This window comes from Pseudomonas sp. NFX5 (genome assembly GCF_049132125.1).
GTDB lineage: Bacteria > Pseudomonadota > Gammaproteobacteria > Pseudomonadales > Pseudomonadaceae > Aquipseudomonas > Aquipseudomonas marginalis.
This window is the reverse complement of record NZ_JAFMZG010000031.1, coordinates 221,932-335,043: the sequence shown is the minus strand read 5'-3', so window position 1 is coordinate 335,043 and position 113,112 is coordinate 221,932. Positions and strand designations below refer to the sequence as shown.

At 61.6% G+C, this 113,112-nt stretch carries 111 protein-coding genes (2 of these 111 cut by a window edge); 50 read left to right on the top strand and 61 right to left on the bottom strand.

All coding sequences use genetic code 11. From position 1 onward, the window contains the following. The 5 genes in view from J1N02_RS22230 to J1N02_RS22210 are tightly spaced (at most 3 nt apart) and all read right to left on the bottom strand, a layout consistent with a single transcriptional unit that may run on beyond the window. On the bottom strand, positions 1-438 hold the beginning of the coding sequence (locus J1N02_RS22230) for an ABC transporter ATP-binding protein (protein WP_421147750.1). 582 nt of this gene lie to the left of the window's left edge; the window shows 438 of its 1,020 coding nt (coding positions 1-438); its start codon is at positions 436-438; the stop codon falls past the left edge of the window. Continuing rightward, the gene (locus J1N02_RS22225) at positions 435-1,391 is read right to left on the bottom strand and encodes an ABC transporter ATP-binding protein (RefSeq protein ID WP_141157065.1); all 957 of its coding nucleotides are present in this window, start codon (positions 1,389-1,391) and stop codon (positions 435-437) included. Before J1N02_RS22225 ends, J1N02_RS22230 begins: the two co-directional genes overlap by 4 nt. Then, positions 1,388-2,245 (bottom strand): ABC transporter permease, encoded by an 858-nt coding sequence (locus J1N02_RS22220; RefSeq protein ID WP_421147749.1) that lies wholly within the window; start codon positions 2,243-2,245, stop codon positions 1,388-1,390. Before J1N02_RS22220 ends, J1N02_RS22225 begins: the two co-directional genes overlap by 4 nt. Beyond that, positions 2,242-3,189 (bottom strand): ABC transporter permease, encoded by a 948-nt coding sequence (locus J1N02_RS22215; protein ID WP_027604190.1) that lies wholly within the window; start codon positions 3,187-3,189, stop codon positions 2,242-2,244. The genes J1N02_RS22220 and J1N02_RS22215 overlap by 4 nt, the downstream gene beginning before the upstream one ends. Before the next feature lie 3 nt (positions 3,190-3,192). After that, positions 3,193-4,080, bottom strand: coding sequence for a proline iminopeptidase-family hydrolase (locus J1N02_RS22210; protein ID WP_421147748.1), 888 nt, complete (start codon positions 4,078-4,080; stop codon positions 3,193-3,195). A gap of 183 nt (positions 4,081-4,263) precedes the next feature. Between J1N02_RS22210 and J1N02_RS22205 the strand changes: the two genes are divergently transcribed. Further along, a complete protein-coding gene (locus J1N02_RS22205; RefSeq protein ID WP_027604192.1) occupies positions 4,264-5,028 on the top strand; it encodes a LuxR family transcriptional regulator in 765 nt (254 codons plus the stop codon). 92 nt (positions 5,029-5,120) lie between these two features. After that, entirely contained in the window at positions 5,121-6,053 is a 933-nt protein-coding gene (locus J1N02_RS22200; RefSeq protein WP_027604193.1) for a proline iminopeptidase-family hydrolase, read from the top strand. 39 nt (positions 6,054-6,092) lie between these two features. On the opposite strand, the gene J1N02_RS22195 is transcribed toward J1N02_RS22200, so the two are convergent. Continuing rightward, entirely contained in the window at positions 6,093-7,595 is a 1,503-nt protein-coding gene (locus J1N02_RS22195) for a nucleobase:cation symporter-2 family protein (RefSeq protein WP_027604194.1), read from the bottom strand. A gap of 159 nt (positions 7,596-7,754) precedes the next feature. Here J1N02_RS22195 and J1N02_RS22190 point away from each other — a divergent pair, with 159 nt between their 5' ends. Beyond that, positions 7,755-8,588: a nucleoside-binding protein gene (locus tag J1N02_RS22190; protein ID WP_092359010.1), complete on the top strand. Its 834-nt coding sequence runs from the start codon at positions 7,755-7,757 to the stop codon at positions 8,586-8,588. Here the strand turns inward: J1N02_RS22190 and punC are convergent. Next, on the bottom strand, positions 8,585-9,769 hold the full coding sequence (gene punC, locus J1N02_RS22185; protein ID WP_027604196.1) for a purine nucleoside transporter PunC: 1,185 nt from the start codon (positions 9,767-9,769) through the stop codon (positions 8,585-8,587). The genes J1N02_RS22190 and punC overlap by 4 nt on opposite strands. A gap of 122 nt (positions 9,770-9,891) precedes the next feature. Here punC and punR point away from each other — a divergent pair, with 122 nt between their 5' ends. Next, a complete protein-coding gene (gene punR / locus J1N02_RS22180) occupies positions 9,892-10,812 on the top strand; it encodes a DNA-binding transcriptional activator PunR (RefSeq protein WP_027604197.1) in 921 nt (306 codons plus the stop codon). On the opposite strand, the gene J1N02_RS22175 is transcribed toward punR, so the two are convergent. Continuing rightward, on the bottom strand, positions 10,801-11,970 hold the full coding sequence (locus J1N02_RS22175; RefSeq protein ID WP_027604198.1) for an aspartate aminotransferase family protein: 1,170 nt from the start codon (positions 11,968-11,970) through the stop codon (positions 10,801-10,803). The genes punR and J1N02_RS22175 overlap by 12 nt on opposite strands. A gap of 103 nt (positions 11,971-12,073) precedes the next feature. On the opposite strand from J1N02_RS22175, the gene J1N02_RS22170 reads away from it, so the two are divergent. Beyond that, on the top strand, positions 12,074-12,979 hold the full coding sequence (locus J1N02_RS22170; RefSeq protein WP_108574018.1) for a LysR family transcriptional regulator: 906 nt from the start codon (positions 12,074-12,076) through the stop codon (positions 12,977-12,979). Here the strand turns inward: J1N02_RS22170 and J1N02_RS22165 are convergent. Both J1N02_RS22165 and fabV read right to left on the bottom strand, forming a co-directional pair. Beyond that, the gene (locus J1N02_RS22165; protein ID WP_027604200.1) at positions 12,976-13,599 is read right to left on the bottom strand and encodes an HAD family hydrolase; all 624 of its coding nucleotides are present in this window, start codon (positions 13,597-13,599) and stop codon (positions 12,976-12,978) included. The genes J1N02_RS22170 and J1N02_RS22165 overlap by 4 nt on opposite strands. Positions 13,600-13,748: 149 nt before the next feature. Then, positions 13,749-14,945: an enoyl-ACP reductase FabV gene (fabV, locus tag J1N02_RS22160; RefSeq protein ID WP_092359000.1), complete on the bottom strand. Its 1,197-nt coding sequence runs from the start codon at positions 14,943-14,945 to the stop codon at positions 13,749-13,751. A 309-nt stretch (positions 14,946-15,254) separates the two neighbouring features. On the opposite strand from fabV, the gene J1N02_RS22155 reads away from it, so the two are divergent. The 5 genes from J1N02_RS22155 to J1N02_RS22135 all read left to right on the top strand — a co-directional run bounded on the left by J1N02_RS22155 (position 15,255) and on the right by J1N02_RS22135 (position 18,898). Next, entirely contained in the window at positions 15,255-16,079 is an 825-nt protein-coding gene (locus tag J1N02_RS22155) for an aspartyl/asparaginyl beta-hydroxylase domain-containing protein (protein WP_027604202.1), read from the top strand. A gap of 147 nt (positions 16,080-16,226) precedes the next feature. Continuing rightward, positions 16,227-17,600, top strand: coding sequence for a nucleotide 5'-monophosphate nucleosidase PpnN (ppnN, locus tag J1N02_RS22150; RefSeq protein ID WP_027604203.1), 1,374 nt, complete (start codon positions 16,227-16,229; stop codon positions 17,598-17,600). 207 nt (positions 17,601-17,807) lie between these two features. Then, the gene (locus tag J1N02_RS22145; RefSeq protein ID WP_368961197.1) at positions 17,808-18,065 is read left to right on the top strand and encodes an AbrB/MazE/SpoVT family DNA-binding domain-containing protein; all 258 of its coding nucleotides are present in this window, start codon (positions 17,808-17,810) and stop codon (positions 18,063-18,065) included. Further along, a complete protein-coding gene (locus tag J1N02_RS22140) occupies positions 18,062-18,457 on the top strand; it encodes a PIN domain-containing protein (RefSeq protein WP_092358998.1) in 396 nt (131 codons plus the stop codon). The genes J1N02_RS22145 and J1N02_RS22140 overlap by 4 nt, the downstream gene beginning before the upstream one ends. A gap of 69 nt (positions 18,458-18,526) precedes the next feature. Next, positions 18,527-18,898, top strand: coding sequence for a hypothetical protein (locus J1N02_RS22135; protein WP_092358996.1), 372 nt, complete (start codon positions 18,527-18,529; stop codon positions 18,896-18,898). Between the two features lie 7 nt (positions 18,899-18,905). On the opposite strand, the gene J1N02_RS22130 is transcribed toward J1N02_RS22135, so the two are convergent. Further along, complete coding sequence (locus J1N02_RS22130) at positions 18,906-19,235, bottom strand: YXWGXW repeat-containing protein (RefSeq protein WP_043293388.1); 330 nt, start codon at positions 19,233-19,235, stop codon at positions 18,906-18,908. A gap of 131 nt (positions 19,236-19,366) precedes the next feature. After that, positions 19,367-20,263, bottom strand: coding sequence for a LysR family transcriptional regulator (locus J1N02_RS22125; RefSeq protein ID WP_043293389.1), 897 nt, complete (start codon positions 20,261-20,263; stop codon positions 19,367-19,369). A gap of 50 nt (positions 20,264-20,313) precedes the next feature. Here J1N02_RS22125 and J1N02_RS22120 point away from each other — a divergent pair, with 50 nt between their 5' ends. Next, positions 20,314-21,027 (top strand): NADPH-dependent F420 reductase, encoded by a 714-nt coding sequence (locus J1N02_RS22120; protein ID WP_421147747.1) that lies wholly within the window; start codon positions 20,314-20,316, stop codon positions 21,025-21,027. A gap of 87 nt (positions 21,028-21,114) precedes the next feature. On the opposite strand, the gene mqo is transcribed toward J1N02_RS22120, so the two are convergent. Then, positions 21,115-22,761: a malate dehydrogenase (quinone) gene (gene mqo / locus J1N02_RS22115; RefSeq protein WP_027604210.1), complete on the bottom strand. Its 1,647-nt coding sequence runs from the start codon at positions 22,759-22,761 to the stop codon at positions 21,115-21,117. 480 nt (positions 22,762-23,241) lie between these two features. On the opposite strand from mqo, the gene J1N02_RS22110 reads away from it, so the two are divergent. Further along, entirely contained in the window at positions 23,242-24,429 is a 1,188-nt protein-coding gene (locus J1N02_RS22110) for an MFS transporter (RefSeq protein WP_419480207.1), read from the top strand. Positions 24,430-24,591: 162 nt separating this feature from the next. Continuing rightward, positions 24,592-25,431, top strand: coding sequence for a lipopolysaccharide kinase InaA family protein (locus J1N02_RS22105; RefSeq protein ID WP_098480131.1), 840 nt, complete (start codon positions 24,592-24,594; stop codon positions 25,429-25,431). Between the two features lie 52 nt (positions 25,432-25,483). Here J1N02_RS22105 and J1N02_RS22100 read toward each other — a convergent pair whose 3' ends face one another. Beyond that, on the bottom strand, positions 25,484-25,705 hold the full coding sequence (locus J1N02_RS22100) for a hypothetical protein (RefSeq protein ID WP_405126129.1): 222 nt from the start codon (positions 25,703-25,705) through the stop codon (positions 25,484-25,486). A gap of 348 nt (positions 25,706-26,053) precedes the next feature. On the opposite strand from J1N02_RS22100, the gene dusA reads away from it, so the two are divergent. Further along, positions 26,054-27,040 (top strand): tRNA dihydrouridine(20/20a) synthase DusA, encoded by a 987-nt coding sequence (gene dusA, locus J1N02_RS22095; protein ID WP_027604214.1) that lies wholly within the window; start codon positions 26,054-26,056, stop codon positions 27,038-27,040. A 314-nt stretch (positions 27,041-27,354) separates the two neighbouring features. Further along, positions 27,355-28,281, top strand: coding sequence for a transaldolase (gene tal / locus J1N02_RS22090; RefSeq protein WP_027604215.1), 927 nt, complete (start codon positions 27,355-27,357; stop codon positions 28,279-28,281). An 88-nt stretch (positions 28,282-28,369) separates the two neighbouring features. On the opposite strand, the gene rssC is transcribed toward tal, so the two are convergent. Beyond that, positions 28,370-28,852, bottom strand: a complete 483-nt coding sequence (rssC, locus tag J1N02_RS22085) for an anti-sigma factor antagonist RssC (RefSeq protein ID WP_003172602.1) — start codon at positions 28,850-28,852, stop codon at positions 28,370-28,372. Continuing rightward, positions 28,852-30,033: a two-component system response regulator RssB gene (gene rssB, locus J1N02_RS22080; RefSeq protein ID WP_027604216.1), complete on the bottom strand. Its 1,182-nt coding sequence runs from the start codon at positions 30,031-30,033 to the stop codon at positions 28,852-28,854. The genes rssC and rssB overlap by 1 nt, the downstream gene beginning before the upstream one ends. A gap of 276 nt (positions 30,034-30,309) precedes the next feature. On the opposite strand from rssB, the gene J1N02_RS22075 reads away from it, so the two are divergent. Continuing rightward, positions 30,310-30,606, top strand: a complete 297-nt coding sequence (locus J1N02_RS22075; protein WP_065947405.1) for a PilZ domain-containing protein — start codon at positions 30,310-30,312, stop codon at positions 30,604-30,606. 62 nt (positions 30,607-30,668) lie between these two features. On the opposite strand, the gene J1N02_RS22070 is transcribed toward J1N02_RS22075, so the two are convergent. Beyond that, the gene (locus tag J1N02_RS22070; protein WP_421147746.1) at positions 30,669-31,358 is read right to left on the bottom strand and encodes a VacJ family lipoprotein; all 690 of its coding nucleotides are present in this window, start codon (positions 31,356-31,358) and stop codon (positions 30,669-30,671) included. Positions 31,359-31,552: 194 nt separating this feature from the next. Here J1N02_RS22070 and J1N02_RS22065 point away from each other — a divergent pair, with 194 nt between their 5' ends. Further along, positions 31,553-32,161 carry a phosphatase gene (locus J1N02_RS22065; protein WP_092358987.1) on the top strand — a complete coding sequence of 203 codons (609 nt, stop codon included), beginning with the start codon at positions 31,553-31,555 and terminating at the stop codon, positions 32,159-32,161. A gap of 110 nt (positions 32,162-32,271) precedes the next feature. After that, positions 32,272-32,538, top strand: coding sequence for a DUF4404 family protein (locus J1N02_RS22060; RefSeq protein ID WP_027604221.1), 267 nt, complete (start codon positions 32,272-32,274; stop codon positions 32,536-32,538). Positions 32,539-32,601: 63 nt separating this feature from the next. Here the strand turns inward: J1N02_RS22060 and queF are convergent, their stop codons facing one another. Further along, positions 32,602-33,432, bottom strand: a complete 831-nt coding sequence (queF, locus tag J1N02_RS22055; RefSeq protein ID WP_421147745.1) for an NADPH-dependent 7-cyano-7-deazaguanine reductase QueF — start codon at positions 33,430-33,432, stop codon at positions 32,602-32,604. 66 nt (positions 33,433-33,498) lie between these two features. Continuing rightward, complete coding sequence (locus J1N02_RS22050; protein WP_421147744.1) at positions 33,499-34,020, bottom strand: cupredoxin domain-containing protein; 522 nt, start codon at positions 34,018-34,020, stop codon at positions 33,499-33,501. Between the two features lie 157 nt (positions 34,021-34,177). Here J1N02_RS22050 and J1N02_RS22045 point away from each other — a divergent pair, with 157 nt between their 5' ends. Then, positions 34,178-34,858: a heavy metal response regulator transcription factor gene (locus J1N02_RS22045; RefSeq protein ID WP_027604224.1), complete on the top strand. Its 681-nt coding sequence runs from the start codon at positions 34,178-34,180 to the stop codon at positions 34,856-34,858. Next, the gene (locus J1N02_RS22040; protein ID WP_421147743.1) at positions 34,855-36,210 is read left to right on the top strand and encodes a heavy metal sensor histidine kinase; all 1,356 of its coding nucleotides are present in this window, start codon (positions 34,855-34,857) and stop codon (positions 36,208-36,210) included. The genes J1N02_RS22045 and J1N02_RS22040 overlap by 4 nt, the downstream gene beginning before the upstream one ends. A gap of 104 nt (positions 36,211-36,314) precedes the next feature. Here J1N02_RS22040 and J1N02_RS22035 read toward each other — a convergent pair whose 3' ends face one another. From J1N02_RS22035 to J1N02_RS22025, 3 genes are read right to left on the bottom strand one after another with little or no spacing between them, the layout of a single operon-like run. After that, positions 36,315-37,559: a lipoprotein-releasing ABC transporter permease subunit gene (locus J1N02_RS22035; RefSeq protein ID WP_421147742.1), complete on the bottom strand. Its 1,245-nt coding sequence runs from the start codon at positions 37,557-37,559 to the stop codon at positions 36,315-36,317. A gap of 57 nt (positions 37,560-37,616) precedes the next feature. Continuing rightward, positions 37,617-38,300 carry a lipoprotein-releasing ABC transporter ATP-binding protein LolD gene (gene lolD, locus J1N02_RS22030; RefSeq protein WP_024074097.1) on the bottom strand — a complete coding sequence of 228 codons (684 nt, stop codon included), beginning with the start codon at positions 38,298-38,300 and terminating at the stop codon, positions 37,617-37,619. Between the two features lie 7 nt (positions 38,301-38,307). After that, positions 38,308-39,558, bottom strand: a complete 1,251-nt coding sequence (locus J1N02_RS22025; protein WP_027604228.1) for a lipoprotein-releasing ABC transporter permease subunit — start codon at positions 39,556-39,558, stop codon at positions 38,308-38,310. A gap of 94 nt (positions 39,559-39,652) precedes the next feature. On the opposite strand from J1N02_RS22025, the gene J1N02_RS22020 reads away from it, so the two are divergent. Together J1N02_RS22020 and J1N02_RS22015 are read left to right on the top strand one after the other, a co-directional pair. Then, on the top strand, positions 39,653-40,237 hold the full coding sequence (locus tag J1N02_RS22020) for a PilZ domain-containing protein (RefSeq protein ID WP_027604229.1): 585 nt from the start codon (positions 39,653-39,655) through the stop codon (positions 40,235-40,237). 44 nt (positions 40,238-40,281) lie between these two features. After that, a complete protein-coding gene (locus tag J1N02_RS22015) occupies positions 40,282-41,004 on the top strand; it encodes a glycerophosphodiester phosphodiesterase (protein WP_027604230.1) in 723 nt (240 codons plus the stop codon). 42 nt (positions 41,005-41,046) lie between these two features. Here J1N02_RS22015 and sthA read toward each other — a convergent pair whose 3' ends face one another. Then, positions 41,047-42,441, bottom strand: a complete 1,395-nt coding sequence (gene sthA / locus J1N02_RS22010) for a Si-specific NAD(P)(+) transhydrogenase (protein WP_003189670.1) — start codon at positions 42,439-42,441, stop codon at positions 41,047-41,049. A 234-nt stretch (positions 42,442-42,675) separates the two neighbouring features. Here sthA and J1N02_RS22005 point away from each other — a divergent pair, with 234 nt between their 5' ends. Further along, on the top strand, positions 42,676-43,209 hold the full coding sequence (locus tag J1N02_RS22005) for a chalcone isomerase family protein (protein ID WP_092358981.1): 534 nt from the start codon (positions 42,676-42,678) through the stop codon (positions 43,207-43,209). Positions 43,210-43,403: 194 nt separating this feature from the next. Here J1N02_RS22005 and J1N02_RS22000 read toward each other — a convergent pair whose 3' ends face one another. Beyond that, positions 43,404-44,867, bottom strand: coding sequence for a glyceraldehyde-3-phosphate dehydrogenase (locus J1N02_RS22000; protein WP_027604232.1), 1,464 nt, complete (start codon positions 44,865-44,867; stop codon positions 43,404-43,406). Between the two features lie 340 nt (positions 44,868-45,207). On the opposite strand from J1N02_RS22000, the gene mfd reads away from it, so the two are divergent. Genes mfd through J1N02_RS21985 form a run of 3 tightly spaced genes read left to right on the top strand, consistent with a single transcriptional unit; the run spans position 45,208 to position 51,938 of the window. Next, entirely contained in the window at positions 45,208-48,657 is a 3,450-nt protein-coding gene (mfd, locus tag J1N02_RS21995; protein WP_421147741.1) for a transcription-repair coupling factor, read from the top strand. A gap of 11 nt (positions 48,658-48,668) precedes the next feature. After that, positions 48,669-49,235 carry a CsiV family protein gene (locus J1N02_RS21990; protein WP_065928156.1) on the top strand — a complete coding sequence of 189 codons (567 nt, stop codon included), beginning with the start codon at positions 48,669-48,671 and terminating at the stop codon, positions 49,233-49,235. A 9-nt stretch (positions 49,236-49,244) separates the two neighbouring features. After that, positions 49,245-51,938, top strand: coding sequence for a DEAD/DEAH box helicase (locus tag J1N02_RS21985; RefSeq protein WP_098480188.1), 2,694 nt, complete (start codon positions 49,245-49,247; stop codon positions 51,936-51,938). Here J1N02_RS21985 and nagZ read toward each other — a convergent pair. Both nagZ and J1N02_RS21975 read right to left on the bottom strand, forming a co-directional pair. Next, positions 51,935-52,942 (bottom strand): beta-N-acetylhexosaminidase, encoded by a 1,008-nt coding sequence (nagZ, locus tag J1N02_RS21980; RefSeq protein WP_092358975.1) that lies wholly within the window; start codon positions 52,940-52,942, stop codon positions 51,935-51,937. The two genes, J1N02_RS21985 and nagZ, sit on opposite strands and share 4 nt — an antisense overlap. A 136-nt stretch (positions 52,943-53,078) precedes the next feature. Further along, positions 53,079-53,786: a TetR/AcrR family transcriptional regulator gene (locus J1N02_RS21975; RefSeq protein ID WP_027604237.1), complete on the bottom strand. Its 708-nt coding sequence runs from the start codon at positions 53,784-53,786 to the stop codon at positions 53,079-53,081. 263 nt (positions 53,787-54,049) lie between these two features. Between J1N02_RS21975 and lexA the strand changes: the two genes are divergently transcribed. Continuing rightward, the gene (gene lexA / locus J1N02_RS21970) at positions 54,050-54,658 is read left to right on the top strand and encodes a transcriptional repressor LexA (protein ID WP_003172575.1); all 609 of its coding nucleotides are present in this window, start codon (positions 54,050-54,052) and stop codon (positions 54,656-54,658) included. Positions 54,659-54,668: 10 nt separating this feature from the next. Next, positions 54,669-55,142 (top strand): SOS-induced cell division inhibitor SulA, encoded by a 474-nt coding sequence (gene sulA / locus J1N02_RS21965; protein WP_092358973.1) that lies wholly within the window; start codon positions 54,669-54,671, stop codon positions 55,140-55,142. 83 nt (positions 55,143-55,225) lie between these two features. On the opposite strand, the gene J1N02_RS21960 is transcribed toward sulA, so the two are convergent. From J1N02_RS21960 to J1N02_RS21930, 7 genes are all read right to left on the bottom strand, one after another. Then, on the bottom strand, positions 55,226-55,459 hold the full coding sequence (locus J1N02_RS21960) for a hypothetical protein (RefSeq protein WP_010212068.1): 234 nt from the start codon (positions 55,457-55,459) through the stop codon (positions 55,226-55,228). Positions 55,460-55,577: 118 nt separating this feature from the next. Next, positions 55,578-56,099 carry a DUF6586 family protein gene (locus J1N02_RS21955; RefSeq protein ID WP_027604239.1) on the bottom strand — a complete coding sequence of 174 codons (522 nt, stop codon included), beginning with the start codon at positions 56,097-56,099 and terminating at the stop codon, positions 55,578-55,580. Positions 56,100-56,346: 247 nt separating this feature from the next. Then, a complete protein-coding gene (gene topA / locus J1N02_RS21950; protein ID WP_027604240.1) occupies positions 56,347-58,968 on the bottom strand; it encodes a type I DNA topoisomerase in 2,622 nt (873 codons plus the stop codon). Positions 58,969-59,082: 114 nt separating this feature from the next. Further along, positions 59,083-59,319, bottom strand: coding sequence for a DUF1653 domain-containing protein (locus J1N02_RS21945; RefSeq protein ID WP_027604241.1), 237 nt, complete (start codon positions 59,317-59,319; stop codon positions 59,083-59,085). Positions 59,320-59,415: 96 nt separating this feature from the next. After that, on the bottom strand, positions 59,416-60,591 hold the full coding sequence (gene fadA, locus J1N02_RS21940; protein ID WP_026136849.1) for an acetyl-CoA C-acyltransferase FadA: 1,176 nt from the start codon (positions 60,589-60,591) through the stop codon (positions 59,416-59,418). A gap of 29 nt (positions 60,592-60,620) precedes the next feature. Next, the gene (gene fadB, locus J1N02_RS21935; protein WP_027604242.1) at positions 60,621-62,768 is read right to left on the bottom strand and encodes a fatty acid oxidation complex subunit alpha FadB; all 2,148 of its coding nucleotides are present in this window, start codon (positions 62,766-62,768) and stop codon (positions 60,621-60,623) included. Positions 62,769-63,263: 495 nt separating this feature from the next. Next, the gene (locus tag J1N02_RS21930) at positions 63,264-63,701 is read right to left on the bottom strand and encodes a hypothetical protein (protein WP_027604243.1); all 438 of its coding nucleotides are present in this window, start codon (positions 63,699-63,701) and stop codon (positions 63,264-63,266) included. Between the two features lie 105 nt (positions 63,702-63,806). On the opposite strand from J1N02_RS21930, the gene J1N02_RS21925 reads away from it, so the two are divergent. Beyond that, positions 63,807-64,247: a universal stress protein gene (locus J1N02_RS21925; RefSeq protein WP_027604244.1), complete on the top strand. Its 441-nt coding sequence runs from the start codon at positions 63,807-63,809 to the stop codon at positions 64,245-64,247. Between the two features lie 82 nt (positions 64,248-64,329). Here the strand turns inward: J1N02_RS21925 and J1N02_RS21920 are convergent, their stop codons facing one another. Then, on the bottom strand, positions 64,330-66,249 hold the full coding sequence (locus J1N02_RS21920) for an ATP-binding cassette domain-containing protein (protein ID WP_065938947.1): 1,920 nt from the start codon (positions 66,247-66,249) through the stop codon (positions 64,330-64,332). A gap of 213 nt (positions 66,250-66,462) precedes the next feature. On the opposite strand from J1N02_RS21920, the gene J1N02_RS21915 reads away from it, so the two are divergent. Then, positions 66,463-68,391, top strand: coding sequence for a transglycosylase SLT domain-containing protein (locus J1N02_RS21915; RefSeq protein WP_027604246.1), 1,929 nt, complete (start codon positions 66,463-66,465; stop codon positions 68,389-68,391). Positions 68,392-68,456: 65 nt separating this feature from the next. Here J1N02_RS21915 and J1N02_RS21910 read toward each other — a convergent pair whose 3' ends face one another. Beyond that, positions 68,457-70,241 carry an ABC transporter transmembrane domain-containing protein gene (locus J1N02_RS21910; RefSeq protein ID WP_421147740.1) on the bottom strand — a complete coding sequence of 595 codons (1,785 nt, stop codon included), beginning with the start codon at positions 70,239-70,241 and terminating at the stop codon, positions 68,457-68,459. 246 nt (positions 70,242-70,487) lie between these two features. Between J1N02_RS21910 and J1N02_RS21905 the strand changes: the two genes are divergently transcribed. Next, positions 70,488-70,661, top strand: a complete 174-nt coding sequence (locus J1N02_RS21905; RefSeq protein ID WP_027604248.1) for a PA1571 family protein — start codon at positions 70,488-70,490, stop codon at positions 70,659-70,661. Positions 70,662-70,715: 54 nt separating this feature from the next. Here J1N02_RS21905 and pdxB read toward each other — a convergent pair whose 3' ends face one another. Continuing rightward, entirely contained in the window at positions 70,716-71,861 is a 1,146-nt protein-coding gene (gene pdxB / locus J1N02_RS21900; protein WP_169898362.1) for a 4-phosphoerythronate dehydrogenase PdxB, read from the bottom strand. A gap of 161 nt (positions 71,862-72,022) precedes the next feature. Between pdxB and J1N02_RS21895 the strand changes: the two genes are divergently transcribed. Next, the gene (locus J1N02_RS21895) at positions 72,023-73,417 is read left to right on the top strand and encodes an MATE family efflux transporter (RefSeq protein ID WP_421147739.1); all 1,395 of its coding nucleotides are present in this window, start codon (positions 72,023-72,025) and stop codon (positions 73,415-73,417) included. Here J1N02_RS21895 and tusA read toward each other — a convergent pair. Together tusA and rlmM are read right to left on the bottom strand one after the other, a co-directional pair. Continuing rightward, the gene (gene tusA, locus J1N02_RS21890; protein ID WP_027604251.1) at positions 73,414-73,665 is read right to left on the bottom strand and encodes a sulfurtransferase TusA; all 252 of its coding nucleotides are present in this window, start codon (positions 73,663-73,665) and stop codon (positions 73,414-73,416) included. The genes J1N02_RS21895 and tusA overlap by 4 nt on opposite strands. A gap of 27 nt (positions 73,666-73,692) precedes the next feature. Then, positions 73,693-74,769 carry a 23S rRNA (cytidine(2498)-2'-O)-methyltransferase RlmM gene (gene rlmM / locus J1N02_RS21885; protein ID WP_053136601.1) on the bottom strand — a complete coding sequence of 359 codons (1,077 nt, stop codon included), beginning with the start codon at positions 74,767-74,769 and terminating at the stop codon, positions 73,693-73,695. A gap of 196 nt (positions 74,770-74,965) precedes the next feature. Between rlmM and acnA the strand changes: the two genes are divergently transcribed. Beyond that, positions 74,966-77,707: an aconitate hydratase AcnA gene (gene acnA / locus J1N02_RS21880; protein ID WP_421147738.1), complete on the top strand. Its 2,742-nt coding sequence runs from the start codon at positions 74,966-74,968 to the stop codon at positions 77,705-77,707. 131 nt (positions 77,708-77,838) lie between these two features. On the opposite strand, the gene J1N02_RS21875 is transcribed toward acnA, so the two are convergent. Next, the gene (locus J1N02_RS21875) at positions 77,839-78,777 is read right to left on the bottom strand and encodes an aspartyl/asparaginyl beta-hydroxylase domain-containing protein (protein WP_027604254.1); all 939 of its coding nucleotides are present in this window, start codon (positions 78,775-78,777) and stop codon (positions 77,839-77,841) included. A gap of 127 nt (positions 78,778-78,904) precedes the next feature. Further along, entirely contained in the window at positions 78,905-79,879 is a 975-nt protein-coding gene (cysK, locus tag J1N02_RS21870; RefSeq protein WP_065928169.1) for a cysteine synthase A, read from the bottom strand. 129 nt (positions 79,880-80,008) lie between these two features. On the opposite strand from cysK, the gene J1N02_RS21865 reads away from it, so the two are divergent. From J1N02_RS21865 to J1N02_RS21855, 3 genes are all read left to right on the top strand, one after another. Further along, the gene (locus tag J1N02_RS21865; protein ID WP_027604256.1) at positions 80,009-81,085 is read left to right on the top strand and encodes a DUF748 domain-containing protein; all 1,077 of its coding nucleotides are present in this window, start codon (positions 80,009-80,011) and stop codon (positions 81,083-81,085) included. A 100-nt stretch (positions 81,086-81,185) separates the two neighbouring features. Continuing rightward, positions 81,186-82,031, top strand: a complete 846-nt coding sequence (locus J1N02_RS21860; protein ID WP_027604257.1) for an AAA family ATPase — start codon at positions 81,186-81,188, stop codon at positions 82,029-82,031. Continuing rightward, the gene (locus tag J1N02_RS21855; protein WP_024074064.1) at positions 82,031-83,209 is read left to right on the top strand and encodes a vWA domain-containing protein; all 1,179 of its coding nucleotides are present in this window, start codon (positions 82,031-82,033) and stop codon (positions 83,207-83,209) included. The genes J1N02_RS21860 and J1N02_RS21855 overlap by 1 nt, the downstream gene beginning before the upstream one ends. A gap of 42 nt (positions 83,210-83,251) precedes the next feature. On the opposite strand, the gene J1N02_RS21850 is transcribed toward J1N02_RS21855, so the two are convergent. The 4 genes from J1N02_RS21850 to J1N02_RS21835 all read right to left on the bottom strand — a co-directional run bounded on the left by J1N02_RS21850 (position 83,252) and on the right by J1N02_RS21835 (position 86,240). After that, positions 83,252-83,794, bottom strand: a complete 543-nt coding sequence (locus tag J1N02_RS21850; RefSeq protein WP_098480193.1) for a hypothetical protein — start codon at positions 83,792-83,794, stop codon at positions 83,252-83,254. A 96-nt stretch (positions 83,795-83,890) separates the two neighbouring features. Next, a complete protein-coding gene (locus J1N02_RS21845; RefSeq protein ID WP_092356650.1) occupies positions 83,891-84,802 on the bottom strand; it encodes a biotin-dependent carboxyltransferase family protein in 912 nt (303 codons plus the stop codon). Continuing rightward, a complete protein-coding gene (locus tag J1N02_RS21840; protein WP_421147737.1) occupies positions 84,799-85,503 on the bottom strand; it encodes a 5-oxoprolinase subunit B family protein in 705 nt (234 codons plus the stop codon). The genes J1N02_RS21845 and J1N02_RS21840 overlap by 4 nt, the downstream gene beginning before the upstream one ends. Continuing rightward, a complete protein-coding gene (locus tag J1N02_RS21835) occupies positions 85,500-86,240 on the bottom strand; it encodes a 5-oxoprolinase subunit PxpA (protein ID WP_098480196.1) in 741 nt (246 codons plus the stop codon). The genes J1N02_RS21840 and J1N02_RS21835 overlap by 4 nt, the downstream gene beginning before the upstream one ends. Positions 86,241-86,415: 175 nt before the next feature. Between J1N02_RS21835 and J1N02_RS21830 the strand changes: the two genes are divergently transcribed. Beyond that, positions 86,416-87,330 carry a LysR family transcriptional regulator gene (locus tag J1N02_RS21830; RefSeq protein ID WP_421147736.1) on the top strand — a complete coding sequence of 305 codons (915 nt, stop codon included), beginning with the start codon at positions 86,416-86,418 and terminating at the stop codon, positions 87,328-87,330. Between the two features lie 76 nt (positions 87,331-87,406). On the opposite strand, the gene J1N02_RS21825 is transcribed toward J1N02_RS21830, so the two are convergent. The 3 genes from J1N02_RS21825 to J1N02_RS21815 are packed head-to-tail and all read right to left on the bottom strand — an operon-like array spanning position 87,407 to position 89,301. Continuing rightward, positions 87,407-87,949 carry a DUF2937 family protein gene (locus tag J1N02_RS21825; protein WP_027604263.1) on the bottom strand — a complete coding sequence of 181 codons (543 nt, stop codon included), beginning with the start codon at positions 87,947-87,949 and terminating at the stop codon, positions 87,407-87,409. A gap of 11 nt (positions 87,950-87,960) precedes the next feature. Next, the gene (locus J1N02_RS21820) at positions 87,961-88,737 is read right to left on the bottom strand and encodes a class II glutamine amidotransferase (protein WP_421147735.1); all 777 of its coding nucleotides are present in this window, start codon (positions 88,735-88,737) and stop codon (positions 87,961-87,963) included. A gap of 30 nt (positions 88,738-88,767) precedes the next feature. After that, positions 88,768-89,301, bottom strand: a complete 534-nt coding sequence (locus J1N02_RS21815; protein ID WP_027604265.1) for a hypothetical protein — start codon at positions 89,299-89,301, stop codon at positions 88,768-88,770. Between the two features lie 24 nt (positions 89,302-89,325). Between J1N02_RS21815 and J1N02_RS21810 the strand changes: the two genes are divergently transcribed. Both J1N02_RS21810 and J1N02_RS21805 read left to right on the top strand, forming a co-directional pair. Next, positions 89,326-91,368, top strand: coding sequence for a S9 family peptidase (locus tag J1N02_RS21810; RefSeq protein ID WP_421147734.1), 2,043 nt, complete (start codon positions 89,326-89,328; stop codon positions 91,366-91,368). A gap of 68 nt (positions 91,369-91,436) precedes the next feature. Next, positions 91,437-91,910 carry a cyclic nucleotide-binding domain-containing protein gene (locus J1N02_RS21805; protein WP_027604267.1) on the top strand — a complete coding sequence of 158 codons (474 nt, stop codon included), beginning with the start codon at positions 91,437-91,439 and terminating at the stop codon, positions 91,908-91,910. On the opposite strand, the gene J1N02_RS21800 is transcribed toward J1N02_RS21805, so the two are convergent. Then, a complete protein-coding gene (locus tag J1N02_RS21800) occupies positions 91,907-92,185 on the bottom strand; it encodes a hypothetical protein (RefSeq protein ID WP_027604268.1) in 279 nt (92 codons plus the stop codon). The two genes, J1N02_RS21805 and J1N02_RS21800, sit on opposite strands and share 4 nt — an antisense overlap. 78 nt (positions 92,186-92,263) lie before the next feature. Between J1N02_RS21800 and J1N02_RS21795 the strand changes: the two genes are divergently transcribed. Beyond that, complete coding sequence (locus J1N02_RS21795) at positions 92,264-92,950, top strand: spermidine synthase (RefSeq protein WP_065929156.1); 687 nt, start codon at positions 92,264-92,266, stop codon at positions 92,948-92,950. 42 nt (positions 92,951-92,992) lie between these two features. Here the strand turns inward: J1N02_RS21795 and J1N02_RS21790 are convergent, their stop codons facing one another. After that, positions 92,993-93,913, bottom strand: coding sequence for a ParB/Srx family N-terminal domain-containing protein (locus J1N02_RS21790; protein WP_092356629.1), 921 nt, complete (start codon positions 93,911-93,913; stop codon positions 92,993-92,995). Positions 93,914-94,019: 106 nt separating this feature from the next. Here J1N02_RS21790 and J1N02_RS21785 point away from each other — a divergent pair, with 106 nt between their 5' ends. From J1N02_RS21785 to J1N02_RS21775, 3 genes are all read left to right on the top strand, one after another. Then, on the top strand, positions 94,020-94,394 hold the full coding sequence (locus J1N02_RS21785) for a YajD family HNH nuclease (RefSeq protein WP_003210675.1): 375 nt from the start codon (positions 94,020-94,022) through the stop codon (positions 94,392-94,394). Between the two features lie 168 nt (positions 94,395-94,562). Next, on the top strand, positions 94,563-95,030 hold the full coding sequence (locus J1N02_RS21780; RefSeq protein ID WP_027604271.1) for an RNA methyltransferase: 468 nt from the start codon (positions 94,563-94,565) through the stop codon (positions 95,028-95,030). A 67-nt stretch (positions 95,031-95,097) separates the two neighbouring features. After that, on the top strand, positions 95,098-95,448 hold the full coding sequence (locus J1N02_RS21775) for a YgaP family membrane protein (RefSeq protein WP_027604272.1): 351 nt from the start codon (positions 95,098-95,100) through the stop codon (positions 95,446-95,448). Positions 95,449-95,500: 52 nt separating this feature from the next. On the opposite strand, the gene J1N02_RS21770 is transcribed toward J1N02_RS21775, so the two are convergent. Together J1N02_RS21770 and J1N02_RS21765 are read right to left on the bottom strand one after the other, a co-directional pair. Next, positions 95,501-96,721 (bottom strand): hypothetical protein, encoded by a 1,221-nt coding sequence (locus tag J1N02_RS21770; protein ID WP_169898350.1) that lies wholly within the window; start codon positions 96,719-96,721, stop codon positions 95,501-95,503. 13 nt (positions 96,722-96,734) lie between these two features. Further along, positions 96,735-97,184, bottom strand: a complete 450-nt coding sequence (locus tag J1N02_RS21765) for a YcgN family cysteine cluster protein (protein WP_003172524.1) — start codon at positions 97,182-97,184, stop codon at positions 96,735-96,737. 153 nt (positions 97,185-97,337) lie between these two features. Between J1N02_RS21765 and J1N02_RS21760 the strand changes: the two genes are divergently transcribed. Beyond that, the gene (locus J1N02_RS21760) at positions 97,338-97,922 is read left to right on the top strand and encodes a nitroreductase family protein (RefSeq protein WP_027604274.1); all 585 of its coding nucleotides are present in this window, start codon (positions 97,338-97,340) and stop codon (positions 97,920-97,922) included. Between the two features lie 65 nt (positions 97,923-97,987). Here J1N02_RS21760 and J1N02_RS21755 read toward each other — a convergent pair whose 3' ends face one another. From J1N02_RS21755 to J1N02_RS21735, 5 genes are all read right to left on the bottom strand, one after another. Further along, positions 97,988-98,920, bottom strand: a complete 933-nt coding sequence (locus J1N02_RS21755) for a D-2-hydroxyacid dehydrogenase (RefSeq protein ID WP_330214253.1) — start codon at positions 98,918-98,920, stop codon at positions 97,988-97,990. 107 nt (positions 98,921-99,027) lie between these two features. Further along, on the bottom strand, positions 99,028-99,321 hold the full coding sequence (locus J1N02_RS21750; protein ID WP_027604276.1) for a YcgL domain-containing protein: 294 nt from the start codon (positions 99,319-99,321) through the stop codon (positions 99,028-99,030). Beyond that, on the bottom strand, positions 99,318-100,451 hold the full coding sequence (rnd, locus tag J1N02_RS21745) for a ribonuclease D (protein WP_146475776.1): 1,134 nt from the start codon (positions 100,449-100,451) through the stop codon (positions 99,318-99,320). Before rnd ends, J1N02_RS21750 begins: the two co-directional genes overlap by 4 nt. A gap of 122 nt (positions 100,452-100,573) precedes the next feature. Beyond that, complete coding sequence (locus J1N02_RS21740; protein WP_027604278.1) at positions 100,574-101,173, bottom strand: class I SAM-dependent methyltransferase; 600 nt, start codon at positions 101,171-101,173, stop codon at positions 100,574-100,576. Positions 101,174-101,274: 101 nt separating this feature from the next. Then, positions 101,275-102,645, bottom strand: a complete 1,371-nt coding sequence (locus J1N02_RS21735) for a glutamine synthetase family protein (RefSeq protein ID WP_098480201.1) — start codon at positions 102,643-102,645, stop codon at positions 101,275-101,277. 346 nt (positions 102,646-102,991) lie between these two features. On the opposite strand from J1N02_RS21735, the gene J1N02_RS21730 reads away from it, so the two are divergent. Together J1N02_RS21730 and J1N02_RS21725 are read left to right on the top strand one after the other, a co-directional pair. Further along, a complete protein-coding gene (locus tag J1N02_RS21730; RefSeq protein ID WP_065947384.1) occupies positions 102,992-103,765 on the top strand; it encodes a transporter substrate-binding domain-containing protein in 774 nt (257 codons plus the stop codon). A 50-nt stretch (positions 103,766-103,815) separates the two neighbouring features. After that, positions 103,816-104,655 carry a cache domain-containing protein gene (locus J1N02_RS21725; RefSeq protein ID WP_092356617.1) on the top strand — a complete coding sequence of 280 codons (840 nt, stop codon included), beginning with the start codon at positions 103,816-103,818 and terminating at the stop codon, positions 104,653-104,655. A gap of 69 nt (positions 104,656-104,724) precedes the next feature. Here J1N02_RS21725 and J1N02_RS21720 read toward each other — a convergent pair whose 3' ends face one another. Together J1N02_RS21720 and pobA are read right to left on the bottom strand one after the other, a co-directional pair. After that, on the bottom strand, positions 104,725-106,242 hold the full coding sequence (locus tag J1N02_RS21720; protein ID WP_421147733.1) for an MDR family MFS transporter: 1,518 nt from the start codon (positions 106,240-106,242) through the stop codon (positions 104,725-104,727). A gap of 66 nt (positions 106,243-106,308) precedes the next feature. Next, entirely contained in the window at positions 106,309-107,493 is a 1,185-nt protein-coding gene (pobA, locus tag J1N02_RS21715; protein WP_421147769.1) for a 4-hydroxybenzoate 3-monooxygenase, read from the bottom strand. Between the two features lie 189 nt (positions 107,494-107,682). Between pobA and J1N02_RS21710 the strand changes: the two genes are divergently transcribed. Continuing rightward, positions 107,683-108,561 (top strand): helix-turn-helix domain-containing protein, encoded by an 879-nt coding sequence (locus J1N02_RS21710; protein ID WP_421147732.1) that lies wholly within the window; start codon positions 107,683-107,685, stop codon positions 108,559-108,561. On the opposite strand, the gene J1N02_RS21705 is transcribed toward J1N02_RS21710, so the two are convergent. Beyond that, a complete protein-coding gene (locus J1N02_RS21705; RefSeq protein ID WP_162844255.1) occupies positions 108,554-108,730 on the bottom strand; it encodes a hypothetical protein in 177 nt (58 codons plus the stop codon). The genes J1N02_RS21710 and J1N02_RS21705 overlap by 8 nt on opposite strands. A 100-nt stretch (positions 108,731-108,830) precedes the next feature. Beyond that, complete coding sequence (locus J1N02_RS21700) at positions 108,831-109,736, bottom strand: LysR family transcriptional regulator (RefSeq protein ID WP_027604285.1); 906 nt, start codon at positions 109,734-109,736, stop codon at positions 108,831-108,833. 107 nt (positions 109,737-109,843) lie between these two features. On the opposite strand from J1N02_RS21700, the gene J1N02_RS21695 reads away from it, so the two are divergent. After that, positions 109,844-110,707, top strand: coding sequence for an MBL fold metallo-hydrolase (locus J1N02_RS21695; RefSeq protein WP_092487952.1), 864 nt, complete (start codon positions 109,844-109,846; stop codon positions 110,705-110,707). 34 nt (positions 110,708-110,741) lie between these two features. After that, a complete protein-coding gene (locus J1N02_RS21690; RefSeq protein WP_146475779.1) occupies positions 110,742-111,356 on the top strand; it encodes an NAD(P)-dependent oxidoreductase in 615 nt (204 codons plus the stop codon). Positions 111,357-111,404: 48 nt separating this feature from the next. Here J1N02_RS21690 and J1N02_RS21685 read toward each other — a convergent pair whose 3' ends face one another. Then, on the bottom strand, positions 111,405-112,277 hold the full coding sequence (locus J1N02_RS21685; RefSeq protein WP_027604288.1) for a LysR substrate-binding domain-containing protein: 873 nt from the start codon (positions 112,275-112,277) through the stop codon (positions 111,405-111,407). A gap of 111 nt (positions 112,278-112,388) precedes the next feature. Between J1N02_RS21685 and J1N02_RS21680 the strand changes: the two genes are divergently transcribed. Continuing rightward, positions 112,389-113,112 carry the beginning of a 5-guanidino-2-oxopentanoate decarboxylase gene (locus J1N02_RS21680; protein WP_421147731.1) on the top strand. It continues 902 nt past the right edge of the window, so only the first 724 of its 1,626 coding nucleotides appear in the window; the start codon lies at positions 112,389-112,391; the stop codon falls past the right edge of the window.

Genomic DNA, 113,112 nt, shown 5'->3' with positions numbered 1-113,112 from the left:
TTCGGGGCGCAGGCCGACCAGGTCAAGCAGTTCGTTGACGCGAGCCGGGATACGCGCTGCCGGGACTTTGCGCTGCACCCGCAGCACCTCGGCGATGGTTTCGCCGATGGTGTGGCGCGGGTTCAACGCGGCGTAGGGATCCTGGAAGATCATCGCCGTTTCATGGCGCAGGCGTGCGATGTCGATCGCGCTGCCATGGGCCATGTCGATGCCATCGAACAGCACCTGCCCGGCAGTGATCGGGTTGAGGTGCAGGATCGCCCGGCCCAGGGTGCTTTTGCCGCTGCCGGACTCCCCCACCAGCCCCAGGGTTTCACCGGCGGCCAGGTTCAGCGACACACCGTTCACCGCCCTCACCCACTGCTTGTTCAGGCCGAACACCCCCGTGCCGGACGCGGCGAACCGCACCTCCAGGTTCTTGATCTGCAACAGGCTCATGGGCGTGCTCCCAACGGGTAGTGACAGGCCACGCGCGCGCCTTCGGGCAACCGTTCGGTGCACAACGCGCCGACCTGCGGGCAACGCGGGTTGAAGCGGCAGCCGCCGGGTAATGCATCGAGCAAGGGCGGCTGGCCGGGGATGGTACGCAGCAACCCAGGGCCACTGCCGTGGGCCGGCTGGCAATCAATCAGGCCCGCGGTGTAGGGGTGTTGCGGGTGGGCGAGCACGTCGTACTTGCTGCCGTGCTCGCACAGGCGCCCGGCATACATCACGGCGATGGAATCGCAGGTTTGCGCAACCACGCCGAGGTCGTGGGTGATCATGATGAGCGACAGGCCGCGCTGGTCACGCAGGTCCAGCAACAGGCGCAGGATCTGCGCCTGCACGGTCACGTCCAACGCCGTGGTCGGCTCGTCGGCAATCAATACGTTCGGGTTGCAGCCCAGGGCCACGGCGATCATCGCGCGCTGGCGCATGCCACCGGAAAATTCATGGGGATAGTTGTCGACCCGTGCCTGGGGATCGGGAATGCCCACCTGGCGCAACACTTCGATGGCTTGTCGGCGCGCGTGTTTTTTCGACGCACCCTGATGCAGGCGGATGCCTTCGGCGATCTGATCGCCGATGCGCATCAAGGGGTCGAGGTGGCTGCTGGGGTTCTGGAAAATCATGCCCAACTGCCCGCCACGCACCGCGCGCATGCCGGCGTCATCCAGTTGCAGCAGGTCCTGGCCCGCCAGGCGTACCGCACCGCCCTGCACGCGCAGGTTGGGTGACGGCAACAAGCGCATCAAGCCACGGCAGGCCATGGTCTTGCCCGAGCCGCTTTCGCCCACCAGGCCGAGGATCTCGCCTTCGGCCAGGTCGAAGGACACGCGGTCGACCAGGGTCACATCGCGCCCGCTGTTATTGGCGATCACACTCAGATCCCGCACTTGAAGCAGACTCATGAGCGATCCCCCAGCACTTGCGCCACACCATCGGCCAGCAGGCTGAAGCCCATGGCCAGGGTCACGATGGCCAACCCCGGAAAGGTGCAGATCCACCAGGCCGTGGTGATAAACGCCTGCCCTTCGGCAATCATCGTCCCCCACTCCGCCGTCGGCGGTTGCACGCCCAGGCCCAGGTAGCTCACGGCGGCACCGTTGAGCAGTACCAGCACCGCGTCAGACATGGAAAACACAATCGAGCCAAACATCGCATTCGGCAGCAAATGCCGGAACAGGATGCGCCCATGGCCAAAGCCCAGGCTCTTGGCCGCGAGGGCGAAGTCGCTTTCCTTGAGCACCAGGATCTGTGAGCGGATCAGCCGTGCATACGACACCCAGCCCACCAGCGCCATGGCGATATAAAAACTCTTCAAACCCGGACCGAGGATAGCCATGATCGCCAGCATCAACACCAGGAACGGGAACGCCAGGATCACATCGATCACGCGCATGCAGAAACTGTCGAAGCGCCCGCCGATATAGCCGGAAACCGCGCCGACAAACGTGCCGATCATGAACGGGAAAATCACCCCGATGATGGCAAGCTGCAGGTCGACGCGTGCGCCCCAGATCACCCTCGAAAGGATGTCTCGACCGTAGTTATCCGTACCGAATGGATGGGCCAGGCTCGGCCCCAGCAAGCTGATGTCGGTGTTCTGCGCGATCGGGTCATAGGGCGCGATCCACGGCGCGCACAGCGCCAGGACCAACCACACCAGCAGGACCAAAAGCCCCCACGCGGCCGTCAGGCGACCATTGCGAAAGCCAAACCGCAGACGCAGGCGCCATGGAGCAATCAGAGGACGGCTGCTCATTGCATTTTCACCCGAGGGTCGAGGGCCACCGTGACCACGTCGGCGATAAAGTTGACCACCACCGTCGCGCACGCCAGCACCATCGCCACGCCCTGCACCACCATGTAGTCGCGGGTAAAAATGCCGCGCACCAGCAACTGGCCGATGCCGGGAATGGCGAACAGGCTTTCGATCACGACAGTGCCGCTGATCAGCCAGCCAATATTCACCGCCAGCAGGTTGACCGCCGGCACCAGGGAATTGGGCAACACATGGCGACGGAACACCGCTGCTTCCGACAGCCCGCGGGCCCGCGCGGCAGTGACGTGGTCGGCCTGCAGCTCCATCAACATGCTCGCCCGCAGGTTGCGCACCAGCACCGCCGACAGCGCCAGGGCGATGGTCAGGCACGGCAAGACCATATGGTGCGCCTTGTCCAGCCAGGTACGACCGTAGCCGGACACCGGGAACAGGCCCCATTGCACACTGAGCAGCAGGATCAGCATCAGGCCCAGCCAGAACGCCGGCATGCCCAGGCCCACGGTGGTGAACACGCGGATCAGGTTGTCCGCCCACCCGCCTTTATTGCGCGCGGCCCACGTCGCCAGCGGCACCGCGATCAGCAGTGCCAGCACCACGCTGCCGAGCACCAGCACCAGGGTGGGTTCGATGCGGGTGACGATCAATTTCAAGGCGTCGACTTTGTACAGCAGTGATTGGCCGAGATCGCCCTTGAGCAGGTTCTTCAGGAAATAGAAATACTGCTGCCACAAAGGCTGGTCGAGGCCGTACTGGGCGCGGATTTTCAGCAAGGCGTCCGGCGTGCTGCGCGAACCCAGCAGGGCCCGTGCCGGGTCGCCAGGAATCGAGCGCACCAGCACAAACGTGATCAGGCTGATGCCAAACAGTACCGGCAGCAATTGCAGCGGCCGGGACAGTACAAAACGGTAGCGCGCCAGGTTCATCGGTCAGCCTCGGTGGCGAGCGAGAAAGTCCAACAGTACCGGAAAATAAGCCTGTGGCTCTTCATAGAACGGCATATGGCTACTGTTGGGAAATACATGCAGTTCGGCGTGTCTGGCCGCCATCTTCATGCGCATGGCGCAGGCTGGGGTGAGTTCGTCGTGCTGGCCGGTAGTGATCAGGATCGGCATGTTGAAAGCGGCCATCTCGGGGATGCGGTTCCAGTCCTTGAGGTTGCCGACGTAGAGAAATTCGTTGGGGCCCTGCATGGTTTCGTAGGGGCCCATGTTCCAGTCGCCGAGGGAGCGCTTGACCGGCTCGGGCCATTCGTCAAGACGACACACATGGCGATAGTTGAGCAAGGTGATCGCGGCCTGGTATTGCGGGTGATCCAGGGTACCCATGGCTTCGTGGCGTTGCATCATCGCCACGGTCTCACTGCCCAGCGCGCCGCGCAGGCGTTCGAGTTCTTGAGAAAGATGCGGAATGTCGCCGACGGTGTTCTCGAGGATCAGGCTTTTCAGCCTGTCGGGGTAATGGATGGCGTATTCGATGCCCAGCCAGCCGCCCCAGGAATGCCCGAGCAGGTGCACGCGGCCGAGGCCAAGGACTTGGCGTACGGTTTCGACTTCTTCGACATAACGGCGGATTTCCCACAGGGAAACATCGGTCGGTCTGGCTGATGCGCCTGTGCCAAGCTGGTCGAATGCAACCACTCGCAGGTCATGGTCCTTGAGCCAGCCATGGGCGTCGCGCAAGTAGTCACACGGCAGGCCCGGCCCGCCGTTGAGACACAAGAGCACCTCATCGCCTTCGCCGAAGCTGTAGACCACGAGGTTGTGGCCATCGACTTGCACGTTGTACTGCTGGTCGGGGGCAATTTCACGCCACATGCATACATTCCTTGTGTTGTTTCGGCCTGGCGGGCAGCGGCCGTTTATCAGGCCAACACTACCGGGGATGCCGCGCGTCCATAACCTGGTATTTCTTATAGGTTTGGCCTGGCAGTCCTTCGCCGGGGCGTGGCATTCTACTTGCAGGAAGTGGAGATTCAAATGAATTCGGGAGCAGAACGGATGCTGGCCAAGCTAACTGCCTTCAATAATCGTCTGATGCCGGGCAGGAGCCTGGATGAGCAGATGGACAACACTTTTATCCTCGCCCAGCAGTTGGGCTTCGATGCACTGGTATACGACTACACCCCGGTGCCGATCGACCAGAATGGTGCGTTGATCACCCCCTCGGTGCTGGAGCTGCGTAACACGCCGACCGATTGGCATGCACTATGGTGCAGCAAGGGTTTCTACCAGATCGACCCGGTGCAACACCTGGCCCTGCGCACGGTATCGCCGTTCGTGTGGTCCTACGAAGCCAAGGCTGACACGGCCCTGCAAACCATCATCGACCCCTGCCACGCCCCCGTTTCATCCTACCTGCACGACCAGCAACTGACCTGCGGCGTCAGCGTGCCGATGCATCTACCCCGTGGCGGCTTCGCGTCACTGACCGGCTTGCGCACTGGCAAAACGCCTACCGTGTTGCAGGACGCGCAGCAGACCTTGTCGGACTTCAGCCTGATTTCCCACGCTTTGCAGGAAGCGGCCTACCCGCTGTTCGGCAAGGAGCTGCGCACCTACCCGCACATTCACCTGACCAAACGTGAACGCGAATGCCTCAAATGGGCCGCCGACGGCCTGACCGCCGCCGAAATCGCCACGCAACTGAGCCGCTCACTGGCCGTCGTCACCCTGCACCTGGCCTCGGCGATGCACAAACTGGGCGCCAAGAACCGCGTGCAGGCGGTGGTCCGCGCCACCCATTACCGCCTGCTGGAAGACTGATCCCCCGGCAAAACCTAGCTGTTTTGCTAGTTACCTAAATCTCGCCCGCAGACTATCGTGTCCCTGATCATTTTTTCAGGGCAGGGTAGGAAATGGACTTCATCGAAAAAATCCGCGAAGGGTATGCCGCGTTTGGCGACTACCAGACCTGGTACCGCGTCACTGGCGACCTGGCCAGCGGCCGCACGCCGCTGGTGGTCATCCACGGCGGCCCGGGCTGCACCCATGATTATGTCGACGCGTTCAAGGACGTCGCGGCCAGCGGTCATGCGGTCATCCACTACGACCAATTGGGCAACGGCCGCTCCACGCACTTGCCTGAGAAAGACCCGTCCTTCTGGACCGTCGATCTGTTCCTTAAAGAATTGGACAACCTGCTGGACCACCTGCAGATCAGCGATAACTACGCGATCCTTGGTCAGTCCTGGGGCGGCATGCTCGGCAGCGAGCACGCAATCCTGCAACCCAAGGGCCTGCGTGCGTTTATCCCGGCCAACTCGCCGACCTGCATGCGCACCTGGGTCAGCGAAGCCAACCGCCTGCGCAAGCTGCTGCCCCAAGGCGTGCATGAAACCCTGCTCAAGCATGAAGCCGCCGGCACCTACCACGACCCGGAATACCTCGCCGCCTCGCGGGTGTTCTATGACCAGCATGTATGCCGGGTGAACCCATGGCCGGAAGAAGTGGCGCGCACCTTCGCGCAGGTCGACTCGGACCCCACGGTGTATCACGCCATGAGCGGCCCGACCGAGTTCCACGTGATCGGCAGCCTGAAGGACTGGAAATCCATTGGTCGCCTGTCGGCGATCAAGGTACCGACCCTGGTGATCTCCGGCCGGCATGACGAAGCCACGCCACTGGTGGTCAAGCCGTTCCTGGATGAAATCGCGGATGTGCGCTGGGCGCTGTTCGAAGACTCCAGCCACATGCCCCACGTGGAAGAACGCCAGGCGTGCATGGGCACCGTGGTGAAGTTTCTGGATGAGGCGTGCTCTGTTCCGCACACAGTCCGCAAGGCTGGTTGAGTTCCAAATGTGGAAGGGGGCAAGCCCCCTCCCACATTTTTAGACCTCTGTGGTTTCTGCGTGTGGGGCTTTCCTTGGCTCCTGCGCCACCAATGGAATTTCCTTGCCCTCGGCATCAAATAACTTGCCCCCCCTGAAATAGTCCCCATCACGCAACGCCGCTACGTCGTGGAAACACAAACTGCGCTCAGTCCCCGCCACAAACACCGACTGCTGGTCTGAGTTACCGGCGGTGAAATGGTTGAACGCCAGGTTCAACAGGATCGCCATGATCGCCGACGAACTGATACCCGAATGGAAAATGGTCGCGAACCAGCTGGGGAACTGGTCGTAGAAACTCGGTGCGGCAATCGGGATCATGCCAAACCCGATGGACGTGGCGACGATGATCAGGTTCATGTTGTTGCGGTAATCCACCTTGGACAAGGTGCGAATACCACTGGCCGCCACGGTGCCGAACAGCACAATCCCGGCACCGCCCAGTACCGAGGTCGGCACCGCCGCGATCACGCGCCCCATGAATGGCAGCAAGCCGAGGATTACCAGGAACAAGCCACCGGTTGCCACCACAAAACGACTCTTCACTCCGGTCACCGCCACCAGGCCAACGTTCTGGGCGAAGGCACTCTGGGTGAACGAACCGAAGATCGGCGCGAACATGCTCGACAGCATATCGGCGCGCAGGCCATTACCCAGACGCTTGGAGTCGACCTTGGTATCGATGATTTCCCCCACCGCCAGGATGTCGGCCGAGGTTTCCACCAGGGTCACCATCACCACGATGCACATGGAAATGATCGCCGCGATGTGAAAGGTCGGCATACCGAAATGGAACGGCGCAGGGAAACCGAACATAGGCCCCTGGCTGACCCCGGAAAAATCCGCCATGCCGAGGAACACCGCGATCACCGTGCCGATCACCATCGCCAGCAGGATCGACAGGCGCGAGATGGTCGCGCTGCCGATCTTGCTCAATAGCAGCACCAGCACCAGGGTCAACGCCGCCAGGCCGATATTGGGCATGCTGCCGAAATCCGCCGCGCGGCTGTTACCGCCCATGGCCCAGCGCGCCGCCACGGGCATCAGGGTCAGGCCGATGGTGGTGATCACAATACCGGTCACCAACGGCGGGAAGAACTGGGTGATCCGCGAGAACACCGGGGTGATCAACAGCCCGATAAACGACGCGGCCATCACCGCGCCGAGAATCGCCGGTACCCCGCCGGCGCCATCGCTGCCGACAATCGCCACCATGGTTGCCACACCGGCAAACGACACGCCCTGCACCAGCGGCAACTGACAGCCAAAAAACGGCAGGCCAAGGGTTTGCAACAGGGTGGCAAGGCCACCGGCAAACAGCGACGCGGCGATCAACAGGCCGATATCCGCCGGTGACAACCCGGCCGCCTGGCCCACGATCAACGGTACCGCGACGATGCCGCCGTACATGGTGAGCACATGCTGCAGGCCGTAAGCCATGTTGGCGGCGACGCCTAGATTCTCATCTTCCGGCCGCTGCGGTGACGCCTTCGGGATAGTCATGGTGAGGGGTTCTCTGTTTTTGTTGTGGTGACACTGTATGCAATGTTTAGACTGGATGTCCATAGAGTTGTATACAATCACTCGAACAAGATACCCTCCATCGGCGTTACAAAAACAACCCGGCCGTGATGAGCCAGAACGCCAAAGGACACTAGAACAATGAAAAAGGCATTACAGGGAGCCACCGTTGCACTCACCCTCCTCGGCGGCGGGGAGGCCGTCGCGGTGGAATGGATGAACAACAGCGTAGGTTTTCGCTACGGCCAGCAGTTCACCAATCCGAATAACCCCGACGAATTCAGCAAGCGCATCTACAGCGTTACCCACGCCAGCGGCTACCGGTATGGCAGCAACTTCCTGAACCTGGACGTGTTCCTGTCCGACAACCGCGACCCGCGCAAGGGCACCGACCACGGCGGCAGCGAGGTGTACGCGGTGTACCGGCATCAGTTGTATGCGTCACGGGTGCTGGATGTGCCCCTGGGCACCGGGCTGGTCAAGGATTACGCGCTGACCCTGGGCTTTGATGCCAACCGCAACAACAACGTCGCTTCGGCGAAAAAACGCGCACTGGTGCTCGGCCCGACATTGAAGTTCAACACCGTGGGCGTGCTGGACCTGAGCCTTCTGTACTACAAGGAGCGCAACCACACCGGCATCCCCGGTGCACGTGAGTCGAACCACACGTTTGACGACACCTACATGCTCAACCTGACGTGGATGCGCCCTTTCGAGATCGCCAACCATGCGGCGAAATTCCAGGGTTTTGTGAACTACGTCGGGGAAAAAGGCGCGGACTACCATGGCCGTGACACGGCACCGGAAACCCTGATGCGCAGCGCGCTGATGGTCGCGGTGCGACCGGGCAGGAGCGTGAAGCCGAACCTGTACCTCGGGGTGGGTTACGAGTACTGGCATAACAAGTTCGGCGTGGACGGCGGCCGGGGCAGCCGTACGTCAACGCCGACGGTGAACATGGAAGTGACGTTCTAGGCGGCGGCCAGTTCCGACTTGTCTGCTTTCGGCCGCGCCAGCCAATAGCCCAAGACGGCCAAGGGCGCGGTCGCCAGCATCACTATCACAGTAATCAGCAACGGCTGTTCGATCATCGACGACACCAACAGGCTGCTGAGAAAGCACAGGCCCAATTGCAGCGTGTTTTGCAGTGCCGCCGCCTTGCCGGAATGTTCTGCAAACGGCATCAGCGCATTCGCCACCACGATCGGGTAGCTGGCGCCGTTGACCAGCGCCATCAGGCAGAACGGAATCAGCAAGGTGGTGAGCGTCGGCACGGTCAAGGTGGCGACCAGGTACAGCGCCACCATGCTGATGCAATAGGCCAGCAGCAACCACGGCAACAGCGTCTTGCCCTGGAAACGCTGCAAAGCGCTACGGCAACTGTAGCCACCCACCAGAAACGCCAATGTCGGCAGCACGTAGCTCAGGCCGATGTCATTCGGGCTATAGCCCATGTCGCCGAGGATGAAGGGTGAAGCGGTCAGCCAGGCGAAGAAACTGGCCGAGCAGGCGGCGAAGATCATCACATTGCCGGTAAACACCCGGGAGGTGAGCAACTGCCAATAGCCAAGGCGCGAAGGTTCGTCTTCCCGCGTCTGAGGTTTCGATACGGAGCGCAGGAACAACGTCGGCAGCAACAACAGCAGCGACACCCCCAGCAATACACCGAAGATGGCCTGCCAACCGAAGTGGTTCAGCACCATCGCGCCCAGCAGTGGCGCCAGCGCCGGTGACAACGACATCAACGGCATGATGCTGGCGAACACACGGTGGGCCTTGTCGGCCGGGTAGCGGTCGATCACCAGCGCCTGCCAGCTCACGGCCGCAGAACACACGCCAATCGCCTGCATAAAGCGCAAGGCCAGCAACTGCGGCGCGGTCTCGACCCAAAACATCCCCGCGCAACCCACGACAAACAGGCTCAAGCCTGCGAGCAGGATCGGCTTGCGCCCCAGGCGGTCGGACAACGGCCCCCACAGCAACTGCCCCACGGCAAAGCCCGCGAGGAAGATACTCAGGCTGGCGCCCACCGCGCCCGCACCAATCTGCAACTGCTCGCCCATGGCGCCGAATGCCGGCAAATACATGTCCATGGCGAGGTAACCGAGCATGCTCAGCCCCGCCAGATACCAGGTGAAACCAAAAGAATTTTTCATTGAAACCTTGTTAATCCTGCCATCAAACTATTTGCTGACTGCCGCCCATTATGAAGCTGACAGTTTTGCTGTGAAGCGATAATAATTGGCGTCTGTTATCAATAATTTTGAAGGCAACCCTCATGTGGTCCGAATACTCCCTGGATGTCGTCGATGCGGTAGCGCGCCATGGCAGCTTCAGCGCCGCCGCCCAGGAATTGCACCGCGTGCCGTCAGCCATCAGTTATACCGTACGCCAACTTGAAGAGTGGCTGGCGGTACCGCTGTTTGTGCGCCGGCATCGTGATGTGGAACTGACACCCGCCGGCCGCCTGTTTATCGACGAGGCCCGCGGGGTAATGAAAAAAATGCTCGGCACACGGCGCCTGTGCCAGCAGGTGGCCAATGGCTGGAGTGGCCAGTTGAAGGTCGCGGTGGATTCCATCGTCAAACCCCAGCGCTGCCGACAGTTGGTGCTGGATTTCTATCGGCAGTTTCCCGAGGTGGAATTGCTGCTGGAATACGAGGTGTACAACGGTGTGTGGGATGCCCTGGCGGATGAGCGCACCGATATTGTCATCGGTGCCACCAGCGCCGTGCCGGTGGCCAGTCACTTTACTTTTCGCGATATGGGCTTATTGAATTGGCTGTGCGTGGTCAGCGCCCGGCACCCATTGGCGGCGGTGGACGGGTTGCTCAATGACGACCAACTGCGCCCCTTCGCCTCGCTGTGCATGACCGACACCTCGCGCAACCTGCCCAAGCGCGACACCTGGACCCTGGATAACCAACGCCGGTTGGTAGTCCCGAACTGGGCCTCCGCCATCGATTGCCTGCGCGATGGCCTGTGCGTCGGCATGGCACCGGCGCATCAGGTATTGCCCTGGATCGAACGCGGTGAATTGGTGGCGCTGCAACTGACGCGCCCCTTCCCGGCCAGCCCATCGTGCGTGGCCTGGGCACAGAGCAAACTGTCCCCGGCCATGGCGTGGTTATTGGAATACCTGGGGGATACCGAAACCATGAACCAGGAGTGGCTCAACGGAAAGGACCTAGTTCAATAGCCGAGTGATGGCCCGCACGATCATCTCCACCTCCTTGGCATCCAGGGTCAGCGGCGGCAGCAGGCGAATGACCTTGCCCCGCGTCACGTTGATCAGCAGCCCATGCTCCTGGGCAGCACGCTGGGCCAGGTCGCGATAGGGGCTGGCCAGTTCAATACCGATCATCAGGCCCTGCCCGCGAATCGCCAGCACCTGCGGATGCTCTTCCAATTCCATGCGTAACCGCGCCAGCAAGCGCTCGCCCTGTTGTGCAGCGTTCTGCAACAAGCCTTGCTCTTCGATAATGTCCAACACCGTGCAGCCCACCCGGCACGCCAGCGGGTTGCCGCCAAAGGTGCTGCCGTGACTGCCGGGCGTGAAAAGCGCGGCTACCGCCGCCCTGGCCAGGCACGCACCGATGGGCACGCCATTGCCGAGGCCTTTGGCCAGGGTCATCACATCCGGGACAATGCCTTCATGCTGGAAGGCAAACCAGGCGCCGGTGCGGCCGATGCCGGTCTGGATTTCGTCGAGCATCATCAGCCAGCCGTGCCGTGTGCAGTGGTCACGCAGGGCTTGCAGGTAACCCGGCGGCGCGGGCAGTACACCACTTTCGCCCTGGATGGGCTCCAGCAAGACCGCCGCGATCCGTGTGCCAAACGTCTGGGTGATTGCCTCGATCGCCGCCAGATCACCAAACCTGACCTTGAGAAAATCCCCCGGCAAGCGTTGGAAGCCCAAGCGCACCGAGGGGCCATCGCTGGCCGCCATGGTGCCCAGCGTACGGCCATGAAAGGCATTCTCCATCACCACCACCAAGGGCTCTTCGATGCCTTTTTTCCAGCCATGCAACCGCGCCAGTTTCAGCGCCGTCTCGTTGGCTTCGGCGCCGGAATTATTGAAGAAGGCACGGTCCAGGCCGGACAGCCGCGTCAGGCGCTGGGCCAGACGTTGTTGCCAGTCGATGCTGTAGAGGTTGGAGGTGTGTAACAACAGGCCGGCCTGCTCGCTGATGGCCGTCACCAGTTTCGGGTGGGAATGCCCGACGTTGGTCACCGCCACACCCGCCACTGCGTCCAGGTATTCGCGCCCCTGCTGGTCCCACAGGCGCGTGCCGAGGCCACGGGTGAAACTCAGGGCCAGGGGTTGATAGGTGGTCATCAGGCAGGCGGCGGTCATGGTGGCGGACTCCAGTGCATCGTTGAGATAGCAACAGTATCGTTAGCCATCCCAGCTGGATAAACTGCGCCTTCCTGCAATAACTTTAAACCAGGACTTGATAATGGACCTGTTCCAAGCGATGTCGGTCTACGTGAAAGTGGTGGAGACCGGCAGCATGACCGCCGCCGCACACGCCTGCGGGATGTCGACCACCATGGTCGGCAACCACTTGCGCGCTCTCGAACAACGCCTGGGCGTCAGCCTGCTCAAGCGCACTACCCGCAAACAGAGCCTCACGGAGTTCGGCGGCCAGTATTACCAGCGTTGCCTGGAAGTACTCGGGCTGGTGGCCGACTCCGAGCAATGGGCCGAACAGGCCCACGGCGACGTCCCCAAAGGCACACTGCGCATCACCGCGCCACCGGCGTTCGGCACTGAACGCCTGGCGCCGGCCCTGAGCGAGTTTTCCCAGCGCTACCCGCTGATCAAGCTGTACGTAGTGCTCAGCAACCAGCGCATGGACATGGTAGACAGCGGCTTTGACGTGGCTATCCGCCTGGGCGAGCTGGAACCCTCAAGCCTGATCGCCCGACCGATGCAGGACTACACCATCACCCTGTGCGCCTCACCGGACTACCTGGCGCGACGTGGTACACCCCGAACGCCCGAGGACCTGCAACAGCACGACTGCCTGGCGTTCGCCTACCCTTCCACCGATGACTGGCGCAACGCCGACAAGTTGTGGCGCATGACCGGCGCAGAAGGCGAAGTGGAAATCCCGGTGTCCGGCTCGCTGACCATCAATAGCTCCCAGGCCTTGCGCCAGGCCGCCGTGCAAGGCATGGGGATCGTCATGCTGCCGGATGCCCTGGTACAGCCCGACCTGCAAACCGGCAAGCTGGTGGCCTTGCTGACCACCTATCAACTGCCCAGCCGGCCCATGCATCTGCTGTACGGCCAGGACCGTTATCGCTTGCCGAAGCTGCGCGCCTTTGTGGATTTCGCCATGGAAAAGTGGGCGCGCTAGAAGCCCACGCCCAACTCGCGCAGTCGCGCCGCCGTCTGCTCGGCAGACACATGGTGAATGCCTTGCCAGCCGAGGGCGACGGCCGCTTCGATATTGCCGGCGACATCATCGATAAACACCACTTCCCCCGGCTGGATATCCGGCAGGTACACCCGTACCTGGCTGAGACTGGCGTGGTAGATCGCCGCGTCAGGCTTGATCAGCTTCAACTCGCCAGATACCACGATGTTGCGAAATTTGCGAAGGAAGGGGTAATGGGCCAGCGCATAGGGAAAGGTCTCGGCCGACCAGTTTGTGAGCCCGAACAGTGGCATGTTGGCCTGATGCAGCGCGTTGAGAATCGCCACGCCTTCGGGCAACGGGCCACGCAGCATTTCGTGCCAGCGGCCGTAATAGGCCGTGATCAAGGGTTCATGCTCGGGGTATTGATCGATCAGGATCTGCGTGGCTTCGGCCAGCGGCCGCCCCGCATCCTGCTCGGTGTTCCAGGCCTGGGTACAGATGTTATCGAGGAACCACTGCCGCTCTTGCTCGTCGGCAATCAGTTTGCGATAGAGGTGCTGCGGGTTCCAATCGAAGAGAACACCGCCGAAATCAAAAACGACTGCACGAATCGTCATCAGATCCTCCGTTAGCATGGTTTGAGAGCTGAGGGAGTCTGGCAGATTTACAAGGAGGGAGGTGCGCGCCGGAGCGTAAGACGGATCTGAAAAACCAAAAAAACAAATATGGGAGGGGGACACGCCTCCTCCCACATTTTTAACCGCGTTTAGGCTTGGACCAGACCCTTGATCTTCACGGTCGGGTTGACGTCAGCCTCGTAGTCCACACCATCGACTTCAAAGCCGAACAAGCGCAGGAACTCAGCCTTGTAGCCGGCGAAATCACTGATCTCGTTGACGTTCTCGTCGGTGACCTGGTTCCACAGTGCCGCCACGGCGTCCTGGACCTTCGGTTCCAGTTCGGCCAGGTCGGCACGCAGGCGGCCGTCGGCGTCGAGCTTCGGCTCGCTGCCGTACAGGCTGTCCTTGAACAGGCCGTAGACCTGCTCGATGCAGCCTTCGTGGGTGCCCTGCTCTTTCATCACCTTGAACAGCAACGACAAGTACAGCGGCATGATCGGGATCGCGGAGCTGGCCTGGGTGACCACCGCCTTGAGAACCGATACGCGGGCGTCGCCCTTCAGTGCAGCGAGGTTGTCGCGCAGGGTCAGGACTTTCTTGTCCAGGTCTTTCTTGGCTTCGCCGATGGAGCCGTTCCAGTAGATGTCCTGGGTCAGCTTCTCACCGAGGTAGGTGAACGCGGTGGTCTTGGCGCCTTCGGCCAGTACGTCGGCGTCACGCAGGGCGTCGATCCACAGCTGCCAGTCGGCGCCGCCCATGACATTGACGGTGCCGTCGATTTCTTCCTGGGTTGCAGGTTCGAGGGTGGTGTCGACCACAACGCCTTTGTCGGTATTGATACCGCGCAGGGTTACAGCCTTGCCGATTGGCTTGAGGGTGGAGTTGTAGACTTCACCGGTCTTGGGATCGGTACGGCGTGGCGCGGCCAGGCTGTAGACGACCAGGTCGATCTTGCCCAGGTCTTTCTTGATGGTTTCGATGGTCAGGCGCTTGATCTCGTCGGAAAACGCGTCGCCGTTGATGCTCTTGGCGTACAGGCCTTTTTCAACGGCAAACTTCTCGAACGCAGCGCTGTTGTACCAGCCGGCGGAGCTCAGCTTGCCTTCTTCGCCTTCTTTCTCAAAAAACACGCCCAGGGTGTCGGCGCCGCAGCCAAACGCTGCACTGATGCGCGCGGCCAGGCCGTAGCCGGTGGAAGCGCCAAGGACCAGCACCTTCTTCGGGCCGTCTTTGATGGCGCCGTGCTCAGTTACGTAGTCGATCTGTTCCTTGACGTTCGCTTCACAGCCAACAGGGTGAGCGGTCACACAGATAAAGCCACGAACCCGCGGTTTGATGATCATAAAATTTCTGCCTCTTCCAAGGTGCCGAAGGCCAATGGTGGCCATTCAACTTCAATCGTACCGGTCTATGACGTCCGAAAAACCGAAGCGTCACGATAGTCGCAAATCTTCTGTTTACAAAATCCAATCCATACGAGCCCACCAGGGTTAAAGACTGTGTCGAGCCTTCACAATTTTGCACTATTTAAAACGCCAATCCGCTGCTGGACGCCTTATCATGACGAAGATGTTTCATTATGTTTCAAAACCCCACCACTCGCGGCCACGGATCCGGACCTGTCGAATGGCGTCCTCCTGGAGCTGAGTTGCATGAACAAGTCTGCTTTGCGTAAGAAAGCGGTATCGGTCGCCTGGGTACTCGGCGTGTTGCTGATTATCGATGTGTTCCCCGAAACCACCCTGGTGTTCCTCTGCCTGGTACTGGTGTGTGGCGTTTACGACTTCCTGCGTAACGGCCTGTATGACAAGCCGACCGTCAAGAAATACTTTATCGGCAGCGGTCGCAACACTTGGCTGCTGGCGCCGTTCAACACCCTGTTCGACCTGCTGAGCGCGCGTAACCGTCACGTCTACACGATGGGCGACCTGCCACCGGCCTGGCGCACAGACCTGCAACAGGTGCTTGATGACGCCATGGCCCACAAGGATGAAATCATCGGCTACCTGGACGAACGCATGGCCGAGAAGAAGCGCGGCATGTTGTTTTTCCAGTGGTACGGGCGACCGATCGAAACCACCCTGGATATTCCTGAACTACGCAAAAAACTGCCGTTCGTGAAAACCATCGGCGTGTCGGTGTTCAACGAGAACCGCTCGACGTCCTTTCACTTCGGTCCCCTGCGCATGATGTTCCGCGTGCTCTACAACATGGCACCGGCGCCCCATCACGACGGCGTGTACATCCAGGTCGGCAAGCACAAGCACTACTGGCACGACGACCCGCTGTTTATCTTTGATGACACGCTGATGCATGCGTCCTTCAACAAGAACGACGCCAAGCGCTACTGCCTGTTCATCGACATCGTACGGCCGACGCCGCTGCCGTCGGTGCTTAACGCCGTCATCGCGGGATTTGCCGGGCTGGTCTTTACCCTGCGTCGGGTTTTCTACAAAAACTGGAAGCTGATTGAGTAAGTTCTGCGGCATGATGGTGTTGGACGGTATTTGCGCTCGGCCCTGCGCCTGAGGTAAATATCCGGCTCGTGCGCCCTAACCTGCGCCCACCATTCTCACGTCATCGCACCTCGACAGGTGCGGTGGCTGCGTTTTCAAGGAATCAGAATGCCCCAACGCCAAGTCATCAATGCCTCCGTCAGCCCCAAGGGCAGCCTCGAAACCCTGTCCCAACGTGAAGTCCAGCAACTGAGCGAAGCCGGTACCGGCAGCATCTACACCCTGTTTCGCCAGTGCGCCCTGGCGATCCTCAACACCGGCGCCCATATCGATAACGCCAAGACCATCCTCGACGCCTACAAGAACTTTGAAGTGCGCATCCACCAGCAGGACCGTGGCGTGCGCCTGGAGCTGTTGAACGCCCCCGCCGATGCTTTCGTCGATGGCGAAATGATCGCCAGCACCCGCGAAATGCTGTTCAGCGCCCTGCGGGACATCGTCTACACCGAGAACGAGCTGGACAGCCAGCGCATCGACCTGAGCAACTCCCAGGGCATCACCGACTACGTATTCCACCTGCTGCGCAATGCTCGCACCCTGCGTCCGGGCGTGGAGCCGAAGATCGTGGTGTGCTGGGGCGGGCACTCGATCAATACCGAAGAGTACAAATACACCAAGAAAGTCGGTCACGAACTCGGCCTGCGCAGCCTCGACGTGTGCACCGGTTGCGGCCCGGGCGTGATGAAAGGCCCGATGAAGGGCGCGACCATTTCCCACGCCAAACAACGCATTACCGGCGGGCGCTACCTGGGCCTGACCGAGCCGGGCATCATCGCCGCCGAAGCGCCGAACCCGATCGTCAACGAACTGGTGATCCTGCCGGACATCGAAAAACGCCTTGAAGCCTTCGTGCGCGTAGGCCACGGCATCATCATCTTCCCCGGCGGCGCCGGTACGGCCGAAGAGTTCCTGTACCTGCTGGGCATCCTGATGCACCCGGACAACCGCGACGTGCCCTTCCCGGTCATTCTCACCGGGCCGAAACAAGCCGCGCCGTACCTGCAACAATTGCATGCCTTCGTCGGCGCCACCCTCGGCGAAGCCGCGCAGGCGCACTACCAGATCATCATCGACGACCCGGCCGAAGTGGCCCGCCAGATGACTGCCGGCCTCAAGGCGGTGAAGCAGTTCCGCCGTGAGCGCAACGACGCGTTTCACTTCAACTGGCTGCTGAAGATCGACGAAGGCTTCCAGCGCCCGTTCGACCCGACCCACGAAAACATGGCCAGCCTGCAACTGAGCCACGCACTGCCGCCCCATGAACTGGCAGCCAACCTGCGCCGTGCGTTTTCGGGGATCGTGGCGGGTAACGTGAAGGACAAGGGCATTCGCCTGATCGAAGAACATGGCCCGTACGAGATCCACGGCGACCCGGCCATCATGAAGCCACTGGATGAGCTGTTGCAGGCGTTCGTTGCCCAGCATCGCATGAAGTTGCCGGGTGGCGCGGCGTATGTGCCGTGTTATCGCGTAGTGCAGTGAGCTCGCCAGGTAATTTGCTTACAGCCGCCAGGCTTTACTGGCGGTCGGTCATAGTTTGTATCTCTTTGCGCCATGGGTAAGCGTGCGGGAGGGCTGAGTTCGGACTAGGTTTTCATGACTCCGACTCATCCTCCACCTGAAGAGCGACCTATGGACCAACGGATATTGTCCTCCACCACTCCTTACCCTAAGGTAAGGAGCATCATGTTGGAGATCTTTACCATGGCGACCGCCACACTTACCTCAAAAGGGCAAATCACCATCCCCGTCCAAGTCAGGACCGCACTCGGCCTGGAAACAGGCGACCGCGTCGAATTCGTCGAAACGGAAGATGGCAAGTTTTCCATCATTGCAGCGAGCAAGACGGTCCATGACCTCAAGGGGCTGGTCCGTAAGCCTGCAATGGCCGTGTCCATTGACGACATGAACCGCGCCATCGCAGCACAGGGAGCGAAGGCTGGATGATCGGGCTGGATACCAATGTGCTGGTGCGCTACGTCACCCAGGATGATCCCGTTCAATCCCCCAAGGCCTGCGAATTGATTGAATCCCTCACCACGCTTTCGCCAGGGTTTGTCAGCCTGGTGTCCGTGGTGGAGCTGGTGTGGGTATTACAGAGCTGCTACCAATGCGCCAAAAATGACATTGTCGTCGTTCTGGAAACACTGCTGCGCACCCGTGAATTGACCGTCGAACATGCCGAGGTCGTCTGGCAGGCGCTTCGACGGTTCACGGCCAACAACGCCGATTTTGCCGATTGCCTGATAGAGCGCTGCGCCCACGCGGCCGGGTGCGAATACACCGCTACCTTTGACCTCGGTGCGGCCAAGGCAGCGGGTATGAAGCGTCTGGGCTGAGCGGCAACATTGCGGCAAGGGGCAGGCTTTGGTAAAAGTCGCTAATCCCTGAACGAGAGAACGCCCCACGTGCGCACGCTTCTTCTTGCTGCCCTGGCCCTGACGCCGCCCCTCGCACTGGCCGAGATCATCTGGCCCGACCTGCCAAAGAGCTGCTTCGTCAGCGGGCGTTCTGCCACCAGTGTGGATGTCGACGCCGGCTGCGCAGCGTTCCTGATCAATGTGCAAGGCAAGGCCGCAGGTACGCCGATCAAGGTGGATATTCCCCAATATGCTTTTCACATCGACGAAGCCAGCGGCAAAGAGACACCGGTGATCATCATCCAGGCCGAAGAGAACGGAGAGGTCAAGGCCGTGGGATACAAGGAACTGGGCACCGATCAACTCGGTGCCGCGCTGCTGCGGGAAGTACGGCTCCTGGGTACAAAGAAGCCCTCCTAGTCGGGGTTCAACGAACCCAGCCCCCCACCTGCCAGTGATAGCCATCATTGCGCTGCACCCAATGCGGATGCACATAACGATAGCCTTCGCGCACCGGCTCCCAATGGCCGTGTACGGCAACGTAGCGCCCGCCTTCCCAGCGCCAGTAACCACGTGACCATATGTAACCTTCACGTACGGCAGGCTCGACTTCGATGACCTGGGTCGGCGGCGGTTGTGGCGCGACCACCTCGACATATTCACGCTGTACAGGCCGGCGCTCATGCACCACGCGCTCCTGTACACACCCGGACGCCGCGACCACAACTGCCGCTAATGCCGCGTAACGCAACAACATACAACCCCCTCGGGCGTTATCGCCCAACACCTGCACCGGTAAAAATGCCCCCGTGTTTCAGCCGTGCTCCTGCTCAGGCCTGGGTACTTTTTTAACAGGTTGTGTCTGTCGGATTGCTGAAGCAGCACGCATCAAGGGTGACCGAAGCGTCCCAACACCGCTTCGACAAAGCGTCTCAACTTGGCCGTACGCTGGCGGTTCGCCGTGTAGACAAGGTGCATCGGCCGGCTCGGCGCTTCAAAGTCCGGCAGCACTCTCACCAATTCGCCCCTGGCCAATGCCCCGCGCAAGAAGTCTTCCGGACCGAGCACGATGCCAAAACCATCCAGCGCGGCGGTCATCAAGGCCCTGCTTTCATTGATCTGCAAGCGACTGGCAACCTGCACCTTGCAAGGCGTCGAAGCCTGGTAGAACACCCACTCGCGATCCGCCGGCCGCGACCAGAAGGCGTAGCCGAGGCATTCATGACGCTCAAGGTCCACCGGGGCCTGCGGGGTACCGCGTGCCGCCAGGTACTCCGGCGACGCGCAGACCACCAGGCGATAAGGTGCCAGTGGCCTGGCTGTCAGGCCGGTGGTCGCCAGGGGGCCGATACGAAAAGCGGCTTCATAGCCCTCCTCCACCAGGTCCACGAAACGGTCGGTCAAGTGCAGGTCGATTTCCACATCCGGGTTGTCGCGCAGGAACCCGGTAATCAACGGCATCAGGCTGTAGGAGCCGAAGGTGACGGGCGCGGTGATTTTCAGCTTGCCGCGCGGCGTGTCGTTCATGATCTGCGCCAGTGAATCGGCAGCCTCGGCTTCTACCAGGATATGTTTGCAACGCTCGTAGTACGCGCTCCCCAGCTCCGTCAGGCTTTGCCTTCGTGTGGTGCGGTTAAGCAAGCGAGCGCCCAGGCGCTGCTCCAGCGCGGTGACATGTTTGGCCACCATCTGCGGCGACATGCCCAAGCGCTCGGCAGCCCGCGCGTACGAGCCCAACTCAGCAGCCATCACAAAGGCATTCATGCTCGACAGGCGATCCATCATTCCCTACTCCCAGTAACAACATTCACGCCAAAACGACGATTTATCGCCAATTGGTTGCCAATCATCATAACCGCTCCCCTATTCATTGGAGCAAGACCATGAAGATTGGTGTTATTGGAGCAGGCTTTATCGGGCGCGCCGTGGCCCAACTGGCGCTGGCGGCCGGGCACGAAGTGATGTTGAGCAACTCCCGTGGCCCCCACACCATGAGCAGCGTCGTGAGCGGCATACTCGGCGTGCAGGTGGGCAGTGCCGACGACGCCGCCAAATTCGGCGATGTGGTACTCGTGGCGATCCCCCTGGAGCATTACCGCAGCGTCCCGGCGCAATGGCTGGAGGGCAAGACCGTGATGGACGCGAATAATTACTACCCGAACCGCGACGGCCATATACCGGTACTGGATCGCTTCGAAACCACCACCAGCCGGATGCTCGCCGAGCATTTGCCCCATTCACATGTAGTCAAAGTGTTCAACGCGATCTTCGCTCCCGACCTGACGCAGGACGCCCGCCCCCACGGTGCCCCCGACCGCCGGGCGTTGCCGGTGGCCGCGGATGACGCCGCAGCGAAGGCACGCGTCATCACGCTTCTCGACGAATTGGGTTTCGACGCCGTGGATGCCGGCAGCCTGGATGACAGCTGGCGGCTGGAACGCGGCAAGCCTGCCTATTGCGTGCCGCTGGACCAGGCTGGCTTGAAGGCAGCGCTGGCCGCCGCCGAGCGTACGGTTGAACTGCCGCCTGTCGAACGCACCCGCCGTTAGACACGCACAAAAAAACCCGCTGACCGTTACCGGTTCAGCGGGCTTTTTGTTACCGGCAAGGTCCTGACCCAGGACCTCCCCAGCGGCTTACAGCGCCAGGTCAGACGCCGGCTTGCTCGGCTCAGCCGCAGGCTTGGCAGCCTCGGGCGCCTTGACAGCAGCCTGTTGCGGAATCGCAGGCGGTGCAGGCAGTTGCAGGATATTGGCGGTGTAGGCCCATTCCTTGGCAACAGCCTCAGGACTGTCGTTCAGCTTGGTGCCGTAGCTAGGCACGATCTGGTGCAGTTTTGCCTGCCACTCAGGGGTCGCAACCTTGTCCTTGAACACTTTCTGCAGCACGGTCAACATGATCGGAGCCGCGGTAGACGCGCCTGGCGACGCACCCAACAGGCCTGCAATGGTGTTGTCGGCAGAGCTGACCACTTCGGTACCGAGTTTCAGGACGCCGCCCTGCTCTTCGTCACGCTTGATGATCTGCACGCGCTGGCCGGCCTGCCACAGGCGCCAGTCGGATTGCTTGGCGTTCGGGAAGTACTCCTGCAGCGCCTTGAAGCGATCGTCATCCGACAGCATCAGTTGGCCGGCGAGGTACTCGACCAGTGGGTATTCACGAATACCGACTTTGGTCATTGGCCAGATGTTGTGGGTGGTGGTGCTGGTCAGCAGGTCCAGGTACGAGCCTTCTTTCAGGAACTTGGTCGAGAAGGTGGCGAATGGGCCAAACAGAATCACGCGCTTGCCATCCAGCACGCGGGTGTCCAGGTGCGGAACCGACATCGGTGGCGCGCCAACCGAAGCCTTGCCGTAGGCCTTGGCCAGGTGCTGCTCGGCGACGGTTGGGTTATCGGTCACCAGGAACGAGCCGCCGACCGGGAAGCCAGCGTATTCCTTGGCTTCAGGAATGCCCGACTTTTGCAGCAGGTGCAGTGCACCGCCGCCAGCGCCGATGAACACGAACTTGGCGTCGGTTTCAGTCTTGGTGCCGTCTTTCAGGTTTTTGTAGCTGACACGCCACGAACCGTCGGCGTTCTTGGTGATGTCCTGCACTTCGCTCGACAGTTTCAGGTCGAACTTAGGCGTGGTTTGCAGGTGAGCGACGAACTGGCGGGTGATCTCGCCGAAGTTCATGTCGGTACCCAGCGGGCTCCAGGTGGCCGCGATTTTCTGGTTCGGGTCACGCCCTTCCATCATCAGCGGAACCCATTTGGCGATCTGCGCCGGGTCTTCGGAGTACTGCATGCCGGCGAACAGCGGGCTCGCTTGCAGGGCTTCGTAGCGCTTCTTGAGGAACTTGATGTTGTCATCGCCCCACACAAAGCTCATGTGCGGTGTGGAGTTGATGAACGAACGCGGGTTCTTCAGCACGCCCTGCTGGACCTGCCAGGACCAGAACTGACGGGAGATCTGGAACGCTTCGTTGATCTCGACCGCTTTCGGGATCTCAACGTTGCCGTTCTTGTCTTCCGGGGTGTAGTTCAGCTCAGCCAGGGCCGAGTGGCCGGTACCGGCGTTGTTCCAGCCGTTGGAGCTTTCTTCGGCGACGCCATCGAGGCGCTCGACCATTTCCATCGACCAACCCGGCTCCAGCTCATTGAGCCAGACACCCAGGGTTGCACTCATGATGCCGCCGCCGATCAGCAGCACATCGACTTTCTTTGCCTCTTCCGCGTGAACGGACGTGATCCCCATCGACAAAGCCAGCCCCAGCAGGGCAGTGTTTACTTTTTTAAACATCAGTAGCACCTATGATAAAACGCCATCCGCCCCACCGCCCCTGATCATGGGCAACCCTCAATCACGCTGCGCCAGGCAACGCACCGCGGGGTTTGCACATTCACTCGGGGACCGCAGGGTGGGCACACAAGGCCGACGTATCGACCTCACTTTTATGTCCCTTCTGCGCTGACTTCTTATCATTATTGGCTTCAGCTACCTGGGCGACAGCCAAACGCCGGGACGTATACGGGTGTACGTACCGGGGAAAGACCAGACCAAGACGGCGCGCAGAATATCACGCCACACGGCGTTTATGCGTCGTTTGGCCAATTGACAACTCTAAATCGCCGGTTTTAACGCGCGAGTGTCAAGCGTGGCAAGCGCGACTTGAGGTCACAGGGCAGGAACTCTCGGGCAAAAGGTGGTTCTAGACTCCTTCGTCGCTGCTTGCGTAGCATCGACGGTTTTCCCTCGTACCCCTTCAATACAGAGCGATCCATGTCTATCCACCAAACTCCCGGGCACATACTGCCCGCGCGCAGCGCCGCCAAAATGGAAGCTGCCATGGCCGTGGGCGCCTTCGCTATCGGTACCGGCGAATTCGCCATCATGGGCCTGATGCCCGACATCGCGCAAAACCTGGGTTTAAGCGAACCCCAGGTTGGCCACGCCATCAGCGCCTATGCGTTGGGCGTGATGGTCGGCGCCCCACTGCTGGCCATCCTCGGCGCCAAGCTGCTGCGCAAACATATGTTGCTGTTGCTGATGGGCCTGTATGCCCTGGGCAACCTCGCCACTGCGTTCACCCCGACCTTCGGCTCGTTGGTGGCGTTCCGCTTTATCAGCGGCCTGCCCCACGGCGCCTACTTCGGCATTGCTGCGGTGGTCGCCTCGAGCATGGTGCCCAACGACAAACGTGCCGGCGCCGTGGCGCGGGTAATGATGGGCCTGACCCTGGCCATGCTGCTGGGCAACCCCATCGCCACCTTCCTCGGCCAGCACCTGGGCTGGCGCTCGGCGTTTGCACTGGTGAGCGTGATCGCCCTGTGCACCATCGCCCTGGTCTGGCAATTTGTGCCCCATCGCCACGACGAACAACGCAGCGACCCGCGCAAGGAACTGCGCGCCTTCACCAAACCCCAGGTGTGGATGGCGCTGTCCATTGGCGCTATCGGCTTTGCCGGTATGTTCTGCGTGTTCAGCTACCTGGCACCGACCATGCTGGAAGTGACCAAGGTATCCCCGCAGTGGATCCCATTCGGGCTGGCAGCATTCGGCGTGGGCGGGATTATCGGCAACATCGCCGGCGGCAAGCTGTTTGATCGCATGCAGTTTCGCGCCGTGGGCTGGATATTGGTGTGGTCGATGGCCGTGTTGCTGTTCTTCCCCTTCGCGGCGTCCTCGCTATGGGGCGTGCTGCTGAGTATGGGCCTGGTCGGCACCATGGTCTCGTTGGCCGCACCGCTGCAGATCCGCCTGATGGACATCGCCCACGAAGCACCGAGCCTGGCGGCAGCGTCCAACCATGCGGCGTTCAACCTGGCCAATGCGCTGGGACCATGGTTTGGCGGGATGGCGATTACGGCTGGGTTTGGCTGGACCAGCACCGGCTACATCGGCGCGGCGACGGCACTGGTCGGGCTGGGCATTTACCTGATAGCACGGCGGATGCAGGGAGGGCATTAAGCTCAAGCCCCAGGGCTATAAGCACATTTCAATCGCCATGAACAGTGAAGAATCGGCGCAGTTAGACTATTTCATTTTCGTTCAGGTAAAGTTCAGGTTGGATCCAATAAGCACAAGCTGTAACATATCCGTCATATTTATTCCCAATGACAAGGACGTGTTTTGAGCTTTCCTGACACAGGTGTATTGCAAAGTTTTCCGACGACCCTCACTCATCGCAAAGCGACGATCTTCACCACCGACACCACCGACCACAAAACGCAGCAGGCGATTCAGGACCTGATCGACACGCGCCACCAACTGACAGATCGCATCAGCGCACCGCTCAAAGGGATGGAAGCCAACCTGTTCGCCAAGTCCCAGCCGCTGGACAGCCTCAGGCCCAAATTGCGCGTGACCTTCGGGCGCGCCAAGCGGGACGGTGCGTTTGACTGGCCGGTCGAAGAAGTCATCAACACCCTCGGCGCCCAGAAACGCGGTGCGCCGGTTGCTGGCTTGTATGGGTTCGGTTATCGAAAGTCAGCGCTTGGCCTGATCCAGGAATTCTTCATCTTTACCGAGATGCTGGAGGGCCACCTCAATGGCCTGGAATGGCTCAAGCAGGAGCGTGACATCCAGAGCCTGATCACCGCGTCGTTCAAACTGTTGCACTGCCTGCACAGCAAAGGCGTGGTGCATATGGACTTCTGGGCAAACAATGTGATGATCAATCTGGAGCAGCCGACGCACGCCAAGGCCATCGACCTGGAAAACTGCTTTCTCACGCCAACGGACTACTTGACCGAGGTACTGGCGTTTCAATTTGGGTTCTATTATCGGCGGGAAATTTTCCGGTTCATGATCGAAGAGGATTACGACCGGAGGGTGCTGCAAGAACTTGGCAACTACGAGGGCATTGATCGCCGTCGTTTTGACGAAATCTACACGTCAAGCAAACATGAGAACATCAGCCGCCGCGCCAGGCGCGAGATTTTCCATAATGGGGTTGTGATAACAGGCTGACTCACCTCCCCCGGCGACAAGGGCGCTTGCCCCCGCCGGGCCATATGCGCCATCAATCATCATGCAACAACCCCGTCCCATATTCCCCATAACTACTCCCCAGGCCACTGCCGCCAAAATTAGCTTTGGCAGCCTTGCTGGAGCTGTGGTCACCAAACGCCTGGCATCCGCCTGAAAAGCAAGGGTCGCCACTCATGCCCGGCGCACCCGAAGAACAAGCGCCCAACAGCAACGTGCCGGTAATCATCACGACTTTGACGAGGTTCGAAATCATTTTTTCAGTTCCCTGTGGGCTGGACCGTGGGGGCTTCACTTGAGGAAGATCGTAGACCTCAACGGTGGAAGGAATTATGAAACTTTGCTGGGGGACAGGGAGGGTTCAGGTTGCCGGCTGGTTGATCGACGGAGGCCGGGTCAAACACAACCGCGAATGGGCAGTAGCCAACTGGTCCTACCTGATCGCATGTCGGGCTCGCAGTGATCGCCTGTAAATCCTCGGTACATTCCATACACGGCAATGTCCGCGTTCGAAGTGGTGAATACCGCAAAACAAGCGTCTCCCACAGCCTAGATCCATCCCTGATAAACTGCGCCCAATTCGCCTCGTTGACTCAGATCCCCAATGTCCCTACACACTGCTACTTTCTCCCGCCGCTTCTCCGTCGCCCCAATGATGGATTGGACCGACCGCCACTGCCGGTTCTTCCTGCGCCTGCTCTCCAAACGCGCCCTGCTCTACACCGAGATGGTCACCACCGGCGCAATCCTCCACGGCGACCATGACCGCTTCCTGCGTCATAACGAAGCCGAGCACCCGCTCGCGCTCCAGCTCGGCGGCAGTGTCCCCGCAGACCTGGCAGCCTGCGCCCGTATGGCCGAGGCTGCCGGTTACGACGAAGTGAACCTGAACGTCGGCTGCCCCAGCGACCGCGTCCAGAACAACATGATCGGCGCGATCCTGATGGCTCACCCGGCCCTGGTGGCCGATTGTGTGAAGGCGATGCGTGATGCGGTGTCGATTCCGGTAACGGTGAAGCACCGTATCGGCATCAACGGCAGGGACAGTTATGCCCAGTTGTGTGATTTCGTCGGGACGGTGAAGGACGCCGGCTGCACCAGTTTCACCGTGCATGCGCGGATTGCGATTCTTGAGGGCTTGTCGCCGAAGGAAAACCGCGACATTCCGCCGTTGCGGTATGACGTGGCGGCGCAGTTGAAGCAGGATTTCCCTGAGCTGGAGTTTATTCTCAACGGCGGGATCAAGACGCTGGAGCAGTGCCATGAGCATTTACAGACGTTTGACGGGGTGATGCTGGGCCGTGAGGCTTATCACAATCCGTATCTGCTGGCGGAGGTGGATCAGCAGTTGTTTGGTAGCGCGCAGCCTGTGATCAGTCGGGCGGAGGCGTTGGCGCAGTTGCGGCCTTATATTGCTGAGCATTTGGCGACTGGCGGGACGATGCATCACATTACGCGGCATGTGTTGGGGTTGGGCACCGGTTTCCCTGGGGCGCGCAGATTCAGGCAGTTGTTGTCGGTGGATATCCATAAGGCTGCGGATCCATTGGCATTGCTTGATCAGGCTGGGGCTTTGTTGGAAGGGCGTTGATTGGATAGCTTGCAGGGGGGGGCAGTTGGTTATTGGATGAGCCGACACACTGCCATCGGGAGCAAGCCCCCTCCCACATTTGGTGCGGTGTGTGCCAGGGAAGGAGTCAGTTGGCATGAAGGCGCTATCCAAGTGTCATCGGGCAGTCGGGTTGAACCTGTCGGCCGTTCTGGCCTCCTATTCAGCACTACGGCCGGGCATTCAAACGGCTGTTTTCAGGTTGTTGCCCTCGCAAACGATCGAACGCATTTGCGCCCTTGAGCGCCTGCCAGCGCTCGGGTAATGTCATCAGACCCATAGGACAGAGCACGCCCATGACTTCCAAGCTGGAACAACTCAAGCAATTCACTACTGTCGTAGCCGATACCGGCGATTTTTCCACCCTCGCCAAGCTCAAGCCCCAAGACGCCACTACCAACCCTTCCCTGCTGCTCAAGGCCGCGTCGATTCCGGGCTATGCCAAGCTGCTGGATGAGTGTGTGCAGGATTGCAACGGTGATGTCGGCCTGGCCAGCGACCGTTTCGCGGTGGCTGTGGGCCAGGAGATCCTTAAGGTCGTGCCAGGGCGCATCTCCACCGAGGTGGATGCCCGCCTGTCGTTCGACACTGACGCCGTACTCAAGCGTGCGCACCGTCTGATCGACCTGTACGACAAAGCTGGGGTTAGCCGTGACCGCGTGCTGATCAAGATCGCGTCCACCTGGGAAGGCATCCGCGCGGCGGAGAAGCTGGAAAAAGAAGGCATCCAGACCAACCTGACCCTGCTGTTCTCGTTTGCCCAGGCGGTGGCGTGCGCAGAAGCCGGCGTGTTCCTGATTTCACCGTTCGTAGGCCGTATCTACGACTGGTACAAGAAAGCCAATGGCAACGACTACACCGGCGCTGATGATCCGGGCGTGCAGTCGGTGACACGCATCTACAACTACTACAAGGCTAATGGCTACAAGACCGTGGTGATGGGTGCGAGTTTCCGCAACCTGAGCCAGATTGAAGAGCTGGCCGGCTGTGATCGCCTGACCATCAGCCCGGACCTGCTGGAGAAGCTGGCGGCGGATGACGGCAAGCTGGAACGCAAGTTGTCGCCAGGGCACGCCGGAGAAGCGCGAGTGCATCTGACTGAAGCGCAGTTCCGTTGGGAGTCCAACGAGGATGCGATGGCGACTGAGAAGCTGGCGGAGGGGATTCGTCAGTTTGCCCGGGACCAGGAGAAGCTTGAGGCACTGTTGTCCGCCAAGCTGTAAACGGCGCAGGCGACAAAAAGGGCGGTACCTGTGAGGGTACCGCCCTTTTTTGCTCTGCTGTCCCTAAAGTAGCAGGCGATCCCTGGGATCAGTGACGCTCGAGGGCGTTGACGAGGTCGTGGAAGGCTTCGCGGTTGGACTCGTTGAGGCCCATCAGGATCTTGTGCGCTTCCAGCACCTTGACCCGCACCACTTCCTCGGACTGATCCTGGGACGGCAGGTCGGTGAGGCATTCCGGGCAAGGGATCGGGCGATCAACGATGTTGAACACCTGGTCGAAGCCCATGGACTGCAACAGACGGGTGATGTCTTCGTGGGTGGTGACGACGGTCGGCAACAGGCCGACCTTCTGCCGGGACAGAATGGACAACTTGGCCAACAGCCCAAGGGTGGTGCTATCGATGCTGCGGGTTTCGGTCAGATCGATCACGATCGCCGAGAAATTCAACGCTGTGAAAATCCGCTCAATCGTCGCATCCAGCGCCGAACACAAGGTCAGGCGCACTTCACCGACAAACTTCAGGACGAAGGTCCCGTCTTGCTCGGCGAATTGGATTCTTCCGGTACTCATCAAAGATTCCTGCTCAACACCAATAGGGCGATATCATCCGGCATCTCCCCTAGCGTGGCCAATCCAAAAACCTGCCGCAGGCCATCCAGGCTGCCGCCCGCCGACTTGACCTTCTGGGGCAAGGCGGCTTCTTTCTCTTTGAGTGTAGGCTCTGGAAGAAGGTCCAGGATGCCGTCGGACATCAGCGTCAGGCTGAACGTCGGCGGCAGCTCCAGGATGTGGTCTTCGTAAGTAGCTTCATTGAACAAGCCTACGGGCAGACCACGCCCTTCCAGGTAACGCACACTGTCGGGAGTGTATAAAACAGGCATCGGCAGGTGACCGCCGATGCTGTAGGTCAAAAGACCGGTTTCTTCATCAATCACACCGCCTACCATCGTCACGTGCTTGCCCAGCTTGCAGCTGATCAGGCCTCGGTTGATGTGGCCCAGCACCTCGGAGGGGGTAAACTCCGGCAAGGTGCCATTGCGCTTGGATTCGAACAACAGCCGTGTGGTCATGAACTTCAACAACACGGTGACAAAAGCAGAGGAAGCACCATGGCCGGAGACATCGGCCAGGTAGAACGCGACACGCCGCTCGTCAACACGGAAATAGTCGACAAAATCGCCCGACAGGTACAGCGACGGGATGATCTGGTGAGCAAACTGGAATTCGTCGATGGTCCAGGGGCTGACCGGCAGCATGTTCATCTGCACCTGGCGACCGGCGTTCTGGTCTTCCTGGAGCAGGTTAAGGCTGGCTTCGAGTTCGCGGTTGGCGGTTTCGAGCTTTTCGCGGTAGCGCTGGTTCTCGACCAGCAGGCGCGCACGATCCAAGGCGCGGCGCACAGAGTGCTCCAGTACCGCCAGGTCTTCGAGGGGCTTGATCAGGTAGTCGGCAGCGCCCAGACGCAACGCTTCGACGGCATCGTTCATGACGCCGGCACCGGACACGACAATCACCGGCGTCTGCGGGGCAAGCTCGGTCACCTGGCGAATCAGCTCCAGGCCGCCCATCTGGGGCATGCGCAGGTCGCAGATCACGAGGTCGGGCTGGTCGCGCTCGAATACCTGGAGACCCTGTTGGCCATTACTGGCCTGCAGGACGCTGAAGCCACTGTCTTCCAAATAGGCCGCAAGGCTCGCGCGCACTACTTCGTCGTCATCGATTATCAGCAGCGTGGCACTGGTTTTTTGCATGTGGGCAAACGGCGCCAGAATTAGGTTGGCGTAGGTGGCTCGGCAATGGCCGGGCTCACGTACTGGATTCGCTTTCTAGCCTCTCTGTACTACAACGCAATGGGATTTTTCCCATGCACAACTGTAAAGCAGAGGTGCCCTTCTAAGGCGCAGACGGTACTCCCATCCGCCGGGGGTTTCAAGCTCATGCCGATGGTCGCCGGGCGTCTTTACATCGCAAATCACCGGGAGTTATAAGAACAGCCAAGACCACAACACAAAGTAAGGATGGAACCGATGGGCGAACACGAGCGCGACTACGCCGAAAAACGCGATTTCATCCGCATGCGGGTGGATGCCGAAGTATCTTTGCTCCACGAAGGCCAGGAGTTTGCCGGGGTTTGCGTGGACCTTTCCAGCTCCGGGATGCAGGTGCAGGCACCGCGTCAGTTCGCGGTGGGAGACCTACTCACCGTGCGCATTGATTCAGAGCACGCGGCGCTCAAGGGCCTGGAGGCTGACACGGAAGTGGTCTGGACCAAAACCGTGGGCGACGAGCAACAACTCGGGCTTAGGATCCTGAAAATGCGCTGAAACCCGCGCACAAAAAAGGCGACCGCCAGGGTCGCCTTTTTTTCATTTCAAAACATCACAGCTTAAAAGTCGTCGACGACCTTGCCGTCCTTGACCTTGAACTCGCGGTTCTGCAGGTAGGCATTGCGGATAAAGGTGTACTTGTCGCCGGTGATCAATTTCTCGCTGTCGAGCAGGCTGGCACGGGTGTCAACGATGTTCAGGCCCATGGTGCTGTTGCGCCAGCCGATATCGTTCATATAGCGGTACGGTTGGGTGTAGCTGTCCACGTATTTGGACGGTGCATCACGCAAGGTGCTCGGGCCCAGCAGCGGGATCATCACGTAGGGACCGCTGCCCACGCCCCAGTAACCGAGGGTCTGGCCGAAGTCTTCATCACTGCGTTGCAGCCCCATTTTGGTGCCGATGTCGATAAAGCCCAGCACGCCGAACGTGGTGTTAACCAGCAAGCGCGCAGTGTCGACCCCGGCATTGTGGGGTTTGAGCTGCAACACGTTGTTGGCCAGGTTGCCGACATCGCCGATATTGCGGAAGAAGTTGTGGATACCATCTTCGACAAATTGCGGAGTGATCCACTGATAGCCTTGGGCCAATGGCTTGAGGGCGTAGGTATCAACGGTGTCGTTGAAGGTGAAGATCGGGCGGTTGACGCTTTCCCATGGATCATCTTCCGATGCAGCCTGTGCAGCGAAAGGCGCCAGCAGGACAGTGGCACACACCGATAGCTGAGCGAAGTAGTGGCTCCAGCGCATAGCTTTTGCTCCTTGAATGGTCTGTCATGGGCGCTATGCCCTGAATAAGGCCGTCAGTATATGACGGAAGTGTCCAATTAGGCAGCTGCTAGGAATCGTCCTAACACAAATGGACAATTTTCCTACAATTACCCCGCTGTCATCTGCTTGTCATCCTGCCCCGATAGCGTCACAGCTATTTCAGGGATGTCGACATGCCTCACGCCGAGATAGCCATCGCCAACGCGCCCGCCTTGACTGCTGTTCTGTTTGGCCTGAGTGGTTGCCTGGTGGACTTTGGTTCCCGGGCGCGCACCGATTCCCCCTCCCCGGACTCCCAAGCCACACCCGGCGCCCTGAAAATCCTGCGCAGCCTCAAGGAACAAGGCGTCCCCTGTGCCTGGCTGGATGAACTGCCGCCTTCGGTAACCACACCACTGGCCGCCGTACTGCCCGGCTGGCTCAAGGCCGCATCCCCCTCCTCCATCCGCTGGCCCGCCCCTCATGCCTGCTGGCAAGCCTTGATGGAACTCAACATTGAACGCCTGGAAGGTTGCGTACTGGTCAGCGGCGAACCGCGCCTGTTGCAATCGGGCCTGAATGCCGGCTTGTGGACCATTGGCCTGGCCTCCTGTGGTTCGCTGTGCGGTCTGGCGCCTGAGCAGTGGCACGCGTTGAGCGACAAGGAACGCGAGCACAAGCGCGGCAAAGCCACCGTTGAGCTCTATGGCCTGGGGGTCCACTCGGTGATCGATCACCTCGGTGAACTCGGCACCTGCCTGGCCGACATCAGCCTGCGCCAGCTCAAAGGCGAGAAGCCCTGATCGAGATCATGCACAGTCGGCGCCCGTGGATTAATCTACAGGTCAGTCCGTAGACCTTTCACGGCGTGCCGTGGTCTATGCCAGTGCCTATCGATAAAAGGAAGAACGTCATGCCTGATCGCAAAAAACTGGAAGAACAGGTCGAGATCCTGCGCGGGCAGCTGGAACAGGAGCCGCCGCTGTCGGAAGAAAAACGTGATGCTCTGCAAGCCTTGATTGCCAAGTTTGAATTGCAACTTGAACTTGAACCAGCCACTCAAACGCCGAGTATTTCCGACGATGTGAGCCAAGCTGCCATAGAGTTCGACGCTGAGCACCCGGTGATTTCCGGGACACTGCGCAATATCATGATCACCTTGGGCAATATGGGGATCTGACCCGAGCCCAAGCCAGGCGCAGAACCAAAAGGTAGGAGAGGGCTTGCCCCCTCCCACCTTTGCTTACTGACGGGCCAGGCGCATGTTCTGGAACGCCACATCCTCAGTACTGCGGTAAGGGTTGATATCCAACCCGCCGCGCCGCACATAGCGCGCATACACCGTTAACTTCTCCGGCTTCAGCAAACGCTGCAGGTCGAGGAAAATGCGCTCCACGCACTGTTCATGGAAATCCGAGTGCTGGCGAAAGCTCACCAGGTATTCCAGCAAACTCCCGTGATCCAACGCCGAACCACGGTACTCCACCACCACGCTGCCCCAGTCGGGCTGGCTGGTCACCGGGCAGTTGGACTTGAGCAGGTGGCTGTGCACGCTCTCCTCGACAATGCGCGAGTCATCACAACGCAGCAGCTCCGGGCGCGGGTGTTCGTAGTTGCTGACACTGATATCCAGATCGTCAATGCACGTGCCCGGCAACGCCATCACGCCTTCGGCCTCAATGTCGGCCAAGCTGCGGATACGCACGGTAACAGGCTTGCCGGCGGCGGCGCTGAGGTCGGTGCGCAGGGTCGCTTCCAGGCTTGGTGTATCGGTGAACGCGGTCTGGTTCAGCGAGTTGAGGTACAGCTTGAACGACTTGGACTCGATGATGTTCGGCGAGTCGGCGGGGATGCTGAACTCACCGATGGCCACCACCGGCTTGCCCGACGGCAGCAGCCAGGACAACTCGAAGCAGTTCCAGAAATCCACGCCCTTGTACGGCAGGGTCTCGGCGCTCAGGCCCAGCTCGGCCCATTTGGCGGCGCGTGGAATCGGGAACAGCAACGAAGGGGTGTAGGTGGAAATGTATTCACTGGACTTGCCCAGCGGCGAATGTTCGGCTGCGGGATGCATGGCGGAAACCTGGCTAAATAAACCGCGCCAGTCTACCAGCCTTTGCCCCCGCCCTTAAGAAACGCCTTACTCAACGGTCAGCTTGCCGACCATGCCCGCCTGATAATGCCCGGGGAGGTTGCAGGCAAACTCCAGGTCGGTGGCCTTGGTGAACGTCCAGGTCAGCTCAGCGGTCTTGCCGGGCTCCACCAGCACGCTGTTGGGATCGTCGTGTTTCATGCCGCCCATTTCACCGTGGCCCATGGCACTATGATCCATCTTGCCCATTCCCGTGGAAGTGAGCATGCCGCTGGCCTGCATCTGCAGCATTTCCTTCTGGTGTTCGGCGTGCATCGCCGCGTCACCGAGGTTGAATTCATGCAGCAACTGGCCTTTGTTGACCAGTACAAAGCGCACCGTCTCACCGGCCTTGACGTCCAGGGACGTGGGCGAAAAGGAAATATCCTGCAGCGTCACTTCCACGGTGCGTGTGGCCTTATCCGCCGGTGCCGGCTGGCCGAACGCATAGGTATGGGCAGCATCCGCCATTGCATTGAAACTCAACGCCAACAGGCAGCCCGCCAACAACAGGGGTGTACGCAATGCCATCTCGATTCTCCAAAAAGTGTGCAACCTGCTTGGACAGCACTCTAAGAGTGCGCCGCTGCCAGCCAGCTGACTGCTAGATTACAACTTTGTCAGGTTGCGCCCTTCCCCTGGCACCCAGGGTATAAAGCCCCTCGTGAACTGTTGCCAAGAGCCGCCCATGAAATTGCTGATCGTCGAAGACCAACCGAAAACCGGCCACTATCTGCGCCAAGGCCTGGCCGAGGCGGGCTTCACCACCGAACTGGTGGCCGACGGTACCAGCGGCCAGCACCTGGCGCTGACCGGCGATTATGACCTGTTGATCCTGGATGTGATGCTGCCCGGTCGCGACGGCTGGCAAATCCTGCAAGCGGTGCGCAGTGCCGGCCTGGAAATCCCGGTGCTGTTTCTGACCGCCCGGGATGCCGTGGAAGACCGGGTGCACGGCCTGGAACTGGGTGCCGACGATTACCTGGTCAAGCCCTTTGCCTTCTCCGAACTGCTGGCGCGGGTACGCAGCCTGTTGCGCCGTGGCAGCAGCACGCCGCAGGAAACCGCCCTGCAACTGGCCGACCTGCGCCTGGACCTGCTCCGCCGCCGCGTCGAACGGGACGGCCAGCGCATCGACCTCACCGCCAAGGAATTCTCCCTGCTGGAGCTGCTGCTGCGCCGCCAGGGCGAAGTCCTGCCCAAGTCGCTGATTGCCTCCCAAGTATGGGACATGAATTTCGACAGTGACACCAACATCATCGAAGTCGCGATCCGGCGCCTGCGCCTGAAAGTCGACGATCCTTTCCCCACCAAGCTGATCCATACCGTGCGCGGCATGGGTTATGTGCTGGAGGAGCGCAGCCATTGATCCAGCGTCTGTCCCTGGCCAGCCGCCTGGCCCTGCTGTTTGCGGCGTGCACCGCGGTGGTCTCGTTGTTCGCCGGCGTGCTGTTCAACCGTGCCAGCGAGGCGCACTTCATTGAGCTGGACCAACAGCAACTCGACAGCAAGCTGGTGGCGCTGCGCAGTACCTTGCAGGGCGTCGAATCACTGGACTCATTCGCCCAACGCGAAGCGCAGCTGCGAGCCGAGCTCAATCGCCAGCCTGACCTGACATTGCGCATCACCGCCGCCGGCCAGCGCTGGCTGGACGATGCGCCAAGCGTCAGCCTGCCCGAGGCGCCTGGCCTGCACACCATGCAGAACGCCGGCACCGACTACCGCGTGTACAACGCCCCCTTGAGGCCCGGCCAGCCCGCCTCACCGCAACTGACCCTGATGCTCGACATCACCCATCACCAGCACTTCCTGCAACGCATGCAACATTTGATCTGGCTCACCGTCGGCCTATCGGCCCTGGCCACCGCGCTGCTGGGCGCCTGGGCTGCACGCCGTGGCTTGCGGCCGTTGCGGCGCATGGGCGAAGTGGCTGCCAGCGTGTCGGCCCACTCCTTGACCCAGCGCCTGCCTCACCAGCAAATGCCGGCGGAACTGGCCGACCTGGCCCAGGCCTTCAATGCCATGCTCGGGCGATTGGACGACGCCTTCCAGCGCCTGTCGGCCTTCTCCGCCGACATTGCCCATGAACTGCGCACGCCCCTGTCGAACCTGCTGACCCAGACCCAGGTCATCCTGACCCAACCGCGCCCCCTGGAGGATTACCGCGAGGCGCTGCACAGCAACCTGGAAGAGCTGCAATGGATGGCGCAGTTGGTGAATGACATGCTGTACCTGGCCAAGGCGGACCACGGCTTGCTGGTGCCCAAGCGCGAGCCGTTGGTACTGGCGGATGAAGTAGAGACGTTGCTGGAGTTTTTCGCGTTGCTGGCAGAAGACGCACAGGTCTCGCTGGTACGCGAAGGCGGCGCACAAACTGTCGGCGATCGCGGCATGCTGCGCCGGGCCCTGTCGAACCTGCTGGACAACGCCCTTAGGTTCACCCCGGCCGGCGGCCAAGTGCGCGTGCGGATGGTTGAAGGTACACGGGGCGTGACACTGACGGTAGAAAACAGCGGGGAAGGTATTCCAGCGCACGTGTTGCCGAGGCTGTTCGACCGGTTCTACCGAGCCGACCCGGCGCGCCATGAAGGCAGCAGCGAGCATGCGGGGCTGGGATTGGCGATTACCCAGTCGATTGTGCGGGCACACGGGGGGAGGATTTTTTGTGAATCCGCGGCGGGGTGGACAAGGTTTGTGATTGAGTTGCCCAGGGGAAATTGATGCAAGCCGGGCCGGCCCTATCGGGGGCAAGCCCTCTCCCACACGTTGATCCGTGAATACATTCAAATGTGGGAGGGGGCTTGCCCCGATAGCGGTCTTAAAGACTACGAATACCTAAGGGCGTGCGCCGGCTCAATCTTCGCCGCCCGATACGCCGGGTAAATCGTCGCCAGGAAGCTCAACACAAACCCGGCCGTACAAATCAGCACCACATCGCCACTTTGCAGCTCCGAAGGCAGGTTGCTGACGAAGTACACATCCGAACTGAAGATATGCTGCCCGCTCACCCGCTCCAGCCAGCCCACCAGCTCACTCACGTTCAGCGCCGCAATCACCCCCAGCACGCCGCCGATCAAGGTGCCGACAATGCCGATCACCGTGCCCTGCACCATGAAGATCGCCATGATCTGCCGTGGCGTGGCGCCGATGGTGCGCAGGATCGCGATGTCCGCACCCTTGTCGTTCACCACCATGATCAGCGTGGCGATGATGTTGAACGCCGCGACGGCGACGATCATCAGCAACAACAGGCCGATCATGGTCTTTTCCATCTTCATCGCGCTGAACAGGCTGCCCTGGGTGTGGGTCCAGTCATCGGGCTTGTAGCCGCTGCCGAGGCTGGCGGCGATGTCCGCCGAGACCTTGGGCGCTGCGTACAGGTCTTTCAACGCCAGGCGCACGCTCTGCACCTGGTTCGGCTGCCAATGCTGTATCTCGGCGGCGTCAGCCATGTGGATGAGGGCCATGGAGCCATCCAGCTCGGCGCCGACCTTGAAGATACCCACTACGTTCAGACGCTGCATGCGCGGGGTGATACCACCGGGCGCGCTGCTGATTTCCGGGACGATCAAGGTCAGTTTGTCACCCACATTCAGGCGAAAACGCCGGGCGGTGATTTCGCCGACCACCACGCCGAACTCGCCGGGCTTCAGGTCTTCCAGTTTGCCCTGCACGATATGCTGGGCCACGATCGACACCTTGCCTTCCTGGGCCGGGTCGACGCCGCTGATCTCAATCGGCTGCATCGCGCCCTTGTAGGAGAACATGCCGTCCATCTGCGTGAACGGTACGGCGGCAGTCACTTGCGGATTTTTCATCGCCGCAGCGGCCACCGGCTGCCAATCGTCGATCGGGTTCACCCCGACGATAGTGGCGTGGGGCACCATGCCAAGGATGCGCGAGCTCATTTCGCGCTGGAAGCCGTTCATCACCGACAGCACCACGATCATCGCCAGCACGCCCAGGGCGAGGCCGATCATCGAGGTCATCGAGATGAACGAAACAAAACGGTTGCGGCGCTTGGCGCGGGTATAGCGCGCGCCGATGAAAATCGATAACGGTCTGAACATTCGCGGGCACCGTTGGAAAATAGAAAACCCGGCGTCAGGCACCGGGCTTGAAACAGGTCAGATGGCGACCAGATGACCTTCCTGCAGGTGCAGCACACGGTCCATCTGGCGGGCCATGCTCATGTCATGGGTCACCACCAGGAACGCAGTGCGCATCTGGGTGCTCAGTTCCAGCATCAAGTCCTTGATGCCCTGGGCCGTGTGGGAGTCGAGGTTGCCGGTGGGCTCGTCGAGCATCACCAGCCCCGGGTTGTTCACCAGGGCACGGGCAATCGCCACACGCTGGCGCTCACCGCCGGACAGTTCGGCCGGCTTGTGCTCCAGGCGATGGCCGAGGCCGACGCGCTCGAGCAACGCCTTGGCGCGCTGGCGGGCTTCCGGGATCGCGGTCTTGCCGATCAGCAACGGCATGCACACGTTTTCCAGGGCGGTGAATTCCGGCAACAGGTGGTGGAACTGGTACACAAAGCCCAACGAACGGTTGCGCAACTGGCCACGGGCCTTTTCATTCAGGGCCGACAGTTCTTCACCGGCCAGCCATACGCTGCCCTGGGACGGCGTATCGAGGCCGCCCAACAGGTTGAGCAAGGTACTTTTGCCGGAACCGGAACTGCCGACGATCGCCACGCGCTCGCCGGGATGCAGTTCCAGTTGCAGGTTGGACAGCACCACGACCGATTCCGGGCCTTCCTCGTAGGATTTGCCCAGGTTGCGGCAGCTCAGGATTGCTTTTTCACTCATGCCCGATTCACTCATAACGTAAGGCCTGTGCTGGCTGGGTACGTGCCGCGCGCCAGGCTGGATACAGGGTGGCAAGGAAACTCAGGACCAACGCGGCGCCGCCCACCATCAGCACGTCCTGGGCTTGCACCTGGGACGGCAGGTAATCGATGAAGTAGACGTCGGCGTTGAGGAACTTGTGGCCGATCACCTTTTCAAGCAAGGCGATGGCGGCACTGACATTCAGCGCGGCCAAAATGCCTACCGCGGTGCCGATCAAGGTGCCGACCACGCCGATCACGGTGCCCTGCACCATGAAGATCGCCATGATCTGCCCCGGCGTGGCGCCGAGGGTGCGCAGGATGGCGATGTCGCCCTTCTTGTCATTCACCACCATCACCAGCGTGGAGATGATGTTGAAGGCGGCAACGGCGACGATCAGCAGCAACAGCAGGCCGATCATGGCTTTTTCCATGCGGATGGCCTGGTACAGGTTGCCGTGGGTGCGAGTCCAGTCGCGGGCGTAGTACTGGCTTTCACCCAGGTGCTGGGCGATTTCCCAGGCGCCGCGCGGGGCATCGAACAAGTCGTTGAACTTCAGGCGCAGGCCTTGCACCTGGTCCGGCTGCCAGCGATGCAGGCGGGCCAGGTCGGTGAGGTTGGTCAGGCCGAGGTAGCCGTCGATCTCGCCGGCGCCGACGTGGAAAGTGCCGACCACGGTAAAGCGCTTCATGCGCGGGAACATGCCGGCCGGCGTCACGGTGACTTCCGGCGCGACGAAGGTCAGCTTGTCGCCGATGCCTACGCCGAGCTTGGCCGCCGCCTTGTCACCGATGACAATGCCAAAGCTGCCGGGGGCCAGATCGTCGAGTTTGCCCTGCAACATGAACTTGTCGATGATCGAGACGTTGCGTTCCTGGGCCGGGTCGATGGCATTGAGCAGGATTTTCTGCACCTTGCCGTCGTTGGTCAGCAGCCCCTGCATCTGGGTAAACGGCGCCACGGCCACTACCTTGGGGTTCTGCTTGACCTTGGCGGCCAGGCTTTGCCAGTCGCTGATGGGCGCATCGCCCTCGATGGTCGCGTGGGGCACCATGCCCAGCACGCGGGTGCGCATCTCATGATCGAAGCCGTTCATCACCGACAGCACTACGATCATCACGACCACGCCAAGGGCGAGACCGATCATCGAGGTCAAGGAAATGAACGACACAAAATGATTGCGACGCTTTGCACGGGTATAACGCGTGCCAATAAATACGAAGAGAGGTCTGAACATGTCGGGGCTTGTTCGGAGGAAAAGAAGACGTCCCGGTGGCGGGGTCTGGTAAGCAGCTTTACACTCAGACCATTACCGTTACCTGGGGTTCGCCATGTCGACATTAGATGAAGAAGAGCGCCGCGAATACTACCGTATCGACGACATGATCGCACTCCAAATCAAAAGCCTGTCTGCCCCCGAAGCGGCGAGCAAGGAAGTGTTGCTGGATGATTCACCGCTGTTCAATCTGCTCAGTGAACTGCACCTGAGCGAATTTGAAGCCCAGCACCTGCTGCGCCAGCTCAGCGAGAAGGATCGCACCCTCGTGGCCTTTCTCCGGGTGCAGAACAAACGCCTGGACTTGCTCAGCCAAATCATGGCCCGTGGCCTGCTGGATGAGGTCGGCGCCCCGCAGCCGGTGATCATTTCCGAAGGCGGCATCGATTTCCAACACCCCTCCCCCCTGACGGTGGGTGCGCACCTGGCGGTCAAGCTGGTGCTGATGCCCCAGGCGCTCGGCCTGCTGCTGCGCGCGCGGGTCACCCATTGCGATCCCAAGGGCACAGGCTTTGACGTCGGCACGGAATTCGAAGCCATGACCGATGCCCAACGCCAGCTGCTGGCGCGCTACATCCTGCAGAAACAGGCGCAGGAACGGCGCCTGGCACGGGAACAGAGCGACGCCCAAGACACCTGAATTCGTATTTACCCCGCCAGACAAGCTGGCGTAAAGGAGCAACTGTGACCCTGATCTACGGCCACCGCGGTGCCAAAGGCGAAGCACCGGAAAACACCCTGACCAGCTTCCAGGCGTGTCTCAAGCACGGTGTACGCCGCTGCGAACTGGATTTGCACCTGTCCATGGACGGCGAGCTGATGGTCATCCACGACCCGACCCTCAAGCGCACCACCGACCGGCGCGGCAAAGTCGTCGAGTATTCGGCGGCAGACCTGGTGAAGATGGACGCGCGCAAAGGCGGCCCGGGCTGGGTCAAGCCTTGCCCGATTCCGCGCCTGGAAGAGCTGTTCGAACAGTGCGACTTCGATCACTGGCAACTGGAAGTCAAAAGCGCATCGCGCACCCGCGCCGCGACCACCGTGCTGGCCATTCGTGAGATGGCCGTGCGTTTCGGCCTGATGGACAAGGTCACCGTGACCTCAAGCTCGCGGGAAGTGTTGAAAGCAGCGGTTGAACTCACCCCCGACCTGTCACGCGGGCTCGTCGCCGAATATGCCTGGCTCGACCCGCTGAAGGTCGCGCAGAACTATGGCTGTGAGATGCTGGCGTTGAACTGGACGTTGTGCACCCCCGAACGCCTGGAAAAAGCCCAGCGCCAGGGTTTGCATGTGTCCGTGTGGACGGTCAACGAACCTGCGCTGATGCGCAGGCTCGCCGACTTCGGCGTAGATAGCCTGATTACAGACTTTCCCGGTTTGGCCACTGCCACCCTCGAGAATTACTGAAATCGGTCTCCCCGGCCGGCTCAGGCCACCGGCCGGAGCCGCTCAAAAAAGCCGGTTGAGGCCGTCGTAGGCCGCTACCCGATAGGCTTCGGCCATGGTCGGGTAGTTGAACGTGGTGTTGACGAAATACTTGAGGGTATTTTGCTCACCCGGCTGGTTCATGATCGCCTGGCCGATGTGCACGATCTCCGAAGCCTGGTAGCCGAAGCAATGCACGCCGAGGACTTCCAGGGTTTCGCGGTGGAACAGGATCTTGAGCATGCCTTGCGGCTCACCGGCGATCTGCGCACGCGCCATGCTCTTGAAGAACGCCTTGCCCACTTCGTAAGGCACCTTGGCCTTGGTCAGTTCGTGCTCGTTCTTGCCGATCGAGCTGATCTCGGGAATCGTGTAGATCCCGGTCGGCACGTCGTTCACATAACGCCAGCTGCCGTTGTCGACAATGCTGCCGGCCGCCGAACGGCCCTGGTCATGCGCCGCACTGGCCAGGCTTGGCCAGCCGATCACGTCACCGGCGCCGTAGATGTTCGGCACGCAGGTACGATAGTTCTCGTCGACTTCGATCTGGCCACGGCTGTTGACCTTGACCCCGATGTTTTCCATGCCGAGCTTGTCGGTATTGCCGGTACGGCCGTTGCACCACAGCAAGGCATCGGCCTTGATCTTCTTGCCGGACTTGAGGTGCAGGATCACGCCGTTGTCCAGGCCTTCGACCCGCTCGTATTCTTCGTTGTGACGCACGGTGATGTTGTTGTTGCTGAAGTGGTAGCTCAACGCCTGGGAAATTTCCGAGTCGAGGAAGCTCAGCAACTGGTCGCGGTTGTCCACCAGCTCCACCAGCACGCCCAGGCCGCTGAAGATCGAGGCGTATTCACAGCCGATCACGCCGGCGCCGTAGATGATCAACTTGCGCGGGGTGTGGCCCAGGCTGAGGATGGTGTCGCTATCGTAGATACGCGGGTGGTGGAAATCGATGTCCGCCGGGCGATACGGGCGCGAACCGGTGGCGATGATGATGTGCTTGGCCACCAGCTTCTCGACCACGCCGTTGGCGCACACCACTTCGACGGTTTGCTCGTCGGCGAAGCTGCCGGTGCCGAAGAACAGGTCGACACGGTTACGGGCGTAGTAGCCGGTGCGCGAAGCGACTTGCTTGGAGATGACCTTCTCGGCGCTTTTCAGCACGTCCGGGAACGAGAACCAGCGCGGCTCACCAATGGCCCGAAACATCGGGTTGGTGTTGAACTGCATGATCTGGCGCACCGAGTGACGCAAAGCCTTGGACGGGATGGTGCCCAGGTGGGTGCAGTTACCGCCGACCTGGCGACGGCTATCGACCATCGCCACCTTGCGCCCTGCCTTCGCGGCGTTCATCGCCGCACCTTCTCCAGCCGGGCCGGAACCCAGTACCACCACGTCGTAGTTGTAGACAGCCATGCGTACTCCTCAGAACAGGCCAGGCGCACGGTTGGACGCCTGGCTAAATCATGCCGCGGCCAGCGGTCATGAAGGACAATTTGGCTCAAGTGTGTGAACCGGGGCACAGTCTATATAAGGCTCAACGCCGCGCACATTAACCCTTGGTCGCGTCGTAGGCCAGTTTTGCCTTTACTACAGGAACAGGAAACCGGCATTACACTGCTGACACGCACCTTTGCAGGACGGGCCATTATGCGGCATGTCGTTTTCTGTTTAATGATGATTTTTTCGGTTGTGGTGTATGCGAATGAAGCAGACCGCCTCCGGCAAGCCGATTTTCCTGCGCAAGCCCCCGGACTGGCGCTGAAAAACCAGACGGTGTTCACCTACCTCTGGGCGGATGTGTACGCGGCTGCGCTGTATACCCCGCAGACCGTGAGCGCCAGGCAGGCATGGGACTCGCAACAGCCGCTGCGCCTTGTGCTGTATTACTTTCGCGACATCGACCGCAACGATGTGATCAAGGCGGCGACGGCCACCTTGGAGCGCCAGCAAGCCAGCCCTCGCCTGAGGCTTGAAGTCGACCAGTTGCACGCCAGCTTTCGTAACATCCGCAGCGGTGATCGCTACGCCCTGGACTTTCGCCCCGGCCGTGGCCTGAATCTGGAGATCAATGGGCAGGTGGTGTTCAGCAGCGCCAATGACGCGCTGGCAAGGGCCTACCTGGGCATTTGGCTGGCGCCCAAGGGTTTGTCCGATGACTTGCGCGGCAAACTGCTGAAATGAAAATGGCCTGCCCGTTAGGCAGGCATACGCTGAACTACCGCTATCGGGGGCGAGCCCCCTCCCACATTTGAAGGTATTCACACCTCGAAATGTGGGAAGGAGCCTGCTGCCGATCAGGCCCTGCTCGACAACACAAACCCGCTGCCATGAAAAAGCCCCGAACCAGTCGGGGCTTTTTCATTCAGTGCTAAGGCTTAGCGCGGGAACGCAGGCGGGTTGACCCCGGCCATGTCTTCCATCACGCGAACCACCTGGCAGCTGTAGCCGAACTCGTTGTCGTACCAGACGTACAGTACAACGCGGTTGTCCTGGGTAATGGTCGCTTCCGCGTCCACTACACCGGCGTGGCGCGAGCCAACGAAGTCGGTGGACACCACTTCCTGGGAATTGACGAAGTCGATTTGCTTGTGCAGGTCGGAGTGCAGCGCCATGTAGCGCAGGTACTCGTTCATCTCTTCACGGGTAGCGGCTTTCTCAAGGTTCAGGTTGAGAATGGCCATCGACACGTTCGGCGTCGGCACACGGATCGCGTTACCGGTCAGCTTGCCGGCCAGCTCAGGCAAGGCCTTGGCAGCGGCGGTGGCGGCACCGGTCTCGGTGATGACCATGTTCAGCGCGGCGCTGCGGCCACGGCGATCGCCCTTGTGGAAGTTGTCGATCAGGTTCTGGTCGTTGGTGTACGAGTGAACGGTTTCAACGTGGCCGTTGACGATGCCGAACTTGTCATTAACGGCCTTGAGCACCGGCACGATGGCGTTGGTGGTGCAGGAGGCGGCGGACACGATCTTGTCGTCAGCGGTGATTTCACCGTGGTTGATGCCGTGCACGATGTTCTTGAGCTTGCCTTTGCCAGGCGCGGTCAGCACGACGCGGTCGATGCCCGGGCAGGCCAGGTGCTGGCCCAGGCCTTCGGCATCACGCCATACGCCGGTGTTGTCCACCAGCAGGGCGTCCTTGATGCCGTACTGGGTGTAATCCACCTCGGTCGGGTTCTTCGCGTAGATCACCTGGATCAGGTTGCCGTTGGCGGTGATGGTGTTGTTTTCTTCGTCGATGGTGATGGTGCCGTTGAACGAACCGTGTACCGAATCGCGACGCAGCAGGCTGGCGCGTTTGGTCAGGTCGTTCTCGGCGCCTTTGCGCACCACGATGGCACGCAGGCGCAGGCCGTCGCCGCCACCGGTTTTTTCGATCAGGATGCGCGCCAGCAGGCGGCCGATACGACCGAAACCGTAGAGGACAACGTCGGTGCCTTTGCGGGCAGCGGCGTTTTGCTGGCCCACCACATCGGCCATTTCTTCACGCACGAACTGCTCGGCGCTGCGGCCGGCACCTTCCTTGCGGAACTTGTAGGCCAGCTTGCCCAGGTCTACCGAAGCCGCGCCGAGCTTGAGCTCGCTCATGGCCTTGAGCAGGGGGAATGTTTCGTGGACGGAGAGTTCGCTGTCGTCGGCGGAACGATGGCGAGCAAAGCGATGCGCCTTGAGAATCGCGATGACTGATTGGTTGATCAGGCTGCGGCCATAGATCGAGCTCACCACATTGTTATTGCGGTACAGCTGACCGATAAGCGGGATCATCGCTTCTGCGAGTGCTTCACGGTCGATCCATTCACCAAGACACTGGTCGGGCTTCTGAGTCACGGGAACCTTCCACATGTAGGGGCTGAAAAAAGGGGCTACATTATGTCGTCCGACCGCCCGTTGAGCAATGCGCCAACCACAACAAAAAGCCCTTGCAAAAAAATACCACCCCGCTACAGGCCAGGAAACACGCGGGTTTCAGAAGGCCACCAATGGCGCAGTGCCGCCAACTTGTCCGTAACTCTCCGAAACATCCGTGCAAAACGGCACTACATAATGAGTCAAAAGGCTGCTTTGTTTGTCTTAGCCACTACATTTCCTACAAACCGTAATAGGCTCAGTCAGCAACTGACAGGCGGCACCCCGGGCCGTTACAATTACCGACTTTGTCGCAACGCTTGGAGCTCAACCTTCCGTGCCCGTTCTGCGTCTACCGCTTCTCCCTGCCGCGGCAGGTAAACAGCACTGGGGCAACCTGCCCGGTGCCGCCCTGAGCCTGGCCATTGCCGAGGCTGCCAGCGCAGCCAAGCGCTTTACCCTGCTGCTTACCGCCGACAGCCAAAGCGCCGAACGGTTGGAGCAGGAGCTGAGCTTCTTCGCCCCCGATTTGCCGGTGCTGCATTTTCCCGACTGGGAAACCCTGCCCTACGACCTGTTCTCGCCGCACCAGGACATCATCTCCCAGCGCATCGCCAGCCTGTACCGCCTGCCGGAACTGGCCCACGGTGTGTTGGTGGTGCCGATCACCACCGCCCTGCACCGCCTGGCGCCGACCAAGTTCCTGCTGGGCAGCAGCCTGATGCTGGATATCGGCCAGAAGCTCGACGTGGAACAGATGCGCACGCGCCTCGAAGCCAGCGGCTACCGCTGCGTCGACACGGTGTATGAACACGGTGAATTCGCCGTGCGTGGTGCGCTGATCGACCTGTTCCCCATGGGCAGCAAGTTGCCGTACCGCATCGACCTGTTCGATGACGAAATCGAGACCCTGCGCACCTTCGACCCGGAAAACCAGCGGTCCATCGACAAGGTCGAGTCGATCAAGCTGTTGCCGGCACGGGAGTTCCCGCTGCAAAAGGACGCGGTCACGCGCTTCAAGGCGCGCTTCCGTGAACGCTTTGACGTGGACTTCCGCCGCTGCCCGATCTTCCAGGACTTGAGCAGCGGGATTACCCCGGCGGGCATCGAGTACTACCTGCCGCTGTTCTTCGACGAAACCTCGACCCTGTTCGACTACCTGCCCCAGGACACCCAGGTGTTCTCGTTGCCGGGCATCGAACAGGCGGCGGAAAACTTCTGGAACGACGTGCGTAACCGCTATGAAGAGCGCCGCGTCGATCCTTCCCGGCCTTTATTACCGCCCGCCGAGCTGTTCCTGCCGGTGGAAGACTGTTTCGCCCGCCTGAAAAACTGGCCGCGCGTGGTCGCCAGCCAGCAGGATGTGGACACCGGCAGCGGCCGCGAGCGCTTCCCTGCGGCGACGTTGCCGGACCTGGCGATCCAGGCCAAAGCCACGCAACCCCTGGAAGCACTCTCGAACTTCCTCGGCGACTTCCCCGGCCGCGTGCTGTTCACCGCCGAATCCGCCGGGCGCCGTGAAGTGCTGCTGGAGCTGCTGGAACGCCTGAAGCTGCGGCCGAAAACCGTCGACAGCTGGCCGGATTTTGTCGCCAGCAAAGAGCGCCTGGCGATCACCATCGCGCCACTGGACGAAGGCCTGCTGCTGGATGACCCGGCGCTCGCGCTGATCGCCGAAAGCCCGCTGTTCGGCCAGCGCGTGATGCAGCGTCGCCGCCGTGAAAAACGCGCCGACGCCAACAACGACGCGGTGATCAAAAACCTCACGGAACTGCGCGAAGGCGCGCCGGTGGTGCATATCGACCACGGTGTCGGCCGCTACCTGGGCCTGCAGACCCTGGAGATCGACAACCAGGCCGCCGAATTCCTCACCATGGAATACGCCGAGGGCGCCAAGCTCTACGTGCCGGTGGCCAACCTGCACCTGATCGCCCGCTACACCGGCAGCGACGACGCCCTGGCGCCGTTGCACCGCCTGGGCTCCGAGACCTGGCAGAAAGCCAAGCGCAAGGCCGCCGAGCAAGTGCGCGATGTCGCCGCCGAACTGCTCGACATCTATGCCCGTCGTGCGGCGCGCGAAGGGTATGCCTTCGCCGACCCGAAGGCCGACTACGCCACCTTCAGCGCCGGCTTCGCCTTCGAAGAAACCCCGGACCAGCAAACCACCATCGAAGCGGTGCGCGCCGACATGCTCGCGCCCAAGCCGATGGACCGCCTGGTGTGCGGCGACGTGGGCTTCGGCAAGACCGAAGTGGCCATGCGCGCGGCCTTTATTGCGGTACACGGCGGCAAGCAAGTGGCGATCCTGGTGCCGACCACCCTGCTCGCCCAGCAACACTACAACAGCTTCCGTGACCGCTTTGCCGACTGGCCGGTGACCGTGGAAGTGATGAGCCGCTTCAAGTCCGCCAAGGAGGTGAATGCCGCCGTCGCCGACCTCGCCGAAGGCAAGATCGACATCGTGATCGGAACGCACAAGCTGCTGTCGGACGATGTAAAGATCAAGAACCTGGGCCTGGTGATCATCGACGAAGAACACCGCTTCGGTGTGCGTCAGAAAGAACAGCTCAAGGCCCTGCGCAGCGAGGTCGACATCCTTACCCTCACCGCCACGCCGATTCCGCGTACGCTGAACATGGCGGTGTCGGGCATGCGCGACCTGTCGATCATCGCCACACCGCCGGCGCGGCGCCTGTCGGTGCGCACGTTCGTGATGGAGCAGAACAAAAGCACAGTCAAGGAAGCGCTGCTGCGGGAATTGCTGCGTGGCGGCCAGGTGTACTACCTGCACAACGACGTAAAAACCATCGAGAAATGCGCCGCCGACCTCGCCGAACTGGTGCCGGAAGCACGCATCGCCATCGGCCACGGGCAGATGCGCGAACGCGATCTCGAACAGGTGATGAGCGACTTCTACCACAAGCGCTTCAACGTGCTGATCGCCTCGACCATCATCGAGACCGGCATCGACGTGCCTAGCGCCAACACCATCATCATCGAACGGGCGGACAAGTTCGGCCTGGCCCAGCTGCACCAGCTGCGCGGCCGGGTTGGGCGCAGTCACCACCAGGCGTATGCCTACCTGCTGACGCCGCCCCGCCAGCAGATCACCGGGGACGCCGAGAAGCGCCTGGAAGCGATCGCCAACACCCAGGACCTGGGCGCCGGTTTTGTCCTGGCCACCAACGACCTGGAAATCCGCGGTGCCGGCGAACTGCTGGGCGATGGCCAGAGCGGGCAAATCCAGGCCGTCGGCTTCACCCTGTATATGGAGATGCTCGAACGCGCGGTGAAAGCCATCCGCAAGGGCGAGCAGCCAAACCTCGACCAGCCCCTGGGCGGCGGTCCGGAAATCAACCTGCGCTTGCCGGCGTTGATCCCCGAAGACTACCTACCGGATGTGCATGCACGCCTGATCCTGTACAAGCGCATCGCCTCGGCCACCGACGAAGAGGGCCTCAAGGACCTGCAGGTGGAGATGATCGACCGCTTCGGCCTGCTGCCCGAGCCGACCAAGAACCTGGTGCGCCTGACCCTGCTCAAATTGCAGGCCGAGCAGCTCGGGATCAAGAAAGTCGACGCCGGGCCGCAAGGCGGGCGTATCGAGTTCGAAGCGCAGACGCCGGTGGACCCCCTGGTGCTGATCAAGCTGATCCAGGGCCAGCCCAATCGCTACAAGTTCGAAGGGGCTACGCTGTTCAAGTTCATGGTGCCGATGGAACGTGCCGAAGAACGCTTTAATACATTGGAGGCGTTGTTCGAGCGCCTCATCCCGAAATCTGCTTGAAGGACGCCCCAATGCGCCTGTTCCGCATTCTGAGCCTGTTGTTGGTGGTACTCGCGCCTTCGGCATTTGCCGACAGTCCGTACCAGGTGGAAATGATCCTGGTACGCCAGAACGCGGAGCCGGCGCTCAACAGCCGCGCTGCGCCGGAAAACTGGGATGCGGGCGCGCAGCGGTTGGGCGACAGGCTGAGCCCGCCGCGCCTGAACAATATCGTCGACAAACTCAACGCCGATAACAGCTTCACCGTGCTGGCGCACAAGGCCTGGGAACAGAACCTCGGCGAGCAGCCGGTCAGGATCGCGATCACCGACGGCCAGGAGCAGTTCGGCCAGTTCCCCATCGAGGGCGTGTTGAGCCTGCAACTGGGGCGCTTCACGGATATCGATGCGGACTTCTGGCTCAACACGTTCGACAGCAACGGCAGCGTGGTGGCCAGCGAACACCTGAGCCAGAAAGACGTGCGCACCAAGAACAACCAGCTCAACTACCTGGACGGCGGCCACCTGGCACTGCTGATCAAGATCACTTCGCTGACCGCCAAGCCACCCAGCGCACCCCCACCCGACATTCAGGACTGATCCAGCGCCATGCCCCTGACGTCGCCGTTGACCAAACCCCTGGCCCCTTCATGGGCCAATCGCTTCAAAGAACAAAGCCTGGAGCGCGGGCGGCGCTATGCCCTGGAAAACCGTGTGCGCATCGTCGAGTCCGGCGACAGCACCATCATCGCCAGTTGCGAAGGCTCGGGGGGCAACGTTTACCGGCAGACCATCTCATTGCGCGAATCTGCCAAGGGCGCGCTGATCCTGGTGGACAGCCGCTGTACCTGCCCGGTGCACACCAACTGCAAACACATCGCGGCGGTGCTGCTCAAGGTCCAGGAAACCCTGGCCTACCCGGCGGCGGCCCAGGATGCCGAGTTGCTGGAAAAACTCCAGGCCGTGCTGGATAACCGCGTGGTGTTGCCGCAGGTGGTGATGGAGGATGTGGTGCCCGTGCCGCGCCTGTGGCTGGCCAGCGTCGAGTTCAGCGCATTTGAGCCGCGCAACGGCAAGATGCAACGCTATATCCAGCACCGTGCGGCGTTGTCGTTCAACTACCTGGGCAACTATGTCAGCGGGCAGAAGAACGCCGACATCATCGTGCGCCAGGAAACCCAGAGCCTGCGCATCAAGCGCCATCCCGAGCTGGAGCAGCCCTATCGCGAACAACTGCGCCTGCTCGGTTTCAAGATCGCCACGCGCCAGAGCAAGGCCTTGCCGGAAAGCGCCGGCGAGCTGTTCGAGATGGTCAATGACAGCGCCTGGCTGAACTTCACCCTCAACGCCTCGCCGACCCTGCGGGCCGAGGGTTGGGAACTGCAGATCGATGATGACTTCGGGTTTGACCTGAGCGCCGTCGACGACTGGTACGCCACCGTCGATGAAGGCCCCGAGCGCGACTGGTTCGACCTGGAACTGGGGATTATCGTCAACGGTGAGCGCCTGAGCCTGCTGCCGATCCTGCTCAACCTGATGCGCTCCCACACCGAGATCCTCAACCCGGAAAAACTCGCGCGGCGCCGGGATGACGAGCTGATCCTGGTGAATATTCCCGGCCTGCCCAATGGCGGCCACGGCCCGCTGCAAGTGGCCCTGCCCTACGGCCGCCTGAAACCGGTACTGGCCACCCTCGGCGAGTTTTACCTGCAGGAGCCCGGCACCACCGCGCTGCGCCTGGCCAAGGCCGATGCTATTCGCCTCAACCCGCTGGAAGACCTGCCCCTGCAATGGGAGGGCGGCGAGAAGATCCGCAACTTTGCCCAGCGCCTGCGGGACATCAAGGACTTCACCTGCGTGGCGCCCGAAGGCCTGAACGCGACCTTGCGACCTTATCAGCTGGAAGGGTTGAGCTGGATGCAGTCGCTGCGCCAACTGGAGGTGGGCGGCATACTTGCGGATGACATGGGCCTGGGCAAAACCCTGCAGACCCTGGCGCATATCCTCAGTGAAAAGATCGCCGGGCGCCTGGACCGGCCGTGCATGGTGGTGATGCCCACCAGCCTGATCCCCAACTGGCTCGACGAAGCGGCGCACTTCACCCCGCAACTCAAGGTGCTGGCGCTGTACGGGGCCACGCGCAAAAAACACTTCGCCAGCCTGCAGGACTACGACCTGCTGTTGACCACCTACGCCCTGCTACCCAAGGACATCGAGCACCTGGCCGCCCTGCCCTTGCATGTGCTGATCCTCGATGAAGCCCAGTACATCAAGAACCCTTCCAGTAAGGCTGCCCAGGCCGCGCGCGAGCTGAATGCCCGGCAGCGCCTGTGCCTGAGCGGTACACCGCTGGAAAACCACCTGGGCGAGTTGTGGTCGCTGTTCCACTTCCTGCTGCCGGGCTGGCTGGGCGACGTCAAGAGCTTCAACCGCGACTACCGTGTTCCCATCGAAAAGCGCGCCAGTGAGATGCGATTGCAGCACCTCAACGGCCGTATCAAACCCTTCCTGCTGCGCCGCACCAAGGAGCAGGTGGCCACGGAGCTGCCGCCCAAGACCGAGATCATTCACTGGGTCGATCTCAATGAGGCTCAGCGTGATGTGTACGAAACCATGCGCCTGGCCATGGATAAAAAGGTCCGCGACGAAATCACCCGCAAAGGCGTGGCGCGCAGCCAGATCATCATCCTTGAAGCACTGCTGAAGCTACGCCAGGTGTGCTGCGACCTGCGCCTGGTCAACGACGCGACCCTGCCCACCCGCGGCAGCAGCTCGGGCAAGCTCGACAGCCTGATGGAAATGCTCGAAGAGCTGTTTGAGGAAGGTCGCCGGATCCTGTTGTTTTCCCAGTTCACCTCGATGTTGAGCCTGATCGAAGTGGAGCTGAAAAAGCGCGGTGTCGCTTACGCCCTGTTGACGGGCCAGACCCGCGACCGGCGCACACCGGTGAAGGATTTCCAGAGCGGCAAGTTGCAGATTTTCCTGATCAGCCTGAAGGCCGGTGGCGTGGGCCTGAACCTGACCGAAGCCGACACCGTGATTCACTACGACCCTTGGTGGAACCCGGCCACCGAGAACCAGGCCACCGACCGTGCATACCGCATCGGCCAGGAGAAGCCGGTGTTCGTCTATAAGATGATTGCGCGGGGCACGGTGGAGGAGAAAATCCAGCACCTGCAGAAGGAAAAATCCGACCTGGCAGCGGGCGTGCTGGATGGGCGTACGACGGGGGATTGGCAGTTGGGCAACGACGATATCGAGGCGTTGTTTGCGCCGTTGCCCAATAAGCAGGAAAAGCGCTAGATCAGCTGTGCATCCCGCAAAGCGCCCAGTGCGGTGAGCCAGCGCGGATCCTGCTTGTAGTCAGTCGAAGCAATCGCCTGCCCACGCATACGCGCGATGCGGGCCGACGGCGTGACCTTCATGCGCTGCGCCGCACTCAGCGCCAGCTCAGCCGCCGCACGATCGTTGCACACCAGCCCCATGTCGCAACCGGCGGTCAGCGCCGCCTCGATCCGACTGGCGGCGTCGCCGACCACATGGGCGCCAGCCATCGACAGGTCATCGCTGAAAATCACCCCATCGAACTGCAACTCGCCGCGCAGGATGTCCTGCAACCAGCGGCGTGAGAAACCGGCAGGCTGCGCATCCACCTGCGGGTAGATAACATGCGCCGGCATCACTGCCGCCAACTGCTTGCTCAGGCGTGCGAAAGGCACCAGGTCATTGGCGCGAATCTGTTCCAGGCTGCGTTCATCATTGGGAATCGCGACGTGGGAATCAGCCTCGGCCCAGCCATGGCCCGGGAAGTGTTTACCGGTGGCGGCCATGCCGGCGCTGTTCATGCCTCGGATAAAGGCACCGGCGAGCACGGCGGCGCGCTCGGGATTGCCCTCGAAGGAACGGGTGCCGACCACGGCGCTGCGCTGGTAGTCCAGGTCCAGTACCGGGGCGAAGCTCAGGTCGAGACCGACCGCCAGTACTTCAGTGGCCATGATCCAGCCGCACTGCTCGGCCAGGTACTCGGCGCTGGGGTTGTCCGCCAACGCGCGCATGGCCGGCAGGCGCACAAAGCCCTGGCGCAGGCGCTGGACACGACCGCCTTCCTGGTCGACCGCCAGCAGCAGGTCCGGGCGCACGGCACGAATCGCCGCGCTCAATTCCCGCACCTGCCGCGGGTGCTCGATATTGCGCGCAAAAATGATCAGGCCACCGACTTCAGGCTGGCGCAACAGGTGGCGATCCTCGGCCGTCAGCCAAGTACCGGCCACGTCGACCATCAAAGAACCTTGCAGGGCAGCAGTCATAAACCTTCCTTAAATAACGCACACAACCCGTTGACCCCACCAGGCGCAGTGAGGACAACAGGTTGCGAGTAAATAGCTGAATTCGGCATGGGCAGCTAGCTTAGCGGATGCAAGCGGCCGCGCACACCCGGAGCGGTCAAACCTTGGCGGCAGCTGGCGTGGATTTGCTGCGCGGGCGCAATTGGGCGGCAGCCATGGCCGAGTCGGTCACGCCGGTTTCAGCGCGCATACCGGCGGCAAGGAATGGCACCATCAGGCGCATGACCTGCTCAATAGAAGTGTTCACGCCGAAATCGGTCTCGGCAATCGCACGCAACGCCTTGATCCCGGACATGCTGAATGCGGCCGCACCGAGCATGAAGTGCACGCGCCAGAACAGTTCGATCGGCGGAATACGCGGGGCGGCTTCGTTGACCAGCAACATATAGCGGCGGAATACCTTGCCGTACATGTCTTCCAGGTAACGGCGCAAGTGGCCCTGGCTCTGGCTGAATGCCAGGCCCAACAGGCGCATGAAGATCGACAGGTCATTGCCGCTGCGTGGCTGAACCACCAGCGCCTGCTCCACGAGCATTTCCAGCAGGTCTTCCAGGGTCGGCTTGTGGTCGGCCTTGGCCTGGCGGCGCTCGAGTTCACGGTCGAGGCTGGCACAGAACGGACCCAGGAAGCGCGAGAATACCGCCTGGATCAGGGCCTTTTTCGAGCCGAAATGGTAGTTCACTGCGGCGAGGTTGACCCCGGCTTTGCTGGTGATCAGCCGCAATGAAGTTTCAGCAAATCCTTTTTCCGCGAACAATTGCTCGGCAGCATCGAGAATGCGTTCAACGGTTTCCGACTGGGCCATGGATACTCCGCCTGACAAACACTTGTTTGAAACATACGTTTCAGGGTGTGTCTTGTCAAGCCTGCAAGTTCGCTTTCCGGCCGGGCAGTCATCTATTTCATCGCTATTTAATCACATACTCCCAAGTCTGTAGGCAGCGCTATCTCTGCCTTGTAGGACACTTGACGAATGACCGTCCAGCGGAGGCGCAGAAAAGGATGATTGCCAAGTGCAGTCCACTGTATATAATCCCAGTCACTGTATAAAAAGACAGAGCGATCAACATGCTAAAACTGACGCCACGCCAAGCTGAGATTCTGGCTTTTATCAAGCGCTGCCTCGATGACAACGGCTACCCGCCGACACGAGCGGAAATTGCGCTGGAACTGGGGTTCAAGTCCCCCAACGCCGCCGAAGAACACCTCAAGGCCCTCGCTCGCAAAGGCGCGATCGAGATGACCCCCGGTGCTTCACGGGGTATTCGCATCCCTGGCTTCGAAGCCAAGGCCGACGAATCGACACTGCCGATCATCGGTCGCGTCGCCGCCGGTGCGCCCATCCTGGCGCAGCAGCACGTCGAGGAATCCTGCAACATCAACCCGACCTTCTTCCATCCTCGCGCCGACTACCTGTTGCGGGTGCACGGCATGAGCATGAAGGACGTAGGGATCTTCGATGGCGACCTGCTGGCCGTCCACACTACCCGCGAAGCCCGTAATGGCCAGATCGTCGTCGCCCGTATCGGCGATGAAGTCACCGTCAAACGCTTCAAGCGCGAAGGCAGCAAGGTCTGGCTCCTGGCCGAGAACCCTGAGTTCGCCCCGATTGAAGTGAACCTGAAAGATCAGGACCTGGTGATCGAAGGCCTGAGCGTCGGCGTCATTCGCCGCTAAAGGAGGCATCATGCAGCTCGTGCACACCCCCCAACACACACAACTGTCGCTGTTCGAGGCCTTTATGGCCCAACCCCTTGCGCCCATCCTCAAGGAAACGGTCGAGGCGCCCTGGAGCGCCGAACCTGAGGCGTTCAGTGAACTGTCGTTGCGCGGTGCGGCCGGGAGCTGCCTGAGCCTGCTGGCGCCGATCCTTCGTGAACTGAGCGAGGAACAGGATGCACGCTGGTTGACGCTGATCGCCCCGCCCGCCAGCCTGACCCAGGCCTGGCTGCGGGATGCCGGCCTTAATCGCGAGCGCATCCTGTTGCTGCAACCCCGCGGTGCGCAAAGTGCTCAGCAGTTAACCTGTGAAGCCTTGCGCCTGGGCCGTAGCCACACCGTGGTGAGCTGGCTCAACCCGCTGAATGCCACTGCCAAGGGACAGCTGATCAGCGCAGCGCGTACCGGCGATGCACAGAGCTTGAATATTAGATTGGGTTAATTCTGTGTGCCGCAGGCTATCCCTGTGGAGGGGGCCTGTTGTGGTGAGCGGGCTTGCCACAACAGCGAACCCACTTGCCACACTCAGTGAAGAACGCGCGGGCCGTCTTCTTTCTCGGGCTCGCCTTCTGCCAGGCGACCGGCCATCTGCACACCAACGCTCAACATGGCTTTTGCCACTTCCACGTGCTGGCCCTGCAGGAACACCTTGGCGTCCTCGGAAAAATCCAGGATAACCAGAGAACCTTCGTCCTCGGCCCGGCGCAGCTCGATTCGGCCGTCAGGCAACTCAACAATTTCCAGAAAGGACGTCGGCATAAAAGTCTGTTCTCCACGAAAGGCCGGGATTATATCAGTCATCCGCCCGGCCTCGCTGAGGATCTGAAGAGGTTTCTTTACGGCTTGATGAACGGTGCCATGTGAATCCGACCAATGTTCAGCACTCGTTCAAACCTTCACGAAAGCGCAATGCCATCTTTTTCAGCGCCTGACGCCAGCCTTCCAACTCTTCGCGACTCAGTGGCTCGGGCTCTTCCTCTTCCAGCGCTACCGCCACGATCAAGGGCTGGGTCACATCGCCCTTGGGCACATGGGGAACACGGGGTGGCTGAAACATATCCGCATGGGCCTTAAGCAGACGCGCGACCCAGCTGTCAGGGCTCTGCGCCATTTCCACCAACTCGGCCAGCTCAGGGATCGCCATGCTTTCCAGCACCTCACGATTCATGATCATTTCCGCACGGGGCGAACCGGCCTGGGGCAAACGGTAGAACCCGGCGATCTCATGACACAAGCCCAGTAACGCACCATACAGGTGGAACAACGCGGCTTCACGCCCGGCCTGGACCAGCGCGATCGCGTTCATCTCCTTCCCCTCCTCGGCACGGCCAAGGGCTTCCAGGGACAAACCCGCAAAATAAATTTTCTGATTGGTACGGGTATAGAGCTCGTTGGCCATAACGGCAATCTCCACAACGAATAAGCGTGATGCTGGCTGAACAGTGTCACGGATCAGCCGAGCCTACTGCAAGTGCAATAAACCGCTGCTTATGCGGGTCAAAACTCGACTTTCAGATCCAAACAGATCCAAATGTGGGAGGGGGCTTGCCCCCGATAGCGAAGCATCAGTCATACACATGTCGACTGATATACCGCTATCGGGGGCAAGCCCCCTCCCACATTGGATCTTCAGCGCATCCGACGGGTCAAGCGCCCTGGCGCTTGTCCTCGACCTTCCACTTGCCACCGTCGTAGAACGCTTTCCAGCCGGTTGGCTTGCCGTCCACTTCGGTCTGCACGTACTGCTCCTTGGTCTTGCGGCTGTAGCGGATCACGGCTGGGCGACCATCCGGGTCCTTCTTCGGCGCTTCACACAGGAAGTGGTACTTCGGATCGATCTCGTCCTTGTGCGGCACGATCTCCAGCACCAACGGCGCTCGGGTCTCGCGGTTTTTCGGGAACTGGCTGGCCGCCAGGAACAGGCCCGAGGCGCCATCACGCAGGATGTAGGTGTCGTTGACCTTCTCGCACTTGAGTTCCGGCATCTTCACCGGGTCCATCTTCGGCGGCGCCGCGTCACCGCTTTTCAGCAGTTTGCGCGTGTTCTTGCAGGTCGGGTTGGTGCACCCGAAAAACTTGCCGAAGCGGCCGGTTTTGAGCTGCATCTCGCTGCCGCACTTATCGCATTCCAGGCTCGGGCCTTCATAGCCCTTGATGCGGTAGCTGCCCTCTTCGATCTCGTAGCCGTCGCAATCCGGGTTGTTACCGCAGATGTGCAACTTGTGCTTCTCGTCCAGCAGGTAGGCGTCCATCGCCGTACTGCAGATCGGGCAGCGGTGCTTGCCACGCAGTACCAGCGACTCGGATTCACCCTCGTCGTCGGCGGCGATTTCATCGCCCGGCACCAGGTTGACGGTGGCCTTGCAGCGTTCTTTCGGCGGCAGGCTGTAGCCCGAGCAACCGAGGAACACGCCGGTGGATGCGGTACGAATCTGCATCGGACGGCCACAGGTCAGGCACGGGATGTCGGTCATCACCGGCTGGTTGGCACGCATGCCGCTCTCGGGGCTTTCGGCCACTTCGAGTTTTTTCTTGAAGTCGCCGTAGAACTCGTCGAGCACGTTTTTCCAGTCGCGCTCGCCCTGGGCCACGTCATCGAGGTTCTCTTCCATACCGGCGGTAAAGCCGTAGTCCATCAGGTTGGAAAAGCTCTCGGACAGGCGCTCGGTAACGATATCGCCCATCTTTTCCGAATAGAAACGACGGTTGTGCAGCGCGACGTAGCCACGGTCCTGGATGGTGGAGATGATCGCCGCGTAGGTCGACGGACGACCGATACCGCGCTTCTCCATCTCTTTCACCAGGCTGGCTTCCGAATAACGCGCCGGCGGCTTGGTGAAGTGCTGGGACGGGTCGAGCTTGATCAGCTTCAACGTGTCGCCCTGGGCCATGTCCGGCAGCACATCGTCATCGCCAGGCTTGGCGATCTGCGGCATCACCCGGGTGTAGCCGTCGAACTTGAGGATACGGCCCTTGGCGCGCAGCTCGAAGTCCCCGGCGCCGACACTGACGGTAGTGGACAGGTATTGCGCCGGCAGCATCTGGCAAGCCAGGAACTGGCGCCAGATCAGCTCGTAGAGGCGCTCAGCGTCGCGCTCCATTCCACTCAGCTTGCTTGGCTCGGTGTTGGCATCGGAAGGACGAATCGCTTCGTGAGCCTCCTGGGCGCCTTCTTTGCTGCTGTAGACGTTCGGTTTTTCCGGCAGGTACTTCTTGCCGAATTCGCTTTCAATATAGGTACGCGCCATCGCCACCGCGTCTTGCGACAGGTTGGTGGAGTCGGTACGCATATAAGTGATGTAGCCGGCTTCGTACAGACGCTGGGCCATCATCATGGTTTTCTTCACCCCGAAGCCCAGGCGGTTGCTCGCGGCCTGTTGCAGGGTGGAGGTGATGAACGGCGCCGACGGCTTGCTGCTGGTCGGTTTGTCTTCACGCTTGACGATGCTGTAGCTGGAGGCCTTGAGCTTCTCCAGCGCGGCCATGGCCTGGGCTTCGTTCAGCGGCTTGAACGCCTCGCCTTTCTCACGGGCCACTTCGAAGCGCACGTTGGCGCCCTTGGCGGTGCCCAGGTCGGCGTGGACTTCCCAGTATTCCTCGGGGTTGAACGCACGGATCTCACGTTCGCGCTCCACCACCAGCTTGACCGCTACCGATTGCACACGGCCGGCGGACAGGCCACGGGCTATCTTGGCCCACAGCAGCGGCGAGACCATGTAGCCCACGACGCGGTCGAGGAAACGACGGGCCTGCTGGGCGTTGACGCGATCGATGTCCAGCTCGCCCGGCTTGGAGAAGGCTTCCTGGATGGCTTTCTTGGTGATTTCGTTGAACACCACACGCTTGTAGCGGCTGTCATCACCGCCGATGGCTTCCCGCAGGTGCCAGGCAATGGCTTCCCCTTCGCGGTCCAAGTCCGTTGCGAGATAGATGGTGTCGGCATCCTTGGCGAGCCGGCGCAGCTCTTCGATGACCTTTTCCTTGCCCGGAAGGATTTCGTACTTGGCCTTCCAGCCATGATCCGGGTCCACACCCATGCGCGAGACCAGCTGCTTGCGCGCTTTCTCTTTAGGCGTGAGCACCGGACCTTCGCCCGCAGCCGCCTTGCCGCGCTTGGCGGCAGGCTCCTTGCTGGCGCTAGCCGAACCGCTGGTGGGCAGGTCTCGGATATGGCCGATACTCGACTTCACCACGTACTCGTTGCCCAAGTACTTGTTGATGGTCTTGGCCTTAGCCGGGGATTCCACAATGACCAGCGATTTGCCCATGGATCGGAAAATTCCTGAATTCGAGAAGTGAAAGGCAGTTGGCGCCTGACGCGGCAACGCTATATATAGTGGCAACAAGGTGAGGTCAAGCGCAGCATTCTGCGCGACCTGCTGTTATTGCCCTGAAAAAAGACTGGGTTCGACCTGGACCAAAGCAAAGCGCGGGACCTGCTCGCCGTCAACTTCGACGGTCTCCAGGAACATGCTCAAGGGGCGCACCCAAAAGCCGTAATCGCCATACAGTGCTTGGTAGAACACCACTTCTTCTTCGGTCTCGGAATGCCGTGCCACGCTGAAAACGCGGTACTGCGGACCTTTATAATGTTGGTAGAGCCCTGGTTCGACTTTCATGCTCTGGCCCCCTTACAAAATTTGTTGAAAAAAATATTAAAAATTCCAAAAAACAAAAACCGGGGCACTGGGCCCCGGCTTCCGTCGACTCAACGCTTAGACGCGTTCGAAGACGGTGGAGATGCCTTGGCCGAGACCAATGCACATGGTTGCAACCCCAAGGTTACCGCCATTTTGCTTCATCACGTTAAGCAAAGTGCCGGAAATACGCGCACCGGAGCAACCGAATGGGTGGCCCAGGGCAATCGCACCGCCGTGCAGGTTAACCTTCTCGTTCATCTTGTCGAGCACTTTCAAATCTTTCAGCACCGGCAGGGCCTGTGCAGCGAAAGCTTCGTTGAGCTCGAAGAAGTCGATATCGGAGATGGTCAGGCCCGCGCGCTTCAAGGCTTTTTGTGTCGCCGGTACTGGACCATAGCCCATGATTGCCGGGTCCACACCCGCCACCGCCATCGAGCGAATCACCGCCAGCGGCTGGATGCCGAGGTCCTGGGCACGCTGCGCCGACATTACGATCATGCACGAGGCACCGTCGGTGATTTGCGACGAAGTACCCGCCGTCACGGTGCCGCCCTTTGGATTGAAGGCAGGCTTGAGGGCCGCCAGGCTTTCCAGGGTGGTATCCGGACGAATGGTTTCGTCGTAGTCGAACAGTTTGAGGAAGCCGTTCTCGTCGTAACCGTTCATCGGGATGATTTCATCCTTGAACTTGCCTTCCACGGTCGCCTTGTGGGCGAGCTGGTGGGAACGCACGCCGAACGCGTCCTGGGCTTCACGAGTAATGCCGTGCATCTTGCCGAGCATTTCCGCGGTCAGGCCCATCATGCCCGAGGCTTTTGCCGCGTACAGGGACATGTGCGGGTTGGGATCGACGCCGTGCATCATGCTGACGTGGCCCATGTGCTCCACGCCACCGACCACGAACACATCACCGTTGCCGGTCATGATCGCCTGGGCGGCGGTGTGCAGCGCACTCATGGACGAGCCACACAGGCGGCTGACGGTCTGGCCGGCTGCCGTGTGCGGGATCTGCGTCATCAACGACGCCATGCGCGCAATGTTCCAGCCCTGCTCCAGGGTCTGGTTGACGCAGCCCCAGATCACGTCTTCGACTTCGTTCGGGTCGACCTTGACGTTACGTTCCAGCAGTTTGCTGATCAGGTGCGCCGACATGTCTTCAGCGCGGGTGTTGCGGTGCATGCCGCCCTTGGAGCGGCCCATCGGCGTACGACCGAAGTCGACAATCACGACGTCTCTTGGATTCAAGCTCATAAATATTCTCGCTCTAGTCGTCTGGGCACTTAACCGAAGAAGCGCTGGCCGTTCTTGGCCATCTCACGCAGCTTCGCGGTCGGGTGGTACAGCGGGCCCAGATCAGCGTATTGATCAGCCAGGGCAACGAACTCGGCCACACCGATCGAATCGATGTAACGCAGCGCACCACCACGGAATGGAGGGAAGCCAATACCGTACACCAGGCCCATATCGGCTTCGGCGGCGGTTTCAACGATGCCGTCTTCCAGGCAACGCACGGTTTCCAGGCACAGGGCGATCATCATCCAGTTGATGATGTCCTCGTCGGACACTTCACGCTGTTCGTAGATGACCGGAGCCAGCACTTCGTGCACCGACGGGTCGGCCACTTTCTTCTGCTTGCCCTTCTTGTCCGCCTCGTAGGCGTAGAAACCCTTGCCGTTCTTCTGGCCCAGGCGCTTGGCCTCGTAGAGCGCGTCGATCGCCGAACGGCGGTCGTCTTTCATGCGGTCCGGGAAGCCTTCAGCCATCACGTCACGACCGTGGTGGCCGGTGTCGATGCCGACCACGTCCATCAGGTACGCCGGGCCCATAGGCCAGCCGAATTTTTCCATGACCTTGTCGATGCGCACGAAGTCCACACCGGCGCTGACCAGCTTGGCGAAACCGCCGAAGTACGGGAACAGCACGCGGTTGACCAGGAAGCCCGGGCAGTCGTTGACCACGATCGGGTTCTTGCCCATTTTCTTGGCGTAGGCAACGGTGGTGGCAATCGCCAGCTCGCTGGACTTCTCGCCACGGATCACTTCCACCAGCGGCATCATGTGTACCGGGTTGAAGAAGTGCATACCGACGAAGTTTTCCGGACGCTTGAGGGCCTTGGCCAGCAGCGAAATGGAAATGGTCGAGGTGTTAGACGCCAGGATGGTGTCGTCTTTGACGTGGCCTTCAACTTCAGCCAGTACCGCCTGCTTGACCTTCGGATTCTCGACAACCGCTTCGACCACCAGGTCGACATGGCCGAAATCGCCGTAGGACAGCGTAGGACGAATGCCGTTAAGCACTTCAGCCATCTTCGCAGCCGTCATGCGACCTTTATCAACGCGGCCGACCAGCAGCTTGGCGGCTTCGGCCAGGCCCTGTTCGATACCGTGCTCGTTGATGTCCTTCATCAGGATCGGCGTGCCTTTGGACGCCGACTGATAGGCGATACCGCCACCCATGATACCGGCGCCGAGCACGGCAGCCTGTTTCACGTCCTTGGCGATTTCGTCGTAGGCCTTGGCCTTTTTCTTCAGTTCCTGGTCGTTCAGGAACAGGCCGATCAGGCTCTGGGCCGCCGAGGTCTTGGCCAGTTTGACGAAACCTGCCGCTTCCACTTCCAGGGCTTTGTCGCGACCGAAGTTCGCGGCCTTCTGGATGGTCTTGATCGCTTCAACCGGCGCCGGGTAGTTCGGGCCAGCCTGGCCAGCCACGAAACCCTTGGCGGTTTCGAACGACATCATTTGTTCGATGGCGTTGAGCTTGAGTTTTTCCAGCTTCGGCTGACGCTTGGCCTTGTAGTCAAATTCGCCGCTGATGGCGCCCTTGATCAGGTTCAACGCGGCTTCAGCCAGCTTGTCCGCAGCCACCACGGCGTCGACGGCACCGACTTTCAGTGCGTCTTCGGCACGGTTTTCCTTGCCGGCGGCAATCCACTCGATGGCGTTGTCGGCACCAATGATGCGCGGCAGGCGCACGGTGCCGCCGAAGCCTGGGTAGATGCCCAGCTTGACTTCGGGCAGGCCGATCTTGGCGGTGGCCGCCATGACGCGGAAGTCCGCCGCCAGGCACATTTCCAGGCCGCCGCCCAGCGCGATGCCATTGATCGCGGCAACGGTGGGTACGTTGAGGTCTTCGAAATCGCTGAAAATCTTGTTGGCTTCGAGGTTGCCAGCCACCAGCTCGGCATCGGGCAGCTTGAAGTTGTCGACGAATTCGGTGATGTCAGCGCCGACGATAAACACGTCCTTGCCGCTGGAGACGATCACGCCTTTGATCGATGCATCAGCCTTGATGGTGTCTACGGCCTGACGCAGTTCGTTCAGGGTTAGACGGTTGAACTTGTTGACGGACTCACCCTTGAGGTCGAACTTCAGTTCGACGATGCCACTTTCAAGAGCCTTAACCGTGATGGCTTTACCTTCGTAAATCATCAACTGATCTCCACGATATGGAAGCTGAACAGTACACATTGGACGCTGGCCTATGCTTGGACATTGATAATTTCGTCAATGCTCAGGCCAATCCGCCAGGCACACCCGCCAATGCGATAGTCGGGGTTCTGTATGAGCAGTCTGACAGACAAACGCTCAATTCATACGCCCGTTTGATTTGGGTACGCCACCTTCATCCAATTCCGAGCAATTGTCAATCGCTCGAAAGGCTAGGAAAAACGCGACTTTCCAGTCATTTCAGAACCCCGGGGCCAGGCCCGCGATTCGTCAATATTCGACTATTCACGAAATCAATAATGAAAAAGATAGGGAAAACCGCTGTACAGAACCGGATATGCCGCTAGGCTAGCGACAACCGTAACGCGCCTGGATGAACATCCTACGCGGGAAACCCGGATTTACCGGCCTGCCTGGCCAACTCCAGCCCGATGATGCTTTCGGGCTTTTTATTGCCTGGGTTTTGACACACAGGCATCAGGCCAGGGCCTTGAGCAATGTATCAATGGCCAGCAGGTCGCTCGCCTCCCCCTTCTCGCCCCAGTAAAGGGCGATCATTTGCTTGTCGGCCTCGACCTTGTAGACATTCGCCGGCAGCGTTGCAAAATGCGGCAACAACTTCTCATCCACACATACTTCGCGCCACTGATTGACCCACACGCCCGGCTCCAGCTGCCAGTAGCTCCAAACGGCCGGCATACTGCCGCGCCGGGGTCGGCAGTACTGCGCACAGGGGCTCGGCGGCTCTTGCTTGAGCCAGTGCGGCCATTCCTGGGGCGCCAGTTGCATGGCCAGGCCGATGCGGCGTGCCTCCATGCGCAGGGCCATGCGCCCGCTCTGATGGCGCGATGGGCGCAGCCATGCCAGGGGGCTCAGAACCACGACAAGGATTGACACCACTATCCAGACCGTCATATGTGTACTCCCGATTTTTCTGATGAGCGGATTTGACCTGACGCAACCCTATCCGCTTGAAAGCAGCCATACTGAATCTATTGCAGTCCCCTGGAGGAACGCCCCATGTCCTACGAACATATTCTGGTCGCCGTAGACCTGACCGAAGAGTGCGATCCAGTGATCAAGCGCGCCCGAGCGTTTGCCGTTGCCAGTGGCGCAAAACTGTCACTGGTGCATATCGTCGAGCCCATGGCCATGGCCTTTGGCGGCGACGTGCCCATGGACCTCTCCCAACTGCAGCAACAACAGTTCGACCAGGCCAAGGAGCGCCTTGACCGCCTGATCGTCAAATACCCCGAAGTGACCAAGGAAAACTCCCACCTCACCTACGGCCAACCGCGCCAGGAAATCCACCACCTGGCCAAGGAGCAGCATTGCGACCTGATCGTGGTCGGCAGCCATGGCCGTCATGGTTTGGCGTTGCTGCTGGGTTCTACTGCCAATGATGTGCTGCACGGTGCGCCGTGCGATGTATTGGCCGTCAGGCTGGTAAAAACCTCTTAAGGCCACATTTGAACCGCATTTCATATGAAAAAGCCCGGCGCCCATATTAGGGCGCCGGGCTTTTTTATTGCACGAAGGTCACTCAGGCATCCAGCTCGGCCCAACGCTCGACCAGCACTTCCAGCTCCTGGTTCAACGTCTCCAGGGAGGCGATGACCTTGGCGGTTTCCGCCGCCGGACGCAGGTAGAAACCCGCGTCAGCCATTTCCGCTTCTACCGCGGCGATCTGCTGTTCCTTGGCGTCGATATCACCCGGCAAGGCTTCCAGCTCACGCTGCAGCTTGTAGCTGAGTTTCTTCTTGGTCGCCGGTGCCGCTTCCTGGGCCGGTGCAGCCGCTTCCACCGGAGCCACCACAGCCGAGGCCAGGTCAGCCTTGCCGGACTTGCTCTCGGTCACGCCCAACAGGCGCGGCGAGCCGCCCTGACGCAGCCAGTCCTGGTAACCACCGACGTATTCGCGCACCTTGCCTTCACCTTCGAAGACCAGGGTGCTGGTGACCACGTTGTCGAGGAATGCCCGGTCGTGGCTGACCATCAGCACAGTGCCGTTGAAGGTCAGCAGGACCTCTTCCAGCAGCTCGAGGGTTTCCACGTCGAGATCGTTGGTCGGTTCGTCGAGCACCAGCAGGTTGGCCGGCTTGCTGAACAGCTTGGCCAGCAGCAGGCGCGCACGCTCGCCACCGGACAAGGCCTTCACGGGTGTACGCGCACGCTGCGGGCTGAACAGGAAGTCGCCCAGGTAGCTGAGTACGTGGCGGCTCTGGCCGTCGATATCGATAAAGTCGCGGCCTTCGGCGACGTTGTCGATCACGGTCTTTTCCAGGTCCAACTGATGGCGCAACTGGTCGAAGTAGGCCACGTCGATGCGCGTGCCCTCTTCCACCGTGCCGCTGGTCGGCTGCAGACCATTGAGCATCAGCTTGAGCAAGGTGGTCTTGCCGGTACCGTTGGCACCCAACAGGCCGATACGGTCGCCGCGCTGCAGGACCATGGAGAAGTCCTTGATCAGGAACGGACCATCCGGGTGATGGAAGCTGACGTTCTCCAGCACCATGACCTGCTTGCCCGACTTATCGGCGGTATCCAGCTGGATATTGGCCTTGCCGGTGCGCTCGCGACGTTCGCTGCGCTCTACGCGCAGGGCCTTGAGGGCACGCACGCGGCCTTCGTTACGGGTGCGACGCGCCTTGATGCCCTGGCGGATCCAGACTTCTTCCTGGGCCAGTTTCTTGTCGAACAGCGCGTTGGCGGTTTCTTCGGCAGCCAGCGTCGCCTCTTTGTGCACCAGGAAGCTGGCGTAGTCGCCGTTCCAGTCGATCAGGCCACCACGGTCCAGCTCGAGGATCCGCGTGGCGAGGTTTTGCAGGAAGGAACGGTCATGCGTGATGAACAGCACGGCGCCCTGGAAATCCTTGAGGGCTTCTTCCAGCCAGGCGATGGCGCCGATGTCCAGGTGGTTGGTTGGCTCGTCGAGCAGCAGCAGGTCCGGCTCGGACACCAGGGCCTGGGCCAGCAGCACACGACGACGCCAGCCGCCGGACAACTCGGCGAGGGTCTTGTCGGCCGGCAGCTGCAGGCGGCTCAGGGTGCTGTCGACCAGTTGCTGCAGGCGCCAGCCGTCACGGGCTTCGAGGTCTTGCTGGACGTGCATCAGCTTGTCCAGGTCGGCTTCGGTGACGCAGTTCTGGGCCAGGTGATGGTATTGCGCAAGCAACTCACCGACACCGTCCAGGCCTTCGGCAACCACGTCGAACACAGTCCGTCCGTCGGCAACCGGCAATTCCTGCGGCAATTCGCCAATCTTGAGGCCTGGGGCGCGCCAGACAGAGCCGTCATCGGGCTTCTGGTCGCCCTTTACCAGCTTCATCATGCTGGACTTGCCGGTGCCGTTGCGGCCGATGATGCACACCCGCTCACCACGGGCGATCTGCCAGGACACCTTGTCCAACAACGGCATAGCGCCGAAAGCAAGGGACACATCGCTGAATTTGAGCAGGGTCATACGCTTCTCCAAAAACTGGGCGCGCATTCTACCTGACTTGAGGGTGGGATGCGGCCAGCATTTTCGCTACCGACACGTTCTGTAGGACATTTCCGGAGAACTTGAACGAACCACCCGGCAAAGCTTTCGCCGGCCGCTGGCAAAAGGCTAAGCTAGGGGCAATCAGTGTCGGCGGTGCCGGTGCTAGTCGTGATTTCTCTGCACGGACGTCTCATGCGCAGTCGCCTTTTCAACTTTTTATCTTGTCTGCTTCTTTCCGCCACCGCCGTTCAATCCGCCCAGGCCGTGGACCTCACCACCCAACGTCAATATTACGATGAAGCCAAACGCGCCCTGGCCAAGGGCGATACCGGCCCCTACATGCAATACAGCCAGGCCCTGGCCGACTACCCGCTGACGCCCTACCTGGCCTACGACGAACTGACCGCCCGGTTGAAGACCGCCAGCAACGAGGAAATCGAACAATTCCTCGCCAAAAACGGCGACCTGCCCCAGGCCAACTGGATGAAGCTGCGCTGGTTGCGCTGGTTAGCCGACCGTGGCGACTGGCAGACCTTTGAAAAGTACTACGACCCCAAGCTTAATTTCGTCGAGCTGGACTGCCTGCACGGTCAGTTCCAACTGACCCACAACCTCAAGGCTGAGGGCTACAAGACCACCGAAAAACTGTGGATGACCGGCAAATCCCAGCCGGCCGCCTGCGATGCCACCTTCAGCCAATGGGCCGCCGACGGCCAACTGACTGAACAAAAAATCTGGGACCGCGCCAAACTCGCCGCCGAAGCACGCAATTACCCGCTGGCCAACAGCCTGGTAAAAACCCTGCCGACCCTGGGCGCCCAGGGCCGCCTGATGGTGGACGTGGCGCAAAAACCCGACATGCTCGGCGACCCGTCGCGCTTCCTGCCGGCCACCGAGGCGATGTCTGACGCCGTGGGCCTGGGCCTGCGCCGCCTGGCACGCCAGGATCCGGACAAGGCCATGGCCCTGCTCGACGGTTACGCCAGCAGCATGCACTTCTCCCGTGACGAAAAAGTGGCAATCGCCCGTGAAATCGGCCTGACCCTGGCCAAGCGCTTCGACCCGCGGGCGCTTGAGGTGATGACCAAGTACGACCCCGAGTTGCGCGACAACACGGTGTCCGAATGGCGCCTGCGCCTGCTGTTGCGCCTGGCCCGCTGGGAAGATGCCTACCAACTGACGCGCAAACTCCCGCAGGATTTGGCCACCACCAACCGCTGGCGCTACTGGCAGGCCCGCAGCCTGGAACTGGCCGAGCCGAAAAACCCGCAAGCCCTGGTGCTGTACAAGAATCTCGCGCAGGAACGGGACTTCTATGGCTTCCTGGCCGCCGATCGCTCCAAGGCGCCGTACCAGTTGAAGAACAAGCCGCTGCTGATGAGCCAGGCGCTGGTCAACAAAGTGCGTAACACCCCGGGCGTGCGCCGTGCCCTTGAGTTCTACGCCCGTGGCCAGATCGTGGATGGTCGTCGCGAGTGGTACCACGTCAGCCGCCACTTCAACCGTGACGAAATGGTCGCCCAGGCCAAGCTGGCCTACGACATGAAGTGGTACTTCCCGGCGATCCGCACCATCAGCCAGGCCCAGTACTGGGATGACCTGGATATCCGCTTCCCGATGGCCCACCGCGACACCCTGGTGCGCGAAGCCAAGGTCCGTGGCCTGCATTCCAGCTGGGTATTCGCCATCACCCGCCAGGAAAGCGCCTTCATGGACGACGCCCGCTCCGGCGTCGGCGCCAGCGGCCTGATGCAACTGATGCCCGGCACCGCCAAGGACACCGCGCGCAAGTTCAGCATCCCCCTGGCCTCACCCGCCCAGGTGCTGGACCCGGACAAAAACATCCAGCTCGGCGCGGCTTACCTGAGCCAGGTGCACAGTCAGTTCAACGGCAACCGTGTCCTCGCCTCCGCCGCCTACAACGCCGGCCCCGGCCGCGTACGCCAATGGCTGCGCGGCGCCGACCACCTGAGCTTCGACGTCTGGGTGGAAAGCATCCCGTTCGACGAAACCCGCCAGTATGTGCAGAACGTGTTGTCTTATTCGGTGATCTACGGGCAGAAGCTCAACTCACCACAGCCGTTGGTGGATTGGCATGAGCGCTACTTTGATGATCAATAAGGTTTGAAGCAGAAATGAAAATGCCCGCATTGAGAGATGCGGGCATTTTTTATCGGCACCGAAACTCAGTGTTCGCTGCTCTCCTCAGCCCCGTCACTGAACTGCAACGCCGCCAATCGCGCATATAACGGATTGCTCGCAATCAACTGCTGATGCGTGCCCACCGCCACCAGCCTGCCCTGATCCATCACCGCGATGCGGTCAGCGTTCTTCACCGTCGCCAGTCGATGGGCGATAACCAGCGTGGTACGCCCTTGCATCAATTGCGGCAACGCTTGCTGGATCAGGTGTTCACTCTGGGCATCCAGGGCACTGGTGGCTTCGTCCAGCAGCAGGATCGGCGCGTCCACCATCAACGCACGGGCAATCGCCAAGCGTTGGCGCTGGCCGCCGGAGAGGCCCATGCCGCCGTCGCCGAGGTGGGTCTGGTAGCCGTCGGGCATTTGCAGGATGAAATCGTGGGCGTGGGCGATGCGGGCAGCGGCTTCGACTTGCTCGCGCGTGGCCGCTGGGTTGCCGTAGCGGATGTTCTCCTCGACGCTGCCGAAGAACAGCGCCGGGCTCTGGGACACCAGGGCGAAGTGGCGACGCAGGTCCAGGGGGTCGAGATCGGTCAGCGCCTGGCCTTCAATCAGGATGCGGCCTTGCTGAGGATCGTAGAAGCGCAGCAGCAGGTCGAAAAGCGTCGATTTGCCCGCGCCGGACGGCCCCACCAGTGCCAGGGTTTCGCCGGGGTTGATGCTCAGGTTCAGGCCGTCGATGGCGTAGCTGTCCGGCCGTGAGGGGTAGGAAAAGCGCAGGTCCTGCAGCTCCATGCGCCCGCTGACCCGCTCGGGCAACTGCACGCTGCCCGTGGCCGGCGCCTGGATCTCGTTGCTCGACTGCAACAGCTCACCAATGCGCTCCGCTGCACCGGCGGCACGTTGCAGTTCACCGAGGACTTCGCTCAGGGTACCGACGGCGCTGCCGACGATCAGGCTGTAGAACACGAACGCAGCCAGCTCGCCGCCGGAAATGCGCCCGCTGATCACATCCATTCCTCCGACCCAGAGCATCACGCCCACAGCACCCAGCACCAGCATGATCACCAGGGTGATCAACCAGGCGCGCTGGGCGATGCGTTTGCGGGCGGTGGTGAACGCCTCTTCCACGGTCACGGCAAAGCGTCGCTCGTCCTGGACCTGGTGGTTATAGGCTTGCACGGTCTTGATCTGGCCGAGGGTTTCGGACACGTAGCTGCCCACATCGGCGATACGGTCCTGGCTCAGGCGCGACAAACTGCGCACGCGACGGCCGAAGATCAGGATCGGCGCCAGCACCAGCGGCAGCGCCACCACCACGATGCTGGTGAGCTTGGGGTTGGTGATGAACAACAGCACGATGCCGCCGATCACCATCAAGGCATTGCGCAGGAACAGCGACAACGACGAGCCGATCACCGATTGCAGCAGTGTGGTGTCGGTGGTCAACCGCGATTGGATTTCCGAGCTGCGGTTGTTCTCGTAGAAACCTGGATGCAGGTAGATCAGGTGGTTGAAGACCTGCCGGCGAATGTCCGCCACCACCCGCTCACCGATCCACGACACCAGGTAAAACCGCGCAAACGTGCCCACGGCCAAGCCCAGCACCAGGACCATGAACAGGCCGATGGACTGGTTGAGCAGGTGCGGCGACTGGGTCATGAAGCCCTGGTCCACCAGCAGGCGAATGCCCTGCCCCATGGACAAGGTGATGCCCGCAGTGACGATCAGCGCGACCAGGGCACCGAGGGCCTGCCAGCGGTAGGGCGCGATGAAGCGGCTGGCCAGGCGAATTGCACGGCGTTGACGGACTGAGAGCATGGAGGGCATCACCTGATCGGAAAGGATTGGTACCTGCCTGCTTACATGGGGGGAACTTGCGCGAATAACAATGAGTCAGGTTAATTATGCCCGCCGATGCTGACCCCTAGAGGCTATCGGTCTAACGCCCGGCTGGAAATCCACAGCGGTTTCTGGTGGACTGGGTGTTCGAACCGGTGATCTCGTAAGGAGTTGTAACAGCGCGGTCACTCGGGGGTTATACAGTAGGTACACAACCTGATGAGGAGACAGGCCATGACCTTGCAAAACAGCAGCGATGCCAAGATTGAAGTGATCCGCCAACCGCAGCACTTGCCTTGCTCCGTGATCGACGCCCAGGGCCGCGAAGTGCAGATTACCGAAGAGATGATCCAGCAGGCGTGCCGCGAGCTGGAACAGCGACTGGTCAAGCCTGCCCAGCAAGGCTGAAGGGCCTACGCTCTTTCAAACCCGGCCCAGGTGGCCGGGTTTTTTGTTCGGTGTTTAAACGGTTGCCGCGCCCAATGCGGACACGATGCTCGCCAACACCGCTGACTCCCCATTCACAATGCGCACCTTCAAGCCGTCGATTTCACGACGCTCCGGATAATGCTTGCGCAGCAAGTCGAACGCCTTGCGTTGTTCTTCGACGGTACCTACCAGGCTGCGGCGGAAATCCGCATCATCACGGCGCGGGTCGTACACGCTGCGGCACAACGTCGCCAGCGCCCAGGCGGGGTCGGTCGATGCGTTCAAGTGCACCTCGGCCAGCCACGGTTGCGGTAACAAGTCGCCCAGCTGAATGCTCGGCCCCTGGCCCAGGTGCGAGCAGAACGCCTGATAGATCTGCGCCGTACCGCGCTGCTTGCCATCAAGGCTGTAGCCGGCGATGTGCGGGGTGGCCAACACACACAGGTCGGCCAGGTCGACGTCCACCTCGGGCTCGCCTTCCCACACGTCCAGCACCGCTTGCAGGTCTTCACGCGCCAGCAGCACGTCGCGCAGGGCCGCGTTGTCCACCACCGGGCCACGGCTGGCGTTGATCAGCCAGGTGCCGGGCTTGAGGCGGCTGAGCCGATCGCGATCAAACAGGTGCCAGGTGGAACCATTGCCGGATTTGGTCAACGGCGTGTGCAGGCTGATCACATCGCATTGCTCGATGATCTGCTCGAGGCTGACGTAATCGCCGTCTTCGGCGATCTGGCGCGGCGGGTCGCAGACCAGCACGTTCCAGCCCAGGCCCTTGAGCACTTCGACCAGGCGCCCGCCCACTTCACCGGCGCCGACGACGCCATAGGTACGCTGGTTGAGGTCGGCGCCTTCGATCTCGGCCAGGGTTTGCAGGCTGCCCAGCACATAGTCCACCACGCCCCGCGCATTGCAGCCGGGAGCGCTGGACCACTGGATACCGGCCTGCTTGAAGTAATCGAGGTCGAGGTGGTCGGTGCCGATGGTGCAGGTGCCGACAAAACGCACCTTCGTGCCGTCCAACAGGGCGCGGTTGACGTTGGTCACCGAGCGCACCAGCAGCACATCGGCCTGTTCGACGGTGGCGCGGTCGATGGAACGACCGGACACTCGGCGAATCTCGCCAAATCCTTGGAAAAACTCATCGAGCAGCGGGATATTTTCGTCGGCAACAATCAGCATGGCAGGCTCCTTTGGCGGATCAGCAGTGTACAGGGATGCGATCTTCAATGTGGGAGGGGGCTGGCAGGTCGCTTACAAATCCCTAACACAGGTTTTTTCCTGACCGTTACGTCAAGGCGTAGAATCCGCGGCCTTGCACCCTTTTGACTGGACTTGCGTACGTGAACACTGCCACTGCCCCCCTCACCCGCCCCGCCCGCATCAGCCGGGAAGTGGGTGGCCTGCTGACGCTCGCGCTGCCGATCATGATCGGCCAACTGGCAACCACGGCCATGAGCTTCGTCGATGCGGTGATGGCCGGGCGCGTCAGCCCCCAGGACCTGGCAGCGGTGGGCCTGGGCAACTCGATCTGGATTCCGGTGTACCTGCTGATGACCGGTACGCTGCTGGCCACCACGCCGAAAGTCGCCCAGCGCTACGGTGCGGGCCACTACGGCGAAATCGGGCCGTTGGTGCGTCAGTCACTGTGGCTGGCGGTGGTGGTCGGCATCATCGGCGCGCTGCTGTTGCTCTGCGCCGAGCCGATCCTGCATGCCATGAAGGTTGAGCCGGACCTTATCGCCCCCACCATGGGCTACCTGCATGGCATCGCCGCCGGGATGCCGGCCATCGCCCTCTACTACGTGCTGCGCTGTTTCAGTGATGGCCTGGGCCGCACCCTGCCCAGCATGGCCATGGGCCTGTGCGGGTTGGCGCTGAATATTCCGCTGAACTACATCTTCATCTACGGCCACCTGGGCGTGCCGGCCATGGGCGGCGTGGGCTGCGGCTGGGCCACGGCCATTGCGATGTGGGTGATGATGCTCGGCATGGCTGCCTGGACCCGCTGGGGGGCCGCCTACCAGAGCAGCGAACTGTTCAAGCGCTTCGACTGGCCGCAGTGGTCGGTGATCACGCGCGTACTGGGGATTGGCCTGCCGATCGGCATCGCGATCTTTGCCGAATCGAGCATCTTTGCCGTCATCGCCCTGCTGCTCGGCAGCCTGGGCGCCACCGTTGTGTCGGGGCACCAGATCGCGCTGAACGTCAGCTCACTGGTGTTCATGATCCCTTATTCCCTGAGCATGGCCGTCACCGTGCGCGTCGGCCAGGCCCTGGGGCGTGGCGAGGCGCGTGAAGCACGCTTCGCCGCCGGGGTCGGCATGGGCACGGCGCTGGCGTACGCCTGCCTGTCGTGCAGCCTGATGCTGGTGTTTCGCGAGCAGATTGCGGCGATCTACACCCCGGACCCCATCGTCATCCACCTGGCCTCGACGCTGATCGTGTTTTCAGCGCTGTTCCAGTTCAGTGACTCGATCCAGGTCACCGCCGCCGGCGCCCTGCGGGGCTACCAGGACACCCGCGTCACTATGGTGCTGACCCTGTTTGCCTATTGGGGCGTGGGGCTGCCGGTGGGGTACGCCCTGGGGCTGAGCAACTGGCTGGGCGAACCCAGCGGCCCGAGCGGTTTGTGGCAAGGGTTGATCGTGGGCTTGAGCTGTGCGGCGGGGATGCTGCTGGTGCGCCTGGCGCGCAGTGCACGCCGGCGCATTCGCCTGGAGAAGGCGCGGGGTTAGTCGGCCTTTTTACGGATCCAGTAGAGGTACGTACCGGCCTGCTCCTGTTGATCCACCAATTCATGGTCAAGGAACACGCAGAACTTGGGGATATCGCGGCGCGTCGACGGGTCGGTCGCGATCACCTTGAGCAAGCCGCCGGGCGGCAGGTCGCGGATGTGCTGGTGCAGCATCATCACCGGCTCAGGGCAGTTGAGGCCCGTTGCGTCGAGGGTGCCATCCACGGCGGTGTCGAAAATATCGCTCATTGTCTACTCCTGGAACCGGCGCTCAGTTTAGCGGGCCTTGGTTTTCTTCACATCCACCAGCCGACGCAGGTGGCAGGTCACTTCTTCACGGTCGTGATACAGCTGCTTGCAGCCGATCTCTACCCGAATACCGCGCGCCTTGAAGCCGTCTTCGATACGCTCCAGCAGGCGCTTGACCTCGGCGTAACGCTGCTTCATCGGCAACTTCAGGTTCACCACCGCCTCGCGGCAATGCCCTTCGCCGATCCAGGTCTCCAGCAATGCCGCGTTGCGCGCCGGCTTTTCGACGATGTCGCAGACCATCCAGTCCACCGGCTGCTTGGGCACGAAGGTAAAGCCGTCGGCCATCAGGTGCTGCACCAGGCCGGTGTCCATCAGGCTTTCGGCCATGGGGCCGTTGTCGATGGCGGTCACCAGCATGCCACGGTTGACCAGCTGCCAGGTCCAGCCGCCAGGGGCCGCACCCAGATCGACACCGGTCATGTCGCCATGCAGGCGCTCGTCCCATTGGTCGCGGGGGATAAAGTGGTGCCAGGCCTCTTCCAGCTTCAGGGTCGAGCGGCTGGGCGCATCCCGGGGGAATTTCAAGCGCGGGATGCCCATCGGCCACATCGCCGAGTTATTCGACTCGGCCAGGCCCATGAACACTTCGCGGCCGCTTTTGAAGGTCAGCAGCAGGCGCGGCTTGCTCGGGTCGTCTACCAGCTTGCCGGCGTTCAACAAGGCTTTGCGCAGGTGCACTTCGAATTTCTTGCAGAAGTTCGAGAGTTCCTTGCCGTCGTTGGTGTCGACCATCTCCAGCCACAGGCTGCCGCACACCGGGAATTCACGCAGGTGGGCGAGGATCACGCTGATACGGTCGGTTTCCGGCAGGTCGATAAACACCCCGCGCGCCCACTGCCGCGGGAAGATCAGCTCGGCAAAGCGTTGGCCGTGCATCAGGCGCTGGGCGCCGTCTTCTTCGGTGCAGACAAATTCGGCGCAGGCGCTGCCGGTCTTGGCCTTGGCGTAGCCGGAAACGTTCAGGCGCGCGGCGTGTTCCGCGATCTCGGAACAGACTTCGCCCTCAAAACCCGGGCGGCAGTGCATAAAAAGGGTGTTCATCGACTCTCCTGGTGACTCAACTGACGTTGCGCTATCGCAATGCCTGTCATGAAAACGCGCGCATGATAGCCGAGTTCGGAACCTTGGTTCTGTCCATAGAGTCCAGTAATTAGCCAGCTACTGAAAACAGCGCTAGTTTGAAAGCTCTGTTCGTCCCGTCAGGTCCGTAGCCGTGCGGACCATAAGGAGTCATGTAATGTCATCCCTTGATAGCCTGAGTACCCTTAAAACTTTAGAAATCGACGACAAGACCTACCACTATTTCAGCCTGCCCGAAGCCGCCAAGCGCCTGGGTGACCTGGATAAGCTGCCGATGTCCCTCAAGGTGCTGCTGGAGAACCTGCTGCGCTGGGAAGACAACAAGACCGTCACCGGCGCCGACCTCAAGGCCATTGCCGCCTGGCTCAAAGAGCGCCAGTCCGACCGTGAGATCCAGTATCGCCCCGCCCGCGTGCTGATGCAGGACTTTACCGGCGTACCCGCCGTGGTCGACCTGGCCGCCATGCGCGCCGCCGTGGCCAAGGCCGGTGGCGACCCGCAGCGCATCAACCCACTCTCGCCGGTGGACCTGGTGATCGACCACTCGGTGATGGTCGACAAGTTCGGCAACGCCGACGCCTTCGGGCAGAACGTCGACATCGAAATGCAGCGCAACGGCGAACGCTACGCCTTCCTGCGCTGGGGCCAGAGCGCCTTCGACAACTTCAGCGTGGTACCGCCGGGCACCGGCATCTGCCATCAGGTCAACCTCGAATACCTGGGCCGCACCGTATGGACCAAGGACGAGGACGGCCGCACCTACGCCTTCCCCGACACCCTGGTGGGCACCGATTCCCACACCACCATGATCAACGGCCTCGGCGTGCTCGGCTGGGGCGTGGGCGGGATCGAAGCGGAAGCGGCGATGCTCGGCCAACCGGTGTCGATGCTGATCCCGGAAGTGATCGGCTTCAAGCTCACCGGCAAATTGAAAGAAGGCATCACCGCCACCGACCTGGTGCTGACCGTCACCCAGATGCTGCGTAAAAAAGGCGTGGTGGGTAAGTTCGTCGAGTTCTACGGCGACGGCCTGGCCGACCTGCCCCTGGCGGACCGCGCGACCATCGCCAACATGGCCCCGGAATACGGCGCCACCTGCGGCTTTTTCCCAGTGGATGAGGTGACGCTGGACTACCTGCGCCTGTCCGGTCGCCCGGCTGCCACCGTGAAGCTGGTCGAGGCCTACACCAAGGCCCAGGGCCTGTGGCGCCACGCTGGCCAGGAACCGGTGTTCACCGACAGCCTGGCCCTCGACATGGGCAGCGTCGAAGCCAGCCTCGCCGGGCCGAAACGCCCACAGGACCGCGTGTCCCTGCCCAATGTCGGCCAGGCGTTCAGCGACTTCCTCGACCTGCAGTTCAAACCCACCACCAAGGAAGAAGGCCGCCTGGAAAGTGAAGGCGGCGGCGGTGTGGCCGTGGGCAACGCCGACCTGGTGGGCGAAACCGACTATGAATACGAAGGCCAGACCTATCGCCTGAAAAACGGCGCCGTGGTGATCGCCGCCATCACCTCCTGTACCAACACGTCCAACCCCAGCGTGATGATGGCCGCCGGGCTGGTGGCGAAAAAAGCCGTGGAGAAAGGCCTCATGCGCAAACCCTGGGTGAAAACCTCCCTGGCGCCTGGCTCCAAAGTGGTCACCGACTACTACAAGGCCGCGGGCCTCACCCAGTATCTGGATAAAATTGGCTTCGACCTCGTGGGCTATGGCTGCACCACCTGCATCGGCAACTCCGGGCCGTTGCCCGAGCCGATTGAAAAAGCCATCCAGAAGGCCGACCTCGCCGTAGCCTCGGTGCTGTCCGGCAACCGCAACTTCGAAGGCCGCGTGCACCCATTAGTGAAAACCAACTGGCTGGCCTCGCCGCCGCTGGTGGTGGCTTACGCCTTGGCGGGGACCGTACGCATCGATATCAGCAGCGAACCGCTGGGTAACGATCAACAGGGTAATCCGGTGTATTTGAAGGACATCTGGCCGAGCAGCCAGGAGATCGCCGACGCCGTTGCGCAGGTCAGCACCGGAATGTTCCACAAGGAATACGCCGAGGTGTTTGCCGGTGACGAACAGTGGCAAGCCATTGAAGTGCCTCAGGCCGCGACCTACGTGTGGCAGAAAGACTCCACCTACATCCAGCACCCGCCGTTTTTCGACGACATCGCCGGGCCTCTGCCGGTGATCAAAGACGTCAAGGGCGCCCACGTACTGGCGTTGCTGGGGGACTCGGTGACCACCGACCACATTTCCCCCGCCGGCAACATCAAGACCGACAGCCCCGCCGGCCGCTACCTGCGCGAGCAAGGCGTGGAGCCGCGTGACTTCAACTCCTACGGCTCACGCCGGGGCAACCATGAAGTGATGATGCGCGGCACCTTCGCCAATATCCGCATTCGCAACGAAATGCTTGGCGGCGAGGAAGGCGGCAATACGCTGTACATCCCCACCGGCGAGAAAATGCCGATCTACGATGCGGCCATGAAGTACCAGGCCTCGGGCACACCGCTGGTGGTGATCGCCGGCCAGGAATACGGCACCGGCTCCAGCCGCGACTGGGCCGCCAAGGGCACCAACCTGTTGGGGGTCAAGGCGGTGATCGCCGAGAGTTTCGAGCGGATTCACCGTTCCAACCTGGTGGGCATGGGCGTGCTGCCGCTGCAGTTCAAGCTGGATCAGAACCGCAAGGCGTTGAAGCTTACGGGCAAGGAGAAGATCGATATCCTCGGCCTGACCGAGGTAGAGATCGTGCCGCGGATGAACCTGACGCTGGTGATTACCCGGGAGGACGGCAGCAGCGAGAAGGTCGAGGTGCTGTGCCGGATCGATACCTTGAATGAAGTGGAGTACTTCAAGTCGGGGGGGATTCTGCACTATGTGCTGCGGCAGTTGATTGCCTCTTAAGAACACAGGAGATCAAATGTGGGAGGGGGCTTGCCCCCGATGGCGGTATGTCAGTCAAAACATCTATGACTGATCCACCGCTATCGGGAGCAAGCCCCCTCCCACATTTTGACCGCGTCTAACGCTTCAGATCAGCCGAACAACCACTTCCACAGCAGTACCAACACCACTACCGCCAGCACCGGCCGCGCAATGCGGTAAGCCTTCGGATGCTTGCGCTTCCACTGCTTGACCACACCGCTGAACTTGTCGCTGAAGGTCTTGCTCCAGGCATACGCCTGGTTGATGCCGCCGACGCGCTCGTCATCCAGGTTCTGCGGTGCGGTGGCGCGGCCCAACTGCTTGCTGACCCAGCGGTTGACGCGGGTCATCAGGCGGTTGCTCAGGGGCCGCTCGATGTCGCAGAACAGGATCACGCGGGTCTTGTCGGTTTCGTTTTTCACCCAGTGCACGTAGGTTTCATCGAACATCACGTCGTCACCGTCGCGCCAGGCGTATACCTGGCCGTCGACGAAGATGCGGCAGTCGTCGGAGTTCGGCGTGGACAAGCCCAAGTGATACCGCAGGGAACCGGCAAACGGGTCACGGTGCGGGTTGAGGTGGCTGCCGCCCGGCAACAGCGCGAACATCGCGCCCTTGACGTTGGGGATGCTGCTCACCAGCGCCACGGTTTTCGGGCACAACGCCTCGGCCGATGGCAGGGGTTTGTCGTACCACTTGAGGTAGAAACGCTTCCAGCCTTTCTTGAAGAACGAACCGAAACCGGCATCGTTGTTCTTTTCCGCGGCGCGGATGTAACCCTCGTCGAACAGGTGCATGGCCTCTTCGCGGATCACTTCCCAGTTGTCCTTGAGCACGTCCAGTTCCGGGAACTTGCTGCGGTCCAGGTACGGCTTGGACGGCACGGCCGAAAACAGGTACATCAAGGCGTTATAGGGGGCGAACAGCGCCGAATGGTTGACGAACTGGCGCAACATCGGCAAACGGGCCTTGCCGCGCAGGTGCACATACAGCGTGCTGCCAATAAACAGCAACAACACCGACAGTTTGGCGGCCAAAGAAAAGGTCATGCAGCAACTCCTGGAAATAAGCGCCTGGCCAACAGCCTCCCGGCGACGGGAGGCCAGACGTGACAGCCGGCCATGATAAACAGTTGGGCCATTATGCAGAAGGCCCAGGCTGACCGGCTGACATAAATCAAGCCTGGTTTTCCTGCTCGGTAAACAAATCGCTGAACAGCATGCTCGACAGGTAGCGCTCACCGGAGTCCGGCAGGATCACCACAATGGTCTTGCCCTGCATTTCCGGCTTCTCGGCCAGGCGCACGGCCACGGCCATGGCGGCACCGCAGGAAATACCGCACAGGATGCCCTCTTCCTGCATCAGGCGCAGGGCCATGGCCTTGGATTCCTCGTCGGTCACCAGTTCCACGCGGTCGACCATCGACAGGTCGAGGTTCTTCGGCACGAACCCGGCGCCAATCCCCTGGATCTTGTGGGGGCTGGGCTTGATCTCGGCACCGGCCAGGGCCTGGGTGATCACCGGCGACACCATCGGCTCGACAGCCACCGACAGGATCGGCTTGCCTGCGGTGTTCTTGATGTAGCGCGACACGCCGGTGATGGTGCCCCCCGTGCCCACGCCCGCCACCAGCACGTCCACGGCGCCATCGGTGTCGTTCCAGATTTCCGGGCCGGTGGTTTTTTCGTGGATGGCCGGGTTGGCCGGGTTTTCGAACTGGGCCGGCATAAAGTAGGTGGCCGGGTCACTGGCAACGATTTCGCCGGCCTTGTCGATGGCCCCCTTCATGCCCTTGGCCGGCTCGGTGAGGACCAATTCGGCGCCGAGGGCCTTGAGCACCTTGCGGCGTTCGATACTCATGGACGCCGGCATGGTCAGCAGCAACTTGTAGCCACGGGCGGCGGCGACAAAGGCCAGGCCGATACCGGTATTGCCGGAAGTCGGTTCCACGATGGTCATGCCCGGCTTGAGTTTGCCGGTGCTTTCGGCGTCCCAGATCATGTTTGCGCCAATGCGGCACTTCACCGAATAGCCCGGGTTACGCCCCTCGATCTTGGCCAGGATGGTCACGCCACGGGGTGCGATACGGTTGATCTGAACCAGGGGCGTGTTACCGATGGAGTGCGCGTTGTCTGCAAAAATGCGGCTCATGGCGGGTCCTATTAGGCGGTTTTCAGAAAGGCTCCAAGGGTATGCCTCGTGCTGCAAAGCGTCCAGTCGAAGGAACGTTGCGCCTGCCGCAGGGGTCCACCGCACCAGTATGGACAGAGGACTCTCCCCATGAAACGTCGCTACAGCTGGCCACTATGGACCATTGCCGGATTGCTGGTGGTCCTGGTCGCCGTGAGCATCGCGCTCCCCTACCTGGTGCGTAACTACCTGAATGACAAGCTCGCCGACATGGGCGATTACCGCGGCCAGGTGACCGACGTGGACCTCGCGCTATGGCGTGGCGCGTACCGGATCAACGGCCTGGAGATCGTCAAGGTCGACGGCAAGGTGCCCGTCCCGTTCGTCAAGGCGCCGCTGATCGACCTGGCGGTGAGCTGGCACTCTCTCTGGTACGACCACGCGGTGGTGGCCAAAGTGCTGTTTATCAAGCCCGAGGTTAACTTCGTCGACGGCGGTGCCAACAAGCAAGCCTCCCAGACCGGTAAGGGCACCGACTGGCGCGAGCAGTTGAGTAAGTTGGCCCCCATCACCCTCGATGAAGTGCGCATTGAAGACGGCAAGATCGCCTTCCACAACTTCAGCTCCAAGCCCGTGGTGAAGATCGACGCGACCGACGTCAACGCCAGCTTCTACAACCTGACCAATGTGGTGGACGTCAAAGGCCGGCGCGACGCGCGCTTCGACGGCAAGGCCCTGCTGCAAGGCCAGGCTCCGCTGGAAGCCACCGCCACCTTCGACCCGCTGAGCAATTTCGAGAATTTCGAGTTTCGCTTTCGCGCCAGGGACTTGCAGCTCAAGCGCATGAACGACTTCGCCGCGGCCTATGGCAAGTTCGACTTCAAGGCCGGCACCGGGGACGTAGTGATCGAAGCCCAGGCGGAAAAAGGTCAGTTGACCGGGTACATCAAGCCGCTGCTGCGCGACGTGGAAGTCTTCGACTGGCAGCAGGACGTGGAGAACAAGGACAAGAACATCTTTCGTTCGATCTGGGAGGCCGTGGTGGGCGCCAGCGAGACCGTGCTGAAGAACCAGGCGAAGAACCAGTTCGCCACCCGCGTGGAACTCAGCGGCAGCGTGCATCAGCAAAATGTCAGCGCGTTCTCCGCTTTTTTGGCGATTTTGCGTAATGGCTTTATCCAGGCGTTCAATGCGCGCTATGAGCAGCCAAAGCCTTCGGCGGATTGAGCCGTGACCGGTCATTCAGAGACTGAATAACCCGTCTGCGTTCACAGTCGCCGGGGCCGCGCGGTATAGTCCGGGCATTGATGAATTCGAGGAATGACCGATGAAGTTCGAAGGCACCCAGGCCTACGTTGCCACCGATGACCTGAAACTGGCCGTCAACGCTGCCATCACCCTGGAGCGTCCGCTGCTGGTCAAGGGTGAGCCCGGCACCGGCAAGACCATGCTCGCCGAACAACTGGCCGAGTCCTTCGGCGCCAGGCTTATCACCTGGCACATCAAGTCCACCACCAAGGCCCACCAGGGCCTGTACGAGTACGACGCGGTCAGCCGCCTGCGCGACTCGCAACTGGGGGTGGACAAGGTGCACGACGTGCGCAACTACCTGAAGAAGGGCAAGCTCTGGGAAGCATTCGAGTCCGAGGAGCGGGTGATCCTGCTGATCGATGAAATCGACAAGGCCGACATCGAGTTCCCCAACGACCTGCTGCAGGAACTCGACAAGATGGAGTTCTACGTCTACGAAATCGACGAGACCATCAAGGCCCGGAAGCGCCCGATCATCATCATTACCTCCAACAACGAAAAAGAGCTGCCGGACGCGTTCCTGCGCCGCTGCTTCTTCCACTACATCGCCTTCCCCGACCGCACCACCCTGCAAAAAATCGTCGACGTGCACTACCCGGACATCAAGAAGGAGCTGGTCAGCGAGGCGCTGGACGTGTTTTTCGACGTGCGCAAAGTCCCCGGCCTGAAGAAAAAACCGTCCACCTCCGAGCTGGTCGACTGGCTCAAGTTGCTGATGGCCGACAATATCGGCGAAGCGGTGCTGCGCGAGCGCGACCCCACCAAGGCCATCCCGCCCCTGGCCGGTGCCTTGGTCAAGAACGAGCAAGACGTGCAGTTGCTCGAACGCCTGGCATTCATGAGCCGTCGCGGTAATCGATAATGTTGCTCAACCTGTTCAATGAAATGCGCGCAGCCAAGGTCCCGGTGTCGGTGCGCGAGCTGCTCGACCTGATCAACGCGCTGAAACAGCGCGTGACCTTTGCCGACATGGACGAGTTCTACTACTTGGCCCGGGCGATCCTGGTCAAGGACGAGCGGCATTTCGACAAGTTCGACCGCGCCTTCAGCGCCTACTTCAATGGCCTGGAAAAGCTCGACGATCACCTGCAGGCGCTGATCCCCGAAGACTGGCTGCGCAAGGAGTTCGAACGCTCGCTGAGCGACGAAGAGCGCGCACAGATCCAGTCCCTCGGCGGCCTGGACAAGCTGATCGAGGCATTCAAGAAACGCCTGGAAGAACAGAAGGAACGTCACGCCGGCGGCAATAAATGGATCGGCACCGGCGGTACCAGCCCGTTCGGCTCCGGCGGCTACAACCCCGAGGGCATTCGCGTCGGCGACGCCGGCAAACGCCAGGGCAAGGCGGTAAAAGTCTGGGACCAGCGCGAGTACAAGAACCTCGACGACCAGGTGGAACTGGGCACCCGCAACATCAAGATCGCCCTGCGCCGCCTGCGCAAGTTCGCCCGCCAGGGTGCGGCCGAAGAGCTGGACATCGACGGCACCATCGACCACACCGCCCGCGATGCCGGGCTGTTGAATATCCAGATGCGCCCGGAACGGCGCAACACCATCAAGCTGCTGTTGCTGTTCGATATCGGCGGCTCGATGGACGCCCACGTGAAGATCTGCGAAGAACTGTTCTCGGCCTGCAAGACCGAGTTCAAGCACCTTGAGTACTTCTACTTCCACAACTTCGTGTACGAGTCGGTGTGGAAGAACAACCAGCGCCGCACCTCGGAGCGCACCTCCACCCAGGACCTGCTGCACAAGTACGGTGCAGATTACAAAGTGATCTTTATCGGCGATGCGTCGATGGCGCCGTATGAAATCACCCAGGCCGGCGGCAGCGTCGAGCATTGGAATGAAGAGCCGGGGTATGTGTGGATGCAGCGCTTCATGGCCAAGTACAAGAAACTGATCTGGATAAACCCGTATCCCAAGGATACCTGGGGTTATACCGCGTCGACGGGGATTGTGCGGGAGTTGGTGGAAGACCAGATGTACCCGCTGACGTTGCGCGGGTTGGAAGAAGGCATGCGCTTCCTGTCCAAGTGATGGCAGGCCTGTAGCCGAGGACATCGGCTACAGGCCCCTCACTCAGCAGTGCTCGCGGTCGATCCAGGCAAACTTGAGGAAGAGCGCGGCGAACCGCTTGACCAGTTCCGAATCCTGACGGTCGACCTTCCCATCATTGTTGACGTCCTGGTTGATCGAGACAGAGGCGCCACGACCATTACCGTCGCTGTACACCGCTGCCGAATAGACAATGGTTTCATCTCGCGGCACCCCCTCCCCTTGATGAAAGTGCAAGCGCACCGTGTCGGGAATCCCGTTGTTATCAAAGTCACCGGCAAATACCTTCAGGTACTTGTCGAAGGGTTCGTCGAGGCTGAACCATTCGAACGCCAGAAACAGCTGGGCAAACTCGATGGCCATCTCTCGGTCCACGGTGTCGACAATGCCGTCCTGATTGAGATCGTCCGCAATGATCCAGTCAAACTGGCCGTCGTCGGTGATATCGAAGGCCGTGGCCCGATGGACAAGCGCGGGGGTCCTGGAATCGTCATAGAACTCCAGGTACACCACATCGGGAACATCGTTATCGAGCACATCTTGGGCAAAAATCTTCAAATAGCGCATGGAAAAGCCTGGATAGTGGATGAACCCATTCAGGTTTTCATGACTGCGCTAAAGCCGCGAAGACGACAAACACTGGCACTCCCGTAGGAGCTTTCCTTACAGCGCAAACCGGCGCAGATACTCCACATGCTGCCGATGCGCCATTTCCTGCACCACCGGCACCAACCTCAGCTTTTCTCCCGGCAAACACTGCGCCAGCCGCGCCAGCGCCAATGGCGTCAAGGCGCCCAGGCGCGGATAGCCACCGATGGTCTGGCGATCATTGAGCAACACGATCGGCTGCCCATCCGGCGGCACCTGGATGCCACCCAACGGAATCCCTTCGGAAATCAGCGAGGGCCCCTGGTATTGCAAGGGCGTACCGAGCAAGCGCATGCCCATGCGGTCGGCGCGACTGTCCAGGGCCCACTCGGTGTTAAAGGCATCAAACAGGCTCTGGCCGCTGAACAGGCCAATTTGGGCGCCGACGATCACCTCCAGCGGCGCCTTGGCCGGCAACGCCTGCTCGCTCAGCACTTTCATCCCGCCGCCGGTACCGGAGTAGCCCAGTCGCCCGCCTTCGGCCAAGGCCTTGCCGAAACCGTCCGGCCCGCCCAGCGCCTCACGTACCACCGTGGCGCAGCTGCCCAGCACATCCGGCGCATCAAACCCGCCCGGGGCCGCCAGGTAAGCCCGCGCGCCGCTGAAGGGCTGGGTAAAGCGCAGGCGCTGGCCCTTTTGCAGGATAAAACTGCGCCCGGGGCTGATCGCACGTTCATCGATATACGCCCCCAGATCCGCCCCGGCCAGCGCCAACAGGCAATAATCCTCGGCCTGCACGGTAAAGCCACCGAGGGTGATTTCCACCACCGGCGCGTCCAGCGCATTGCCCAGCAGCCAGTTGGCCCAGGACATCGACACCCAATCCAGCGCGCCGCCCTGGGTCACGCCCAGGTGGCGCACGCCAAAACGACCGGCGTCCTGCAACAGGCACAGCGGCGTGCTGGCCTCGATGATCAAGCGGCTCATGCCTGCGCCTCCAACGGCGTGTCATCGCCACCCAGGTTTATAAATTCAGCGTGGCTGACCGACTCAAAGCGCACCGTGTCACCGGGCTGCATCAGGCTGTAGCCGTCGCGCTCTCGATCGAACAACTTGGCCGGCGTGCGGCCGATCAGGTTCCAGCCACCAGGGGAAACCACCGGATAGGCAGCGGTCTGTCGCTCGGCGATACCGACACTGCCGGCCGCCACGCGCTGGCGTGGGGTGCTCAGGCGCGGGGTGGCGAGGATTTCATCCACCAGCCCCATAAAGGCAAAACCGGGGGCGAAGCCGAGGGCGAATACCTGGTATTCGTGGGCGCTGTGGCGGCGGATCACGTCGTCGACAGCCACGCCACTGCGCTGGGCGAGCAATGTCAGTTCAGGGCCGACACTCAGGTCGTACCACACCGGCAGCACATGGCACTGGCCGCTGCCCTGGGCCTGGGGTCGCAGGCCGGTCAGGGCCTGGTCGATCAATTCCCGCGCCTGAGCCGGGCTCAACGCCGTGAGGTCGTAATGCACCATCAAGGTGGTGTAGGACGGCACCAGATCCACCAGGGCTGCGCCAAAGCCGCTGCGCAAGCGCTGGGTGGCAGAGAGCATCCACGGCATATTGGCTTCGGCGATCACCTCGAACAGACGCACCATCAGGCAGTCGATCGCCACCACTTCAATCCGTGGCTTCATGCTGGCTTCAATGCCTCGCGGATACGCTTTACGGCGGCGACCGAACTGACATTGTCGCCATGCACGCACAGGGTATTGGCGCGCAACAACAACGGGCTGCCATCGCTGGCGGTCAGGGGTTCGCCACGGGAAAGGGTCAAGGACTGCTGGACGATGACCTCTGGATCATGGTGCACGGCACCCGGCAACTGGCGCGAAACCAGGTGGCCGTTGGCGTCGTAGGCACGGTCGGCGAAAGCCTCGAACCACAGGATCACCCCGTATTCGTCGCCCAGTGCCTGGGCCGCGCTGTTGTCGCGGGTCGCCAGCAGCATCAGCGGCAGGTCGCCATACGCGGCCACGGCCTCGATCACCGCACGCAGTTGCGCCGGGTTGGCCATCATGTCGTTGTACAGCGCGCCATGGGGTTTGACGTAACTGACACGTCCGCCCTGGGCACGGCAGATGCCGTCGAGGGCGCCGATCTGGTAATGCAGCAGGTCCTGGATTTCCTGGGGGGTGTAGGCCATGGAGCGGCGGCCGAAGCCCTGCAGGTCCTGGTACGCCGGGTGTGCGCCGACCTGTACACCGTGCTTGAGGGCCAGGCTGACGGTCTTGCGCATGATGCTCGGATCGCCGGCATGAAAACCGCAGGCCACGTTGGCGCAATCGATGAACGGCATGACCTCGGCGTCCAGACCCATGGTCCAGTTGCCAAAGCTCTCGCCGATGTCGCAATTCAATAACAGACGGCTCACGCTGGTTGCTCCTGTAGGCTTTGTTTTTTTGTAGTGTGGGATTTTTTACGCAGAACTCGCAACTTGTCCTGACACCCCAACGGCGCTTATCGTGGAATAGCCTGATTTTTGGCGTTTGCCCGGTGCGGCGTCCAACTAATAAAAACCGATCCATGCATAAGAAAAAGTTGATCCCATGAATTTGAAGTTCCTCGAAACCTTCATCTGGGTGGCCAAGCTCAAGAGCTTCCGCCTGACTGCGGAGAAGCTGTTCACCACCCAGGCCTCGATTTCCAGCCGCATCGCCGTGCTGGAAAGCGAGCTGGGGGTAAAGCTGTTCCTGCGCGACTCCCGGGGCGTGAGCCTGACCCCGGAAGGCTTGAAGGTGCTCGATTATGCCGAGCAGATGATGGTGACCATGCAGGGCCTGAAACAGTCCCTGGAAACCACCAGCAGCAAGGTCGGGCGCATTCGCATCGGTGCGATGGACACGGTGATCCACACCTGGCTCAGCCCGTTGGTGGCGGAACTGATGGACCATTTCCCATTGGTGGAAATCGAATTGGTCGCCGATACCGCGCTTAATCTCAGCGATCAGCTGCAAAAAGGCTTTCTCGACCTGATCCTGCAAACCGACCTGCTGCGCCTGGAAACCGTGCGCAGCCTGGAGTTGGCCAGCCACCCCATGGCCTGGATCGTCGCCAGCCAGTCGATCTACAACCGCGACTACGCCTCCCTCGCCGAACTGGCCCAGGAGCGCATCATCACCTACTCGAAAAACTCCCACCCGCACCAGGACGTCATCAGCCTGATGCAGGCCAACGGCGTGGCCGCGCCACGGATGAACTGCGTGAACTCGGTGTCGGCGATTACCCGGTTGTTGCGCGATGGCTTCGGGATTGGTGCATTGCCGCCGGTGCTGGTCAGGGAAGAACTGGCGCGTGGCGAATTGGTGATGTTGCCGATGGCGCAGAAACTGCCGAACCTGCAGGTGGTGGTGTCGTGGCGCGTGGGGGTGGAGTTGGTGGAGGAGATTGTCGGGCTGTGCCAGAAGGTCGTTACCCGTTATGCCGAGGAAGTCGGCGAAGAGCGGATGGTGCTGAGTAACTGAATAAACCGGATACACATGTGGGAGGGGGCAAGTCGAGTCGTCGCACCGCCACTCCCACATCAGACCGAGGTGTGGGTTAGAGACCTTTCAGGTCCCGTTCCTCAATCGGCCGGCTCTGGCGCAAGCGCTTGCCACCCAGCACCACCCAGTCGATCAGGCGGAACAGACACTCCAGGCCAAACGACAGCAGCATCGCCCCGCCCAGGCCCCAGCCCATGGCTTCGGGGGTCAGCAGGATCTGGTAGCTGTAGCCGTTCCAGGTCTCCAGGCGGATATCCGGGTCGGCGGCCACCGCCACTTGCAGTGCGCGGATGTACCACGGGCCTTGCATGGCCTGGAATTGCTTGTCCAACGCCACCTGGCGGTCAAGCATGGCGCCCAGGCTGTTGGCGTCGCTCTGGAACACCGGGTCGTCGCTGGCGCGGTAATGCGCCACCAAGGCCTTCAAGTCACCGTTGAAGAACTGCCGCGCGGTGGTTTCAAACCCGCTCAGGCCGGTCTGGGCCTCGATCAGGTGGGCTTCGACGCGCTTGGCGTAGTCGTTGATAAACCCCGGCACTTGCACGCCGACCAACAGGCCAATGGCAAACAGCACCAACCGCAGATAACTGAGCAACATGGTCGATATCCTTACTCGGTAACGCCCTGGCTGACGCATTCACCGCGTCGCCACAGGCTCCATTGGCCCGGTTCGTAGCGGGTCCAGTTTTCGTTGTCGGTCAACGGCTCGGTGGCGATCACCGTCACCACATCATTGGGGGTGGTTTCGGCCTGAAAATCGACGATCACGTCGACATCCTTGAGGCGCGCCGGACCAAACGGCGCACGCCGGGTGATCTGCGCCAGTTTGGTCGAGCAATAGCAAAACAGCCAGTCACCGTCGCTGAGCATGCAGTTGAACACACCTTTGCTGCGGTATTCGGCACAGGCGGCGATCAGGTCCGGCAGCATCTGTTCGATGTCCACCGGCTCGGGGAAGGCCTCGCGCACGCGGTTGAGCAAGTCGCAGAAGGCCGCTTCGCTGTCGGTGTCGCCGACTGGCCGATAGAACGTGGCGCGGGGATGGAAGTCCGCCAACTGGCCGTTGTGGGCGAAACACCAGTTGCGGCCCCACAGTTCGCGCACGAACGGGTGGGTGTTGGCCAGGCTCACCTTGCCGACGTTGGCCTGGCGGATATGGCCGATCACCACTTCACTCTTGATGGGGTAACGCTGCACCAGCAGGGCGACTTCCGACTCGCTGCTCGCGGCCGGGTCCTGGAACAGGCGCAGGCCACGGCCTTCGTAGAAAGCGATGCCCCAACCGTCGCGGTGGGGGCCGGTACGCCCACCGCGCTGCATCAGCCCGGTAAAGCTGAACACGATATCGGTGGGGACGTTGGCACTCATGCCCAATAATTCACACATGCCAGGGCTCTCGCTGCAGGGCGGACAACGTTAAAGGCGCGGTTCGACCCGCATACCGCTCACCGGTGCAGGACGACGGAACGGCTCATCGTCTTCATCCACAGGCTCGGCGGCCAAGGCGGCGTCGGTGGCGGCCTTGCGCTCACGGCGGGCGTTGGCGGCGCGCTCGATGGGCCAGCGGATCAGCACAAACACGAGGTACACGCCAAAGGCGATCAGGGTGTACATGAACAAATCGGAAATCGCCCGCCAGGCGTTATTGCCGACCTTGAGCACCAGGTCCAGGGCCGTGATGGCCACGGCCGGTGCGAACTGAGTCTTGACCGGGTCGACGATGGTCGGGCTCAACAGCAGCACGGCCATCAGCAATTGCAGCGGTTCGCGCAGCCAGCGCCAGATCCAGCGGGTCATGCGCCACCACACCAACAGGCAGCCCAAGGCAGCGAAGGCGTAAAGGCCCCAAGCGGTCAGATAGTCGTTCTCGGTCATGGTGTCCATGGCAAGGTAGGCAAACAGGCGGCTATGATAACGGCTTTTGCGTGTCGCGGCTGCAATGCCTGCCACCTTCCGCCAGACAGAGAGTGCTCCATGCCTTCATCGACCGCCCCGATTGCCCGTAAAGCCCCAGGCCAGGACCCGTACGCCTGGCTGCAAGAGCGCGACAGCGTTGAGGTCCTTGATTACCTGAAGGCCGAAAATGCCTTCCAGGAAGCCCGGCTCGCCGACCAGCAGGCCCTGCGCGAAACCCTGTTCGAGGAGATCAAGGGCCGCATCCTCGAAACCGACCTGTCCCTGCCCTCCCCCTGGGGCCCGTACCTGTATTACACGCGCACCACCGCCGGTGACGAATACGCCCGCCACTACCGCTGCCGCCGCCCGGCCGACGACGGCAACCAGGTGGACGACAGCAGCGAAGAGCTGTTGCTGGACCCTAACGTGCTGGCCAACGGCGGCTTCTTTTCCCTCGGCGCATTCAGCATCAGCCCCGACCACCAGCGCCTGGCCTACAGCCTCGATACCAGTGGCGAAGAGATCTACACCCTGTTCGTGAAGGAATTGGCCACGGGCAAAGTCAGCGAACTGGAGTTCCAGGATTGCGACGGCAGCATGACCTGGGCCAATGACAGCCTGACCCTGTTCTTCGGCGAGCTGGACGACACCCACCGCCCGCACAAGCTGTATCGCTACCGCCTGGACGGCACGGCGGCGCAGGAAGTGTTCCATGAGCCCGACGGGCGTTTCTTCCTGCATTGCTACCGTTCCAGCTCCGAGCGCCAGTTGCTGCTCTCGCTCGGCAGCAAGACCACCAGCGAGGTCTGGGCGCTGGATGCCGACCATCCGCACCTGGACTTCACCTGCCTGGCGCCACGGGTCGAGGACCATGAATACGATGTCGACCACGGCCAACTGAACGGCGCGTGGACCTGGTTTATCCGCAGCAACCGTGACGGCATCAACTACGCCCTGTTTGTGGCGACCGACATTGGCGACGTGCCGACCGAGGATGAGTGGCAGAACCTGATCCCCCACAGCGATGACGTGATGCTCGACGGTGTCAGCCTGAACACCGGCGCCATGACCCTGAGCCTGCGCATCGGCGGCCTGCCGGTGATCGAAGTGCACCCCCAGGGCTTACCGGCGTATCGCGTGGAGCTGCCCGACGCCGCCTACAGCCTCTACGTGCAAAACAGCCTGGAATTCGTCAGCGACAAGATCCGCCTGCGCTATGAAGCCCTGAACCGCCCGGCCCAGGTGCGCCAGCTGGAACTGGCCAGCGGCGCGCAGCAGGTGCTCAAGGAAACCCCGGTGCTCGGCGTGTTCAATGCCGATGACTACGTCAGCCAACGCCTGTGGGCCACCTCCGTCGATGGCACCCAGGTGCCGATCAGCCTGGTGGTCAAGCGCGACCAGCTCGGCAAGCCGACACCTTTGTACCTGTATGGCTACGGCGCCTATGGCTCAAGCCTCGACCCGTGGTTCTCCCATGCACGCCTGAGCCTGCTGGACCGTGGCGTGGCCTTCGCCATTGCGCATGTGCGCGGCGGTGGCGAACTGGGTGAAGCCTGGTATCGCAATGGCAAGCAGGAACACAAGCAGAACACCTTCAGCGACTTTATCGCGTGTGCCGAACACCTGATCGCCGAGGGACTGACCACCTCCAGGCAACTGGTCATCAGCGGCGGCAGTGCCGGCGGCCTGTTGATCGGCGCGGTGCTCAACCAGCGTCCGGAGTTGTTCCAGGCGGCGATTGCAGAAGTGCCGTTTGTCGACGTACTCAACACCATGCTCGACCCGGAATTGCCGCTGACCATCACCGAGTACGACGAGTGGGGCAACCCCGAAGAGCCTGCGGTGTATGAACGCATCAAGGCCTACGCGCCGTACGAAAACGTCAGCGCCCACGCCTACCCGGCCACCCTGGTGATCGCCGGCTACAACGACAGCCGCGTGCAGTACTGGGAAGCGGCCAAGTGGGTGGCCAAGTTGCGCGCGACCAAGACGGACGACAACCTGCTGTTGCTCAAGACCGAACTGGGTGCCGGCCATGGCGGGATGAGCGGTCGCTACCAGGGATTACGTGACGTAGCACTCGAATATGCATTTGTGTTCAAGGCGCTGGGGCTGGTTTAAGGAACTTAGCGGGGCGGTCCTGTCTGAACACAGGACCGCCTACTGATTGATGGACCAAGATTGCAGCCATGGCACTCCCGACTTTAATGAATACCGAAATCCGCGACATGCTCATGGACTGCGGCCTGTTCGACCCGTTGTTGCCGGAAGACTTCTACGTCGCCGCCGGCTACTTCAATATCAGCAGCATTGCCGAGGGCGAGGTGATTTTCCTCGAGGGCGATGCCGGCACCTTCATGTGCATCATCCACAGCGGCCAGGTGGCGGTGCAGAAAACCAACCACACCGGCCAGCGCCTGACCATTGCCACCCTGCGCAGCGGCCGGGCCTTTGGGGAGATGGCCGTGCTTGACGGCGAGCGGCGCTCCGCCAGTTGCGTGGCCGCCAGCGACTGCGTGTTGTTGAACCTGGGCAAGGACGCCCTGGAAAAGATGCTCAATGAAACGCCGCGTGTGGCGGCGAAGATCATCCGCGCAATCGCCATCGCGTTGTCCAAGCGCCTGCGCATGGCCGATGGGCAATTACTCTCCCAACAGTTTTAACCGCCGGGGGTCTTCGGCTTGCTGTCGTTCTGCTGCAGGCCAGGCACCGTCTGGTCCTTGGGCGGTGTCGGCAATACGATGGGCACCAACGGCGGTGAGCCGTTCGTCTTCGGCACGGCCGGCGGGGTGATCTGCGGATACAGCGTCGGCGTTGGCGTGCCCGGTGCGCCGGGGCTAGGTGCCGGCGCCACCGGTACGGTTTGCAACTCCTGAGCCTGCGCCGCACCCAATGCGAGCGCGCTTAACACAATGACCGTTAGAATGCTGCACTTCATCGATGGCTCCATGGCCTGACCGGAATGTCGTAAGGCTACTCCCAACCGCGCAAGAATGCCCTTCCCAATGAGATTTCCATGAAACGTTTCGTTCTGCTGGACACCACCCCGATCCCCGACAACGGCGGTGCCTTGTGCCTGTTCGAATACGGTGAAGACTTTGTCATCAAGATCCAGGGCGGTGACGGCGGCCAGTTGATGAACACGCGCATGCACGGTTCCGAAGACGCGCTGGCGGAAATTCCTTGCCGCAAGGTCGCGGGGCGCCCGGGCTCACGGGTACTGATCGGCGGGTTGGGCATGGGCTTCACCCTGGCCTCGGCGCTCAAGCACCTGGGCAAGAGCGCCGAAGTGGTGGTGGCGGAACTGGTGCCCGGCGTCGTGGAGTGGAACCGGGGGCCCCTGGGGGAAAAGTCCGGTCGCCCACTGCTGGACCCACGCACGGTGATCCGCATGGAAGACGTGGCCAAGGTGCTGCAGGCCGAGCCCCAGGGCTTTGACGCGATCATGCTCGACGTCGACAACGGCCCCGAAGGCCTGACGCAGAAGGCCAACAGCTGGCTCTATTCCGCCGGTGGCCTGGCTGCCTGCGCCAAGGCCCTGCGGCCCAAGGGCGTGCTGGCGGTGTGGTCCGCCAGCGCCGACAAACTGTTCAGCGACAAACTGCGCAAGGCCGGTTTCAAGGCCGAGGAAGTGCAGGTGTTTGCCCATGGCAACAAGGGCACCCGGCACACCATCTGGATTGCGGAGAAGCTCAAGGGCTGAGCACGCTTCCCAAGACGCCCTCCTCCCACATGTTGATCCCTGTCAGTCGTGGGATTTGCGGTAGTCGATCACGTACGGCACTTTTTTGTCGAAGGTCTTCTCCAGCTCATCGCGGTCCAGCCGGGTCATGCCGCCCAGTTGATGGGCGGTGAAACCGCTGTCACCCACCTGTGAGCCCGGCGCCAGGCCGACCATGCGCTTGGCGACCGCTTCGATAGCGTCCTTGTAGCCGCCTTTCTTGTTCAGGTTGTACTGGCCCAGATCAATCTGCGTGCGCAGCCAGTTACCCCAATAGAACTCCAGGAACTCCGGTGCGATCTCGCCGCCATCCGGCTTGCCATAGGCGGCCTTGCGGGTGAAATACACCAGGCTGCGGAAGGTGTCGTCCTGCAGGTTCTTGAAGCCCAGGTGCGCCGGCAGTTGTTCCGGCGGCAGGGCCTGGCCCTGGTTGTCCTTGAGCCAGACCTTGCGGGCCGCTTCCATGCGCTGCCAGAAGCTCGCCATGTTCGGGCTGTTGCTGAAGTCGTCGGTGACCTTGACCCACATCTTCAAGCGCGGGCCGCCACCGGGCACTTCCCACAAGGTGGTGAAACTGTGGTGACCGTCCGTCAGGTACAGCTGGCCGGCAGGGCCGACCACCACGGTTTTCATGTCCTCGGGATGGGTGCCCACCGGGTCCTTGCAGGTGAAGCTGTCGGGCTGGTGCAGGTCAGCCTTGTCGGGCACCTTGCCGGCCTCACCCTGGCCGTTGGTTTCGCAGTATTCATCGAAGACCTTGGCGGGTTTATCGGCGAACAGGCCCAGGCTGTAGTAGATCTGGTCGAAGCCCACCACCGCCTGGGTCGGATGCAACTGTTCAAGGGCAACCTCGATCACCTGCCCGGGCTGGGGCGTCGAGAACGCCTGGGCCTGAAGGGTAACGACACACAGCAGCAGTGCAACAGTCCATGAAAGCAGACGCATGTTTTTCAGATCCTTATGAGTAAAGTAAATCGATCCCAGCGGTCATTTGCGACGCAAGCGGCTAGAATCAACGCTATCCGTGACCACCAAACAGCCAGGAGCCATGATGAGCTCGACCAACCCGCCCTCCCACACCGCCAAGCTGGACCGCATCCTTGCCGATGCCCAGCGCGACCGGGAAATGGGCTACCGCGACAAAGCCCTGAAGATGTACCCCCACGTGTGCGGCCGCTGCGCCCGTGAGTTCGCCGGCAAGCGCTTGAGCGAACTCACCGTACACCACCGTAACCACAATCATGATGACAATCCCCAGGATGGCTCGAACTGGGAGTTGCTGTGCCTGTACTGCCACGACAACGAACACTCGCGCTACACCGACCAGCAGTACTTCGGCGAAGGCTCCACCAGCAGCCCGACGATCGCCAAGGCCACGCATAACCCGTTTGCGGCGTTGGCGGGGTTGATGAAGAAAGACGACTGAAGAGTGTCGTCGCCTGTCCTGGCCTCATCGGGAGCAAGCCCCCTCCCACATTTTGAGTCGTGAACACTTTCAAATGTGGGAGGGGGCTTGCTCCCGATAGCGTTAGCCCAAGCAATACACCACCTTCAGGCCGTATAATCGCCGCTTTTCTCCAAGGCACCCTTCCCCGTGGGCAATAAACGCTACAGCTGCATCGGTCTGTATAACCCCAAATCCCCCGAAAACGTTGGCTCGGTCATGCGTGCCGCCGGCTGCTACGGCGTGGCCTCGGTGTTCTACACCGGCGTGCGCTACGAGCGCGCCCGGGACTTCGTCACCGACACCAAGAAGGTCCACCACGACATTCCGCTGATCGGCATCGATGACCTGAAGAAGATCCTGCCCCTGGGCTGCATCCCGGTCGCCGTGGAGCTGGTGGACGGTGCCCGCCCGCTGCCCGAATACACTCACCCCGACCGCGCGCTGTATATCTTCGGCCCTGAAGACGGGTCGCTGGATAAAGACATCCGCGACTGGTGCGAAGACGTCGTGTACATCCCCACCACCGGCTGCATGAACCTGGCCGCCACCGTCAACGTGGTGCTCTACGACCGCATGGCCAAGGGCAACAACACCCGCTCGGGCCCCAAGTACTGATCTTTTGGGAACATCCGGCGCCTGCGCGCAGTCAGCTGCATACACTTGACCTTGTTGGAGACAGATCATGAGCGACAGCACAACCTTGCGACCTATCATCGAACACACCCCCTTCCAGAATCAGCCCACCCAGAACGTGCACGGCTGGGAGCGCATCGGCTCAGTGGCCGGTGGCGTGATGATGGTGGGCAAAGGCCTGCGCCGTGGCGGGATTTTCGGCCTGATTCAGGTGGCGATCGGCGGCGTGGCCCTGGCGCGCGGCTTTACCGGGCACAGCGCGCTTAAAGACAAGCTGGAACAGGGCCGCCAGGAAATGAACAGCGTGCGCACGAAGATCGAACGTGCCGGTGCAGAGCTGAAAAACCTGAAGACCAAGGCGGAAGTGGCGGCTGAGAAGGCGGTTAAAACCACTGGTTAGATTCAAGTGTGGGAGGGGCTTGCCCTCTCCCACTTTTTTGTATGGCGAAGACTCAGCGTAACAACTTGCTGTCGAGCACCACCGACGACTCGCCGATGATGCTCTCCGCCAACTGCACGAACTCCGCAGTGGTGATGCTGTTGGCGCGCATCACCGCCTGCGCGAGGTCATCCAGGGAGCGCTTGTTGTGAGTCTTTACGCGGATCTCGCGATCCAGCTCCTGCAACACCACCACCGCCCGTGACACCGTCGCACCGCTGACGTGGTCGCCGCGCAGGCTGGTCACGTCCTTGCCATCCCTGGCCAAGCGCGCCTGTATCGCCTGATAGCGCTCATCGGTCACCCCACCGGCACGGCGCACCAGCTCAATGGCGTAGTACTCCGCCAGCCCCTCGCTGATCCAGTCACTGGTGTCGTGGTCGTTGAAGCGGCCAATCGCCTGCACCACTTCACGGATCAACGGGCTGCTGCCGTTCTCGCTGACCAGCGGCGTGCGGCTGTTGAGGTAGATCGAGTCGCGCGCCGAGACCGCACCACGGCGCATCGGATCGCTGGCGCCCACCACCAGCAGCTTGGCCGGATGACGTGGGAACGCCGCTTCCACCTGCGGCCAGACAAAGGTCAGCAGTGTCAGCACATCCATCCGCCGCATGGCTTGCCCCTTGGGCGAGGCGATGGTCACTTCGGTCTCGCCCAGGCGCACGCGGCGGCTGCCCAGGGTGCCGGCGAGCATCCAGCCGGTGGGCCGGTCAAACAGGCGTGAGACGTTGTCGATGCGGAACTTGTTCTTGCCGATGCGCGGCCAGGCGGTTTCGATGCTTTTCCAGCCGGCCGGCAGTTCGAACACCAGGCGCGAGACCAGTTCGACACCATCCTGCTGGTCGAGGCGTGCGGGCGGCACCAGGTCTTCGCCGCGAAACAGCGCCCAGCTCGGGGTCATCCGCGCTTCGTAAATACCCGGTTTGCGCGCGTGGCTCAGGCGCACCCGATAGGTCAGGCTGGCCTTGCTGGCGCTGGGTTGCCACAGGCCACGGTGGTCATTGACGCTCCACTGGCCATCGGCCTTGAAGTCGCTGTAGTCGCCGGTGCGGCCCAGGTCGAAGTTCAGGCTGCGCACCGCCGAACCCTGGGACAGGCTCACCCGCACCTCGGCCTGCTCGCTCTGGGGCAGCAGCTTGACGTGATAATCCAGGTCGACTTTCTTCGCGCACCACGCAGGCATGCTCAACGCCAGCAACACCAGACTTGCCGCCAGCTTGGTTCCCGCCCTCATACACACTCCTTGCTCAGCCCGCGCGGAAGATCAGGTAATCCTCCCAGTCGTCCTCGGGCACGCTGCCTTCGCTGAGCATGCGCCCGGACTGGGAAATGCGTTCGTGGTGCACGGCATCGCGGTCGCCGCAGACCAGGTGGTGCCACAACGGCAGGTCCTTGCGCTCGCTGACCAGGCGGTAGCCGCAGGTGGGCGGCAGCCATTTGAACTGGTCGGCCTGGCCCGGGGTGAGCTGGATGCAGTCGGGTACCGAGGCGCGGCGGTTGGGGTAGTCGGTGCACTGGCAGGTTTTCAGGTCCAGCAGCTTGCAGGCGATGCGCGTGTAATAGACGCTGTTGTCGTCTTCATCCTCAAGCTTTTGCAGGCAGCACAGGCCACAGCCATCGCACAACGACTCCCACTCCTCCTGGTCGAGGTGTTCAAGGGTTTTGCGTATCCAGAAAGGTTCGACTTTGGCGGCCATGGCTCTACATCGGTATCGGTAGGTGAAAAGGCCGCCAGTCTAGTGCCCAAGGCCCCTGGGGCCAAGCGCTTACGACTGTCGGTATGACAAGACTTGTCAGTCTAGCGGGGGCGCAGTAGCTTTGAGCGCCGAATTGACGATCAGGAGCTGCCCATGACACGCGTTGCCGATTACCCGATCCATACCCAGTTCACCGAACGCTGGTCGCCCCGTGCCTTTACCGGCGAGAGCATCCCGCAGGAAACCCTGCTGAGCTTCTTCGAAGCCGCACGCTGGGCACCGTCGGCCTACAACTCGCAGCCTTGGCGTTTTCTCTACGCACGCCGTGATACGCCGGACTGGGAGCGCTTCCTGGGCCTGCTGAATGAATTCAACCGTGGTTGGGCACAGCATGCGTCGGCCCTGGTGATCATTGCCTCGAAAACCGACTTCATCGCCCCCGGCGCCACGGAAGAAACCCCGGCACTGTGGCACACCTTCGACACCGGCTCGGCCTGGGGCCACCTGGCGCTGCAAGCCAGCCTCAGCGGCTGGCACACCCACGGCATGGCCGGCTTCGATCAGGAGCTGACCCGCAAGGAGCTGAAGATTCCACAGGGTTATGCGCTGCATGCCGCCGTTGCGGTGGGCAAGCTGGGCGACAAATCGACCTTGCCGGAGTACCTGCAAGGCCGTGAAGCGCCAAGCCCGCGCAAGCCGCTGAGCGAGCTGGTGTCAGAAGGTGATTTCAGCCTCTGAAACTGACGCAATCTCAAAATGTGGGAGGGGGCTTGCACCCTCCCACATTTTCTCCCAGCGCCGCCTCAGTAACCGCGCTCGAAATCCACTTCCCCACGCAAGGCTTGCTTGGCCTGGTACGCGCGCAGGTTTTCCAGGAACAACTCCACCATCATCGGCGGCGAGGTCGGCGCGGAGCTGTGCCCGGTCAACAGCAGGCCCCAGGCGGTCCAGAACGGGTGGCGCTGCGGCAACGGTTCCTGGCGGCACACGTCGATTACCGCGCCGGCCAGGTGCCCTTCCTTCAGGGCTTCGACCAGATCGGCATCCACCACCGCCACACCGCGCCCGACGTTGATGAACAAACCGGTCGGCTTGAATTGCTTGAACAGCGCGGCGTCGTACAGGTCATGGGTGTTCGGTGTATTGGGCAGCAGGTTGATCACGTAGTCCACCTCCCCCACCAACCGACCCAGTTGGTCGAGCCCGGCCACTTCGATAAACGGCGCTTGTTCCCGCGCAGTGCTGGCGATGCCGTACAGCTTGACGCCGAACGGCACGAGAAACTCGGCGACACGCTGGCCGATGTCGCCGGTACCCACGATCAACGCCTTGCGCCCCGCCAGGCTCTGGCCGGTGCGGCTGTCCCACTTGCGCTCGACCTGGCTGACCAGTCGCGCCAGTACTTCGCGCTCGTGACCCAGCATGTAGGTGAGGACAAATTCGGCCATGACCTGGCCAAAAATACCGACGGCGCGGGTCAGGCGATAGTCGCGGGGCAAGCCTTCGGCCAGCAGCGGCGTAATGCCGGCCCAGGTCGATTGCAGCCACTGCGGCTGGTGTCCCTGGCGCAACAGCGTCGCCAACAGGTCCGGCTGGCCCAGCCATACCGGGCAATCGGCGGCCAGGCGCGACAGCTCGGCCGAGTCGCCGCTGGTGAGCACCTCCAGGTCCGGCGCCGCGTCATTGAGCAATTGGGCGTAGAGCGGGTGATCCTGTTCAGCAATCAGAACACGCATGGTTCAAACCTTTCAAAAACAGTGCAGACGGCCGCCCGCTTCCCTACGGCCACCGCCCACTAATACGATTCCATTGAAACCTGTGCCCCGGGCTGGGCACTGCCCGATCACATCGGGTCGTTGCGACGCAGCAGCTCTTCGGGCAGGTGCTCGATGTACTCGTCCTCGGCCGGCGGCATTTGCAGGTGATAGCCCTGCTTGTCGAGATTTTCCAGCACCACGATGATGTCTTCGCGGGACAACTTGCGCTCCGGCGTCAGCACCATGTCGAAGGCGTGGTGCGGTTTGCCGAACGCCGCCATCAAGGGCTCCGGCACGCGCTCCAGGGCGTCGCTTTTGAGCACGTAGAGGTACATGCCGTCTTTTTTCAGGCTGCGATAGATGGAGCAAATACGTTTCAAGGCTGTTCTCCGGCAGGGGCCAGGCTGTCGAGCAGCGCCTGGCCCATCAACTCGCGGCGCCAGCCACGCAGCGAGTCTGGCAATTGGTAAGGCCCATCGGGGTAGCCACTTTTAACCAGGGCTTCGAGGGTTTTCTTGCGCAGCATCAGTTCCGGCGCCATCTCCAGGCGCTCGGCGAATGTCTGGCCGAGGGCGCGCAGTTGCTTGATCAGCGTGGCGGCGTCCACCGGCAGCGGTTCGGCCACGGCCGGCGGCCATTGGTCCATGGGCACGCTGCCGGCACGCTTGATCAGGTCCAGCAGGAACTGGCCATCCTGGCGCACGGTACGCGGGTGCATGTCTTCGATCTTGCCCAGGGCGGCGAGGTTGTCCGGCTGGGATTTGGCCAGGGGCCACAGCGAGTGTTCGCGAATGATGCGGTTGCGCGGCAGGTCACGGGCGCGGGCTTGCTGCTCGCGCCAGGCGCAGAGTTCACGCAATACGGCGAGCTGGGCACGGGACAGTTTCCACGCCAGCTTGGCGTCACGGTAGACCTCGTACGGGTCGACTTCGCGGCGCAGGTTGGCAACCAGTTCGGCGCCGTCTTCCAGGACCCAGGCGTATTTATCATCCGACAAGCGCGGGCGCAGGCGAGTGTAGACCTCGGCCAGGTGCACGGCGTCTTCGGCGGCGTAGCTCACCTGGGTCTCGGACAATGGCCGCTGCAGCCAGTCCGAGCGGGTCTCGCCCTTGGGCAACTCGATATCGAGCACGGCTTGCACCAGGCGCGAGTAGCCCATGGAGAAGCCGAGGTTCAGGTAGGCGGCGGCCAATTGGGTGTCGAACAACGGCACCGGCAGGCTGCCGGTCAGGCGCAGCAACACCTCAAGGTCTTCGCTGCAGGCGTGCACCACCTTGATCACCGCCGGGTTCTCCAGCAACGCGGCCAGGGGTTGCCAGTTGTCGATGGTCAGGGGATCGATCAGGTAAGCGCGTACGCCATCACCGATCTGGATCAGCCCGGCAATGGGATAAAAGGTGTCGACCCGCATGAATTCGGTGTCGAGGGCGACGAATGGCAACTGCTGCCATTCGGCGCAATGCTGGCCGAGGCTATCGTTGTCGCAGATCCAGTGAATATCGATGGCCACACGGCTCTCCCTTGAAGAATGGCGCGCAGTATATATCGCGAACGGGGCTAGCGAGCATCCGCAGTGCACAGGCAACCATGAAAACTCAGACAGGAGATGAAGAATAGTCCGACAAGTAGGAGTTATCCTTTCTTACGAAGAACGTAGACCCGCCACAGGCTGGAGCCCGGCATGAATTCCTGCTGACTCAAGACCTTGAACCCGGCCTGGCGAAATTCCTCTTCCACGGCGGTACGCGAGGGTACCGACACAATCACCGTGTCGCGGCTGACCCGGTGAAACTCGCGCAGCAACGCCATGCGCCCTTCGCTGCTGGGCACATGACGAAACAACTCCAGGCAGAAAATGCAATCCACCGCATTCGCCGACAAGCCGATGGAAAACGCCGAGCCCTGGAAGGTCTTGACGCGCTTGAGCAATGACGGCGGATGGTGGCTACGGGCGTGGTCGAGCATGTCCTGGGAATTGTCCGAGGCCAGGATCACCCGGTTGACGTGCTCGGCCAACACCGGCCAGAAGCGCCCCGAGCCGCAGGCCAGGTCCAGGATCAGCCCCGGCTCGCCAGCGACCTTGAGCGCCTGGCGCACCAACCACTCGTCGCGCCATGACGCCAGGCGCTGGCGCAGACCGGGCGGGCGCGTGTCACCGCAGACCCTGGCGTGCTCAAGGCCACAGCGTTCGGCGTATTCGATCTCGATGGAAGAAGGAGGTTGTGGCGACATCGCAGGCTCATGTGACTGAAACGGTAGTGAACGACCTTGATTCGCAGCTTAACCCTTGCAACGTGAAAAAAAGGTCGAAGCCCTCACCACCGTAAAAACCATCACGCCTGATGCAGATACCAACGCCAGTCCTGCTCGCCCACCTCGCCCATGAACTGGCGGTATTCAGCATGTTTCACCGCCAGGTACACGCCCAGGAACTCGCTGCCGAACGCCTTTCGCGCCCAATCGGAACCTTCCAACGCGCGCAGGGTGGTGAGCCAATCGGTGGGCAGCAACGCCTTGGCCTGGGCGTAGCCGTTGCCTTCCACCGGGGCGCCGGGGTCCCGTTGTTCGCGAATGCCACGGTGGATGCCCGCCAGGATCGCGGCCGCCGCCAGGTAAGGGTTGGCATCGGCGCCGCAAATGCGGTGTTCGATATGCCGGGAATGGGCCGGACCACCCGGCACCCGCAGGCTGACGGTGCGGTTGTCCACGCCCCAGGTGGCGGCCAGCGGCGCATAGCTGTTGGTTTGGAAACGGCGATACGAGTTGGCGTTGGGGCAGAACATCAGCAGTGAATCGAGCAGGGTGCTGAGCATGCCCCCCACTGCGTGGCGCAGCAGTGGCGTGCCGTCGGCGGCTTCACTGGCGAACAGGTTGTTGCCCTCGGCATCGGCCAGGCTGATGTGCATATGCATGCCGGTGCCCGCCAGGTCATCGAACGGCTTGGCCATGAAGCACGCCGCCATGCCGTGCTTGTGCGCCACGCCCTTGACCAGGCGCTTGTAGCGCACCGCTTCGTCCATGGCTTGCAGGGCGTCGGCGCGGTGTTCCAGGGTGATTTCCACCTGGCCCGGGGCGTATTCGGAGATCGCCGTGCGCGCCGGAATGCCTTGCAGTTTGCAGGCGCTGTAAAGGTCGGCGAGGAACGGTTCGATCTGCTCCAGCTCACGCAGGCCGTAGACCTGGGTTGCGCGTGGACGCCCGCCGTCCACGTCCCGCGCCGGTTGCGGGCGGCCATTGCCGTCGGGATTCTGGTCGAGCAGGTAGAACTCCAGTTCCGCCGCCATCACCGGGTAATAACCGTCGGCGTTCAGGCCTTCGATCACCTTGGCCAGCAAATGCCGAGGGTCGGCCACGGTGGCGGGCAGGCCTTCGGTGGGGTGCATGCTGACCTGCACCGCAGCGGTCGGGATCAGCCGCCATGGCATGCGCTGCAAACTGCCGCTGATCGGGTAGGCGCGGCAGTCGATATCGCCCACCTCCCACACCAGCCCGGAATTCTCCACATCGTCGCCATTGATGGTCAGGCCGAGGATGGTGCTGGGCAGCGGACGGCCGCTTTCATACACCGCCAGCAATTCGTCGCGGTGCAGCAACTTGCCGCGCGGCACGCCGTTGTTGTCGAGGATAAACAGCTCGAACATCTCGATATCCGGATGCTGTTCAAGGAAGGCGTGGGCTTCGTGCAGGCTGGCAAAAATACTCATGGGGGTTTCTCTTACGTTTGTTTCAGGCAGGCGCGCACAAGGGTGCGTCATCCGTGGGGTAAATCAGCGTAGGAGAAGGGAGTCTGGCGGGCGCGCGTGGCGGCAGTGGAACAGGGCCCAGAAGGCGAGTTCGGAGGGCAGTGTCGCAGGGTGAGTGTCGGGGGAGCCGCCCATGGGTGGATCACAATGATAGAGATGCGCCCAGCGTCACACGCCCGCATAGGTGTTTAAATTCAGGGTTGGCGGAGTTTGGTTGCGACTTGGCTAAACATTCGCCGCGCCTTGCTACCTTGGCCCTTGCTGGAAATAATGACCGCCCCCGAGCATGCCCCAAGGACCCGATCGCATGAAAACAACGATAACCCTGTGCGTACTGGCAAGCCTGGCCACCTCCGCCCTGGCCGACACCGCCCCCTCGCGCCTTGACCAGGTGCTTGAGCGCGGCACCCTCAGCGTCTGCACCACCGGCGACTACAAGCCCTACACCTCGTTGCGCGCCGATGGCGGCTATGAAGGCATCGACATTGCCATGGCCGAGTCCCTGGCCAAGAGCCTCAATGCCAGGATCCAGTGGGTGCCCACCACCTGGAAAACCCTGATGCCGGACTTCCTCGCCCAGCGCTGCGACATCGCCGTGGGCGGGATTTCGGTGTCCCTGGAACGCCAGAAAAAAGCCTTCTTCAGCCAGTCCCTCGGGGTCGACGGCAAGATCCCGCTGGTGCGTTGCGCCGACGTCAAGCGCTACCAGACCGTGGAGCAGATCAACCAGCCCCAGGTGCGCGTGATCGAACCGGCGGGCGGCACCAACGAAGTCTTCGCTCGCGCCCACCTGGGCCAGGCGCAAATCCGCCTGCACGACAACGTGACCATCTTCGACGAACTGCTGGCCGGCAAGGCCGACGTGATGATCACCGACGCCAGCGAAGCGCGTTACCAGCAGAAGCAAAAGCCCGGGTTGTGCGCGGTCAACCCGGAGCGGCAGATGCAGTACAGCGAAAAAGCCTTCCTGCTGCCCCGTGATGATGTGGCGTGGAAGAGCTATGTCGACCAGTGGTTGCACCTGAGCGTGGCCACCGGCGTCTACGACGGCATCGTCAGCCAATGGTTGGCGGCGCCCTGAGCCAGAGCCGTCTACGCTGTGCTCACATCAATAAGAACGAGGGACGGGACATGAAGGGACTGCTCCGCATCACCTGGCTGCTGCTGTTGTGTTTCAGCCAGGTACACGCCGCGACCACTCAGGACGAGGACGCCCAGGCTGCCAAGGCCCTGCTGGAAAAAGCCCTGGCCTACTACCAGAGCAACGGCGACAAGGCGCTCGCCGTGTTCAGCCGCCAAGGCGAGTTTGTCGACCATGACCGCTACGTATTCGTGGTCGACACCCAGGGCGTGCTGCTGGCCAGCGGCGGGCCCTCCTCCGCCTTGATCGGCCGGGATGTGTCCGAGGTACTCGGGCCAGAGTTGCGCCAGTCATTCAAGGACGCGCTCAAGGTGCCGGAAGGCCAGGGTATCCAACAGGCCGACTACCGCTGGCAGAACTGGAACGACGGCAAGGTCGAGCACAAGCATGTGTTTTACCAGCGCGTCGGCGAGCGCATCCTGGCCGTGGGTTATTACCTGCCCCGCGCCACCCCGGAACAGGCCCGGGCCCTGCGCAACAAGGCGGTGAACGCATTGCTGAAGGATGAAGCCGGCACACTCAAGGCCATCAACTCATTGCAGGGCGGTTTCCTGCAGGATGACCTCTATGTGTTTGTCGTGGACTTGAACACCCAGCGCTACGTGGCCCATGGCACCAACCTGCGCCTGATCAACACCGACTTCAGCAAGATCAAGGACCCCGACGGCAAGCCGGTGGGCGAGCCGATCCTCAAGCTGATGGCCGAGCAGGACCAGGGGGAATACAAGTACCGTTGGAAAAACCCGGTGACGGATAAGGTCGAGAACAAGCATGCGTATGTGCGCAAGGCCGGGCATTTCATGGTTGCGGTGGGTTACTACAGCCCCTGATCTGAACTGGAATGCATTCAAATGTGGGAGGGGGTAAGCCCCTCTCACATCAAATCTCTATTGTGTCAGTCAGCGGGTTTTGTCTTCCCGCCCGCGCAGCACGCGATTGGGCATCGCGATCGCCGCCGCCAACCCCAGCAGCGACACCCCCGCACTCACCAGCAGCAAATGCCTGAACGTCACCCCCAGCTCCCCGCGCAGGGCATCCTGCGCCGGGCCTGGCGCGGCGTTCAGGCCGTCGAGCAGCACGTTGCCGGAACCGCCTTCGACCACCAGCGCACCGCTGGCCAGGTGGGCGAAGCTGGAGTCCTGCAACAACGCCAGCAGCAACGCCGACATGCACGCCACCCCCACCGCGCCGCCCAGGGAGCGGAACAGGTTGGTGGTGCTGGTAGCAACGCCGATGTCCCGTTGCTGCACCGAGTTCTGCGCCCCCACGAGGGAGGTGGGGAACTGCATGCCGGCGGCGATCCCGCACAGCAACATGCACACGCCGGTCAGCAGCATATCCTGGGGCGCACTGTAGGCCGTGCCCAGGATCGCCAGCGGGCTCAACAGCGCGCCGCTTAGGATCATCGGTTTGTAACGCCCGGTCACCGAGGTCATGCGCCCGGCGCAATAGGCGCCGATGGGCAGGCCCATCGCCAGGGGCAGCAAATGCAAGGCGGCGCTGTCGGCACCGCCGCCGGTCACTGTCTGAAAGCGCAAGGGCATCAGCACCGTCAGGGAAATCGCCTGGAAGCTGGTGAAGAAAATCGTGCACCAGCACAGCACCGCGCTGCGGTTGGCAAACAGGTGCATCGGCAGCAAGGGCTCGCGGGCGCGGCGCTCGTGCCAGACGAACAGGGTCAATGCCACCAGGGCACAGGCCAGCAGCCCCAGCACCTGGCTGTCACGCCAATGATGGCCCTGGCCGATTTCGGTGATGCCCAACAGCAAGGCGGTGAGACCGATGATCATCAGCACGGTGCCGAGGTAATCGATGATCGGCTTGCGTTGCGGTGCCGGCAGCCCCACCAGGGTGCGATGGGCCACGTACCAGGCACCGGCGCCCAACGGCAGGTTGATCAGGAACACCCAACGCCAGGATAAATACTCGGTCATGTAGCCGCCCAACACCGGCCCGGCCACGCTGGCCACCGCGTACATACTGCTGAAATAGCCCTGATAGCGCCCGCGCTCACGGGGCGGGATGATGTCGCCGATGATCGCCTGGCTCACCGAGATCATCCCGCCGGCGCCGATGCCCTGCAGCACCCGCGCCAGCACCAGTTGCTCCATGCTCTGGGCCATGCCGCAGAACAACGAAGCGACGGTGAACAGGCCCATGCCGATCAGCATCATCGGCCGCCGCCCGTAAAGGTCGCCGAGCTTGCCGTAGATCGGCACCGCCACCGTCATCGCCACCATATAACCGGAGATGACCCAGGCCAGCAGGTTGACGTCGTGGAATTGCGCGGAGATGGCGGGCATGGACACGGCGACAATGGTCTGGTCCAGGGCACCGAGGAAGATCGCCATCATCAACGAGGCGAGAATACTGCGCACCGCGGGGAGCGGTGGCGCGGGCTGATTGAGCTGAGTCACGGCAGAACCTTCGAGCAAGGCCCGCGGGAAAAGGCGGCCCGCGGGAATGCTCGATACGATAGCAGGCTATTCGATAGGCTCGTAAGGAAGTCCGACGTAATTTTCCGCAATGGTCTGGCGCCCGGCTTCGGAGTGGATGAAGTACTCCAGCTCGCTCTGGGCAATGCGCTGGCTGAATCCGTCGGACTCAGGGAATTGATGCAACATCGAGGTCATCCACCAGGAAAACCGTTCGGCCTTCCACACCCGGCGCAGGCAGATGGCGGAATAGCGTTCGAGCAAGTCCACGCGCCCCTCGCCATACACCTTGAGCAAAATCCGGAACAAGGTGCTCACGTCGCTGGCCGCCAGGTTCAAGCCCTTGGCCCCGGTGGGCGGCACGATATGGGCCGCATCGCCGAGCAGGAACAGGCGCCCGTACTGCATCGGTTCCACCACAAAACTGCGCAGGGGCGCGATGCTTTTTTCGATGGAGGGGCCGGTGACCAGTTGTTCAGCCAAGGCGCTGGGCAGCCGGGTTTTCAGTTCCGCCCAGAAGCGTTCGTCCGACCATTCATCCACGGGCTCCTCGACCGGCACTTGCAGGTAATAGCGGCTGCGCGTCGGCGAACGCATGCTGCACAGCGCAAAGCCCCGTGGGTGCTTGGCGTACACCAGTTCCGCGTGCACCGGCGGGGTGTCGGCAAGGATACCCAGCCAACCGAAGGGGTAGACCCGCTCGAACACCTTCAGCGATTCAGCCGGGATCGACTGGCGCGCCACACCGTGGAACCCATCACAACCGGCGATGTAGTCGCACTCCAGGCGAAACGCCTGGCCCTGATGCTCGAAAGTCAGCCAGGGTCGATCACTTTTAAGATCATGGGGCTGCACGTCGCGCGCTTCATACAGGGTGGTGGCGCCAGCGGCGGCGCGGGCGGCCATCAGGTCGCGGGTGACTTCGGTCTGGCCGTAGATCATCACCGATTGGCCGCCGGTCAGCGCCTTGAGGTCGATGTGGGTCAGTTGGCCGTCCAGCGCCAGCTCGAAGCCATCATGCACCAGGCCTTCGGCATCCATGCGCTGGCTCACGCCCGCCTCGCGCAGCAGGTTGACCATGCCTTGTTCCAGCACCCCGGCGCGGATGCGGCCTTGTACGTAGTCGGCACTCTGGCGCTCCAGGATCAGGGTCTGGATACCGGCGTTGTGCAACAGCTGGCCGAGCAAGAGTCCGGAGGGACCGGCGCCGATAATGGCGACTTGGGTTTTCAGGGTTTTCATTATTTTTATCGCCCGCAAGTTCCACCCGAACGGATCGAGTGAAAGAGTTGTCATTGATCTTGTGGCTGACAGTTTTCACTTGAGTGCGCAGTATAAGAAGGTGAAAACTGCGACAAAACCTGCGCTTTTTGCCAATTTGGGCGATTACCGCACCACTGTCCTGAGTATCGGATTGAAACCATGACCAACACCGCGATTCCGGTCTTCAAGCTTTACGGAGAAAGCCAGCAATGGCCGACCCCCGATTTGTTGCACTGCGAAACCATTTCCCGGCGCAGTCGGGAATACCAGTGGGAAATCCAGCCCCACCGGCACGCGGATCTGTGCCAATTGCTGTACGTGCACAAAGGCCAGGCCGAGTTGGAAATCGAAGGCCTGCGCACCACCCTCAAAGAAGCCACGCTGCAGGTATTGCCGCCGTTGTGCGTGCATGGGTTTCGCTTTGCCGAAGATGTGGAAGGCTATGTAGTCACCCTGGCGGCACCGCTGGTCAGCCACTTGCAAGCCCAACTGGGCGCAACGGCAGGCGGTTTGCAGACCCTGTGCAGCTACCCGGCGGGCAAGGACAGTGATTACCTCAACAGCCAGTTCGCCCGCCTGCAGGACGAATACGCCGACGACCAACCGGCCCGGGACATGCTGATGCATGCGCTGGTCAGTGTGCTGCTGGTGTGGATCAGCCGCCAGGCCATCCAGCGTCGCCACCCGCGCGCGCCAAGGGGCCGCGAGTATTTCCGGCGCTTTACGCAATTGGTTGAACAGCACTATCGGGAACACCCGAAGATTGAGGATCTGGCCCACAAACTGGGTATCTCGGTCTCACACCTGAATGGGACGTGTCGGGAACTGGGCGGGCAGCCTGCCTTGCAGATCATGCATGACCGTCAATTACTCGAAGCCAAGCGCCTGCTGACCTACACCAGCATGACCATCAATGAAATGTCGGAAGTACTGGGTTTTTCCGACCCGACCAACTTCTCTCGGCTGTTCCGCCGACGGGTCGGGTTCTCACCCAAGGCGTTTCGCGAGCAACTCAAGGCCGAACAGCCGCCTACCTGAGTGCACTGAAACTGCCGGTGTGGGGAACGCATTGGTCCTGATGGCAGCTGATCGCAAAGGTCGGCTGCATCCGGGTCTGCTCCACGCGGTAGGCGGCGGTGCCATACAGCCCGGTCGCCAGGGCGCAGAGGAAGAAAATCATCAGGTATTTGCGGGTTTTAATGCTCATGGCACAGACCTCTGAGCGGATCTACAGGGTGCTGTTTAAAGCATAGGTCAACCAGGGCGAGTTGCCATTATTGGGCGACATTCAACAGGGTTATGTCGCCTTAGAGCCCCCTATCCCACACCGGCTGCTCGGGGAACCTCACCACCAGGAAATCCAGCAGGCTGCGCAACGCCGATGGCATGTGTTTGCGCGACGCATAGACCGCGTAGATGTTCATCTGCCGGGGTTCGGCCTCGGGTAGCAGACGTACCAGTTCACCACGGCGAATGTGATCGCCGGCCTGGTAGCTGGGCAGCATCGCCACACCCGCGCCGGCCAGCGTCACGCGTAACAACGTACTGGCTTCGTTAGCGGTGATATTGCCGTGCACCGGCACCGACACGTGCTCGCCGTGCTCCTCGAAATGCCACAGGCTTTTGCCGAAGTACGAATGGGTTAGGCAGTTGTGCCGGGCCAGGTCCTCGACTTTCTGCGGCGCCGGGTGCTCCAACAGGTAGGCCGGGGTTGCGCACACCACGGAGCGACAGACCGTCAGGCGCCGGGCGATCAGGTTGGGGTCCAGGTCGTTGCTGGTGCGGATGGCCAGGTCGATGCGCTCATCCACCAGGTTCACCGTGCGGTCGAGCATTTGCAGGTCAATGGTCACCAAGGGGTAGCGCTTGACGTACTCGGCAATGGCCTCGGCCAATTGCGCCTGGCCGAACGAGGTGCTGACACTCAGGCGCAACAGGCCACGGGGCGCATTATCAGGCTCACTGACGGCGGCCTGCATATCGCCGCACAACTCCAGGAGTTGCCGACAGCGTGGCAGGGTTTCGCCACCGGCCGCCGTAAGGCTGAGTTTGCGGGTGGTGCGGTGCAACAGGCGCGCGCCGACCCAGTCTTCCAACTCGGCCAGGTAACGCGACACCACCGGGCGCGACAGGTCCAGATGATCGGCGGCGGCGGACTGGCTGCCCAGGTCCACCACCGTGACAAACACGCGCATTGCTTGAAGACGATCCATGATTTGCCCGATTTCAGAAACAAACTATGTCCCAGCATCGCATTTTTAGTTCGGTTTAGTGCAACTAAGCTCTGTGCATCCTTTGAATCCACTGCTGGAGCTGCCCGATGTTCTCAACCCTCAAGCGCTTGACCTTCACCGCTGCCTTGGCGTTTGCCGGCCATGCAGCGGCGGCCGACCTGACCCTGGATGTCTACAACCCAGGCGAGGCGGCGATCTTCCCGGTCAGCTCGGTGCTGGTCAGCGGCGCCAAAGACGCGATCCTCGTGGACGCACAATTCGGCAAAGGCCAGGCCGAGCAACTGGTGCAGAAGATCCGCGCCAGCGGCAAACACCTGACCACCATCTACATCAGCCACGGCGACCCGGATTACTACTTCGGCCTCGACACCCTGACGGCCGCGTTCCCCGACGCCAAGGTCCTGGCACCGCAACCGGTGGTCGACCATATCAACGCCACCGTGGCCGGCAAACTTGAGTTCTGGGGCCCGAAAATGGGTGCCGACAAACCGGGCAAAACCATCGTGCCCCAGGTGCTGCAAGGCCACAGCCTGACCCTTGAAGGGCAGCAACTGGAGGTGATCGGCCTGGATGGCCCGCAGCCGGACCGCAGCTTCGTGTGGATCCCGTCGATCAAGGCCGTGGTCGGGGGCGTGGTGGTCGCGCAAAACATTCACCTGTGGATGGCCGACACCCAAAGCGCGCAATCCCATAAAGACTGGCTTGCGACCCTGCAACGCATCGAACAGCTGAAACCTCGCACGGTGATTCCGGGCCACTACCTGGGCACGCCATCGCCGCAATCCGTGGCCTTTACTGCCGACTACATCAAGGCCTTCGACGTAGAAACCGCCAAGGCCAAGGACGCCGCCGCCCTGATCGCGGCCATGAAAAAGCGCTACCCCACCCTCGCCGACGAAAGCTCGCTGGAACTCAGCGCCAAAGTCGCCAAGGGCGAAATGAAGTGGTGAATGGCTTTAAACCCTGACCGTACTGGAGAACATCATGAGCAAGATCGCAATCATTGGGGCCACCGGCCGTGCCGGCAGCCAATTGCTGGAAGAAGCCCTGCGTCGTGGGCATAGCGTGGTGGCTATCGCGCGTAACACCGACAAGCTGGCCGTACGCCCCGGCGTCACCGTCAAGCAGGTTGATGCACTGGATGCCAATGCCCTGGAACAAGCCATCAGCGGCAGCGATGTGGTGATCAGCGCGGCACATTTCGCCACGCTGCCCGCCAGCGCTGTGATCGGCCCGGTGAAAAAAGCCGGGGTGAAACGCCTGCTGGTGGTGGGTGGCGCCGGTTCGTTGCTGCTGCCCGGTGGCGAGCGGGTGATCGACAGCGCGGGCTTCCCTGCCGAATACAAGGCCGAAGCCAGTGCAGGCGCCGAGTTTCTTGACGTGCTGCGTCAGGAAAAGGACCTGGATTGGACGTTCCTGTCGCCGTCGGCCTTGTTCGATGGCACCGAACGCACCGGTAAATTCCGCCTGGGCCAGGATGATTTGCTGGTGAGCAGTGACGGTAGCAGCTCGATCAGCTTTGCCGACTACGCCATCGCCATGCTCGATGAAGTGGAAGCACCGAAGCACTCGCGCCAGCGCTTCACCGTCGGCTACTGACACCTGTGGGAGGGGGCTTGCCCCCTCCCACATTTGGACCTCCAGCGCCTACGACTGTCGTGCCTGGCTCACCAACCAGTCCATCAACGCTTCAAGCCCTGCCGACGGCACCGTCCCCGGCGGATACACCAGGTAGTACCCCTTCCCCGTCGGCACGCGCAGTTCAAACGGCATCGCCAAGCGCCCCGCCTTGAGATCCTCGCCCATCAACGCACTGTCGCCCATCGCCACCCCGGAGCCCTGGGAGGCCACGTTCATCGCCAAGTCCAACGTTTCGAAATGATGCCCCTGGCTCAAGTTGCTCAACCGCGTATCCGCCGCCTTGAGCCACCGCGCCCAATCGCGCTCGTCCCGGGTGGGGTGCAACAGCACCTGTTGCTGCAAGTCCGCCGGGGTGTGCAAACCGGCGAGCAGCGCGGGGGCGCAGACCGGGGTGAGTTGCTCATCGAACAAGTGCCGCGCCTCGGCCGATTGCTCGGCGATGGGCGCATAGATCACCGCCGCGTCGAATTGCTCGCGACGAAAATCCACGCTGTAGGCCACGGTGGTGGTGAGTTCCACCGGCACGTCCGGGCGCTCCCGCTGCCATTGCATCAGACGCGGCAACAACCAGCGCATGACACAGGTGGAGGCCTTGATTTGCAGGGTCTGGCGGCGATTGCCGATCTGTTCCAGCGCGTCACCGAGCAGGCCAAACACCTGCTGCACCCGTTGCGACCACTCGCGACCTTCTTCGGTCAGGCTCAACCCCCGTGCCTGGCGCTGGAACAAGGCGTAGCCCAAATGGCTCTCCAGGCCGGCGATCTGCCGGCTCACCGCGCCTTGGGTGATGTGCAGTTGCTCGGCGGCGCGGGTGAAGTTGCAGCACTGGGCCGTGACCCAGAAGGTATGCAGCGCGGGCAGGGGCGGAAGGCGTTTCATATGGGCGCAGCCATGACGTGAGGACATGGCTAGTATGACTTTTTATCGATTGTTGCCGCTACGGGCCAACCGGTCCAATACCGCCACGATTCCATAACAAGAGCGACACCTATGGCGACCTGCGGCGAAGTATTGGTCAACCTCCTGGAACGCTACGGCGTGGACCAGGTGTTTGGTATCCCCGGCGTGCACACCGTGGAGCTGTATCGCGGCCTGGCCCGCTCGAGCATCCGCCACGTCACCCCGCGCCACGAACAGGGCGCCGGCTTTATGGCCGACGGCTACGCGCGCACCCGTGGCAAGCCGGGCGTGTGTTTCATCATCACCGGCCCCGGCATGACCAATATCACCACCGCCATGGGCCAGGCCTATGCCGACTCGATCCCGATGCTGGTGATTTCCAGCGTGCAATCGCGCAGCCAATTGGGTGGTGGGCGCGGCAAGCTGCATGAGCTGCCGAACCAAGGCGCGATGATGGCCGGGGTGGCGGCGTTCTCCCATACATTGATGTCGGCAGCGGAGCTGCCCGCGGTGCTGGCGCGGGCGTTTGCGTTGTTCCAGGCCGGCAGGCCGCGCCCGGTGCATATCGAGATTCCGTTGGATGTGCTGGTGGAAAACGCCGATGCAGTGCTGGGCAGTCAACCGGTCAGCATCGCCCGTGCCGGTGCGGCACCGGCGGCGGTCAGGCAGATGAGCCAGTTGCTCGCCGCCGCCAAACGTCCGCTGATCCTGGCCGGTGGCGGCGCGATTGAGGCGGCCGCCGAATTGACTCGCCTGGCCGAAACCCTCGGCGCGCCGGTGGCCCTGACCATCAATGCGAAGGGCATGCTGCCTT

Coding starts and splice junctions, on each gene's coding strand:
- J1N02_RS22225 (WP_141157065.1), bottom strand. CDS start 1,391: ATGAGTCTGCTTCAAGTGCGGGATCTGAGTGTGATCGCCAATAACAGC.
- J1N02_RS22220 (WP_421147749.1), bottom strand. CDS start 2,245: ATGAGCAGCCGTCCTCTGATTGCTCCATGGCGCCTGCGTCTGCGGTTT.
- J1N02_RS22215 (WP_027604190.1), bottom strand. CDS start 3,189: ATGAACCTGGCGCGCTACCGTTTTGTACTGTCCCGGCCGCTGCAATTG.
- J1N02_RS22210 (WP_421147748.1), bottom strand. CDS start 4,080: ATGTGGCGTGAAATTGCCCCCGACCAGCAGTACAACGTGCAAGTCGAT.
- J1N02_RS22205 (WP_027604192.1), top strand. CDS start 4,264: ATGCTGGCCAAGCTAACTGCCTTCAATAATCGTCTGATGCCGGGCAGG.
- J1N02_RS22200 (WP_027604193.1), top strand. CDS start 5,121: ATGGACTTCATCGAAAAAATCCGCGAAGGGTATGCCGCGTTTGGCGAC.
- J1N02_RS22195 (WP_027604194.1), bottom strand. CDS start 7,595: ATGACTATCCCGAAGGCGTCACCGCAGCGGCCGGAAGATGAGAATCTA.
- J1N02_RS22190 (WP_092359010.1), top strand. CDS start 7,755: ATGAAAAAGGCATTACAGGGAGCCACCGTTGCACTCACCCTCCTCGGC.
- punC (WP_027604196.1), bottom strand. CDS start 9,769: ATGAAAAATTCTTTTGGTTTCACCTGGTATCTGGCGGGGCTGAGCATG.
- punR (WP_027604197.1), top strand. CDS start 9,892: ATGTGGTCCGAATACTCCCTGGATGTCGTCGATGCGGTAGCGCGCCAT.
- J1N02_RS22175 (WP_027604198.1), bottom strand. CDS start 11,970: ATGACCGCCGCCTGCCTGATGACCACCTATCAACCCCTGGCCCTGAGT.
- J1N02_RS22170 (WP_108574018.1), top strand. CDS start 12,074: ATGGACCTGTTCCAAGCGATGTCGGTCTACGTGAAAGTGGTGGAGACC.
- J1N02_RS22165 (WP_027604200.1), bottom strand. CDS start 13,599: ATGACGATTCGTGCAGTCGTTTTTGATTTCGGCGGTGTTCTCTTCGAT.
- fabV (WP_092359000.1), bottom strand. CDS start 14,945: ATGATCATCAAACCGCGGGTTCGTGGCTTTATCTGTGTGACCGCTCAC.
- J1N02_RS22155 (WP_027604202.1), top strand. CDS start 15,255: ATGAACAAGTCTGCTTTGCGTAAGAAAGCGGTATCGGTCGCCTGGGTA.
- ppnN (WP_027604203.1), top strand. CDS start 16,227: ATGCCCCAACGCCAAGTCATCAATGCCTCCGTCAGCCCCAAGGGCAGC.
- J1N02_RS22140 (WP_092358998.1), top strand. CDS start 18,062: ATGATCGGGCTGGATACCAATGTGCTGGTGCGCTACGTCACCCAGGAT.
- J1N02_RS22130 (WP_043293388.1), bottom strand. CDS start 19,235: ATGTTGTTGCGTTACGCGGCATTAGCGGCAGTTGTGGTCGCGGCGTCC.
- J1N02_RS22125 (WP_043293389.1), bottom strand. CDS start 20,263: ATGATGGATCGCCTGTCGAGCATGAATGCCTTTGTGATGGCTGCTGAG.
- mqo (WP_027604210.1), bottom strand. CDS start 22,761: ATGTTTAAAAAAGTAAACACTGCCCTGCTGGGGCTGGCTTTGTCGATG.
- J1N02_RS22110 (WP_419480207.1), top strand. CDS start 23,242: ATGTCTATCCACCAAACTCCCGGGCACATACTGCCCGCGCGCAGCGCC.
- J1N02_RS22100 (WP_405126129.1), bottom strand. CDS start 25,705: ATGATTTCGAACCTCGTCAAAGTCGTGATGATTACCGGCACGTTGCTG.
- dusA (WP_027604214.1), top strand. CDS start 26,054: ATGTCCCTACACACTGCTACTTTCTCCCGCCGCTTCTCCGTCGCCCCA.
- tal (WP_027604215.1), top strand. CDS start 27,355: ATGACTTCCAAGCTGGAACAACTCAAGCAATTCACTACTGTCGTAGCC.
- rssC (WP_003172602.1), bottom strand. CDS start 28,852: ATGAGTACCGGAAGAATCCAATTCGCCGAGCAAGACGGGACCTTCGTC.
- rssB (WP_027604216.1), bottom strand. CDS start 30,033: ATGCAAAAAACCAGTGCCACGCTGCTGATAATCGATGACGACGAAGTA.
- J1N02_RS22075 (WP_065947405.1), top strand. CDS start 30,310: ATGGGCGAACACGAGCGCGACTACGCCGAAAAACGCGATTTCATCCGC.
- J1N02_RS22070 (WP_421147746.1), bottom strand. CDS start 31,358: ATGCGCTGGAGCCACTACTTCGCTCAGCTATCGGTGTGTGCCACTGTC.
- J1N02_RS22065 (WP_092358987.1), top strand. CDS start 31,553: ATGCCTCACGCCGAGATAGCCATCGCCAACGCGCCCGCCTTGACTGCT.
- J1N02_RS22060 (WP_027604221.1), top strand. CDS start 32,272: ATGCCTGATCGCAAAAAACTGGAAGAACAGGTCGAGATCCTGCGCGGG.
- queF (WP_421147745.1), bottom strand. CDS start 33,432: ATGCATCCCGCAGCCGAACATTCGCCGCTGGGCAAGTCCAGTGAATAC.
- J1N02_RS22050 (WP_421147744.1), bottom strand. CDS start 34,020: ATGGCATTGCGTACACCCCTGTTGTTGGCGGGCTGCCTGTTGGCGTTG.
- J1N02_RS22045 (WP_027604224.1), top strand. CDS start 34,178: ATGAAATTGCTGATCGTCGAAGACCAACCGAAAACCGGCCACTATCTG.
- J1N02_RS22035 (WP_421147742.1), bottom strand. CDS start 37,559: ATGTTCAGACCGTTATCGATTTTCATCGGCGCGCGCTATACCCGCGCC.
- lolD (WP_024074097.1), bottom strand. CDS start 38,300: ATGAGTGAAAAAGCAATCCTGAGCTGCCGCAACCTGGGCAAATCCTAC.
- J1N02_RS22025 (WP_027604228.1), bottom strand. CDS start 39,558: ATGTTCAGACCTCTCTTCGTATTTATTGGCACGCGTTATACCCGTGCA.
- J1N02_RS22020 (WP_027604229.1), top strand. CDS start 39,653: ATGTCGACATTAGATGAAGAAGAGCGCCGCGAATACTACCGTATCGAC.
- sthA (WP_003189670.1), bottom strand. CDS start 42,441: ATGGCTGTCTACAACTACGACGTGGTGGTACTGGGTTCCGGCCCGGCT.
- J1N02_RS22005 (WP_092358981.1), top strand. CDS start 42,676: ATGCGGCATGTCGTTTTCTGTTTAATGATGATTTTTTCGGTTGTGGTG.
- J1N02_RS22000 (WP_027604232.1), bottom strand. CDS start 44,867: ATGTGGAAGGTTCCCGTGACTCAGAAGCCCGACCAGTGTCTTGGTGAA.
- J1N02_RS21990 (WP_065928156.1), top strand. CDS start 48,669: ATGCGCCTGTTCCGCATTCTGAGCCTGTTGTTGGTGGTACTCGCGCCT.
- J1N02_RS21985 (WP_098480188.1), top strand. CDS start 49,245: ATGCCCCTGACGTCGCCGTTGACCAAACCCCTGGCCCCTTCATGGGCC.
- nagZ (WP_092358975.1), bottom strand. CDS start 52,942: ATGACTGCTGCCCTGCAAGGTTCTTTGATGGTCGACGTGGCCGGTACT.
- J1N02_RS21975 (WP_027604237.1), bottom strand. CDS start 53,786: ATGGCCCAGTCGGAAACCGTTGAACGCATTCTCGATGCTGCCGAGCAA.
- lexA (WP_003172575.1), top strand. CDS start 54,050: ATGCTAAAACTGACGCCACGCCAAGCTGAGATTCTGGCTTTTATCAAG.
- sulA (WP_092358973.1), top strand. CDS start 54,669: ATGCAGCTCGTGCACACCCCCCAACACACACAACTGTCGCTGTTCGAG.
- J1N02_RS21960 (WP_010212068.1), bottom strand. CDS start 55,459: ATGCCGACGTCCTTTCTGGAAATTGTTGAGTTGCCTGACGGCCGAATC.
- J1N02_RS21955 (WP_027604239.1), bottom strand. CDS start 56,099: ATGGCCAACGAGCTCTATACCCGTACCAATCAGAAAATTTATTTTGCG.
- topA (WP_027604240.1), bottom strand. CDS start 58,968: ATGGGCAAATCGCTGGTCATTGTGGAATCCCCGGCTAAGGCCAAGACC.
- J1N02_RS21945 (WP_027604241.1), bottom strand. CDS start 59,319: ATGAAAGTCGAACCAGGGCTCTACCAACATTATAAAGGTCCGCAGTAC.
- fadA (WP_026136849.1), bottom strand. CDS start 60,591: ATGAGCTTGAATCCAAGAGACGTCGTGATTGTCGACTTCGGTCGTACG.
- fadB (WP_027604242.1), bottom strand. CDS start 62,768: ATGATTTACGAAGGTAAAGCCATCACGGTTAAGGCTCTTGAAAGTGGC.
- J1N02_RS21930 (WP_027604243.1), bottom strand. CDS start 63,701: ATGACGGTCTGGATAGTGGTGTCAATCCTTGTCGTGGTTCTGAGCCCC.
- J1N02_RS21925 (WP_027604244.1), top strand. CDS start 63,807: ATGTCCTACGAACATATTCTGGTCGCCGTAGACCTGACCGAAGAGTGC.
- J1N02_RS21920 (WP_065938947.1), bottom strand. CDS start 66,249: ATGACCCTGCTCAAATTCAGCGATGTGTCCCTTGCTTTCGGCGCTATG.
- J1N02_RS21915 (WP_027604246.1), top strand. CDS start 66,463: ATGCGCAGTCGCCTTTTCAACTTTTTATCTTGTCTGCTTCTTTCCGCC.
- J1N02_RS21910 (WP_421147740.1), bottom strand. CDS start 70,241: ATGCCCTCCATGCTCTCAGTCCGTCAACGCCGTGCAATTCGCCTGGCC.
- J1N02_RS21905 (WP_027604248.1), top strand. CDS start 70,488: ATGACCTTGCAAAACAGCAGCGATGCCAAGATTGAAGTGATCCGCCAA.
- pdxB (WP_169898362.1), bottom strand. CDS start 71,861: ATGCTGATTGTTGCCGACGAAAATATCCCGCTGCTCGATGAGTTTTTC.
- tusA (WP_027604251.1), bottom strand. CDS start 73,665: ATGAGCGATATTTTCGACACCGCCGTGGATGGCACCCTCGACGCAACG.
- rlmM (WP_053136601.1), bottom strand. CDS start 74,769: ATGAACACCCTTTTTATGCACTGCCGCCCGGGTTTTGAGGGCGAAGTC.
- acnA (WP_421147738.1), top strand. CDS start 74,966: ATGTCATCCCTTGATAGCCTGAGTACCCTTAAAACTTTAGAAATCGAC.
- J1N02_RS21875 (WP_027604254.1), bottom strand. CDS start 78,777: ATGACCTTTTCTTTGGCCGCCAAACTGTCGGTGTTGTTGCTGTTTATT.
- cysK (WP_065928169.1), bottom strand. CDS start 79,879: ATGAGCCGCATTTTTGCAGACAACGCGCACTCCATCGGTAACACGCCC.
- J1N02_RS21865 (WP_027604256.1), top strand. CDS start 80,009: ATGAAACGTCGCTACAGCTGGCCACTATGGACCATTGCCGGATTGCTG.
- J1N02_RS21860 (WP_027604257.1), top strand. CDS start 81,186: ATGAAGTTCGAAGGCACCCAGGCCTACGTTGCCACCGATGACCTGAAA.
- J1N02_RS21855 (WP_024074064.1), top strand. CDS start 82,031: ATGTTGCTCAACCTGTTCAATGAAATGCGCGCAGCCAAGGTCCCGGTG.
- J1N02_RS21850 (WP_098480193.1), bottom strand. CDS start 83,794: ATGCGCTATTTGAAGATTTTTGCCCAAGATGTGCTCGATAACGATGTT.
- J1N02_RS21845 (WP_092356650.1), bottom strand. CDS start 84,802: ATGAGCCGCTTGATCATCGAGGCCAGCACGCCGCTGTGCCTGTTGCAG.
- J1N02_RS21840 (WP_421147737.1), bottom strand. CDS start 85,503: ATGAAGCCACGGATTGAAGTGGTGGCGATCGACTGCCTGATGGTGCGT.
- J1N02_RS21830 (WP_421147736.1), top strand. CDS start 86,416: ATGAATTTGAAGTTCCTCGAAACCTTCATCTGGGTGGCCAAGCTCAAG.
- J1N02_RS21825 (WP_027604263.1), bottom strand. CDS start 87,949: ATGTTGCTCAGTTATCTGCGGTTGGTGCTGTTTGCCATTGGCCTGTTG.
- J1N02_RS21820 (WP_421147735.1), bottom strand. CDS start 88,737: ATGTGTGAATTATTGGGCATGAGTGCCAACGTCCCCACCGATATCGTG.
- J1N02_RS21810 (WP_421147734.1), top strand. CDS start 89,326: ATGCCTTCATCGACCGCCCCGATTGCCCGTAAAGCCCCAGGCCAGGAC.
- J1N02_RS21805 (WP_027604267.1), top strand. CDS start 91,437: ATGGCACTCCCGACTTTAATGAATACCGAAATCCGCGACATGCTCATG.
- J1N02_RS21800 (WP_027604268.1), bottom strand. CDS start 92,185: ATGAAGTGCAGCATTCTAACGGTCATTGTGTTAAGCGCGCTCGCATTG.
- J1N02_RS21795 (WP_065929156.1), top strand. CDS start 92,264: ATGAAACGTTTCGTTCTGCTGGACACCACCCCGATCCCCGACAACGGC.
- J1N02_RS21790 (WP_092356629.1), bottom strand. CDS start 93,913: ATGCGTCTGCTTTCATGGACTGTTGCACTGCTGCTGTGTGTCGTTACC.
- J1N02_RS21785 (WP_003210675.1), top strand. CDS start 94,020: ATGAGCTCGACCAACCCGCCCTCCCACACCGCCAAGCTGGACCGCATC.
- J1N02_RS21775 (WP_027604272.1), top strand. CDS start 95,098: ATGAGCGACAGCACAACCTTGCGACCTATCATCGAACACACCCCCTTC.
- J1N02_RS21770 (WP_169898350.1), bottom strand. CDS start 96,721: ATGAGGGCGGGAACCAAGCTGGCGGCAAGTCTGGTGTTGCTGGCGTTG.
- J1N02_RS21765 (WP_003172524.1), bottom strand. CDS start 97,184: ATGGCCGCCAAAGTCGAACCTTTCTGGATACGCAAAACCCTTGAACAC.
- J1N02_RS21760 (WP_027604274.1), top strand. CDS start 97,338: ATGACACGCGTTGCCGATTACCCGATCCATACCCAGTTCACCGAACGC.
- J1N02_RS21755 (WP_330214253.1), bottom strand. CDS start 98,920: ATGCGTGTTCTGATTGCTGAACAGGATCACCCGCTCTACGCCCAATTG.
- J1N02_RS21740 (WP_027604278.1), bottom strand. CDS start 101,173: ATGTCGCCACAACCTCCTTCTTCCATCGAGATCGAATACGCCGAACGC.
- J1N02_RS21735 (WP_098480201.1), bottom strand. CDS start 102,645: ATGAGTATTTTTGCCAGCCTGCACGAAGCCCACGCCTTCCTTGAACAG.
- J1N02_RS21730 (WP_065947384.1), top strand. CDS start 102,992: ATGAAAACAACGATAACCCTGTGCGTACTGGCAAGCCTGGCCACCTCC.
- J1N02_RS21725 (WP_092356617.1), top strand. CDS start 103,816: ATGAAGGGACTGCTCCGCATCACCTGGCTGCTGCTGTTGTGTTTCAGC.
- J1N02_RS21710 (WP_421147732.1), top strand. CDS start 107,683: ATGACCAACACCGCGATTCCGGTCTTCAAGCTTTACGGAGAAAGCCAG.
- J1N02_RS21705 (WP_162844255.1), bottom strand. CDS start 108,730: ATGAGCATTAAAACCCGCAAATACCTGATGATTTTCTTCCTCTGCGCC.
- J1N02_RS21700 (WP_027604285.1), bottom strand. CDS start 109,736: ATGGATCGTCTTCAAGCAATGCGCGTGTTTGTCACGGTGGTGGACCTG.
- J1N02_RS21695 (WP_092487952.1), top strand. CDS start 109,844: ATGTTCTCAACCCTCAAGCGCTTGACCTTCACCGCTGCCTTGGCGTTT.
- J1N02_RS21690 (WP_146475779.1), top strand. CDS start 110,742: ATGAGCAAGATCGCAATCATTGGGGCCACCGGCCGTGCCGGCAGCCAA.
- J1N02_RS21685 (WP_027604288.1), bottom strand. CDS start 112,277: ATGAAACGCCTTCCGCCCCTGCCCGCGCTGCATACCTTCTGGGTCACG.